Genomic DNA, 115,343 nt, shown 5'->3' on the forward strand with positions numbered 1-115,343 from the left:
TGAAAATACGGTATTTTTCACGATTTTCAACTAAGATGCGACGTGCGTTAGAAGGGCCAAAATCTTCAAAGTGCAAGAGGGCATTTGGGAACATTTCACTTGCTATTTTTAAATATTCATTAATTAAGTGATCATAGCGTTCACCACGCACACGAGCGTGTCGATTACCAAGATAAGTTGGGTCATTTAGCAATGCTTCGTTATCGGTACCAACATCTAAATTCACCGCAATGACACGGCTTGGATCGATGCCCGCAGCGGCAGTGTAGACGGCAAGTTTACCAACAGAAATATCCGTTCCGTTCACGCCCCAATCGCCAATACCAAGGATTTCTTCTGCATCAGAACAGACTATGAGATCAACATCCTCTGCGCCAAGCCCCAATGTTTCAAAAGAAGCACGAATATCTTCTGGACGGTTCACATTTAAATAAACGGCACGAGAACGGCGATAATCACGACTCCATTGTTTTATTGCATCACCTACGGTTGGGTCATAAACAATAGGCAACATTTCAGCGAGATGATCGGTAAGAAGACGATAATAAAGCACTTCATTACGATTATGTAGTTGGTCAAGGAAAATGTATTTTTCCATTGGTTTTTCATAACGAGAAAGCTGCTCATAAGCACGTTTGGCTTGTTCATCAAGGGTTTCCACAGCAGCAGGTAATCGTCCTGTTAAACCTAACTTATTACGTTCTTCAAGCGTAAAAGCCGTGCCTTTATTGGTTAGGGGATTAGTTAGAATATCAGGGGTATGACTCATTATTAACTCCTTATTTATGAAATAGATTATTTGTCGAGAGGTAAAATAGCTATTTGCTACTGAGTATAGGCGCATAAATAACAATTTCAAGTGGAGTGAATGTTATTTTTTTTTTTTTTTTTTTTTTTTTTTTTTTTTTTTTTTTTTTTTTTGCAATGTATTGATTTTTAATGGTTTTTGTGTAATTCGGGTTTTTGTTTATTTTGTTTTGTTATTTTTAGTAATGTAATTATTTTCATATGTATTGAAAAAGTAAATGCTCGTTATTTTGCGCATTTATTGTAACTTGGGTGAATTATTGCGTGATAAAAATATTAAGTGCGGTAAGATTTTGATAAATTTTTTGCTAGAAGACAAAAATAAACCTCGCATTTAGCGAGGTTTATTTGTCGCGAGAAATTATTTCGCGGCTTTTAATTTTTGGTAATATTCTTCATAGTACTGAACCGCATCACCAACATCATCTTGCCAGTAGCTGTTTTGTAATACTTCAGCGGTTGGGTAGATTGCTGGGTCTTTAGTAATTTCATCAGGAAGTAATTTTAATGCTTCAACATTTGATGTTGGATAGCCAATTTCTTCCGTTAATTTTGCCGCAGTTTTAGCACCTAACATATAGTTAATTAGTTTGTGTGCGCCATCAGGGTTTTTAGAGGTTGCTGGAATGGCAAGGGTATCAACCCAAAGAACAGGCCCTTCTTTCGGGAATACCATATCTAAAGGTGCTTGTTCTTTTTTCGCAATACGCACAGAACCGTTCCATAATTGACCAACTGTTACTTCACCAGAGATGAATGAGTTAGCTGGGTTGTCAGAGTTGAAAGAAAGTACGTTTGGACGTAATTTGAGTAACTCTTCGTAAGCCTGTTTGATGATAGCAGGATCTTGGGTATTTGGATCTTGACCTAATTTTAATAATGCAATGTTAAAGACTTCGCGTGCATCATCAAGTAATTGTACTTTTCCCGCAAATTCAGGTTTCCATAAATCACCCCAAGAAGTGAAATCAGATCCTTTGTAATCATTGGTGTTATAGGCAATACCCGGTGCGCCTAATAATTGTGGTAAAGAATATTTGTTACCTTTATCATAAGGTTTATCTAACCAGTCTGGGTTTAGCTCTTTAATAACAGGTAATTTGCTGTGATCTAATGGCATTAACATACCTTCACGCGCCATTTTTGACACAAAGTAGTTTGATGGGGCAATCACATCGTAACCACCGGATTCACCTTGTGTTTTTAATTTAGCGTACATTGTTTCATTAGATTCTAGACTTGAAACAATGACTTTGATTCCAGTTTCTTTAGTAAATTCATCTAATAGGCCATCTGGCACATATTCTGTCCAAGTGTAAAGATATACGGTATCGTTAGCGGGGGCTTTGGTTTCCGCATTCTTTGTTTCTTTATCATTACAAGCTGTTAAAGTCACTGCGATCATTCCGGCTGTGAAAAGACCTGCAAATTTTTTCATTTCTATCATTCTCCTGTTAAGAGGGTTAGAGATATATTTTGTATAACAAAATACGAATAAAAAACGCCTTGAGGGCGTCAAGGCGTATTCTATTTTGTCTATACTTATTTGTGAAGTATTATTTTCCTTTTCGGGCTATTTATCTTTTTTCGCCACAAGCTGACTTAATATGACTAAAGTTAGCGAGAAAATAATCATTATGGTTGCCAGTGCATTCACTTCAGGTGTTACCCCTGTTTTTACCAATGAGAAAATTTTCAGTGGTAAAATTTCGTAGCTGACACCACTTACGAAAGAGGAAACCACAACATCGTCAAGTGAAATGGTAAAGCTGAGTAACCAGCCTGAGACAATGGCAGGCAAGGCTAAAGGCAGAATAATTTTTCGCAGAATGGTAATTTCACTCGCACCTAAATCTTTTGCCGCTTCAAGCATTTTGGCATCAAATCCTTTTAAGCGTGAAAAGACTGTCACCACCACATAAGGTAAGCAGAAGGTAATATGTGCCAGTAATAATGACCAAAAACCTAATGAAATACCGACAATCATAAATAGGGCAAGTAGGGATACGGCCATAACGATATCAGGCGACATCATAACGATAAATAACATTCCGCTCACCGCTTGTTTACCGCGGAAACGATAGCGATATAAGGCTATGGCAGTTAATCCTCCCACAATGGTGGCAAGGGTTGCCGCAAAAAAGGCAATGGTAACCGAGTGCAATGCGGCTTGGATCAGCGTATCGTTATTAAATAAACGCTCATACCAATTCCAGCTAAACCCTTTCCAACTCAATCCATAACGATCAGCATTAAAAGAATTGGTGACCAAAATGATAATTGGGATATACAAATAAGCGTACACCACCAACATAAAAATATTACGCAGTAAACGACTCATTATTCCAACTCCATTTTCTTATTCATTAATTTACTTGCTTTGTAATAAACAAAAATGAGTAACGCCATTAAAATGGTTAAGCCAATACTAATTGCTGAACCAAATGGCCAGTTACGTGAAATTAAGAACTCGCTCTTAATCACGTTACCCACCAGTAACACTTTCGCACCGCCAAGTAAATCAGCCACATAGAACATTCCCATAGCAGGTAATAACACTAATAAGCAACCTGCGATAATGCCCGGCATCGTGAGTGGAATAATCACTTTGACAAAGCGTTGGAAACTGTTTGCTCCTAAGTCTTTAGCCGCTTCTAATAAACGGTGATCTAATTTTTCAATAGCAGCATACAATGGCAAAATCATAAATGGTAATAATAAATAGACTAAACCAATAATTACCGCAACTTCGGTATTTAGAATACGAATTGGTTCGTTAATTATGCCTAAGGTCAGTAATGTGCTATTTAACACCCCTTTTACGCCAAGGAAAATTTTCATTCCATAAATACGAATAAGTGAGTTTGTCCAAAATGGTAAAACCACTAAAAAAAGCAAAATTGGACGATATTTTTCCTTAATTTTGCTAATCATAAAGGCAAAAGGGTAACCAATAATTAAACAAATAATGGTGGCAATACCCGACATATAAAGTGAATTCCACACCACTTGGGCATAAAGCGGTTCAAATAGGCGTGTGTAATTCTCAAAGGTAAATGGCAATGCATAAAAATCACTGCCATCACGGGTTAAGAAACTGACTGTTAGCACCAATAGGTTAGGCGCTAATACAAACAAAATTAACCAAGCAAAGATGGTTGTAATGGTAATTTTTTGAAATCCCGTATTAGCTGTCTTCATCGTCTAACACAACCTCCCAACCTTCGTGCCAAGTGAGGGCGACTTTTTGTCCTACTGAGTGATCAATATGCGGATCATCTTCATTGAAGAATTCGCTCACTAACACTTTCATATCATTATGATCAAGAATAATGCTGGATTCCAACGTCATTCCTTTATAGTTACGATCAGAAACGTGTCCGATAATCGCTTTAGATTGCTCATTTTCATCTAATTCTTCAATCACAATATCTTCAGGGCGTAAAAGCACTTTCAAGTGTTGATCTGGTTGAACCGGTAAATCCGTATAGATTTCACAAATACGTCCTTCAACATTGGCTTTTACGGTTTTTTCGCTTACACGCTCAATCACTTTGGCATCAAAAACGTTGATCTCACCAATAAAGCGTGCAACAAATAAATTCTTCGGCTCTTCGTAAATTTCACGAGGCGTACCGTCTTGTTCAATATTCCCTTTGTTCATTACGATAATACGATCAGACATCGTCAAGGCTTCTTCTTGATCGTGAGTAACGAAAATAAAGGTAATCCCTAATTGACGTTGCAATGCTTTCAGTTCATTTTGCATTTCTTTACGCAATTTATAATCCAATGCAGAAAGAGATTCGTCTAGTAATAACACTTTTGGCTTATTGACTACCGCTCTTGCAATGGCAATACGCTGTTGCTGACCGCCAGAAAGCTGAGTGGGTTTACGTTCAGCCATTTCTTCTAAACGAACCATACGTAAGGCTTCCATTACACGTGGCTTAATTTCTGCGTTTGGCACTTTTTGCATACGTAAACCAAAAGCCACATTCTCAAAAATCGTCATATGTGGGAAAAGAGCATAACTTTGGAATACGGTATTCACAAAGCGACGTTCTGCTGGCACGTCAGTAATATCCTGCCCGTCAAGAATAATCTTACCGCCGTTAGGATCTTCTAATCCTGCAATTAAACGTAAAACAGTGGTTTTACCACAGCCTGAAGGCCCTAAAATCGTCAAAAATTCGCCATTGTTAATGGTAAGATTTAAACCATCAATAATCGTTTTGTCGCCATAAGACTTAGTTAAAGAACGAAGCTCAATAATCGGTTTGGTTTGAACTGAATTTTCCACTAGCTTTGGTTTTCTCCCTAACAAGTTGGTTGAACAATCAATAGATAAAAATAAGTGCTAATGATATAGCGAACGCCCCACAATGAAAAGCAATTAATCACATTTTGCCTAAAAAAATTAGGTTGAATTTTGTTATATATCAATACCTCAAGCCAACAGCCTCGTTAGAATAAAATGCAACAATTTTTGTAAAGCGATAAAATGATTATGGAAAACAGCACACAATATCAAGAAGGATTACTGGAACGTTTTTTAAACTATGTGAGTTTTGATACACAAGCAAAGTTTAATGCCAAACCCATTCCCAGCTCCATAGGGCAAGCAAAGTTAGCCAAATTTCTGCAACAAGAGCTTTTCGCACTGGGCTTGCAACAAATTGAATTAAGTAAACAAGGTATTCTTACCGCATTTTTGCCTTCCAATATTAGCCCCCAAATGCCAACAATTGGGTTTATTAGTCATCTTGATACGTCATCGCAATGTAGTAGCAAACATACCTTACCTGAAGTGATTGAAAATTATCGCGGAGGTGATATTTCTCTTGGCGTTGGTGAGGAATTTATTAGCCCTGTATATCATCCGTTTTTGCAAAAACTGATTAACAAAACCTTGGTGGTGAGTGATGGAAAAACCTTGTTAGGGGCAGATAATAAAGCAGGAATTGCAGAAATTCTGACCGCACTTTATATTTTGCAACAAAATCATCTTTCTCATTGCAATATTCGCCTCGCCTTTGTGCCAGACAAAGAAACAGGGCAAGGAATGAAACATTTCCCTTTTGATAAATTTACTTGTGATTGGGCATATTGTCTTGCAGGGGAAGGGGTTGGCAGTTTGGGCTATGAAAATGTGAATGTTGCTACCGCCACCGTAACGCTTTATGGACGCAATATTCAAGCTGGCGTAGGCAAAGATAAAATGCGTAATGCATTGACATTAGCGTGTGAATTTCAAAAAGGCTTGCCGGCTCAAGAAGTGCCAGAAAAAACAGAACGAAAACAAGGTTTTTTTCATTTAGAAAGTCTAGCGGGCGATATTGAAAAAGTGGAAATGCGCTATTTAATTTGTGATTTTGATAGGGTGAGCTTTGAGCAACGTAAGGCATTTTTGGCGATGATGATTGTGGATTTTAATCGCAAAAAACGTTTAAGAAAGAAAGCACAGCTAAGTATTGAAGATCAATATAGCAATATGGCTGAGATCATTAAACAACAGCCAAAATCGCTCCAACTTGCTGATTTAGCTATGAAGCAATGTGGTATTGAACCTATTCTCACGCCGATTCGTTCAGGCTATCTTGGTGCAAAATTGGCGGAAAAGCAAATTCCTTGCCCAATGTTATTTACGGGCGGATACAATTTTCATAGCAAGCAAGAACTGACGACCCTCGAAGGAATGTGGGACGCAACAAGGGTGATTGTAAAAATGGTTCAGTTAGCCAATAAATTCTGTGGCTAATCAAATAACATTTGCCAAATTTGGCGAATAAACTGCCGTTCAGATTGATATTCTGCTTGCTTTACCACCGCAGGCAAGCCAAGTAAATTTAAATGATGAATACGGTTGCGTAGGCGAGTGTAGGCATTTTTCAAATGTTCAGAAATATCAACATTTAGCACCGCACTTTTGTTTTCGCTATTTTGGAGTTCTGCCATTGACTCAAAAATCCGCACATTATCTGACCAAATGGTTAAATTAGGGTATTGCGGCGCGTAAGCCAATACCAAATATTGGGCGATAAACTCAATATCCGTAATGCCGCCTTGATCGGTTTTAATGTTAAATTCATCAGGATTGGTATGGGCAAGATGTTGATACATTTTCTCACGCATTGCTTTCACGTCTTCCTTGAGTTTGACAAGATCCCGTGGCGCAGAAAGTACCTTGCGGCGAATTTGTTCAAAACGTTGGCGTAAGGCAACATCGCCATAAACGGCACGGCTTCGTACAAGCGCTTGTTTTTCCCACGTCCAAGCGTCATTAAGCTGATAATTCTCAAAGGCACTTAGCGAGCAGCCAAGTAACCCCGCATCACCAGACGGGCGTAGGCGAATATCGATATCATAAAGCACCCCCGCGCTCGTATTCATACTAAAAATACTGATGATTTTTTGCGTCAGTTTGAGATAAAACTGATTGCTGTCGATCACTTTTTTGCCACCTTGCGTTTGACCTGTTTTGCTACCGTCAAACAGAAAGACCAAATCCAAATCAGATTTGTAGCCCAGTTCAATGCCACCTAATTTGCCATAGCCAATGACTAAGAAACCTTTCTCATTAGGCGGAAGATATTCAGGAATACCAAAGCGCGCAGTAACTTGTTGCCAAGCAAGCTCTACAACGGCAGCAATAATCGCTTCTGCCAAATAGGTCAAATGATCGCTCACTTTCATTACGGGCAATGCGCCGAGAATATCTGCGGCTGCCACACGTAACAAGGTGCTTTGCTTAAATTGACGCAGGGCATCAATAAACTGTTCTTCGTCATCTTGCGGTAAACGGAGCAGATATTGCTTTAATTCGCTGGCATATTCGCTGAAATCGGTCGGATTTAATAATGCGTTGCGATCTAATAATTCATCAAGCAAAATGGGGTGTCGCGCCACTTGTTGAGCAATAAGCTGTGAGTGTGAACATAGCTCAATGAGCTGATTGAGTACTTGCGGATTTTCCACTAATAATTCCAAATAGGCGGTGCGAGTGAGAATTTTATCCACAATATCCAACATTCGGGGGAGCAAGCTTTCATAGGCTTGATGTTGAAACACTTGAGTAAGTAGCCTCGGCATTAACTGCCTTAATACGCCACGCCCTCTGCTTCCAATCGGACGGCGAGCCAGTTCGTTGCGAAACTGAGTAAGGCGTTGTAAGAGCGGTGCATTTTCTGCCAATGTTATGCCATTTTGTTGCAGAATGAGTAGAAGGTCTTCCTCATTGAAATCCGTTTCTAAAAAATCGTTCCATTGGCTATTTTCTTGTGGCGAGGGATCATTTTCTGCACCAATTAATTGCGAAAAAACCGACCGCACTTTATTTTGGTGCGATTGTAATAAGGTATCAAAATCCGCCCAGCTTGTTATGCTATTTTCCACGAGGACAGGCTGTTTTTGCGTATTCCATTGGGTATAACGTTGCAGAGCAACAATTAGGCGCTGGCGATCCAGCTCTTTTTCTGGCAAAAGCTGAGTTTGTTTGTCGTCAATAGCTTGCAACACATTTTCTACACGGCGTAAAAAAAGGTAAGCATTTTTTAAATCAGTGACTTCTTGAGAGCTAAGTAAAGCGAGTTGTTCCAATTCAGGTAATATGTGAAGCAATCCGTGTTGTTGCAATTTAATTTCACGTCCACCACGAATAAGTTGGAAAACCTGTACAATAAATTCAATTTCACGAATGCCTCCCGCGCCCAGTTTGATATTGTCTGCTAACCCACGGCGTCGAACTTCCCGTTCAATTTTATGTTTCATTTCGCGTAAAGATTGGATAACGCTAAAATCAATATAACGGCGGTAAACAAAAGGGCGGAGTAAATTTTGTAAGTTTTTGACATTGGGATCTTGCGGATCAGCGCCTAAAATACGCCCTTTGATCATTGCATAGCGTTCCCAATCTCGTCCTTGTTCTTGGTAATATTGTTCCATTGCGGTAAAACTTAGGGCTAATGCCCCCGCTTCACCAAAGGGGCGCAGACGCATATCTGTGCGATACACAAAACCATCAGGGGTATATTGATCTAAAGCATTAATCAAACGTTGTCCTAAGCGAGTGAAAAAGACACTATTTTCAATAGAACGCCTTGCGCCTTGCGTTTCGCCGTTAGCAGGGTAGGTAAAAATGAGATCAATATCTGAGGAAAAGTTTAGCTCAAAACCGCCTAGTTTCCCCATTCCTAAAATATAAAGTTGTTGCGGTTTGCCGTGGCTATCCATTGGTATGCCCATTTCAGCACAGGCACGCTGATAAAGCCAATCCCGAGCGGCAATAATAATGGTTTCTGCCAATTGTGAAAGGACAATGAAAATTTCTTCGACCGTCGCTAAGTTTAAACTTTGACATAAACTTAACTTCGCCATTTCGCGATGACGAAAAAGACGTAATTGGCGATAAAGTTGGGTGTCATCAGTAACTTCTTGAAGTAAGGAATGCAAGGCTTGTTGGTAATAGGCTGTATTTTCTAAATGGGGGAATTGTTGCCAACATTGGTGTAAAAAGTGCGGTTGTTTTTTTAACGTTTCTGCCACAAAATCAGACATTGCAATGCCTTGTGCCAGTTTACCTATTGGGCTAGTCGGATCATTTTTCTGCTGTGCAAGTTGCGTGTAAAGCCCTTCATTATAATGTTCAGGGTAATGCTGAATTAAACAATCTGCCAGTGTTTTTAACGTATCGTCAAGGTGAGGAACAGAAAATGCCATAGGTTATCCTTATCAATCATTAACTGATTGCTAACTATAAAGAAATTTTAAGAATTTTTAAATACATAGATTGCATTGGTAAAGGAAAATTACTACACTGAACGCGAGCTAGAGGCTCAAATTAGTCGGGGTGCTTGATAGCTGAGATCATACCCGTGAACCTGATACAGTTAATACTGACGTAGGAAACTAATTTTTTTGCTGTTTGCGTCAATATTGCTGGTCGTTTTTTATTGGAAGGAAACACTATGCAATTCAAAAAATCTTTTTCTCTTACTTTTCTTACCGCACTTTTTAGCACTAGTCTGATGGCGACACCAAGCTCTGCGCAAGAGGTGCAAGTTTATACTTATGATAGTTTTAGTGCTGATTGGGGCGCCGGTCCAAAAGTGAAAGCGCTGTTTGAGCAAACTCACCCCCAATGTCAGGTGAATTATGTGCCTTTTGATAGTACTGGGGTAATGTTTAATCGGATTCGCCTTGAAGGGAAAAAGAGCAAAGCCGATATTGTGCTAGGCTTAGATCAAACAATGCTTGAAGAAGCGAAAAAGACCTCATTATTTGCAGAACATCAGGTGCCAATGGCGCAACTTTCTTTACCTGAGAAGTGGGAAGATAAGGTGTTCTTACCTTATGATTTTGGTGCTTATGCCTTCGTGTATCATAAAGAAAAATTACCAAACCCACCGAAAAGCCTAAAAGAATTGGTTGATAATCAACAACTTCGCATCATTTATCAAGATCCGCGTACCAGTGGTGTAGGGCGTGGATTAGTGATCTTAATGAATGAAGTTTATGGCGATGATGTAGAGGCAGCGTGGAAGAAATTGGCTCGCCATACCGTTACCGTAGGGAAAGGTTGGTCAGAAACTTACGGCGCATTTTTAAAAGGCGAATCAGATTTGGTGTTTAGTTATAACACTTCACCACTTTATCATCTCTTAAATGACAAGGATGCCAATTATGCCGCGACAGATTTTGCTGAAGGGCAAGTGCTACAAATTGAAACCGCAGCGCGAATGGCAAATCACCCTAACGCTTGTGCTGATGCCTTTATGCAATTTTTGATTACTCCAGAAGCGCAACGCCAAATTTCACAAAAAAATATTATGTTTGCCGTTATTGATGAAAAAATTGAACCGCACTTTGATGCGTTGAAACAAGCACAGCAAAGCAAAACCACGTTGGGAAGTGGCGTCAATACAGAACAATTAAAACAATGGACGAACACTTGGCAAGCCAGCTTAACACAATAATACGCCGTTATTTGCAAAAATTCCCCCTTTCTTCAATGCTTGGGGGAATGGGCGTGATATTGCTATTGGCGACATTTTATGGCTTTACCTTAAGTGCGGTGTTAAATCTTGGCAATCATCAGCAATGGACGGCACTTTGGCAAGATAACTATATTCGCCACGTTATTGCCTTTAGTTTTGGGCAGGCATTTCTTTCGGCATTCTTATCGGTGAGTATCGGATTATTATTTGCCCGTGCGTTTTTTTACCAAGATTTCCGTGGTAAATCGCTTATTTTGAAATTATTTTCCCTAACTTTTGTGTTACCTGCTTTGGTGGCTGTACTAGGACTATTAGGAATTTACGGACATTCAGGTTGGTTGGCAAGGTTATTTTCCGCCCTTGAGATTGACTGGAAACCCAATATTTATGGCTTAAGTGGCATTTTAATCGCACATTTATTTTTTAATATTCCTTTAGCAAGCCGTCTATTTTTGCAAGCCCTATCAAGCATTCCTAATCAGCAACGTCAGCTTAGTTCACAGCTTAATATTCGCGGTTGGCAATTTATTCGTTTAATCGAATTACCTTATTTACGCCAACAATTTTTGCCTGCCTTTGCGTTAATTTTTATGCTTTGCTTTACTAGCTTTGCCATTGTACTCACACTTGGTGGTGGGCCAGCGTATACCACCTTAGAAGTGGCGATTTACCAAGCCATTTTATTTGAATTTGATTTACCTAAAGCGGCAATGTTAGCGTTGTTGCAATGCGGTTTTTGTGTCCTATTGCTTATGATGAGTAGCTTCTTTCATCGCAAAGATCCTAGCCAGCTCGATTTACGCCAGTTCTGGCGAGAAAAGCAGACAAGTGCGGTACAAATTTGGCAAGTTTTTTGTGTGGGCAGTGTGCTGATTTTTCTTTTTTTACCCTTGCTTTATATGGTGGTGGCAGGATTAGATTGGGATGCGTGGCAAAAAGTGGCACAAAATCCCCAGTTGTGGCGTGCTTTGGGTTATTCCTTAAGTATTGCACTATGTTCTGCGCTATTTGCTATTGTATTGTCAATGGCATTACTCTTGCTCGTGCGACGCTTAGCTTGGCAAAGCCACCGTTATTGTGCCAATGTCATTAGTAATATGGGAATGATCGTGCTTGCGATCCCAACTTTAGTGGTGGCATTAGGGCTGTTTATTCGTTTGCAAGATCTTGATTTTCAGCCGGGGCATCTTCTCCTTATTGTAGCGTTTTGTAATGGCATTTTGGCAATGCCTTTTGTGATTCGCACGCTTTCTGCCCCAATGTATCAAACAATGCAATATGAGCGACTTTGCCAATCTCTTGGCGTACAAGGCTGGCAACGCTGGCGAGTGGTAGAATGGCAAACTTTGCGTTCAGCGATGCGGTATGCTAGCGCATTGGCTTGTGCCTTATCGCTGGGCGATTTCACAGCGATTGCTTTATTTGGTAATCAAGATTTCATCTCTTTGCCTTATTTGCTTTATCAGCAATTAGGCTCATATCGTATGCAAGAAGCGAGCGTAACCGCCTTAATTTTATTAGGGTTATGTGGTCTGTTATTTATGATGATTGAAAAAACGCAAAATGTGGCATAGCGAAAAGCAAGAGCAAAGCGAAAATAGCAAAAAATTGCACCGCACTTTGTTTTTGTTCGATATTGGTTCTTATTACGTTAATGATTTAGGCAAGATAATGATTAAACTGGATACTTATTTTCATTACCCCAATCAAGCGATGCACTTCCAACTGCATATTTCGGCGGGACAACGTGTTGCCATAGTGGGGGCGAGTGGCGCGGGGAAAAGCACGTTACTCAATTTAATTGCTGGATTTGAACTCGCCGACAAGGGGGAAATTTGGCTTAATGGGCAAAATCACACCTTTAGCGCGCCTCATCAGCGTCCTGTTTCGATGCTCTTTCAAGAGAATAATTTGTTTACGCATTTAACGGTGGGTGAAAATATCGCCTTAGGTTTAAAGCCCAGTTTAACGCTGAGTGCGGAAGAAAAAGCACAAGTGGAAAAGGCGGCAAGTGCGGTTGGATTAGGCGATTTTTTATCTCGCTTACCTAATGCCCTTTCTGGCGGGCAGAAACAGCGTGTTGCTTTAGCTCGTTGTCTGCTTCGTGATAAACCGATTTTATTGCTTGATGAACCATTTTCAGCACTTGATCCTCATTTGCGTCAAGAAATGTTGAATTTATTAGAGAATTTATCTCAGCAGAAAACATTGACGTTGCTCATTGTTACTCATCAACCTAATGAATTAGTCGGAAAAATTGATCGCCTTTTATGTGTTGAAAATGGTAGGATTAGTGATAAATCATTACCTGAATTAAAAATTTAGGTCTAAAATAGACCGCACTTTTTGTAATAAGGATAATTTATGACAATCACAAACATTCAAATTCCTTCTTTAACACCGCACCCAACCTTAGAATATTGGTCAGTGTGTAAAGTGGAAGCGTTATTTGAAACCCCTTTTTTAGAGTTGGTGTATCGTGCCGCTCAGGTTCATCGTGAGAATTTTAATCCACGGGCGATTCAACTTTCTACCTTAATGTCGATTAAAACAGGGGGTTGCCCTGAGGATTGTGGTTATTGTCCACAATCGGCACGCTATCAAACAGGGGTGCAAAATCAACAATTAATTAATGTTGATGAGATTGTAGAGAAAGCGAAAGTGGCAAAATCCCGTGGTGCAAGTCGTTTTTGTATGGGGGCGGCTTGGCGTGGGCCAAAACCAAAAGATATTGAAAAAATCACCACGATTATTAAAGCAGTAAAAGATCTGGGGCTAGAAACCTGCGGGACGTTTGGCTTATTGCAAGATGGTATGGCGGAAGATTTGAAAAAAGCAGGATTAGATTACTACAATCATAATATTGATACCGCACCAGAGCATTATGAAAAAATTATTGGCACACGCCAATTTGATGATCGTATTAATACCCTTGGGAAAGTGCGTAAAGCCGGCTTAAAGGTATGTTGTGGGGGAATTGTTGGTATGGATGAAACACGGAAAGAACGTGCCGCATTTATTGCCAGCTTAGCTAATCTCGATCCACAACCAGAATCCGTGCCAATCAACCAATTAGTGAAAGTGGAAGGCACGCCATTGGCTGAGGCGGCGGAATTAGATTGGACGGAGTTTGTGCGTACCATTGCCGTTGCACGAATTGTGATGCCAAAAAGTTATGTCCGTTTATCTGCGGGACGTCAAGGAATGTCAGAAGAAATGCAAGCAATGTGTTTTATGGCTGGGGCAAATTCGATTTTCTATGGGGATAAGCTATTAGTAACAGAAAATCCTGAAGAAGATGGCGATCAGCTTCTAATGGCAAAACTCGATCTTGAACCAGAAACAGAAGAAAATCGTCTGCAACAAGAACAAAATTAATGTAACGATTTATTGACACAATGGCAGCATAGATGCTGCCATTTTTATTGCGATGTCAGTTTAACAAGATAATCCAATGCGCTAAGTACAGGCTAAACCGTTGAGGAAAATGAAATTACGATAATAAATTTTTCTTTCTTAAATCACGGGTAATGCGAATAGCAGTTTCGGTTTCACAGCCTGCATACTCAGCGATTTCTCGGTGTGTCCAATGGTAATCAGGAAAGTTTTCTGTTAAGAAATAAATGCTGTCAATTACACGATCTAAACTTTTTAAATACGCACTTTTAGCAAGGCGATCTTCTGCATCACGCAGTTCATTTGAAAGAATTTGGAATAAAAAGCGAATGGTTTCTGGGTTTTCTAAAAAGAAGGAATCAATATGTTGTGGCGTGATTTTGATAATTTCTGCTTCCATTAATACTTTCGCCGTGCAATGGTATTTCTTATCACCAAATAGGGTACGAAATCCAAAATAATCCCCTGCTTTATAAATTCTCACTAAACTTTCTTTACCATTTTCAAGGGTATGATATAAGCCAATAAGCCCATTTTTTACACAATAAAACGAGTGGGCGGTTTCCCCTTGACGATAAAGCTGAGTGCCTTTGTCAACAGCAACCAAATGATTATATTGACAATTTTTAAAATTCATCGCTTTAAGCATTTTCATATCCTATATAATTTATCCTTGTATTACTCGCAATAGTAGCATATAGCAAGCAATAAAAAGTAAGATCATACTAAGCAATTTACGTGCGGTTTCCTCTTTGATAATGCCACGAAGTTTCATACTGATGAAACTCATAAAAAAAGCACTTAGCACGACAATGAGTACAATGGAGAAACTCACATAGCCAATCTGTAAGGAATGGGGGATAATCACTTCTGGGGTCTTGGTTAAATAGCCGTAAAGATTGCCAATGCCACCAATCACCATCATATAATTGGTATAAACCGCCACACTTTTAATGCTAACACTGGGCAACTGGCTAATTAGTGGCGACATAATTGAGCCACCACCGATCCCTGTAATCCCAGCAATTCCCCCACCTAGAAAGCAGAATAGGCTACCACGTAAGCGATCTTTTTTCTGTGCTTGTTGCTTTTTCTTATTGTTCGGATGCAAAAAGGTTTTTAATGCCAATACAATCAGCGTAATGACAAAGACCCCTATTATCAGGTTATCTGAAACATTAAAGCTGAGATGAAAGCCAAGTTGTACACCAATGATCATACTTAGTGACCAAAGGAGCAATTTTTTCTTATCAATCTCAATATTTAGCTTATAAAAGTAAAACAGATTAATTAACGCTGATCCCATTACGATAGTCAGTGAAGTGGCAGAAATCATTTGGATTGGCATATAAGGGAAAAGCGTATGTAAAATGGGTACCATCAACACCCCGCCACCAATACCAAAAATCGCTGACATCAGGTTAGTTAATATACCGCATAAAAGAAGAATAATGATCAAAGAAAAGGTCATAGTCTATCCTTATGATTTTTCCTTTATTATGAATAATCAAATTAATAATCCTTATGATCGGCATCATAAAAACAAATATCAAAACTCCGTTTTAATATTTTTGTGATCTTGATCTTATTTTTAAAGTGCAGTGCTTTTACTCTGTGAAATATTTGCCTATGATAAGGTTGAATGCTCAGTTTTAGTTATTTTTGTGTCGTATCTAACCAGCTTGAACATCGCAATGGCTCAGATTAATCGTCTTTGATTTGAGGTGTCTTTTCACTAACACTTATTACACGGGTTTCCGTTTCTTATTCTAAGGGAGAGCCTATGAAAGCGAGCTTATTTCCAAAGCTAAGCCTATTAACTGCTTGTGTCATCACGGGCAGTGTGAATGCGGCGAATTATGCGTGGGATTTTTTTGAAAATGCACAGCCTCCAGCTTATTTAACCGTTACAAATGGGCAAGTTGCACCGAGTGCGTTGCATTACAAAGATGGGAAGCAGGCGTTGCATTGGCAGTTTGATCCAACAGGGCGCTTAGTGTTTTCACAAAATTTAGATTTTTCACAAAATGACGATATTTTGCCGCAAACGTTTATGCTATGGCTCTATAATGAAAAAGCCATTAAACAGCCTCTTCACTTTAGTTTTGAACAACAAGGCAAGGTGAAAAAATCTTTTGATATTAATTTAGATTTTACAGGCTGGCGCGGTATTGCAGTACCATTTCGTGATATGCAAGGCGAAAATGTGACAAACTTAGACAAGTTGGTGATTCAAGCACCTGATGAAGCGGGATCACTTTATTTAGATCAGCTTTTATTCAACGTTCCTGTGGATAATCGTTACCCAATTCCTAATTATCAAGCTGATTTTGTTAATCCTACTGCAAGTACGGCAGTGAATAAAAACTGGAATGGTTTGCTGTTGTATGATCAAATGTTAAGCAAAAATTACCCGCACTTTGATTTTAATAGAAGTCTGCATTCCGATCCGCAAAGCGAAAGCATTTACCAACGTTTTGAGCAAGTGTTAAATGTGTTTACGGATAAACCAAGTGCGGTGGATTTTTCACAAATTTTACAAAAATATCAATCTTTTAATATCAGTGAAAAAGATGGCGTCATTCAAGGTCCAATGCTTGATTTCCCAGCGCGACAGAAGTTTATGAAAAATGATCAAGTGTTTAGCAAGCAAGATCAAGATTTCTTACTTCATTCTGTGTCAATGCGTGAGCTAGGTAAAGTGATGCTAGAAAGTGCAAAAGCCTTGCGTGTGGGTCAATTGACAGAGGAACAACGCCAACAGCTGGAAGCCAAATTCTTGCTTGCCACCCGTTATTTATTTGATCAAGGTTTTGTGCGTGGTAGCAGTATCCAAATTGTTACCCATATGGGCTATCAAAACCGAGAACTTTTTGATGCGTGGTTCTTAATGCGTGATTTACTTGAAAAGCAAGGATTGCTTGAACAAGCACAAGGCGCAATGGCGTGGTTTAGTGGAACAGGGCGTATTTTTGAGCCTGATGAACGTATTGTTGAAGCAAATGTGGATATTTTAAATACGCAACTCCAATGGATTGTAAAAAGTATTTTACTGTTACCAAATGAACAGCAACGAACAGGTTTGTTAAAACAATTTTCCCATTGGTTGAGTACCACCATTTTACAATCAAAAGGGGTTGCAGGGGGATTTAAGCCCGATGGCTCGATTTTCCACCATTCACAACATTACACCGCATACGGAAAAGACGCCTTTGGTGGGCTAGCCCCTGTGGTTTATGCTATGAGTGATTCACCTTATGCACTTAATCAAGCTGCCCGAGAACGTCTAAATGATGTGTTATATAAAATGTGGGTTTATAGTAAAGATGGGCATATCCCAATTGTTATTAGTGGGCGTCACCCAACGGGAAAATTCTCTGTTGCCGCAACTCCATTTAAATGGTTTGCCTTAGCAGGTAATGAGAAAAATGGGGAAAAAATTGACCGCACTTTTGCAGGAATTTATGCGACGTTATCGCATAAGCCAACGTTTGAACAAGTTCCAGCCATTGCAGAACCCGTAGGGGCTTGGACGATGAATTATGCGTCAATGGTAATACAACGCCGTCATCAAGATGATCCAAACTTGTCTTGGCTTGCTATTGCACGAGGATTTAGCCGTTATTTAGTAGGAAATGAATCTTACGAGAAAAACAATCGCTATGGACGGTATATGTCCTATGGTGCATTAGAAATTATCCCCCAACATTTTGATGATCGTGGTTATCGTTATGATGGTTGGGATTGGAACCGTTTCCCCGGCACAACAACCATTCATCTGCCTTATCCAGAGCTAAAAGCACAGTTGTTACAACTCCCTGCTGCGGGGCTTGAGGAAATGCTACTTTCCACGGAAACCTATGCAGGTGGAACAGATTTGCATAATAACAGTATGTATGCAATGAAACTGCGTGGACACAGTAAATATCAGCAAGATTCGCTATTTGCACGAAAATCTTATTTCCTATTTGATAACCAAATTATTGCATTAGGGACAGATATTCAGAATGATGATAAACAACATAGAACAGAAACCACCTTATTCCAGCATAGTGTGGCAGAACTTCAACCTGTTTTAGTCAATGGAAATGCTGTTTCGGCATTAGGCACAAAACAAGAGATTAAACAAGCCGTCACCTTTGCGGATCCTGCCGGTAATCGCTATTATGTGCCAGAAGGGCAAAATGTTGTGTTTACTTATCAAGAACAAGAATCTGTTGATGATCGTGATGACAAACCAACGAAAGGGAAATTTGCCACAGCGGTTATTGATCACGGTGTCGCCCCGAAAAATGGGCAATATGAATATGCCATTCTTGTTGCGGCTAAAAATGATCAAATGCCAGCTTATCAAAAATTATCGCAAACGAATAAACTGCACGCAGTTAAAGATAAGCATAGTGGGCAAGAAGCCTATGCTTATTTTGAAGCAGAGCATAATGATGTAGGTGGGATTATACTTGGATCGGATCAGCCTGTCATGGTGATGGCACAACAGCAAGATCAATCACTTGATTTATCTATTGTGAATCCAGATCTCGCTTTCTATAAAGGGATTGAAGCGGATCAGGTTAAAGCGGGTAAACAAGCCGAAGTTAGTATTTATTCCCGTCAATGGCGTGAAAGCGCGTCTCAGACGCAAAATTCTACCTTAACGGTAAAAGGTAAATGGCAGCTTAAACAGGCTAGCCAGTGTGCAACGGCAACGGTGAAAGGGGAGACCACATTGATATCCACCCAAACCACAGATGCAACACCTTGTAAAGTGAGATTCGTCGCAGCGAAATAGCGCCTAAAAAACCATAAAAAAATACCGCACTTTGATTTGCTCAAAATCCTAGGCATCTGGAAAATAAAATCTTGAGCTCTGTGTTATACAGGGCTCAAGTTATTTAATGCGGGTTTAATCCTCTATTCGTTATCATCGCGAATTTACGTAATGACATTTCTTAGCTCTGTCACATTGGTAAAGCGATGTAGATAAAAACACGCTAATTTTACAACGCTAAAAATGTGCTATCACAGTTTTATCATTGCAATTTCCTTTGTGGCTTATACTCTGAACCCGTTTGCTTTGCTATTGTTTTCACTAATATAACTGGTTGGGTCCGACTTTTTGGGGGCAGAGCATTTTAGTTTTGCGATGCTTCCTCTTTTCATCGGCACATTTATAAATAAAAGCCCGAATAAATCGGGCTTAAAATCTTGCTTAATGTTAGACCGTACTTGGCTAAAAACGTGCGGTGACATTTTTAACGTTTTTTACGGCAATTCATCAATATCGTCTTTATTCACTTTTTGAATAATCATATGTTCGCGTCTTAAGCCGAGATCATAGGCGATACTGATAGCAATATAAATGGTTGAGTAAGTCCCAAAACCAATACCGATTAAGAGCGCTAATGAGAAACTATGGATCGTAGGGCCGCCAAATACAAACAAGGCAATCACCACAAACAGGGTTGTGATAGAGGTCATTAGGGTTCTTGATAAGGTTTGAGTGAGTGAAATATCAATAATCTCTACCGTATCAATACGGCGAATTTTACGGAAATTTTCACGCACACGGTCAAATACCACGATACTATCGTTCAAGGAGTATCCCACCACCGATAAAATGGCTGCCACAAAGGTGAGATCCATTTCAATTTGGAAATAAGAAAAGATCCCAAGTGTTACAATCACATCGTGTGCAAGGGCGACGATTCCCCCTGCTGCTAAACGCCATTCAAAGCGAAACGCAATATAGGCAAGCAACATTAATAAGGTGATCAAGGTGGCATAAATTGCGCCTTGGGTGAGTTCTTCGCCGACATTTGGGCCAACAAATTCCACGCTACGAATTTGGATATCATTATCCAATTTGCTTAGCATTTCTTTAATTTGTGTCCCAATATCTGCACCACCAGCAGAAGCGGAAAGACGGATCATCACATCACGCACGCCCCCCGTGGTTTGTACTAATGGGCTGTCGATACCATTTTCTTTTAACGTTGCACGGATTTTTTCTAAATCAGCAGGTTGGGAAAAATGCGTATCCACAACCGTACCGCCAGTAAAATCCAGCCCCCAGTTAAAGCCTTTGGTGACAATGCTTGTAATACAAAGTGCGGTAATAATTAATGAGAAAACATAGCCTACAAGGCGGTATCGCATAAATGGGATAAGCTTGAATGGTAAGATGACCCCTTTATATTCATTCACTTTTTTATCTTTTGCAAATAAGCTCATTATTACCACCTTAAATAGATAATTTCTCAACGCGTTTGCCGCCGTAAAGTAAATTTACCAGCATTCGAGTTCCTGTAATCGCAGTAAACATTGAGATCGCAACCCCTAAGGAAAGGGTGATTGCAAAGCCTTTAATTGGCCCAGTTCCCACCGCATAAAGCACGATAGATGTTAAAATTGTGGTTAAGTTAGCATCAAAAATACTGCTAAATGCGCCGCTGTAGCCTTCATTGATTGCCTGTTGAACGCTACGTCCGTTACGTATTTCTTCTTTTATTCGCTCAAAAATCAATACGTTAGCATCCACAGACATTCCCACAGAAAGAATGATCCCTGCAATTCCCGGCATTGTGAGCGTTGCGCCGGGAATTAAAGACATTAAACCAACGAGTAAGACCATATTGGCAAGCAGTGCCATACTTGCAAATAAACCGAAAACTTTATAGTAAATCAGCATAAACACGACAGTAATGGCTAAGCCCCAAAGCCCTGCTTGTAAGCCTTGTTCCACATTTTGTGCGCCAAGTGATGGTCCGACGGTACGCTCTTCTACAATTTGGATCGGGGCAGTTAATGCGCCAGAACGTAATAACACGGAAAGATTGAGCGCTTCATTTGGGCTATCAATGCCCGTAATTTGGAATTGGCTACCAAAACGTCCTTGGATTGTTGCCACATTAATCACTTCCTCGTGTTTAGTGAGAACGGTTTTGCCATTTTCATCTTTTTTACCGCTGTCTTTATATTCTACATATAAAGTTGCCATTGGTTTTTTCAGATTCATTTTGGTGGTTTGCGACATAATATCGCCACCCTCACTATCTAAGGTAACGCTGACTTGTGGGGTTGCGGAATTTTGATCAACGCCTGATGACGCATTGACAATATGCTCACCCCCTAATACTGCACGTTTGTATAGCACCACTGGGCGACCATTACGATCAAATTTCACTTCAGAATCTGAAGGCACCATTCCACGCATCGCCGCATCAAGGTTGGCATTTTGATTGACTAAACGGAATTCTAAGGTTGCGGTTGCACCTAAAATTTCTTTTGCTCGTGCCGTATCTTGAACTCCCGGTAATTCCACTACGATACGCTCTGCGCCTTGGCGTTGAATGACGGGTTCAGAAACACCCAATTCTTCCACACGGCGACGTAAAATACTCAAATTTTGCTCAATCGCGTGATCGCGTGCTTCATTTAATGCCGCATCGGATAAGGTTAAAGAAAGCGTATTGATTGAAATTTCACGAATATCTAAATTGGGGTGTGCTTGACGCAATAAACGTTGAACCGCTGAAAGTTGATCAGGGTTTTTCAGGGTAACCACAGTGCTATGATTTTCCCCAGCACGAATACTGGTATATGGATATTTTGCTTTACGTAATTCAGCTAATAAACTGTCTTGCAACTGCTCTTGACGTTTCGCTAACGCTGTATTCATATCCACTTCCATTAAAAAGCGTACACCACCACGCAAATCTAAGCCCCATTTCATTGGTGAACCACCAATATCTGAAAGCCATTTTGGCGTCGCTGGGGCAAGATTCAGTGCCACAGAATAACCATTGCCTAATTTTTCGCTAATTTTATCTTTGGCAAGAAGTTGGTCATCGGTGTTATTAAAACGAGCAAGAATTGAACCGTTTTCTAATTTAATGGATTTTGTGGTGAGATGATTTTCGCGAAGAAGAGCTTGCACATTGCTAAGGGTTGTTGTATTGGCTTCTTGTCCACGAGTTCCTGAAATTTGAACGGCAGGATCTTCACCGTAAAGATTTGGAAGAGAGTATAAAACACCAATGGCGACCACGAGGGTCACCATTATATTCTTCCATAAAGGGTAACGATTTAACATAGATTTTGTTCCCTTGCGGAAAGTTAAAATAAATTAAAGGCTTTTTAATGAACCTTTTGGTAAGACAGCAACGATAAAATCACGTTTGATGGTAATCTCAGTTGTGTCGTTTAATGCGATAACGACATAATCACTTTCAGCACCAATTTTGGTGATTTTACCAATAATACCGCCAGAAGTGAGGACTTCCGTGCCTTTTGCTAACTCAGCCATTAATTGTTTATGCGCTTTATTACGTTTTGCTTGCGGGCGATAAATCATAAAATAGAAAATCAAGCCGAACAGAACGAAAATAAATAACATTGACATTGGGCTACCTTGTTGAGCTTCCATCTTTAATCCTTTTGTTAGTTAATGAAAAATATAGGGCGTTAAAATAGCATAAAATCCCTGTATTGACAAAGCGCTTTTACAAAAGTGCGGTGATTTATGGCAAGGTTTTTGCACAAAAAATTTGAGCAAAAAGCACCGCACTTTATTTTTGTAGAATGTATAAAACCTACCAAAATGTAGGTTTTATTTTCATCGTTAAGTGAAGTGGTATTCCTCTTTGACACGCTAATGATGTAATGGGATACACGCTAATTTTTTCGGCGTTCCGCCATCACTTTTCCCATTGCCGTTAATTCTTCTTGCGGGATATGGCTTTTGCCGAGTTCAAATAATGGTTCTTCAATGGCAATATGATTGTCATAACCCGAAATAAATTGGGTGATGAGCTGTTCGGGAATTTGTGTAATTTCGCCTTTTAGCAAGGCGTTTAATTGCACAGACAAGCTTGCCCAGTTTTGATGCAAGGTTTCGTGTTGGCTTGCTAAGCGTGCCACATCTGCTTTGGCTTGCGGGCAGTATTTTAATAGCGCAGGGAAAAAATCCTTTTCCTCATCATCGTGATGTAGCGGGGCTGCAACATTGAAGTAATTCAAAATTTGCTGTACATCTTTTTGCACCGCTTGAATGTTGCCATTTTTCTCCAAATAACTAGGCAAAATATTCAGCTGACGGCAGAACATTTTCACTTTGCCGTGGCAGGCGTAAAGCATTTCAATCGGCTCATTCCAGCTAGCAAATTGTTGTGGTTGGAGGTTAAGCATTTTATTCACCCTGTGCGTCATTCGGTTGTGAATTTTGTTGTGCCTCACTTTGCAATGGCGGAACGGGCTTACCAATGCGTGCATAGAAATCTTGCACAAATTGTTCAAATTCATTTTTATCAATCGCTTCACGGATTTGTGCCATTAAGCGTTGATAATAACGTAAATTGTGAATGGTGTTTAATCTTGCCCCTAAAATTTCACCGCACTTATCTAAATGGTAAAGATAGGCTTTGGTGTAATTTTTACAAGTGTAGCAATCACATTCTGGATCAAGCGGGCTGGTGTCATCGCGGTATTTGGCATTACGAATTTTCACAATACCGTCGGTAACGAATAAATGCCCGTTACGCGCATTACGTGTTGGCATTACGCAATCAAACATATCAATACCACGACGAACGCCTTCTACTAAATCTTCCGGTTTCCCAACACCCATTAAATAACGGGGTTTATCCGCAGGAAGTTGTGGGCAAACATATTCTAAAATACGGTGCATATCTTCTTTTGGCTCACCAACAGCAAGCCCACCCACGGCATAACCATCAAAACCAATATTGACCAAGCCCTCAACGGACACTTTACGCAATTCTTCGTAAACGCCCCCTTGCACAATGCCGAATAAGGCATTTTTATTACCGAGTTCATCAAAGCGATCACGGCTGCGTTTTGCCCAACGGAGCGACATTTCCATTGATTTTTTAGCATAATCAAAGGTGGCTGGGTAAGGGGTACATTCATCAAAGATCATCACGATGTCTGAGCCTAGATCGTATTGAATTTCCATTGATTTTTCAGGAGAAAGGAAAATACGTTCACCATTAATTGGATTTTGGAATTTCACCCCTTCTTCAGTAATTTTGCGTAATTTGCCTAGACTGAATACTTGGAAGCCACCACTATCCGTTAAGATAGGGCGATGCCAGTTCATAAAATCGTGCAAATCGCCGTGTTTACGCATAATGTCTTGTCCCGGACGTAGCCAAAGGTGAAAGGTGTTGCCGAGTAAAATTTCTGCCCCTGTGGCGCGCACTTCTTCGGGCGTCATTCCTTTTACTGTGCCGTAAGTGCCGACGGGCATAAAGGCAGGGGTTTGTACATCAAATTCCCCTTGTGGGCGTTGAAACGTCATTGTGCCACGGCGTGCCGTGCCATCGGTTTTGTGAAGTTTAAATTTCATTGTCATTATTTTTCCTTTTCGAATAAACAGTTCGAGGGTGATTAAATGGGGTTTAGAAAATTAATCTAACCCCGTTACATTTGGGTTTTTGCTAATAAACATTGCATCACCATAGCTGAAAAAACGATAGCCATTTTGCACCGCACTTTCATAGGCTTGCATGGTATGAGTGTATCCAGCAAAGGCTGAAACCAGCATAATTAGCGTACTTTCAGGCAAATGGAAATTGGTGATTAAGGCGTCCACCACAAGGAATTTTTTGCCCGGATAAAGAAAGATTGAGGTATCCGAAAAATACGGCGCAAGCAGTTGTTCGTGCTGATTTTCTTGGCTAAACAATGCGGCACTTTCAATAGAACGCACAGAGGTTGTCCCCACCGCAATCACACGCTTGCCATTCGCTTTGGTGGCTAAAATGGCATCCACCGTTTCCTGTGGCACTTCCACATATTCTGCGTGCATTCTGTGGTCTTCAATATTTTCTACCCGTACAGGTTGGAATGTCCCTGCACCAACGTGCAAGGTAACAAAGGCAAAATTTCCCCCTTTCGCTTTTAATTTTTCCAATAGATCATTATCAAAATGCAAACCCGCAGTGGGCGCAGCCACTGCGCCGGGTACTTTGTTATACACAGTTTGATAGCGTTCTTTATCGGCATCTTCATCAGGGCGATCAATATAAGGTGGCAGTGGCATATGCCCAATTTGTTGCAACACGTCTAAAAGTGCGGTGCGTTTTTCTGCTATTTCTAGTTCAAATAAACTCTCGTGACGGGCTTTCATTATTGCTTTAATGCCCTTACCTTCACCTAATTTATCTTCGCCGAGAAACAGTTCTGCGCCTTCTTTGGGGGCTTTAGAAGAACGAATATGTGCCAGAAAACGATCTTCCGACAAAACGCGTTCTACCAATACTTCAATTTTCCCCCCACTGGCTTTACGCCCATACATTCGAGCGGGGATCACGCGAGTATTATTAAAAATTAATAAATCCCCTTCGTTGATCAAATCCAGCACATCAGCAAAAGTGCGGTGAGAAATTTCACCATTTTCACCGTTTAATGTTAATAAACGACTGGCAGTGCGTTCGGCTTTTGGATAACGGGCGATTAATTCATCAGGTAAATCAAAATAAAAATCTGAAACACGCATAATTTTTCATCATATTATTAAAGATTAAAACAGGGCGTAGTCTATTGGGATTTTGTAGATTGCACAAGGAAAATCTGTGAAAGAGGGGATTTATTGAAAGGTGAAGGGCTGGGGGTATCCAGCCCTTTCATTCGTTATCGTTGGCGGTTGTAGCTTTTTTCCGCTTCATCAAATTTTTCTGCCACATCTTTAGCGACCGGGGAGAAAATTGACGAAGTAAGGGTAACGAAAGAGCAAGCTAAAAAGCCGGGGATAATTTCATATAAGTTGGCGATGTCTTGCCAGTTTAAGGCGTGCATCAGTGGTTTCCACGCCACAACAGTGACCGCGCCTGCTAACATTCCCCATAATGCCGCGTTGGAGGTGATGTTGCGATTAAAGAGGGAAAGGATCACTAATGGACCAAAGGATGCACCAAAGCCAGCCCACGCATAGGAAACTAAGCCCATCACTTTTGAATGGGGATCTTGTGCGATGACAATGGCGATAAGGGCAATGAGCAATACCATAACGCGGCCAACCCAAACTAACTCGGTACTTGACGCATTTTTGCGTAAGAAACCGTGATAGAAATCTTCGGTAATAGCGGCGGAACACATTAAAAATTGTGCCGATAGGGTACTCATAATGGCAGCGAGAATGGCGGATAGCACAATGCCCACGACCCAAGGATTAAAAATGGCTTTGGAGATCTCAATGAAGACAGATTCAGCGGAATCTAAAACGATACCTTTGACTTCAAAATAAGCTAAGCCAAAATACCCCACTGCACAAGCACCACCTAAGCACAGGATCATCCACGTGATCCCGATTGTACGCGCTTTATCAAGGGATTTTACGGAATTGGCTGCCATAAAACGGGCTAAAATATGGGGTTGTCCGAAGTAACCTAATCCCCAAGAAAGGGCGGAAATCACACCAATGCCTGAAACATTATAAAGCCAATTAGAATAAGGAATGCCCGTTTGTTGTGATTTTGCGGCTAAGGCAAGAGTGATTTCTTCCCAGCTAATGTTGAGTAACACAATCACTGGGGCGAGTAATAGGGCGAAAATCATCAGTGAAGCTTGAATGGTATCGCTCCAAGAGATCGCTAGATAACCGCCAATAAAGGTATAGGCGATGGTTGCCACCGCACCAAATATCAATGCGGTGGTGTAATCAATACCTAATAAACTTTGGAACAATTTTGCTCCTGCCACGACACCTGAAGCACAGTAGATGGTGAAGAAAAACAAAATTACCGAAGAAGAAAGAATTTTGAGTGATTTGGCTCGTTTAGGAAATCGCATTGCAAAATATTCAGGTAAGGTTAGTGCATTACCGTAATGCTCTGTGAATACCCGCAAACGTCCTGCTACAATGCGGTAGTTCAGATAAGCGCCGACAGTTAACCCGACAGCAATCCACGCTTCCGACAAGCCTGTAAGGAAAATCGCACCGGGTAAGCCAAGTAGCAACCAACCAGACATATCTGAGGCACCAGCCGACATTGCGGTAACAAAGCTCCCCATTTTACGTCCACCTAAAATGTAATCGTTAAAATTTTTGGTGGAAATATAGGCGTAAATTCCAATCCCTAAAATAATAACAAGATACAATCCAAAAGCTGTGTAGATTTGATAATTCTGCATACTTTCTCCCTATAAAATTATTGTTCTTCAATTGCCATTAGGGTAGCGTTGCCCCCTGCGGCAGAAATATTCTCACTGCGTGAAAATTCGTTATATAGCAAGGTCAGATCCTGATTGACTGTCCAATCATATAAACAGAAAATCGCAGGATTATGTTGTGCAAACCGCTGATGTGTTTGAGTATCAATCGGGGATACGAACACAGCTTTTTGCAAATGCAGCCCTTCTTTTAGGATATGTAGATGAGGTAATTGATAGCTCAACAGTGGATTATCTTTTTCTACAACAACATTAAATCCTGCTTGTTGTAACCGCTGATAAGCCGCAGTTAAACGAGCGTGGTTTTGACCGAGTAATAAAACAGAGGTGGTTTTATAATCAATGCTATTTAATTCCCCTGTAATACTAGGCAATACATTGTTTTTTGCAAGTACTGATGAATAATATTGTGATGTTTTGGTTAAACGTTGAACATAAAGTTCTCCACCAGCTTTTGGGCCTGTTCCAGATAAACCGTGTCCCCCAAAAGGTTGAACGCCGACCACTGCACCCACAATATTACGGTTAATGTAGAAATTACCACAGGCTAAATGCCGTTGTACAAATTCAATATTTTTGGTAATACGGCTATGACAACCACCTGTTAAAGCATAGCCTTTTGCATTGATTTTTTGTAAATAATCACCTAATTCTGTTTTTTTATAACGAACAAAGTGAAGAATTGGTCCGAATACTTCTTGATTAATTTGCGCTAAATGATCTATTTCATAAATAGCAGGTGCAACGAAATGCCCGAAAGTGGGTGATGATAACTCAAAATAACGGCGAGAAAATGACCGCACTTGAGTTTGATAATTGACCAAATTTGCTTTTGCTTCTTCGTCTATAACAGGGCCAATATCCGTATTAAGTTGCTCTGGATTGCCGATAACCAATTCTTTCATTGCCTCAGTAAGCATTTGATATAAGCGATCAGCAATGTCTTCTTGCACCAATAAAATGCGTAAAGCTGAGCAGCGTTGCCCTGCAGAATCAAAGGCAGAGCTTAATACATCAGTAATGACTTGTTCCAATAAGGCGGAAGAATCTACCACCATTGTGTTTAAACCGCCTGTTTCAGCAATTAGCACAGGGTGATCTTGCCGTTGTATAAGCTGTTTATTGATCAAATGTGCCACTTCTGTTGAACCGGTGAACATCACAGCATTAAATGGCTGAGCCACCAACGCAGCCCCTAAATCGCCAGCACCTAAGGTTAGTTGTAAGGTTTCTTTTGGCACGCCAGCTTGATGTAATAATTTCACGGCATAATAAGCAATCAGCGAAGTTTGTTCCGCAGGTTTGGCAATCACATTATTGCCGACTGCCAAGGCCGCAGCAATTTGCCCAGTAAAAATGGCGAGCGGGAAATTCCAAGGGGAAATACATAGTACATTGCCGAGCGGTGGGGCGAGTGCATTTTTGCTATCTAACAAACGGATTTGTTCTGCATAATAGCGTAAGAAATCCACTGCTTCTCTCAGTTCTCCAATGGCATTTGGTAAGGTTTTTCCTGCTTCTTCAATGGCAAGGCGTAATAATAGTCCCGTATTTTCCTGATATAGATTGGCCGCTTTCTCTAAAATTGTTGCGCGTTCTTCCACGCTTTTTTCTTGCCAAATGTGAGATTGCATCGCCGTAAAAACGGCTGGCACATCATTTGGCGACATAAATGTGGACGTTGGCAACATTTGTGCGGTATCCGCCGGTTTTCTGCCTTGATAGTGTTGCGCGGCTTGCACGGGGACGGCGCAAAGCGATTGCACATCGGTATATTCTGCTTGATTTAATTGCTCTTGTAGCGAGCGAAGTTGAATTTCATCGCTTAAATTAAAGCCTTGTGAATTACGGCGATGCGGGAAAAGATCCGCAGGTAATTTAATCGCTTTATTTGGTTCACCATTAAAACGGGCAAATTTTTTCCAAGGGGCTTCAATTAATTCATTTACGGAAATCTGGTTATCTACTAGTTGATGAACAAAAGAAGAGTTCGCACCATTTTCAAGTAATCGTCGTACAAGGTAGGCTAATAGGGTTTCATAGGTTCCCACTGGGGCATACACACGAACACGGCGGTTAAATTGATGCTCACCGACAACGTTATCGTAAAGCGTTTCCCCCATTCCGTGCAGACATTGAAACTCAAATTCTTTACCTTGACCTAATTCAGCAATAGTGGCTAAGGTTTGGATATTATGAGTGGCAAATTGGGGATAAATAACATCTTGCGCGTCTAATAATTTTTTTGCACAGCTAATATAAGAGATATCCGTATGCACTTTACGCGTATAAACAGGGAAATCTTGCACGCCTTCTGTTTGCGCCCATTTGATTTCGCTATCCCAATAGGCACCTTTTACCAAGCGTATCATCATTTTACGTTGAAAACGGCGGTTTAATGCAATAATGTAATCCAACACATAAGGACAGCGTTTTGAATAGGCCTGCACCACAAAGCCGATGCCGTTAAAGTCGGTAAGTTCAGGATCTTGTAATAATTTTTCGAGCAGATCTAAGGAAATTTCAAGGCGAGCCATTTCTTCCGCATCAATATTCAAACCGATATTGTATTGTTTTGCCAGAACAAAAAGCTGTTTTAAACGCGGGTAGATTTCATTCATCAAACGATCTTGTTGCGAACGAGAATAACGCGGGTGAATTGCCGATAATTTTACCGATACGCCATTTGCGTCATATACGCTACGCCCCGCAGCCTGTTTACCCACAGCGTGAATGGCATCCACATAATCTTGTAAGTATTTATCTGCATCTTCCATAGTCATTGCTGCTTCACCAAGCATATCAAAAGAAAAACAATAGCCCATTTTTTCTCTTGTACTAATATTTTTCAGGGCTTTTTCTATCGTTTCGCCGGTAACAAATTGTTCACCTAAAATGCCCATCGCTTTTTCAATGGCTTTTTTCATTATGGGGGCAGAAAGGCGGGAGAAACTTTTCATCAAAGCAGAAGAAAGTGCTGTTTCATCCAAATTAGCACTGATTTTATTGCCAAGCATTAAGCCTAAGCTCGCTGCATTGGTAAAGAGCGAGCCTGATTTTTTCAAATGAGATTGCCAGTTACCAAGTTGAAGTTTATCGTTGATTAACTCATAACGCGTTTGCCCATCGGGGATGCGTAAGAGGGCTTCTGCTAAGCACATCAAGGCAATCCCTTCATCACAACCTAAGGAAAATTCGTGCATTAACGCATCAACGCCATAATGTTTTTGTTTTTTACTACGGATTTTGCTGATTAATTCTCGGGCGAGTTTTTCAATGGATGATTCTTGTTGTGGTGTGAAATCTAAGGTTTGGACTAGTTGGCTTACTGCAGACTGTTCTGTACAGCTATAATGCGCACTGATCATTTTACGAAGTTCGGGTTCTACACTGGGTAGAGGAGAGTAGTGATAGCTCATAAGATGCTCCATATAAAATTTGGCTTTATTTGTTAATGGAATGTTAAAGATTGTAATCAAATTTTAAAAAGAAGGAATATGAAATGTTGAAAAATGTGATAGAGGTCAAAAAATAGTCTTTAAAGTTGGAGACTTATTCGTAGAAAAAGATGACAAAATGAAAGTGCGGTGATTTTTTGTGGCATTTTTATGGAGATAAGGTGAAAAAAAAGCCCTTTCTAGGAAAGGGCTGAAAATATTTGGAGTCATACTTTTTAGGGTATGCACAGGATTATACGGGTAAAAATGTTATTTGCAACATTTTATTAACAAATTTGCAATAAATTTTTAAAATTTAAGTTGAACTAAGAAAAAGGCGAGCTAATTTGCTCGCCAATGGAAGTGATTATTTGCTCTCAGCGTGAGGGTTACGCGTGTTGGTGTTCACCAAATTTCGCATTAGCAAGGCATAATTCAAATCCAAATCCTCTGGTACATCGAGGAAAACAAAATGCCCATCGCCTAAGGCGGCTTCGACTTCTTCACCTTTGCGATTAAGCATACGATTAATTTTGAATACGATATTGCCTTTTGGGGTCATTAATTCAACCTCATCACTTAGTAAGAATTTATTTTTTACTGCCACTTCGGCCAAACCGTCTTTACGTACACCGGTGAATTCACCAACAAATTGCTGACGCTCAGAAATACTATAACCATAATCATAATTTTGGTATTCATCGTGCGTATGGCGGCGTAAAAAGCCTTCTGTATAACCACGATGAGCAAGGCTTTCAAGCGTATCCATTAAGCTTTCATCAAAAGGTTTGCCCGCAGCCGCATCATCAATGGCTTTACGGTAAACCTGAGCTGTTCTCGCACAATAATAGAAAGACTTCGTACGCCCTTCAATTTTTAACGAATGCACACCAATTTGAGTGAGTTTTTCAACGTGTTGCACGGCGCGTAAGTCTTTGGAATTCATAATATAGGTGCCGTGTTCATCTTCAAAGGCAGACATTTTTTCTTCTGGTCGTTGGCTTTCGGCAAGTAAGAAGACTTTATCTGTGGTTTGCCCTTCGCCTAAGGTTGGGGCAACATTCTTAATGGGAATTTCATTACCAACAATATTACCCACTTCATCTTCTTTGCCTTCTTCCACCGAATATTCCCAACGGCACGCATTGGTACAAGTGCCTTGATTTGGATCTCGCTTATTAATATAACCTGAAAGCAGACAACGCCCAGAATACGCCATACACAGCGCACCGTGTACGAAAATTTCAATTTCCATATCTGGCACTTGTTGGCGGATTTCGGCGATTTCATCAATGGAAAGTTCACGCGATAAAATCACACGAGTTAAGCCCATTTGTTTCCAGAATTTGACCGTTGCCCAGTTCACGGCATTGGCTTGCACAGAAAGATGAATGTCAATATCAGGAAAATGTTCACGCACAAGCATAATCAAACCGGGGTCAGACATAATTAAGGCATCTGGCTTCATTTCCACCACTGGTTGAAGATCTTTAATAAAGGTTTTTAATTTGGAATTGTGTGGGGCAATATTGACCACCACATAGAATTTCTTACCTAAAGCGTGTGCTTCATCAATCCCAATTTTTAAATTGGCGTGGTTAAATTCATTGTTGCGAACACGCAAGCTATAACGTGGTTGTCCTGCATAAACAGCATCTGCACCATAAGCAAAAGCATAGCGCATATTTTTTAATGAACCTGCGGGGGAAAGCAGTTCGGGTTTGAATGTGGTTGTCATAAATTTCTCTTTGTGTCTGATTACAAGTCAGGCATTCACTCAAGGCAAATGCGTAAAGGCGGTTATTGTAGGGGGATTTTGTGATTTGTAAAGTCAAGTGCGGTGGAAAATTTATCAATTTTTTCACCGCACTTACAGAGGAGATTATTGTTGTTCTGGCGTTAAGGTATCTTCTAGGATTGGCGGTAATATTTCATCATTCAGCCAAGTTTTATCTCCCTCTTTTTTAATTTGAATGGTGTAATTATCACCGTTTTCTTTTAAATAAGGGTTAAGTTCTCCTTCAGGATAGAGCCAATCATTAATTAATGACCAAGAAATAGATTGTTTATCTTTCAATAAATTAGCTTTAAATAACTTATTCACGATAGAAAAATAAAGATCAAACTCTGTTTTCTTCCATTTTTCTAATAATAAGGTTGAGGTGGTTTTATCTTGTTGCTCTTCTAAAATGCCAGATTTTAGATTGAGTTTTCCTTCAAAAGGGGTAAGTGAGGTGGAAGGATAAGTATCTATTTCTCCACTTAATGTTGCGTTTTCAATATTAATAGCAATATTTTTAATTGGTTGATAAACGAGTAAGTCCGTATCCTCATCGGCATTAAGATATTTATCACAGGCAGCTTGATAAATAAGATTGCTACAAATATTAAGCGGAATCAGTGTTCCAACATTTGTTACGCTAAATGGAAGGCTAAATTTTCCATTTTTTAATTGAAATTGCTCTTTTTTATTAATGTAGCTTCCTAGTGTGAGTTCAATATTTTCATTATCTTGTTTTTCTTCAGATATAGCACCGCTTGCTCCGATCGTTATTTCTTTAAGTTCGATATTATCATCTAAAGTAAACTCATCTATTTTAAATAATGCTTGTTGTGATTGATTGTAATCTTGTGCTAAGGTTTTTAAGGCAGAAATAAAGGTGCTTTTCTCTTTTTCTACTTGCTTAGCTTCTTGTTTTGTTTCTGGTACTTGGGCTTTGGAAAATAGTTGAATAGTTGATTTTAATAATGCTAGCTGCGTGGCAAGATTTACATTTTTATTGTTACCCTCAAATTGTATTCCTTTGATTTGAAAATGTTCATTTTCACCTTTGTTTTGACAAGATTTTAATGCAAGCGCATAGTTACTTTGTACTTGAGATAAGTCAGAAAAATTTCCTTTTAAGAAAGATGAGAAATTATCAAAAGAAACGCCCTGATCTTTTTCTTTATGTGCAAAGGTTAAGTTTTCAAAATTAAAACTGAGTTCACTTTCTTTATTTTGAAAGAGTAAATCTAAAGCTTGGTCGATAATTTCTACTGTATTGAGTTCATTTTTATTGTTGAGTAAATGCAATAATTTTACATAGCTAAGTTGATTGGGAATCTCTTTTTGTGAAACATTAAGCGCAACATTTTTGAATTGAATCGTAGAATGTTTAGGGTTTTTATCTGTAATAGTTAGCCCATCAGCATTTATTTTAGCACTTAAGTTATAATTGCTACCAGCATCAGATTTATCTAAATTAAAATCTAATTTTTTTAATTTGATATTTGTGTTATCCCCATTTAATAAATAGACATCCCCATCTTTAAGTTGAATGGAAATATTTTCAATATCATATTGATTATCATCAATGGGAATAAGTGTTGCATCAGCAATAAGATCGTGAATCTTTGAATTAGCATCATAATTAAAGCCAGACAAATGACTTTGCACGTCCATTAGATGGCTTTTAGGTTCAAAATTCAGATCAATAACAAGTGTTTGTGATTTATTGGCAAGATCGCGAAATTGTGTATGAATATTTGATTGGAAATAATCACCAATCACGGAAAATTTACTTGTGATATTATTTTTATCAATAGTGACTTTAAAATTTTTATTTAATTCTTTTACAAAACTTGGGACAAGGGCTGAATCCGCAAACACAGCAAAAGGCAGTGCGGTAAGTTTTGTTTGAATCATTTCACTCGATGTTTTGGTACTATCACCAGAGAGTTTGAAAATAAGTTCGCGATTGAAGAAATTTTTCTTTTTTTCAACCACGTCTAATTGAAATTTATTTTGCAATGAATAAGGGAATTTTTGCAGAATGTAATCAATTTTATGATTGGTGTAAATTTGTGCGCCTAAAGCTAATGTGGCAGCAATTAAGGATAATGAACCAACAATTTTTACTTTTTTATTCATAGACTTTCCTAACTTTAGGGATTGATTTTCCAAAAGTATAGCCGATTTATCGGCGAGCGATAAGAGCTTTGCTATGAATTTGTTTCATAAAATAATGAAATTTTTAAAATTGACACTACAGTGCTTTCCCATTATCTTATAGCCGTAAAGCAGTCTAAACGTATAAAAATGAAAAGGAAGAATGTATGAGCTATGCAAAAGAAATTGATACATTAAACAACCATTTATCAGGCATTAACGGCAACATCAACGTATCATTTGAATTTTTTCCGCCAAAAAATGAGAATATGGAAAAAATTTTATGGGATTCCATTCATCGTTTGAAAGTCTTAAAACCTAAGTTTGTTTCGGTAACTTATGGGGCAAATTCAGGCGAACGTGATCGTACTCATAGTGTCGTGAAGCATATTAAACAAGAAACGGGCTTAGAAGCCGCACCGCATCTCACTGGAATTGATGCCACCCCAGAAGAATTGAAACAAATTGCCCAAGATTATTGGGATAACGGTATTCGCCGTATTGTCGCATTACGCGGTGATGAACCGGCAGGATACGATAAAAAACCTTTTTATGCCTCTGATTTAGTGGAATTATTACGTTCTGTAGCAGATTTTGATATTTCTGTGGCAGCCTATCCTGAAGTGCATCCTGAAGCAAAATCTGCACAAGCGGATTTAATCAATTTAAAACGTAAAATTGATGCGGGAGCGAACCACGTTATTACCCAATTTTTCTTTGATATTGACAGCTATTTACGCTTCCGTGATCGCTGTGCTTCTATCGGGATTGATGCCGAAATTGTTCCCGGAATCTTGCCAGTAACGAATTTCAAACAGCTACAAAAAATGGCAGCGATCACCAATGTGAAAATACCGGCTTGGTTGGCTAAAATGTATGAGGGATTAGATAATGATCCTACAACAAGAAACTTAGTGGCAGCCAGTGTAGCGATTGATATGGTACGCGTATTATCTCGAGAAGGCGTGAAAGATTTCCATTTCTATACCCTTAACCGCAGCGAACTTACTTACGCTATCTGTCATACCCTTGGTGTGCGTCCAGAGTAAACGTATTAAGCAGAAATGGGCGAAACCTCATTTTTGCTTTTTTATGACCTTAAATATCAAACTAACTGTAACACATTATTAAAATAGATTTCATAAGGTGTTTTTCAGTTTAGCTCTATTAGAATGGGAATATGAAAAAGCTGTTTATTTAGTCAGTTAAAGAAAAATGACAATGAAAAATTTGCAATTCTATAGGGCTTGGGGCATAATGCGGGCGTTCTGTCGCGGTTTAGTGGCAGATGTAATGGAAACCTTCTCGGTTCCTCGCAACGAGGTCTGGTTTACTCGGTCAGGTTCGGAAGAAAGCAGCCAAAGTCAGATTTTTCGTGTGCCGAGATCAAGCTGGGAAGGTTTCCGCCCAGCTTTTCTTTTTTCGAGATTTTCCAGTTTCTCAATCCCTATTTAACGCTTTCTACTTAGTTAAATTCTTTCCACTAATTGTTTGAAAAAGCCGTTTTCTTTTGCCATTAAGGTTTGATAATTGCCTCGTTCAATTAATTTTCCTTCATCTATAATGCAAAGATGATCAAACTGCTCAATAGCAGTAAGACGATGGGTTACCATAATCAAGGTTTTATTCTGGCAATGGGTGAGGATTAAGCGCAGAATTTGACGTTCTGTTTCACGATCTAACCCTTCTGTTGGCTCATCAAGTAATAGAATAGGGGCTTGATTGAGCAAAATACGCGCTAAGCCTAAGCGACGCTGTTCTCCGCCAGAAAGAGGACGCCCTCCATCACCCAGCCAGAGATCTAAACCTTGTTCTTGCTCGACTAATTTGCCTAAGCCTACTTGGTTCAGCACTTCAATCATTGTGGTATCTTGCAGGGGATGTTGATTCGCCAATTGAAGATTATTGCGTAAGGTATCACTAAAAACGTGTACACGTTGGGTGAGAAAGCACATTTGTTCACGTAAATGGCGCTCTGTGTAGTCTGTGATAGATTGCTTGGCGAGAAAAATATTCCCTTGATTCGGATCATAATTACGCACCAGAAGCTGTAATAGGGTAGATTTACCACTGCCTGTTTTACCCAGAATAGCCACTTTTTGCCCTTGTGGAATAGTTAGCGTGATGTTTTCTAGCGCAGGGTCTTGGCGTTCAGGATAGGTGAAATTCACTTGCTGAATAGACAGATCAAGTGCGGTGTGTTTTTCCACCGTTTTTTCTCCATTAAATTGCACCAGTGGCGTTTGTTCGGTGATCTCAGTAACGCGTTCAGCAGAAGCGATAACTTGCCCTATATGCAAAAATGCCGAACCCAAAGGCATTAAAATCTCAAAAGCTGCCAGTGCAGCAAGGGCAAATAAAGCAATAATTGCAGGACTATATCGGTCATTGCCAAAATCAGCATTAGCGGCAAACCATAAGGTAAGAGTAAGCAGAATTCCATTCGCCAACAGCATAAGTGCGGTGGAAAATCCGCTTAAATTTGCTTCTTTCTGTTGAAAACCTTGCCACTGTTGTTCTGTTTCATCTAGCTTTTGCTTGAGCGGTTTTTCTGCATTAAACAGCAATAATTCCGCTTGAGATTGGATATATTCCACAAATCGCGTGCGGTAAGTCGCGCGTGCGCGAGTGAGTTTATGCCCAAATGTTTTCCCTAAATAATAAAAAATGGTTGGCACAAGCAGAGCCAGTGTGCTGAGAACAGTGGCAAAAAATAGCGCAAGTGAGAGGTTAAAAAAGCTCAGTCCCACAGTGAGCAAGCCAATCACCACAAAAGCAGTGATAAAGGGGGCGAGTAGGCGAAGATAAAGGCTATCCAAGGTATCTACATCTGCCACTAAACGGTTTAATAAATCACTATTGCGATAGCGATTTAGTACAGCTGGGCTAAGAGGAATGATCTTTTGAAATACTTGCACACGTAATTTGGCAAGGATTCTAAATGTAGCGTCGTGGGTAACGATTTTCTCAAAATAACGGGCGACAGTGCGACCAATCGCTAATCCTCGGACACTAGCGGATGGATAGAAAAAATTGAATAATGTACCAATGCCAGCCAATGCAGTGGCTGCCAAAAACCAGCCTGAAACCGTTAATAAGCCAATGCTGGCGGCAAGTCCTGTGATCATCAGGATTAAGCCTAAAAATAAGACAAATTTGGCGTGCTTAAATAAACGTAAAAATGGTAAAAGTGTACGCATTAATTAATATCCTCTTTACGCTGGGTAAGAAGTTCAGCAAAAAATCCTTCATTTTGTAATTGTTCAAAGCGACCTTGCTGAATGATTTGTCCTTTCTGCATAACCAAAATATGATCGCATTGTTTCAAATCTTCAATACGATGGGTGATCATCAAGGTCGTTTGTTCACGACTAATTTTTTGTAAAGCTGAAAGCACCAGATTTTCTGATTGTGCATCAAGGCTGGCTGTGGGTTCATCAAGGAGCAATAAACGGCGATGCCGTAATAAAGCTCGGGCAATGGCTAAACGCTGTGCTTGCCCGACAGAAAGCCCAATACCGCCTTCTTTGATTACTGCATCTAGTCCTAATTTATCGGTAAATACGGAAGCTTGGGCTTGTGCTAAGGCGTGTTGAATTTCCTCATCACTGGCTTTAATGTCGCCTAACAACAAATTTTCACGAATCGTACCTTGTAATAATAAAGGGTTTTGCCCTACCCAAGCGATCCTGTTCCGCCATTGGGTTTTATTGATTTGATTAAGCTCAATGCCATTAATTTTTAGACTACCTTGATAGTCTAAAAAACCGAGTAACGCATTGATTAATGAGGTTTTTCCTGCGCCACTTTGCCCTACCAGTGCTGTATGGCTTTGAACAGGCAAATGAAAATTAAGTGCTTGGGTGAGTGGTTTGCCTTGTGGCGATAACACCACCAGATCTTGGGCGTGGATTGCGATATTTTCATTTATCAAGGCTTCATTTGAAGAGCCATTTTGCTTTGTTTTTACCTCATTTAAAATCGGCTGTTCTAAAAATTCAACAATTGCATCAGCTGCGCCAATGGCAGCGGCACGGTCGTGGTAATAAGTGCCGAGATCACGCAAAGGTTGATAAAACTCAGGGGCAAGAATTAAACAAAAAAAGCCAATAAATAAGCTGATTGGTGTGCCATAGGAACCGAAATCAAGCTCGCCTAAATAGCTAAAACCAAAATATACCGCCATCAGCGCAATGGAAATTGAGGTAAAAAATTCCAACACCGCAGAAGATAAAAATGCCATTTTCAACACGTCCATAGTGGTTTCGCGGAAATCTTCCGTCGCTTGCTCAATATGGGCGGTTTGTTCTTCCGTTTTATTAAATAGACGTAAAGTTTCAAGTCCACGCAGACGATCCAAAAATTGCCCACTTAATTTTGCTAAGGTTTGCATATTTTTTTGGCTGCTATCTGCAGCGGCGATCCCAACAAGGATCATAAAAATAGGCACAAGCGGGGCAGTAACAAGCAAAATCAGTCCAGCCGCCCAATTGAGTGGAAAAATAGCAATCAAAATAATCAATGGAACGATCACCGAAAGGGCTTGTTGTGGTAAATAGCGGGCATAGAAATTATGTAGGTTTTCCACCTGTTCTAACATAATAGTTGCCCAACTGCCTGCGGGTTTTTGGTTGATCATCGCAGGGCCAACTTGATGTAATTTGGTGAAAATTTGTTGACGGATAAAATAACGTAATTTTTGACCGCACTTAAATCCCAAGCGTTCTCGCCAATATAAAATCATTGCGCGTAAGGCAAAGCCTATGACTAAAGCGATAAAATAACCGATCAGATTTTCTCTTGCGGTTTGCTCCATAATTAGCTGATGCAATAGGGTAGCAAGTAAATAGGTTTGAGCCACTAAAATCAGAGATGAAAGGCTAGCCAATAAAATATTTAGGCTAAGTAAGGTTTTTATTGGTTTTTGTTGGGCGCGTAGCCATTTTTGTAAGTATCGTTGGCGAGCTTTATCCATAATTCTGCGTAAAAGGTTTAATGAGTTATGTCATAATGAAAAAGAAAAGCGGTGCATTACGGCAATAACGCACCGCTGAGATTTATTTTTGGCTGTCCAAGAAACGTTCTGCATCTAAGGCAGCCATACAACCGGTACCCGCAGAAGTAATGGCTTGGCGGTAATTATGATCCATCACATCACCTGCTGCAAATACACCTTCAACCGAAGTGGCAGTGGCATTGCCTTCCAAGCCAGATTTCACCACAATATAGCCATTATTTAATTCTAGCTGACCGGCAAAAATCTCGGTATTTGGGGCGTGGCCAATCGCCACAAACATACCGTCTAATTTGAGTTCTTCGGTTTCATCTGTTTGGGTATCTTTTAAACGAATGCCTGTTACTCCCATATTGTCGCCTAATACTTCATCTAATGTGCGGTGGGTATGCAGAATAATTTTTCCTTCTTCCACTTTTTTGTACAGACGATCAACTAAGATTTTTTCTGCTCGAAAGCTATCACGGCGATGTACTAAATGGACTTCAGAGGCAATATTAGCCAAGTAAAGAGCTTCTTCGACAGCAGTGTTGCCTCCACCAATAACCGCAACAGGCTTGTTACGATAGAAAAAACCATCACAAGTAGCACAAGCGGAAACCCCACGGCCTTTAAATGCTTCTTCAGAGGGTAAACCGATATAACGCGCAGAAGCGCCTGTTGCGATGATTAACGCATCACAACTGAAACTTTGTACATCGCCATAAAGTTTAAATGGACGAGAAGAAAGATCAACACGATTAATGTGATCGAAAATAATCTCAGTATCGAATTTCTCCGCGTGTTGCAACATTCTTTGCATTAATTCTGGGCCGGTGGTATCGCCAAAATCACCCGGCCAATTTTCGATTTCTGTCGTGGTGGTAAGCTGTCCACCTTGTTGTAAGCCGGTTACCAAGACAGGGCTTAAGTTTGCACGAGCCGCATAAATGGCGGCGGTATAGCCTGCAGGCCCTGAACCTAAAATTAACAGTTTGCAATGTTTCATTTCTGACATAAAAATTCCTATTTAATCCGTTGAGTAAGAGAGTTTGCTATTATAAGGGAAACACATTAATAGAGTAACGAATAAAGTAATCGGCGATACTTATTGGTCATTGGATCATTGTTGCCCATCGCCGCTAAAATAGATAAAAATTCTTGTTTGATTTCCCCATTGAGTGCGCCTAAGTCTTGTTTTAATAAACTGAATAATAAGTCTAACGCTTCTTCATTGCGATGGGCTTGGTGTAGCTGTAATGCCAGTTTTAAGGCAATCTCAGGGCTTTTATTGTTCGCATATTCTGCTTGTAATTGTTGAATTTCAGGGGTGTCCGCCGCTTTAATTAATAATTCAATTTGTGCTTGTAATCCTTGCCAACGGCTATCGCGATCTTGCAACGGAATACGATTTAAAATTTCCTGCGCTGGCTCAAGTCGTTTCATTGCAATATAGGTTTCCGCATAAAGTAAGGCAATATCGCTATTTTTGTGATCGGAAAGCTCCCAAGCCTCTTTGAGTAGTGGAATCGCCTGTTCATAATCTTGATTGGCAAGTAAATCTAATGCTTGGTTGAATTTAATTTCTTCCTCTTTGGGTAAAATAAGATTTAAGTGCTGTTCTAATGTTTTTTCATCTAAGGCACCTTGAAAGGCATCAAGCGCTTGTCCATCTTTAAAGAGATAAGTGGTAGGAAGTGCTTGAATACCAAATTGTGCAGCCACCATTTGTTCGGCTTCGCAATCAATTTTGCCTAATAAAAATTGTCCTTGGTATTTTTCCGCATAACGTTCAAGCACACTGATAAAGGCAACCGAATCTGTATGGCTTGGGGCATAAAAAAGTAAGGCGAGTGGGGTTTGTTGTGTTTGCTGTAAGATCTCGGTGAGATTTTGCTGATTGACATCAATACTATAATTCGTCATTTTTACTCCAATTTGAGTTACAAAAATTATCACTGATTGTAACAAAAGTGCGGTGCTTTTTGGGAAAAAACTTCCGAAAAAAACACCGCACTTAAGATTGAGTAAAAATCTTTACTTAGAGCAAAATACTTCCCACTAAGGCGAAGGCAAATCCCGTAAAGCCGATGAGGGTTTCTAGCACTGTCCAGGTTTTTAATGTGGTTTTGGTATCCATTTCTAGAAAACGGCTGACTAACCAGAAACCACTGTCATTAACGTGAGAGAACACGGTTGCGCCAGAGGCAATTGCAATCACGATAAAGCAAAGATCGAATTGGCTTAATCCGACTGTTGCGGCAACCGTTGGGGCGATTAATGCCGATGTGGTTGTAAGGGCTACCGTCGCAGAACCTTGTGCAACACGCAATGCCATTGAAATAATAAAGGCGGCAACGATTACCGGCATTCCTGTATCTGCGAACATCGCAGAAAGCTCATTACCAATGCCACTTGCACGCAACACACCACCAAACATTCCCCCTGCACCCGTTACGAGTACAATAGAACAGATTGGTCCGAGGGCATTATCACAAATTTTTTCTATTTGCTCATTGCTACGCTGATCTTTGAGCAACAAAATAGTAACGATTAACGTAATCAATAATGCAACAGGGGTTTTACCGAGTAAACGTAAGCCTTGCACCCAAGCCTGCGAACCATCAACCACACCGGCGACAGAAAGGGTATTTAAGCCTGTATCACATAAAATGAGAACTAATGGCAATAATAAAATGGTCAATACTTTGCCAAAACTTGGTGGATTTAACACCGCTGTTTCGTTGATTGCATTTGCATTTAAGAACGCTTTTGGCAAATCAACCATCACTTTTTTACCTAAATATTGGCTAAATAAGTAGCTTGCGATATACCACGTTGGGATACCGCATACCAAGCCAACGATCACTAATAAGCCGATATTAGCGCCTAATAAATCCCCCGATGCTACAGGACCCGGGTGAGGGGGGACAAAGGCGTGCATAACAGCAAATGCTCCTGCCGCAGGGAAGGCATAGCGTAATACCGACCCCCCAAAGCGTTTTGCTACGCTAAAGATAATTGGCAACATCACGACCAATCCGGCATCAAAGAAAATTGGAAAGCCGAAAAGTAAAGAAGCCACACCTAAGGCGAAAGGGGCATTTTTTTCACCAAATTTATTGATAAGTGTATCAGCAAGCACTTTTGCACCGCCAGTGATTTCGAGTAAGCGCCCGATCATCGCCCCCAAACCCACTAATAACGCCACAGAGGCTAATGTGCCACCAAAGCCTTTGGTTAAGGTGGGTAGAATTTCATTGAAAGGAACGCCAGTGGCGAGTGCAGTGAGTAAACTCACGATAATTAATGCAACAAAGGCGTGAACTCTGAATTTCATAATTAATAAAAGCAACAGCAGTACTGAAGCGATCAACGTGAAAATCAACATATAAAATCCTTACTATTTGATGATTGATTTTTTCGCCAAGGGCGAGGAATGAATTGCTAATTTACCCGTAACATTAAATTCTGCTAGTAAGGTAAAATAGATAGGCATATTATTAGGGAAATTCTAATCAAAGTTCAAATAATTAGGCAAAAAAGCGTTATTTTTGTTAAATATTTGTGAAATAGATCACAAAATAAGATGTTACCAGTAACTAAAACTTGCCATTTTTTGCTATGGTTAGTACATCAGAAATAAAATTTAATAGTTAAGGAAAAGAAAATGGAAAAAGGAAAAGGTAAGAGTTTTATCTTAATGGGCGTGTCTAGCACGGGGAAAACATCCGTAGGAACGGAAGTTTGCCGGCGTTTAGGGTTAAAATTGATTGATGGTGATGATCTTCATCCAAGAGCTAACATCATTAAAATGGGAAGTGGGCAACCGCTTAATGATGAAGATCGCGCACCTTGGCTTGAGCGTATCCGCGATGCGGCATTCAGCCTAGAACAAAAAAGCGAACAGGGGATCATTGTTTGCTCGGCATTGAAGAAAAAATACCGTGATCAAATTCGCGATGGTAATGAAAGCGTGAAATTCCTTTTCTTAGAGGGAAGTTTTGAGCTAGTGCTAGAACGAATGAAAAATCGCAAAGGGCATTATATGAAAACCGAAATGCTTAAAAGCCAATTCGATACGCTGGAAACGCCACAAGCAGATGAGCCAGATGTGATTCATATTGATATTGATGGGACATTTGATGAAGTTGTAGAACGTTGTGTGGTCGCGTTAGAGCCGTTTTTATCATAATGAAGATGTTGCATAAAGAAGAAATAACATAAAGCACGATAAACCGTGCTTTATGCAAATATGCTATCTAAAAAGAATAACCGACAGAAACATTAACTCGATGATAATGATCTTTAGCCATATCTCCAGATAAAGAAAAACGCCAATTATGATATTGATAGCCCATCCCAATGCCAAATTGTGGTTTCCAATCAGGATAGAGACGATAAGACTGCTCAATATCCACTGAGGTTGTGGCATAGCTTACGCGACCACGATTTTTATTATGTAAGGTTTTTTGTAAAGCTAAGCGACCGAATAAAGTAAGGTTTTTCAGTTTGTATTCTAGCTCTGAAATAACACCAATATTTGTCTGCTCTGTGACTAAGCGATTAATTTTCACATCATCATTTAACATTAAATGTGTTAATTGTTTATGTGTGTAATCAATATTGGCGATATTATGCCATATCCATTGGGCATTAATAGGTTGTGACCAATGAATGCCAAGGGTTGAAGCATAAGATTGAGTATTGCCTTGTGAATGGGTGTTCTGTGTATTAAATTGTTGTTGATATTTTAATTTTCCTACACCGTAGTTAAAACTTGTTAAGAGCGTCCAGTTTGGTATAAATTCATATCCATAGCCTAGACGGAATGCAACATCACGTTCATTAAACGATTTTTCAACCTCTTTGTAATGCTCTTCATATTTCTGCCGCTGCTCACTAATGCTGAAACTGAATCGGTGTTTGCCTTCCACAAGAAGACCATTAATTGCCACACTATTAAAGTGATCAGTCGTATTAATATGGCTAACATCAGGCGAGGCAGAACGATTTTCACCACTAATCCAAAGTGCGGTATGATTTTTTTGTGAAAATGATGCAATCCAATTTAAACGCTGAAAGGCCTCGTGGTTAACCCAGCTTTGCTGCTGATGTATTAATGATTGAATCCCTTGACTGAATAAATATTCAGTAAAATGTGTTCTATCTATATTGAATAAACGGTTTGCCCATTGTTTTTGCTGTGTATTTAATTGCTGTGAAGCATAGCCTTGATCGAGTTTTTCTAAAACACGATCGAGTAATCTTGCATCTTCCATTGCACCTAAATAAGCTCTCTGCGCTTTATTCTTTTTATCTATTGAGGATGTTCCCTCTGAATGCTTATTTGCTTTAATTTCCGTTGAATTATCTTTTTCAGCAGCAGAAGCCGTTTCAGTTGTTGCTGGAATGATTGTTTCCTCTGCTGTAGAAGTTCCCTCTGAATGCTCATTTGCTTTGATTTCCGTTGAATTATCTTTTTCAACAGTAGAAGCTGTTTCAGTGGTTGCTGGAACGGTTGTTTCTTCGGTTGTCGATGTTTCCTCTGAATGCTCATTTGCTTTGATTTCCGTTGAATTATCTTTTTCAGCAGTAGAAACCGTTTCAGTTGTTGCTGGAATGATTGTTTCCTCCGTTACAGGGGCTACTTTCGGATTCTCTGTGTCATTATTAGGCGTATCAAGATCTTCAAGAGCTTGCTGAACGCGTTTACGTTGTAATCCAACATAGATTTGTTTTTTATTTTGATCAAAGGCGATGGTATCAGCAATGTGAATTAATGCAGAATCCAAATGTAAACGAATGCCATCATCGACCAATTCATTTGCTCGTAACAGCACTTCTCTCCGCCCCGCTTGGGGAACATAGCCTTGAGCAATTTGACTGACTTGCATTACACCATTTAGAATTGCCCGTCCACTCACATTGATGCTTGAGCCTATTGCAGTATTGATCTCACCGCTTTCCGTATTGGTAAAATCCCCCTCAATATATAATGGTGAAGGATTGATAACTTCAAGACGCCCGCTGTTATAAAGGCTTCCCGTAGAGATTTTATTTGGGCTTGTTCCCGTTGCGAGTGTTGCACCTTGTTTAATTTCAAATTGCGCAGTATTTGTTCCGTTAATGGTGAGTTTTCCTTGTTCTATTACCCCTTTTCCCTGAAAACGATTATTACCATTAAGAACAAGTTCTTTATCACCGCGTTTTGTGAAGCCGCTATCGCCCTCAATATCATTGTCAAAATAATAGCGTTCTGCGATACCATTTACATCAAGCACATTATTATTTTGGGCATCAAAACGTCCATAGCCATTTAACGCTTTTTGTTTATTGATTTCACCCACACCATAAACGGCATCTATGCCCGCATCACCTTTATCATTTGCCGTGGTAAAGAGAGTGTTACGAATATCTTTTGCTTTAAACCAATCGTATTTTTGTGCAATAGCAAGCGCAACGCCACTCGCATATGCGGTTGCACTAGAGGTGCCATTAGGAATGTTCGCATAAATCCATCGATCTAAGAGAGGATCAAAATAGTGGATTGCTGTATCTGCATTTGCCGCCAAACAAAAATTTTTCGCTTTTCCACAAGGCTGATATTTTTGCTTACCCTTCGTAATCGCTGTAATGGCGATGACGCTATCTTTTAAACGTTCATCAAGTTGCTCAGAATTCGGGGCAAGCATTCTTGAGACAGAGGAATAAGGTTCATTAGGAATCGCAGGATCAAGTGGTTCATTGCCATTTGCAAAGAGTAACAAAGAACCTTGGTTTGCAATATGAGCAAGTTTTTCAATATATTCAGGCTGTGCATATTCTGAGATGCCTTCTACCCAAATATTGGCTACAACAGGAGCCGCTCGCCCTGTTTGCGCAATGCTTCTTTCATTCGCAACCCCCATTGCTAATAATCGGTTTCGCCAATGGGGAACTGGCTCTCCTCTTTTTCTTACTAAGCCTTGCACTGGATAAATTGAACCACCGCCAGCAGTGTTTAATAATACACGCGCCATTTTTGTTCCGTGCATTTCTGGACCATCGTCTGTCATATCTGGGCTAAGTTGAGTAGTAATGTGGTGGCTAACAGGATCATAGAAACCGTGAGCAACAATGCTTTCTGGGTAAATTTCGTCTTTTTCAAAGGTATGAAGATCAACACCCGTATCCACTAACATTGCACGTAAAGTCGCCAGTTTATCCTGATTAATATGATTATGATCTGTATCTTGCCATTGATGTGGTTGAGCCTGTGCTTCTGACAAATGTGCTAATTTAGCCACGGCGTCTTGGCGGTTTTCTGCATCATTTTGGTTTCCTTGTGCTAAGTAAGGAAAGAGAGCGAGCGTGATCGCCATCACCAATGGCGAAAGTGAGAAAAGACGAGGTGAGTTCATTATATGGGTGTCCTTTAATTATTTTTTGACGTCAAACCAAGAGTTGTATATTTGAGAATGAAAATTTACTCCAAATTTTTCTAAAAGTGTAGTGTTTTATGCAATTTTATCTATTACCTCTAATTATTTTGTTCATTATACTTATAAAAACAGTAAGTGACTTTAATAAAACAGATATAAGAGAAAATCATTCTTTTATTTATTGTTATAAATAGATGATTTCTTTTCGATTTTGCAGAACAATAGATTTTATCCCTATAATTTTTCCCATTGGGAAAATTATTCATCTGTTTTAAATTAAGCAATGATTGTGGTACGAAGAAAGCGTTATTGCTTTTTAGCGTTAAGGAAAATATCTGTTTTTTTGTTTTTAATGCTTTATCAAAAGCAATATGTAAGTAAATAGCATTGTCTGTTAATATTATTTCTGAGCTTAATAAGTATTCGATAGATTTCAATAAGGATAATTTTAAGAAAGTTATTCCATCTTTTTTAACTTTTATCTTTTTAAGATCTAACTTATGATTTGTTGCAGCATTGAAAAACTCATTGGCACCATCATTATATTTAATTCCACATAGATGCATAAAGTTTGACCGTTTGAAAATAATAGAAATATTTTCTGTATTAGTAGAGTATATAACTTCTTTATTGATGAAATGTTTTTCAACGAAAATGGCTGCATTTTCTATATCATTTATGTATCTTTTTAGCTTTTCTTGTTCAGTCATTATATTTACGCCATAGAAACAAGTAAGCCCACAGTGATGTGGGCTTAAAGGTATTTGAAGTGTTAGTTTTTCTGATGTCTGCCATCTGCTAGGTCTTAAATATCCTAGATTAGTTTCAAGTTTTTCTGATGCTTGCCATCTGCTAGGTCTTAAATATCCTAGATTAGTTTCAGATTGACGATGTGCTAACTCACATTTGCGTTTTGAGGGTACACATCCTTTTTTCACTGTTCAAGTTTGAAGTAAAACAGTATTGATTACGTTGTTTTAATTGCAAATTGAAACGGTTACATAGTAGCCTCACATCATTAAAAAATCAACAAATATTTATGTTTAATTAGGTTGTTAATTCTGACATTCACTATTTTCAGATGATCCTTTTTTTGTCATTGCCAATTTTGGAATAAAACAATGCTGGCTCGTTTTATGGGATGCTTTGAGTTGTCTGTGTCGAACTGCTTGCTTTATCCCAAATTTAAACAACTATAATCGGCGTTCTTACTTTTCTAAATCGTCTTTAACGCATCACGTGTTTTAAGGATTGGGCGGAGGAGGTAGTCAATGATTCGCATTTTATTGGCTTCAAGCTCCGCATCAACCACCATCCCATTACGAATGTCTAAGTGGCGTTGTTGCCATTTTTGAAGGGATTCGGGGGTTAAGGTGATGGTGACCACATAACTTGGCGGGGCATCGCGTCTGTGTTTATCAGGGACGGTATCGGCGCCGATTTTCGTTACTTTACCCTGTAAGGTGCCGTAAATACTGTAATCATAAGCGGTGAGTTTTAAATTGGCGTTCATATTGGGCACAACATAGCCGATGTCTTTTGGTAACACACGCACTTCGGCAACAAGGCTATCGTCTTTGGGAACAATATCTAAAATGGGTTGCCCGGGGCTGACCACCGCGCCAACGGTAGAGAAAAACAGTTGATTGACGGTGCCATCAGCGGGGGATTTGACGGTGGTACGTTCCAGTTGGTCTAAGTTGGCTTTCCGTTTTTCTTCCAGTAAGGATTGTTCGCTGATGGTCTCCGACAGCTCGGTTGATTGACGTTTACGCACATCCGAAAAAAACGCATCGCGTTCAGAATAAAGGGCAGCAAGTTGTTGTTCGGTGGTGAGTAATTCCTGTTTTGAGACTGCGCCACTTTTAATAAAGGGCTTGATGTTATTCAGTTGCTGTTCTTTAAGCGCAATTAAGCGCTGAAAGTGTTTGGCTTTACTCATAAACTCTTGCAAGCGAGTTTGATAGAGTGCCTGCTCAGCTTCCGCCATTGTTGGGTAGAGTTGAGCCAGTTTTTCTGGAAATATCAACGGGATAATTTGCGTCTCAGGGGTAAGGGGCAGTTTAAGCTCTTGTTGTAGGCGCTGACGTTTAAAGGTGAGCGAGGCCAGTTTTTTGTCTAATTCTTCCACCGCACTTTGAAAACGGGTGGTATCAAAATGGAGCAGAACTTGTCCTTTTTTGACGATTTGTCCTTCTTCCACATTAATTGCTTGAATGATACCGCCTTCAAGGTTTTGGACCACTTGGGTACGCGCGGCGGAAACCAGTTCGCCATTGGCACGCACCACACGGCTAAAGGGGGTAATATACGACCAAATCAGCAGGGCGGTAAGCAGCAAGCTAATTAAGGTCAGATAGCGTTTTGTCTGTGTTGGTTGAGTCATTTCTTGGGTTAAATCACGCATAAGATGGTTCTCTTTTCTTGTGTTATGTTGTTTGGTTTGGGTTAGGCTATTTTGCCTAAGCCTAAGCCTAAGCCTAAGCCTAAGCCTAAGCCTAAGCCTAAGCCTAAGCGGATTGTGCGGCTTGTGCTTGCTCAATTTTCTGTAAAATCACATCTCTTGGACCGTCAGCAATAATCTGTCCTTGTGCCATCACAATAATTCTGTCCACCATAGATAAAATCGGGGTGCGGTGGGTCACCACAATAAAGGTTTTATCACGAGTAAAACGTTGAATATGATGGATAACGTGCTGTTCCACTTGTGGGTCAAAACTTGCCGTCGGTTCATCTAATAGCACCACATTGGCTTGACTTAAAAAGACACGGGCTAATTGCACACTGTGTTTTTGCCCAACCGATAACCCTGCACCGCCATCACGAATGGGTAAATCCAAGCCATAAGGGTGAGATTGAATTAATTCCGCTAAACCAGTCTGCTGTAAGACAGCCAGTAATTGTTCATCACGGATACGTCTGTCACCAAAGGTCAGATTATCACGTAGTGTGCCATTAAACAGCTGGGCTTCTTGGGTGTTATAGGCAATGGCACGGCGTAAATCTTTTGCCGCAATCTGTCTGCCATCAATGCCATCAAATTTCAGTTCGCCTTGTTGCGGTAAATAAAGCCCGGCTAACAGTTTTAATAAGGTGGATTTGCCCGAGCCATTGGGGCCTAAAATGCCAATTTTCTCACCCGGACGAATAACAAGTTGTTGAATATTGAGGGCAGGGCGCGCTTTCGCTTCATAGCTAAATTGCAAGTGTTTTAAGTGAATATGCCCGCTTAATTGGGTGCGGCGTAATTTACGTTGTTCAATGGGGTCATCTTGTTCGCCATTTGCAATGGTATCTAAATCCGCCAAAGAGGATTTGATTTGTTGCCAACGGATTAACAACGAACTTAAACGGGCAAAAGGGGCAAGGGCGCGAGAGGTTAAAATACTCAAGGCAATCATTGCCCCCATCGTAAAATGCCCTTCAAAGACCTGATAGGCTGCTACGGTAATGGTCATCGCATAGGCAAATTGTTGGATAGACGCCGCCCATTGGGTGAGAAACGTGACGAGGTGGCGTTGTTGCATCGAAACAGTCGCCACTAAATAACTAATGTCATTCCATTGTTGTTCAAAAAAACGTCCAGCATTGGCATTTTTCACGGTTTCTAAATGATAACTGACTTCATTATATAAACGGTTTGCCGCGGCGTGTGAGCCGAGATAAGACTTCACAATACGCAACATTTTTTTGCGATAAAGCAGTGCGGGAAGCACCATTAACAGCAAGGCAAAGAGCGGGACAAACACGACCGGTCCACCGAGCAGGTAAATAACGGCTAAAAATATCACCGCAAAGGGAATATCAACAAACGAACCCACAGCGGCTTCCGTGAAGAACTCACGGACAGAATTAAATTCCCGCATTTGTTGATTAAGGCGATTAGGGGAAGGGGTTTGGTGAGACAAACGTAAGCCCATTAAACGACGTAATAACAGTGCCGTTGCCTGCACATCAATGCGTTTCCCGCTGTAATCTAACAAATGAGAGCGGAAAATACGCAACAGCCCCTCGAGTAAAAAGGCAATGGACACCCCCATTAACAATGCCCAGAGGGTTTCTTCGGATTTATTGGGGATAACACGGTCATAGACTTGCAGCGAAAAGAAAGAGGAAATCGCCGACAAGAGGTTAGCAAAGAGCGAGGCAATGAGGACACGGTAGAAGATGCCTTTTTCTGCACGAAAGAGCCGCCAAAACCAATGCCCATTTTCCTGTTCAACGGCATTTTCTTGTTGAATACGGGAAAGGGTTTTACGCAGTTGATAGTAATGGGGGCGCGTGTCATCGGCATTGCGGTTTTCTTTCGCGTTATGGCTGAGGTGTGCTTGTGCGTTTGCTTGCCCAGTGGCGTTCCCGTGGGGTTGCCCAGTTGTATTCAAGTGAGGGTTCACATTGGCGTTTGCGTTTGTATTGCGGTTTTCTTTCGCGTTATGGCTGAGGTGTGCTTGTGCGTTTGTTTGCCCAGTGGCGTTCCCGTGGGGTTGCTCAGTTGTATTCAAGTGAGGGGGCACATTGGCATTTGCGTGAGTGTTAGCCTTTTTCTGTGGTGCTTGGGTGAGCGCGTGCAACAAGGCGTGCCATTCTGCGATAGTGAGTTCAATGGGGTCTGAATGACGGGCGTAAAGTAAAAGGGTTTGCTCATTGCCTTTTTTCCCCGAACGGGTGGTTTTCACCCTTGCGATAGGTTGGCGAGCGTGCGAGGCGTTTGGGTTTTTCGCTAATACCACAAGGGCTTGTTCAGCATTGACCGTCACCACACAAGGGGCAGACAGTGATGCCCATTGTTTTTTTTCTTCGGAAGCCAAGGGATGATGGGTGAGGTCAAGTTGCTCATCCAGCAATAAGGCTTGTAATGCGGCAGCGCGACGTTGGTGTAAAGACGGAGTGGGTGCAGTAGGCGAGCTTGGTGTCGTCGGGGTAGAGGATGACATTTTTCCTGTGCCAGCGAGGTGTTCGGCTGTGGCGACGTTTTTTGACATCGCAACAGGGTTGCCTTGCCCTTTCTGATTTGGCGATGTCATCGTATTTAATGCGAAGTCAATATCGGCATTAGAAAGGGGTAAACCGATGGCATAAGCTTGTTGTGCAAGGGCTTCGTCAAAGGGAAGCAAGCAACGTTCAGCTAAGGTGTTCAGGCGTTCAGTGGAAATTATCATACGTAATTAGTCCTTCTTTTTTGTTGTTTAGGTATTCCAACGCATTAAGTGCGGTGGTTTTTTTATAATTTTTATTTGCCGTTATTAAGGGGGTTGCCTTTTTTTATTTCCTCGTCCTGTTGGGCGGGGTAGTGCGGCTGTTTTTTTATCGTTTTCTTTGCTTATCTTTTATTTTTCCATTCATTGATTTTGTTCGTTTACTAATTTTTTGTTCGTTCATTTGTATATTTTTTCTTCTGTTTGCTATTTTTTCTTTTTGTCTTAGTTGAGCTTTGTTTATTCATTTTTATTTTTCTCTTGCATATTTTCTTTTCTTCCTTTGGTAGTGGTTGCTATATTCAATTATTCTTTCCCTTTTCGCGGTTTAGGTATTCCGACTTATTATAAGTGCGGTGGTTTTTTATGGTTTTTATTTGCCGTTATTAAGGGTATTGCCTTTTTTTATTTCTCCATCCTGTTTGGTGGGTTGGCTGTTTTTTTTATTTCTTTTGCTTCTTGTTACTCATTTTTTGTTCGTCTTTTTATGTGCTTCCTATTCTTTTTTTTACTTATTTATTTCATTCCGTTTGCTGATTTTCTTTTCCTCTATTTTCTGGTTTTCTTTTAGTTGAGGTTGTGCTTTGTTTATGTATTTTTCTTTTACATATTTTTTTCTTCCTTTGGTAGTGGTTGCTATATTCAATTATTCTTTCCCTTTCGCGGTTTAGGTATTCCGACTTATTATAAGTGCGGTGTTTTTTTATGATTTTATTTGCCGTTACAAGGCTATTGTTTTTTCTCCCGTTCTGTTTTTGTGGTTATACGGCTTTTTTATTCTTCCATTTATTGATTTTGTTCGCTTACTGATTTTTTGTTCGGTTATTTATATATTTTCTTTTCATCTTTTAGTGGTAATTTCATATTTAGTTATCCCTTTCTCTTTTTGTCCCATTCTGTTTGGCAGGCAATACGGCTTTTTTCTATTTTTCCATTTGTTGATTTTGTTCGTTTACTAATTTTTTGTTTGTTCATTTGTATATTTTTTCTTCTGTTTACTATTTTTTCTTTTGGTTGAGGTTGTGCTTTGTTTATGTGTTTTTTTCTTTTATATATTTTTTCTTTCTTTGGTGGTGGTTGCTATATTCAATTATTTTTTCCCTTTCGCGGTTTAGGTATTCCGACTTATTATAAGTGCGGTGGTTTTTTATGGTTTTTATTTGCCGTTATTAAGGGTATTGCCTTTTTTTATTTCTCCATCCTGTTTGGTGGGGTGGCTGTTTTTTTTTATTTCTTTTGCTTCTTATTACTCATTTTTTTTCGTCTGTTTATGTGTTTTATATTATTTTATTTGTTGTTTTTCTTTCGGTCTAGGGGAATTTGTTTATTTTCTTTTCCTATTTGATCATGTTTTATTCTTTCATTTATTGATTTCTTCTTTTTATGTGCTTCCTATTCTTTTTTACTTATTTATTTCATTCCGTTTGCTGATTTTCTTTCCCTCTATTTTCTGGTTTTCTTTTAGTTGAGGTTGTGCTTTGTTTATGTATTTTTCTTTTACATATTTTTTTCTTTCTTTGGTGGTGGTTGCTATATTCAATTATTCTTTCCCTTTCGCGGTTTAGGTATTCCGACTTATTATAAGTGCGGTGGTTTTTTTATGGTTTTTATTTGCTGTTATTAAGGGGTTGCCTTTTTTATTTCTCCATCCTGTTTGGTGGGTTGGCTGTTTTTTTTATTTCTTTTGCTTCTTATTACTCATTTTTTGTTCGTCTTTTTGTGTGTTTTATATTCTTCCATTTGTTGTTTTTCTTTTGGTTTAGGGGGATTTATTTATTTTCTTTTCCTATTTGATCATATTTTATTCTTTCATTTATTGATTTCTTATTTTTATGTGCTTCCTATTATTTTTTACTTATTTATTTCATTTCGTTTGCTGATTTTCTTTCCCTCTATTTTCTGGTTTTCTTTTAGTTGAGGTTGTGCTTTGTTTATGTATTTTTCTTTTACATATTTTCTTTTCTTCCTTTGGTAGTGGTTGCTATATTCAATTATTCTTTCTCTTTTGTGGTTTAGATATTTCGACTTATTATAAGCGCGGTGGTTTTTTATGATTTTTATTTGCCGTTACAAGGTTGTTGCTTTTTTTCGTTCTGCTTGCTCGGCAATGCTACTTTTTTCTATTTTTTTTATTTATTGATTTTGTTTATTTACTGATTTTCTGTTCGGTTATTTATATATTTTCTTTTCATCTTTTAGTAGTGATTTTCATATTTAGTTACTCCTTTCATTTTTGTGATTTAGGTATTCCGACTTATTATAAGTGCAGTGGTTTTTTTATGGTTTTTATTTGTACCGCCTTGTTGGGCGGGTGTAGGGTTGTTTTTTTGTTTCTTTTGCTTCTTTTTAGCCATTTTTATTCTTCCATTTATTGTTTTTTTCTTTTTGTCGGGGTTATGCTTTATTTATTCGTTTTTTTCTATTCCGTATTTCCTTTATTTCTTTCTATTTCTATTTTTATTATCCTTTTTTTATCTCATCTCATTTTTCCCGTTTTTTCTTATTTTTCCGCTAATGTGCTGGGTAGCACCAAGGGTAAGCGGTTGGCTTTGATGCGGATAAGCTCGAGTAAGGCATTGTTACGCTCGATTTTGGTGCGGAGTAAGGTGCTGTATGGGCTGATGCCATCGGCGATAGAGGCTTGGGAGATTTCAAATTGGCGGTTAAATAAGTCGATTGAGCTTTGTGTTTGGGCGATGAAAGCGTCAAAGGTTTGTAGGTTTTGTTGTAAACGGTCTGTCTCTAAATCAAGACGCGAGCGTTCGGTGCGAATATCATCGGCTAATCGTTCATAGTCGCGTTGTGCCGCCAAAAGGGCTGCCTCTTGGGCGTTTACACGGGCTGAGCCGGCAAAAATTCCCGTAGGGGCTTGTAGGCTGACATTCAATTGGGTGTCGCTTTGTCCTTTGACATTTTTATATCCACCTGCCGTCACTACCACTTTAGGGTAAAGGCTTTTTTTCTCGGCTTCTACGGCGGCTTTGGCGCGTTCAATGAATTTTTCCGCTTGTTGTAGCTGAGGCGCTTGGTTTAAGTCTGCAACAGGGGTATTAATCACCGCCAATAATTGAGTCAGTGTAGGAACGTCGTTAAGTGAAATCGGGCGAATGAGCTGACGCGATAACAGGGAAAGGGATAAATCCAGCTGTTTTTTAAGGGTTTGGATTTCGGTGGTGAGTTCAGCGGATTTAATGCTTAATAGCATTTCATCGGAACCGTTATCTACACCGGAAGCCTGACGACTTTGGGCTAATTGTAACAGTTGATTGATATTGGCTAAGGTGTTTTGGGTGAGGGCAATGCGGGCTTGGCGTTCCGCCACTTCGCCGAGTTTGATTAAGGTTTCACTGAGGCGTTTGGTTTGCTCGAGGTGTTTGTTGATGATGGCACTCTCAGTGGTTAATTGGCGTTGGGTGACTTGGGTGTCGTTTTGCCCAAAGTCAAAGAGGGTGTAATTGACTTCCAAGCCGAATTGGGCAGTGTGGTTTTTGCCTACGCCTGCCACGGGGCGAATATCGGGATAGGCTTGGCGTTCGGTGGCAGTGGTTTCGGCTTGGTGTTGGGCAATTAAGGCATCGGCAGAGGCGTGGTTATCGAAATAGGTGAGTGCCGATTGCAAAATGGCTTGGACGGGTTTGCCTTCACGGGAAGAGGCAATGATTTGCATCACAAGGGGTTGCACCGCAACAGGGGCAGTAGCATTGCCCTGTGTGGTTGGCACGGGGTTGGTGAGCTGAAGTGGGGCTAAGGAATAGCGTTGTGGCTCGGGCTGAGGTGGTGTTGATGGCGAGGTAGAAGCTATAGACGTAGCAGTAGCCGTTTTCGTAGAGGTGGCAGTTGATGCGGTTATCACCTTACCCAGCTTCACTTGTTCTATTGAGGCTTGTGTTGGGTGATTGTCACTATTGTATTGAGCGGGTTGAGTGGTGTGGGCTTTGTTATGAGGATTTGCCACCGTTGAAGCGGAAGCCATTACATCGCCCATTTTCACTTGCTCTATTGAGGCTTGCATAGGGTGGTTGTCACCATTGTGTTGAATGGGGTGTGTGGCTGGGTGTTGGCAACCCACTAATAGCGTGGTGCTTAACAGGGCGAAAAGGGTATTAAATCGAAAGCCTCGTAAGGCGTTGCGTGCGTTATAATCAAATTGCATAGGAAATCCTTTGAGAGAAATAATGAAAACCCGAGGGAATTTGTGATTAGTCAATGATTTTTAACAATATGGTTAAGGTATTGCTGTTATTTATCGGAATGTGAATGGATTTATTCCGAAAGGATAAACAATCAAGATCTACTTATTCTCAAGGGTTTGAATTATTTAAAGTGCGGTCAGAATTTGAGGAATTTTGATAAAAACTCGTGAAAAACTGACCGCACTTGGTTTTGGTTAATAGATTAGCCTAATATCACATTCACTTCAGTTTCGACATAAACCGTGTAATCTACATCAGAAACATTGGCATGATATTCATCGTATCCTGTTTTATGCGTAGCTTCAGCTTTAGTAAAGCCTTGTAAAACAAGCGTATCATCATTTGAACTGCCAGATACGGTAACGGTTTTTTGACCGATCTTACTCACAATATCATCTGATAGCGTTAATCTATCCGCGGTACTTTCTCCCATGACAATTGTATTGATTTGATTACCTAATTCTTTAAGCTGTTCAGCTGACCAAGTGGTTAAATCAATTTCTCGAGCAATAAGTGAGTTACCATTACGATCACCTAATGAAAATCTATCAATTGAACCATCTGATTTAAAATCAGATAAAGTGTATTCTGTAGTTCCACTATTATCTATATGCATGTAATAAGTATTTACAACCCCATTAGGATAGCTTACAGTTTCTTCAGTCACTGCAGCATTAAATACTGCGTCTCGTGAAATTACTTTTGCTGTCCAATCAATCGTATTATCAATACCTGCATCGTATTTAGTCAATGAGCGTAGCCCATATTCATCATATTCATATTCATATCGATATGGTCTACCACCTTTCCATAAGACATCCTCAATATCAATAAGATTATCTGAATCTAGATATTGATATGTTGCATCACGTACTCGGCCATCAGAATATTCTTGATGGAATGATAGTCTTCTACCTAATTCATCGTATGTACGAGTATCAGTTTGATCAACTTCTCCATCGCCATTTTTATCATATTTAACGACCATAGTTTGTCCATATTGGTTGTAGGTCGCTTCAATTATTTGGTCAATATGTTCATCATTCCCATCATCAAAGGAATTTTTAACCACTTGACCTAATGCATTACGTTCGTAGAAGCGACTAGCATCTACTTGGCTGTCTCCATTATTATCATATTCCGTTTTGTCTATACGCCCATAGTTATCTAATGTATAGGTTTCTACACGGTCGGCACTACCATTGACTTCCCCATTTTGATTGTAGTTAACATCAACCGTGCCATCTTTATTTATGGTAACCATATTGCCATCACCGTAGTTGTCAATATGTGTTTTCACAGTTTGACCTAACGCATTACGTTCGTAAACCTCAACGACACTTGGTGAGGTGGTTTGGTTACCCATATAACGCACCATGGCTGTGCGGTTTCCGCTATCATCAAGGGCATAAAGCTCCGTTTGGGTTAGGGTTGCTTCACCTGTTGCATTAAGCAGGTAAGTTTTACTACCAATCACTTGACCTTTGTCATTCAATACATTTTCTACACGAGTATCTGGCGTGCCATCTGCAGTGATGTCCGTTTCAGATTGCGTTACCACACCGTTTGCATTACGCGTGTAAGCGACTTTTTTATCGGCGTTACCATCCGCATTATTATCGGTTTCTTGAACTACGACACGGCCTTCCGCATCAAGTTCAGCATTCGTGATAATTCGGTCAATACCAGCATGGTTACCCGTAGTCGCACTTGATGTCGCACCTGTAGAGGTTTTCGCATCAAGGTCTTGATAGGTTTTAAGCGTATTGCCATTCGCATCAAGCACACGGTAGTCAATTTGCTCAAAGTCACCTTTGGCATCAAGGTTGTATTTCACCTCGGTGACTTCACCTTTGGCGTTGAGAGTGTTGACTTCAAACTTATCAATCCCTGAAAGTGTGGTAGTTTTTCCATTAATTTCCACATTTAGTGTTTCACCAGAGTTTTTCGCATCCGCATTGGTGTATTTCGCTAGCACATTACCGTTAGAGTCTAGGTCAAAGTAGTCAATAGCGGTTTCGGTAACTTTGCTATAGGTACCATCAGGTTTCGCGTCTGTTGGTACAGCGTAAGTGGTTTTGATGATTTGCCCTTTGTCGTTCAACTCGTAAGTTTCCACTTGGTCAATGGTACCATCACCATTTGCATCAATGTCTTTGCCTATCATTTGGCCTCGTTCATTGTAGCGATATTTTTCCACACGGTCAGCTGCACCCTCATCGTCGGTTTCATTCCCATCGTTAAAGAACTTGGTTTGGATAAGGTTGCCGTTGGCATCGTATTTGTTCACCGCAATACGGTCTGGCGTGCCATCACCATTGTCATCATAAGTGGTACGTTCTACCTGTCCCTCAGCGTTGTAGTCATAGCTTTCAGTACGGTCTGGTGTCTTATCAGCGTTACCATCAATGAGTTTTTTGCTGACTTGACCTTCAGGGTTGTATTCATAGGTTTCAATGATATCCACCCCTTTCACTGATTTACCGTCAACTACTTTAGCTTTGCCTGTAGAGGTTTCACCATCAGCATTGATGTATTTGGCGACGAGCTGACCATCAGCATTATAGCTGTTGGTTTCAATACGGTCGGCTTTGCCATTATCATTGGTGTCATCGCCATCGTTGAAGAACTTGGTTTCAGTCACATTACCATTTTTATCGTAGGTGTAGGTTTCTACACGGTCAACCGTGTTATCTTTACCATCATTGTAGTTATCATTGAAGCTGGCTTTTGCTGGTTTGTAAACTGTTTCAGATTGTCCATCTTCATTGGTAATAGTAAATGGTTTATTGCCCTCATAGGTAATTTTTACATCCACCTTACCATCGTCGTTATTATCTAATAAACGTTCAACCACATCGGTTTCATTACCGCTTTCACCAAGGGTATCGATTCGCTCTGGGTTACCGTTACCATTGAGGTCATATTTTATTACGTGAGGTTTATCACCTTGATATTCAATTTCTTTAGTAAGAACTTGATTACCATTAGGGTAGGTAATAAGGTCAACCTTGCCATCCTCTGGTTTATTGTCAAACTCTGTTTTGGTTAACGTATTAGCTTTATTTAAGTCATTATCGAAGTGGTCAATCTTCTCAAAGAACTCGTTACCATTTTCATTGTGTTTAATGGTTTCCACACGACCATTATCGTCCGCATCGATTTCTACTTTAGTGATATTTGATGGATTGTTGCCTTTGTTATCAAAGGTTTCCACTTTTTCATTATTACCATCACTGTCCGCATCATATTCTTTACGGTCAATAAAGCCATTTTTGTCGGTGTCAATATCACGCTCAATCACTTTACCACTATCTACATCAATATGCTCAATCTTAGATGGATGGGCATCCTTGGTATTGTCATAAGTGGCTTCGGTGATTTGGTCCACTTTGCCATCATCGTTGGTGTCAAGCTCCGTTCTCACGGTTTTTGAGCCATTTGCGTTGAGGGTAGTGGTGGTTTTTTCTTCCATATGACCGTTGGTATTCGCATCTTTTGTGTCCACGGTGGTTGTGGTGCCATCTTGTGTGGTTGTGGCGGTTTCATGTGTGACTTTATTGTCTGCCGTTTTTTCTGTGGTGACCGTTGAATCCATCACGCCATCATCCTTGCTAGAGGTTTCCACAGTGGTTGTGGTTGAACCGTCTGCTTTTGTGTTCACGGTCGTTTTTTCATCTACATGACCGTCGGCATCTTTATCGTTTTCCGTTACGGTGGTGGTAGCGCCGTTGTCTCCAGCGGTGGTGCTTTCTTTGGTGGTGGAAGTGGCTTTTCCTTCTGGATTTCTTTCTGTGGTTTCCGTTGAATCCATCACACCATTATCCTTGCTAGAAGTTTCCACGGTAGTTGTGCTTGAACCGTCTGCTTTTGTGTTCACGGTCGTTTTTTCATCTACATGACCGTCGGCATCTTTATCGTTTTCCGTTACGGTGGTGGTAGCGCCGTTGTCTCCAGTGGTGGTGGATTGTTTGGTGGTGGAAGTGGCTTCCCCAGCTGGGTTTCTTTCTGTGGTTTCCGTTGAATCCATCACGCCATTATCCTTGCTAGAGGTTTCCACAGTAGTTGTGGTTGAACCGTCTGCTTTTGTGTTCACGGTCGTTTTTTCATCTACGTGTTCATCGGCATCTTTATTTTTTTCTGTTACCGTGGTGGTTGAACCATCATCTTCTGTGGTTGTGGTTTCTTTGGTGGTTGAAACAGTTTGACCGTTGCTGTCTTTTTCTTTCACCGTGGTTGTTGAGCCATTTTCATTTTTGACCGTTGTCGCCTCGGTGCTACCGGTGACATGATCGTCTTTGTCTTTGGCAATGGTTGTAGTCGTGGTTGAACCGTCCTCATTTTGTTTAGTTGTGGCTTCGGTGCTGCCGGTTACATTGTCATCTTTGTCTTTGGCAATGGTTGTAGTTGTGCTTGAACCGTCCTCATTTTGTTTGGTTGTGGCTTCGGTGCTACCGATTTTATTGCCATTTTCGTCTTTGATGATAGTTTTTACAACATTACCCTCTTCAGTTGGCTTAGTGGTGGTTTCCGTACTACCCGTGGTGTGACCGCTTGCGTCTTTGTTTTCGGTCGTTTCCGTGGTTGAACCATCCTCATTTTGTTTTGTGGTGGTTTCTGTACTACCCGTGGTTTTACCGCTTGCATCTTTGTTTACGGCTGTTTCGGTAGTCGAACCATCTTCATTTTGTTTTGTGGTGGTTTCTGTGCTACCGGTGGTGTTACCGTGCGCATCTTTGTTTACGGCTGTTTCAGTAGTTGAACCATCTGCATTTTGTTTTGTGGTGGTTTCTGTGCTACCGGTGGTGTTACCGTGTGCATCTTTGTTTACGGCTGTTTCGGTAGTTGAACCATCTTCATTTTGTTTTGTGGTGGTTTCTGTACTACCCGTGGTTTTACCGCTTGCATCTTTGTTTACGGCTGTTTCGGTGGTTGAACCATCCTCATTTTGTTTTGTGGTGGTTTCTGTCGTACCGGTGGTGTTACCGTGCGCATCTTTGTTTACGGCTGTTTCGGTGGTTGAACCATCCTCATTTTGTTTTGTGGTGGTTTCTGTACTACCGGTAGTTTTACCGCTTGCATCTTTGTTTACGGCTGTTTCGGTAGTTGAACCATCCTCATTTTGTTTTGTGGTGGTTTCTGTACTACCGGTAGTTTTACCGCTTGCATCTTTATTTTCGGTCGTTTCCGTGGTTGAACCATCCTCATTTTGTTTTGTGGTGGTTTCTGTACTACCGGTGGTGTTACCGTGTGCATCTTTGTTTACGGCTGTTTCGGTAGTTGAACCATCCTCATTTTGTTTTGTGGTGGTTTCTGTGCTACCCGTAGTGTTACCGCTTGCATCTTTGTTTTCGGTCGTTTCCGTGGTTGAACCATCCTCATTTTGTTTTGTGGTGGTTTCTGTGCTACCCGTGGTGTTACCGCTTGCATCTTTGTTTACGGCTGTTTCAGTAGTCGAACCATCTTCATTTTGTTTTGTGGTGGTTTCTGTACTACCCGTGGTTTTACCGCTTGCATCTTTGTTTACGGCTGTTTCAGTAGTCGAACCATCTGCATTTTGTTTTGTGGTGGTTTCTGTCGTACCGGTGGTGTTACCGTGAGCATCTTTGTTTACGGCTGTTTCGGTAGTTGAACCATCCGCATTTTGTTTTGTGGTGGTTTCTGTGCTACCGGTGGTGTTACCGTATGCATCTTTGTTTACGGTGTCTTCTGTTATTGAGCCGTCTTTATTATGTTTGATAGTGGTCTCACTGCTACCCGTAGTGTTATCGTATTTATCTTTGGTTTCCGAGGTTCGGGCATCTGCATTGCCATCCCCATCCTTATCTTTGGTTATGGTCGTGGTGGTAGAACCATCTGGGTGATTGATTACCTCTGTGGTTTCTTCCGGCTTACCATCTTCATTCATATCCTTTTCAGTGGTTTCTTTTGTGGTGTTACCCTTACTATCTTTTTCGGTGGTGATTGTGGTATCGAATTTACCATTACCATTGGTATCTTTTTTCTCTATTGTGGTGGTTGAACCATCAGGATGAGTGTTGGTTTCCGTGATAGGTGCGGCAGCAGAACTACCTGAAGAACCGTTTTTGTCTGCAAGGGCGAACATTCCCCCTAAAATTCCTAAGCTTGCCGCCCCGACATATAATGGTGTGGCATCAGCAATAGCGCCACCTGCTTCGGCTGCTGGGGCAACGGCATTTAATAATACGGCATCGGTAGATTGTTTTGCTAAGGCAGATAAGGCATCAGACCCTAATAAGGCATCGGCTTCAGCATTGGAGAGGTGAGCGGCTTGGGTTACAAAGCCATTTTCATTGATGATAAGTTGGTCAAAGCCGACACCATTTTCTGCTTTTAATAACAGATTGTGTGGCGATTTAAAAAAGCCGTCGAGTTCAATGGTGTTGCCATTGTCTAAGGTGATGACAAGGTTATCCCCTTGGCGTTGCGTTTGTTTTACGCTTGAGTAACTGAAAGGCAATACAATGGTATCTTTCGATAAGACATTGATAATGACTGTATTTTTCATAAGAATATCCTCTTAAGGTTGTGGTTTAAAAATGTATTCATCCAGCACCGCACTTTGTATAGCGCGGTGTTTGTTTGAATAAGTGTGTGAATAAAAAAGACCTTGCGCGAGAGAGTCAGAGGTTGCGTAGGGCCAAAAGGAAAATGCCCGCGTTGATTGCTATAAATAGAATGAACGCGATGGCAAGGGGGCAGAGATGGGGGAACGTTATCCCCCGTCTCACGATTTAAAATGGGTGTTAAGGTTTTTGATTGTGCAAAAAATAGGCGTGTGCGTAATGCTCGCACGGGATTAAGGTCATCATGTTTATTGAAAACGCCTTGTTCTTGTAAGAAAAAACGCACGCAACAGGTTGGGAAATCCCACCAGAAAACGTGAAATAAAGGGGCTAACTTGAGAACAAAGAAAAGGAAAAAAGAGAGAGAAAAAGAGACAGAAAAATAGGCAAAATAAGCCTTGACATCAACTAAATATTGATGTCTGCTTGCTTGCTTGCTTGCTTGCTTGCTTGCTTGCTTGCTTGCTTGCTTGCTTGCTTGCTTGCTTGCTTGCTTGCTTGCTTGCTTGCTTGCTTGCTTGCTATGCCTTGTTCTTGGATTTTGTTCATATTTTGGTCGCGCGTTAAAATTGCGCTTATTCTATCTGAATCATTAGTATTGTCAATTCTTGGGAAGTATGATTTATAGTAAAATTCCCCAAAAACCAAAATGGAGCGCAATATGACCTATCCCGTACATTTCCGTAAAAAAATCATAGAACAAGCCAAAAAAGCAGAGCGAATTGTAGATTTTCTAAAAATCTACGGCATCAGCACATCCACTTTTTACGCATGGAAGAAAGAAATCCAACCGAAAAAAGGACACCAAAAAAAGCCAAGAACCATCAATAATGAAGCATTGCTCAACGATGTCAAATGCTTCCCCGATGCCACTCAGGCTGAAAGAGCCGCACGCATGGGCGTAACGCAAAGCGCTATCTGTAAAGCTTTACGCCGTCTGAAAATCAGCCGTAAAAAAAACACTGTATCATCCTCAAGCAGACGAACAGAAAAGACAGAACTTTAAAGAAGTGCTGACAGCTTATTCTGAAGCGGGATATGACGTTGTTTATTTAGACGAAAGTGGATTTGAGAAGCAGACTTTTCGCACTCACGGCTATGCGCCTGTTGGAGAGAAATGCCAAGCTACACACAACTGGCAGAAAATGGCTACTCGAACCAATGCAATCGGCGCTATTCGGGAGGGGAATTTATTTGCACTCAGATTATTTTACTGTCCGATTGACAGTGATATTTTTTATGTTTGGCTGACCGAAGCATTGTTACCAGAGCTTGAGAAGCCGACGGTTATCGTGATGGATAATGCCGCATTCCATAAACGACAAGATATTATCGAAGCGATTGAGCGGACAGAACATAAGATTTTATGGTTGCCACCTTATAGCCCTGACTTAAATCCAATTGAGAAAACATGGGCTTGGGTTAAAAGTCTGAGAAAACAATGGCGGCTTGATTGTGTTGATGCTTTATTTTTTTGGATTTTAACAATTGTTTCGGTTTTTTAGGAATTTGACTATAGTTACTATTTTCTTGCTTTTAGGCGCTAAATCATTTGAATTTGTTCTATTGTAAAAGCCACTTTTGTTTATGGCTGTTTTATCAATAGCCCGATGCTGATTTTTTGTCAGTAATCAAAAAGTAAATTAAGGGCTATTGGGATATAACCCTTAATTTTATATGGTGTTTACCCCAACACCGCACCACTTAAATCAATAAATATTCCTGCAATTGTTGCGCTCATTAAATTGGCTAGTGTGCCTGCAATTACCGCTTTTAAGCCGAGGCGTGCAATATCTGAGCGGCGGGTTGGTGCCATACTGCCAATGCCACCAATTAGCACGGCAATTGCGCTGAAATTAGCAAAACCACATAAGGCAAAGGTGATAATGGCTTTGGTTTTATCACTAAGCTGAACGACAGCATCAGGTTGTAGATATTGGGCAAATTCTAAATAACTAACAAATTCATTGACAGCTAATTTCATTCCGATCATTTGCCCTGCGATTTCAGCATCTTGCCAAGGTACACCAATAATAAAAGCAATAGGTTGGAATAAATAACCGAGTAGGCTTTGTAAGGTCAGATCGCCATAGCCAAACCAGCCACCGATACCGCCGATTAAGCCATTTAATAATGCAATGGAGGCAATAAAAGCAATCAACATTCCCCCTACATTAATAGCGAGCGTTACCCCTGATGCAGCACCATTTGCAAGGGCTTCCACAATATTATTGGGTTTGTCTGTTTTGACGTTTTCTTCTAATCTATCGCTGAATTTTTCTGTTTGTGGATACATCAATTTAGCAAACAATAGTCCAGCAGGCGCTGCCATAAATGAGGCGGCGATTAAGTAGGTAAGTGGTACGCCCATTCCTGCATAGCCGGCTAATACCGAGCCTGCGATGGAAGCTGTTCCGCCTACCATCACAGTAAAGAGTTCGGATTCAGTCATTCGATTAATAAATGGTTTCACAACTAGTGGGGCTTCTGTTTGTCCAACAAAAATATTGGCTGCCGCAGACATTGATTCTGCTTTGGACGTGCCGAGTGCTTTTTGCAAGCCACCGCCAATAATTTTGATCACCCATTGCATCACACCGATGTAGTACAATACAGAAATTAATGCAGAGAAGAAAACAATAATCGGTAGCACTTTGAAGGCGAAAATAAAGCCGATATTGCTTGGATCAGCAAGGTTACCAAAAAGGAACGCAATCCCTTCATTACCGTAATTAATGACTTTGCTCACGCCTTCAGCAGTGCTAAGTAGGGCATTTCTTCCAGCGGGAACATATAAAATGAGTGCGGCAAAGCCGATTTGTATGGCTAATGCACCGAAAATAGTGCGAAAATTAATGGCTTTGCGATTGTTGGAAAACAGCAATCCAATGCCAAGCAGGACGAAAATCCCGACAATACTGATAATGAGATCCATAGTTACGCTCCTTGATGAATGAATTTAGATAATCGTAGTCATTTTTTGTATGCCGCATTGTTTGGCAAATTCTGCCAGTGCCTCGGTTTCTTCTACCGTAGGAATAAAAGGGGTTAAACCAGCCTCGTCTCTTGCGCCTTTGCTATGCACGCGAATGATTTTGAATAATACATCGGGATAATCTCGCAATAGCTGTGCCGCTTTTTCCACTAATCGATAGGCATCAAAAAAATCTTTGACAAAAACCAACCGCACTTCTTCAATTTTTGAGTGCGGTAATAATTTGGCAAGATTTTGCCAATTTCGGGTGAGATTTTCTGTTTTGATATGTTGCGTTGTAGGGATAATTTGATTTGGCACCTTGCCTTGCTGATTTCGCCGTTCAAAGCAGAGTGTTTGCAAGCCTAAGCTATCACCTTTTAGGTCAAAGAGAAATTTATCCGTTACGGCAATTAAGGCTTGGGTGCTGTCATAATCAAAGAAGCCACTACTATCAAGATAACAGGTTAGACCTTGTTGGCGTAAAGCCTGAAATAAGGGAATCAATTTTTTATGATGAATTGTTGGTTCCCCGCCAGAAACGGTAACCCCGCGAATAAAAGGCACTGCATTCATTACTTGATCATACAAATATTGCAAGCTAACTAATTTCGCTTCACTGTTCTTTCTTGGAATTGTTTCAGGGTTGTGGCAATAAAGGCAATTTAATTTACACCCTTGTAAAAAAATACTGGTGCGATTACCTTGTCCCTCTACATTGGAAAAGGGAATGATCCGATGTAGAGGCACATAGATAGTTGATAGGGTAGCACGTGTAACCATTATGAATTCGATGTTACGTTTTCTTCATCACGTAATTGGCGATCAAAGACGTTCGCACAATCGTCTGTTCCTGCACCATACCAAGTGGTGTCACGTAATACCGCTTCGCCTTTGCGATAGCGTTCAACCTCGCTTTTTTTCACTAAGTAGCCCGTTACGCGAATGAGATCGGTATTTTTCAGATAAGTCGTAATATAACGATAGCCTAGTGCAAATGCTCCCTCGATGATATCGACAACCGCATCTAAATGATCGGTATAGGTTTGATCGAATGCAAAAAGATCACCTGTTCCCGATGGGAAATATTTATGGAATGGGGCAGATTGTTTTAAATGCGCAAGCAAAGTAGGCTCTTCACCCACGCGAATACGGTGTGCAGGGGTATTCATTTTATCTTCTTCGTGATTGCTTGCCCCGACTTGTGCGTGTAGTAAATAATGATGATGAGTACGTTCCACATAAAGCCCTTTATGAGCATTATTCACTGCTTGCAATTTATCCATAATTAATGTGGCAATTTCATCACCACGTTGGCTTTGCCCAAAGGTTTCATTGATACCTTCTTGTTGTAAAAGATGGTTCACCGCATCGGCTAGTCCAACAATCGCAATCATACTCGTGAAGTTTTCACGTTTGATAAATTCTTCTTGTGCCAAGAAGCTGCTTTCAAAGAAATTGCTTTCTTCGATCAAGAATTTATGCCGTTTATCCATTGTGGAAAGGGCGAGTTTTGCTACTTTCGGTAACAATTCGTTCACCATTTCATCTACACTTGAACAAGCGCGCCCGATCGTGCCTAATCTCAAGCGAGTGAGTGTATAAGCACCACCACATTCAGGCAGTGCATTATAACAACTTGCGATACCATATTGTTCACCCAGATCTTCAATGTAGTAAGCGTCATTGGCAAAAGATGGTTTTGAGACTAATAAACAGGCTTTCGCTGCAAGTTCTGCAAATTCACGAGAGGTTTTTTGTTTGTCATAGCGAATCGTCATATTCGGCGTGGTGTTTTCTAACTCAATGACAGCCTGTAAAATTAAACGCCCCGCTTTAGTATCATAAGGACCAATATTGGCATGGCAGAATGAATCCGCAATGGTTTTATCAATATGGTTTAAGAAACGTTTAATTTTAATATAATCTTGTTTTTCATCAGTAATGAATGGCTCGAGCAACGTATCTAAACGACCAATATAAACAGGGTAAGTGGTAATAGAAGGAACGTGGGAATAGAGAATAAGCAATCCATCTAGCACTTCATCAAGATCTTTGGGTGGAGGTAAGTCAAGGAATTTACAGCCTTTTTGAATATACACATTATAATCAGGCAAAATATAACGCGGACGATAAATAGCATAACCCTCACATAAATCACAAATCATATGATTTTGAATGTATTCCCATTCTTCTTCAGTGTAACCTAATAAATCAATGGGGTTAAATAATCGCTCAGCAATATTGCCTAAGCTCATTAATTTTTGATGATAAGTGAGGTTTTTCGCTTTAACCACATCGAGAATATCTTGTAGTGAGGCTTGCATGGGTTGCTCCTTGTATAAAATTTATGCCGAGTTGGCAATCATTCTACCTAAGGAAAGGACGCATTACCGTGATTTAGATCACAGACTTGAGGAATAATGTAGATAGTTAAAAATAGCGTTATTTCAAATAAAAATAAGGCGGTGTGGACAGCCCCTTATGTACCATTTGTACAGTGCGGTCGCTGTTGCCTTGTCTTATTTTCATTTTAAACGACTAGAAAAGAGCTGAACAAAAAATAGGTTCAGCTCTGAATGGCGGATCGCGTGATGTTGAAATAACATTGCATTGGCTTGATTTGCCGTACACTGTGCATTAGTTACTCAAATATAAACAATGATAGCTTATTGATTTGGTTCAAGCACTTCAATTTCTGCATTGCTGTGCAATCCTCTTGGAAGTTGGCTTCCTTTGCGTCCACGTTCAGCACGGAAACGTTGTAAATCTTCCGCTTTAAGGGTGATTTTACGTTTGCCTGAGTGAAAGACCAAGCTAGCTTGCTCAGAAATGAGTAATAATCGCACCAATAATTCGGAACGATCTTTCGCATTTGCCGCAGGAATAGAAATAATTTTGTTGCCTTTTCCTTTGGATAATTCAGGTAAATCTTGCACAGGGAAAATCAACATTCGTCCTGCTGAAGTTAATGCAACGAGTAGTTGTTGATGTGCCTGTAAGGTTAAAGGTGGTAGTACTTGCGCGTTTTCAGGAAGTGAAATTAATGCCTTCCCTGCTTTATTTCGAGCCACTAAATCACTAAATTGACAAATAAATCCATAACCCGCATCAGAAGCCATTAAGAGTTTTTGATCCTCATTTTCCATTAATACTTGGCAAACGCTTGCACCTGCGGGTAAGGTCAGTTTACCTGTTAGCGGTTCGCCTTGTGAGCGTGCAGAAGGTAAAGACAGCGGATCAAGCGCATAACTACGTCCTGTGCTATCAAGAAATACAACAGGCTGATTACTTTTCCCATAAGCGTGAGCAAGGTAGCTATCACCTGCTTTATAGCTGAGGTTCTGGGCGTCAATATCGTGTCCTTTTGCACAACGCACCCAACCCATTTGCGATAAAATTACCGTAACAGGTTCGGCTGGGATCATTTCATTTTCTGCAATGGCTTTGGCTTCAGCACGCTCTATAATGGGTGAAAGGCGAGGGCTGGCAAAGGTTTTGGCATCTTGTTGAATTTCTTTTTTAATTAATGTATTTAAGCGACGTTCTGAAGCTAAAATCTGTTCTAAATTTAACCGCTCTTGCGCTAATTTATCCTGTTCAGCTTGTAGTTCGTGTTCTTCCAATTTGGCTAATTGGCGTAAACGTAAATTTAAAATGGCTTCGGCTTGTTCATCAGTTAAATCAAAACGAGCCATCAGTTCTTGTTTCGGCTTATCTTCATTACGGATAATGGCAATCACCTCATCAATATTTAAAAAGGCAATCATCAAACCTTGTAAAATATGTAAGCGATTTAGCACCTTATCTAAACGATGTTGTAAGCGTTTGGTGACGGTGCTACGACGGAAACTAAGCCATTCAGTAAGAATTTGTAACAGATTTTTGACAGCAGGTTTGTTGTCCAAGCCAATCATATTCATATTAACACGATAGCTTTTTTCTAAATCGGTTGTGGCAAAAAGGTGATCCATTAAGACATCACAATCTACTCGATTAGAACGCGGAACAAGCACGATTCGAATTGGGTTATTATGATCGGCTTCATCACGAATATCTTCAACCATAGGCAATTTTTTAGCGGTCATTTGCTCGGCAATTTGGCTAATGATTTTCGATGGAGAGGCTTGATGTGGTAACGCTGTGATGACAATCTCGCCCTCTTCTTTTTTCCACACGGCACGCATTTTAATTGAGCCACGCCCTTGCTCATAAATTTTTCGGATATCTGCTTTGCTGGAAATAATTTCCGCTTCTGTTGGATAATCAGGACCTTGTAATACGGTCATTATTTCATCTAAATCCGCGTTGGGATTATCAAGTAGCATTATTGCGGCTTCGGCAACTTCATTAAGATTATGTGGTGGAATATCGGTTGCCATTCCCACCGCAATGCCCGTTGTGCCATTGAGCAAAATATGCGGTAAACGTGCGGGTAAATACTGTGGTTCTTCTAATGTTCCATCAAAATTGGGTTGAAATTCCACTGTCCCTTGTCCAAGTTCACCTAACAGGATTTCAGAAATTTTAGACAGACGTGATTCGGTATAACGCATCGCTGCGAACGATTTCGGATCATCGGGCGCGCCCCAGTTTCCTTGTCCATCGACGAGTGGGTAACGATAAGAAAAAGGTTGTGCCATCAGCACCATTGCTTCATAACAAGCGGTATCGCCATGCGGATGGAATTTACCTAATACGTCCCCGACAGTGCGTGCAGATTTTTTATATTTCGCGGTGGCATTGAGTCCCAATTCCGACATCGCATACACAATACGGCGTTGCACAGGTTTTAGTCCATCACCAATAAAGGGCAATGCACGATCCATAATCACATACATTGAATAATTTAAATAGGCACTTTCGGTGAAGTTTTGCAGTGGCATTTGCTCAATGCCTTCGTAATTAATTGCTGCCATAACGTTGTTTTTCTCTTATATTCGTTAAAATTAAAGTGCGGTGTAATTTTGGGTTATTTTTTAATGTTTAAATCCAGTGGAAACATCCGCATCAGGGTTACGCTCGTGATAAGGTTCGTCTTTTAATTTTCCGCTGAAAATTTGTGGATTTTCCTCTCCACTGACTATTAATACCCCTTTTGCCCCTTTTTCTGTACGGAAAATGGAATGATCCACGAAAGGATAGATGCCGGGTACGGGAATCGTCGTTTCCGCCATTATTGCGCCACCAGCAGGAATCAAGGTGGTTTGCACATTGTGATTTTGTAATGAACCGCCTTCCACATACACGGTATCAAAAGGTTTACCAATCAAATGAAAGGAAGAAACCTTATTAGGGCCTGCATTACCTACATAAAAACGTAGTTTTTCGCCCACTTTCGCTTTTAAGGCGTTATCCCCAAGCATCGAACCGTAATGTCCGTTAAAGACCACATAATCAGGGAGTTCATAGCTTGCTTTTTGCATACTAAAAACCTGTAAGCCCGCTTCGCCAAATTCCCCTTGCGTATAAAATTCGTTTTGGACAATATAAAATTCTTTATCGACAGGGGGTAAACCGGCTTTAGGCTCAACGAGCATTAAACCAAACATTCCTTTACCTATATGTGTGGGCGCGCCCGGCATTGCTGCGCAGTGATAAAGATAAAGCCCGGGCGATAGCACTTTGAACTGGTAAATGCTGGTATGTCCCGGTGTCGTGTTGCTTGCTAATGCGGTGCCTTCAGGAGCAGCCGAAGAATGAAAATCAATGCTATGTGGTAGTTTGGCATTGATTGGGTTGGATAAATGCACTTCCACCGTATCGCCCTCACGCACACGGATAAAAGGGGCGGGGGTTGAGCCATTATAGGTCCAATATTTGAATTGAACCTTAGGCATAATTTCCATAATTTTTTCTAACGCTTCTAGTTTTACCACCACCCGTGCTGGGTAATCGCGTGTAATTGGGGCGGGGACATTCGGTGCGGTAGTGAGTTCTGCTTCAATTACAGGTAATGAGGTGGAATTTTGCTTTTGCTCTGCGGATAAAGGGGCATTTTGCTTAATACTGTTCTTTAAAGTTTGAGTAAAATCAAGCAAAGATTCTTGTACCACATTTTGTACTGTGGTGGTTAAATTTTCAGCTGAATTTTCTACCGCACTTTGCATATTTTTTGCCACTTCTTGCATTGCCTGTTGCAACTGCGTAAGGGAATGCTGTAATTGTGCGTTTTGTGCTGTGCTTGTGGTATCATCTGCATTTTTTTCTGCCTGTTGTGCTTGCGTGATTGATGAAGATGTGCTTGCCGTATTGATTTCATTGGCGGCAAATGCAAACGGAATATTGGTAAAAAGTGCGGTGCATAATAATGCGAAAATGGTTTTTTTCATCGCGATTCCTTATACGCTAAGATCAACTTGATCACCTTTGGATTGTAACCAGCTTTTGCGATCTTCTGCGCGTTTTTTAGCTAACAACATATCCATTAATTCAAAGGTTTCTGTTTGGTTTTGCTCATTCTCTTGATCAAAGGTGAGCTGTACTAAGCGACGTGTATTGGGATCCATTGTGGTTTCCCGCAACTGGCTTGGGTTCATTTCTCCTAACCCTTTAAAACGTTGTACATTGATTTTCCCTTTCTTATTTTTGAGGCGATCTAAAATCCCGTCTTTTTCCCCTTCATCAAGGGCGTAATAAACTTCATTACCGATGTCAATGCGATAAAGCGGTGGCATTGCCACATAAACGTGGCCTTCTGCCACCAGTTTGGGGAAATGGCGTAAGAATAGGGCGCAGAGTAGGGTAGCAATATGCAAGCCGTCAGAATCCGCATCGGCTAGAATACAAACCTTGCCATAACGTAACTGAGAAAGATCGCTATTGTCCGGATCAATTCCCAATGCCACAGCAATATCGTGGACTTCTTGTGAACCAAGAACTTGATCGGCGGAGACTTCCCAAGTATTTAGAATTTTCCCCCTAAGCGGTAGAATGGCTTGATATTCACGATCTCGCGCTTGTTTCGCCGAGCCGCCAGCAGAGTCTCCTTCAACTAAGAATAATTCAGTTAAGGCTAAATCTTGTGAGCTACAATCTGCTAATTTCCCCGGAAGGGCTGGACCGCTCACTTGTTTTTTGCGCACCACTTTTTTCGCTGCTCGTAACCGCCGTTCAGCAGAGCTAATCGCCATTTTGGCCAGTTCTTCCGCTTCTTGTACATTTTGGTTGAGCCATAAACTAAACGCATCTTTTACCACACCGCTGACGAAAACGGCACTTTGACGGGAAGATAGACGTTCTTTCGTTTGTCCTGCAAATTGCGGATCTTGCATTTTGATAGAAAGCACATAAGCACAGCGATCCCAAATATCATCGGCGGTAAGTTTAAGCCCTCTTGGTAATAAATTGCGAAATTCGCAAAATTCACGCATTGCATCGAGCAACCCTTGGCGTAAGCCATTAACGTGCGTTCCGCCTTGAATGGTGGGAATTAAGTTTACATAACTTTCACCTAATAAATCACCGCCTTCAGGTAACCAGATTAATGCCCAACTTGCGGTTTCTTTTTCTGTTTCAAAATTTCCAACAAAAGGCGAGGCGGGGAGTGTGGTATAGCCTTCTACGTTTTCCGTTAAATAATCGGATAAACCGTCTTGATACAGCCAAACATCTTCTGTGCCGTTTATTTTATCAATAAAGCGAATTTCTAATCCCGAACAGAGAACCGCTTTGGCACGTAATAAATGGCGTAAACGGCTAACAGAGAAGTTACTGCTATCAAAATATTTTGGGTTAGGCTTGAAATGCACAGTCGTGCCAGTTGTACGGCGTCCACAAGTGCCAATTACCTCTAATTCTTGGACTTTTACGCCATTTTCAAAGGCGATTTTATAGACCTGTCCGTTACGTTTAATTTGAATATCCACACGGTCAGAAAGGGCATTCACCACAGAAATTCCCACGCCGTGCAAACCGCCAGAGAACGTATAGTTTTTATTAGAAAACTTTCCTCCCGCGTGCAATTTAGTAAGGATTACTTCAACGCCAGAAACCCCTTCGCTAGGGTGAATATCCACCGGCATTCCACGCCCATTATCAATCACTTCAAGGGATTGGTCTTTATGTAAAATCACTTCGATTTTTGTGGCATAGCCAGCAAGGGCTTCATCAACACTATTATCAATGACTTCTTGCCCTAAGTGGTTTGGGCGAGTGGTATCCGTGTACATTCCGGGGCGCAGTTGAACGGGCTCGAGATCTTTTAAAACGGTAATTTCATTGGCGGAATAATTCGTTGTCATTGGGTTTTCCGTAATTTAATAATAAAAATTGCTAAAAGTTTAGCAAAAAAACCAACTGATACAAAAGTGCGGTTGGTTTTTTTGCTTTTTTTATTCGTTACCTAAAACGCCTAAATTCCAGTTTATTGCCTCTTTAGGGCGTTTTTCTTGTAATAAGAAATGTTGGTTAGCTTTTGCTTGTGGTTGCACCACCGTGCCTGATGGGGTAGAGAATGCAATGCCACCTTTTAACAATTGTTGCATTGATCCTGTATTAATAGATAGCCCAGTGAAACCTAATTCCATACCATAGCCTGAAGCGATCCAAAACTCAGAATTTTGACGCACGAGAGATTTATGCTTATTGGCAATGACAATATGCACTAATACTCGATCACCAATGGAATTCAATTCCAAATTGCGAATTGTACCCACTTCAACCCCTCGATACATAACAGGGGAACCCACGGTGATATTCATTGCATCTTTGGTTTCTAAAATTAATGGGAAACCATCACCATATTTATTGGTTGTTGGCACGGATTGTGTTAAACGAAATTGATTGCGTATTTTTCCGCTACCCGCTTCGACATCAATATAAGGTTGTAATAAACTGTCTAAATTTTCAATGCCACCAGCGGAAATTTGTGGTGAAATGAGACGGAATTTACTGTTTTCTTTCGCAATCATTGCCATATATTGGGGATTAATCAATGCGATGGCAATGATTTTGCGATCTGCGGAAAGCTCAATGCGATCCACTTCACCAATGGTTAAGCCCATATAACGTAATGGCATTCCTTTGCTTAGATTTGTGGCATCACTTGCCGTGAGCTTAATGATTTGTCCAGCGGATTTGGCACGCATTTCATTTGGATAAAGAATTTTATTCCCTGAACCGCTGTTATCAAAGCTAATTGCTCCTTTTAGAGTGCGTGCAATAGGCGTTGCTTGGATACTGATTCCTTTTGGCGTAATATCCACCTGCGCAGCACTTTCCACCCAGAATAGGCTTTTATTGGTCAGTAGATCACGATTTTTAGGATAAATGAAGACATCGACATCAAAATGATCTTTTTTCGGATGAATGGCCAGAATTTTACCCACTTCATATTGGCGATAAAGCACAAGAGAGCCTTTATCAATACTCGGTAGTTGTGAGGTGGTTAAGGTAATTGTTGGGGTGAGAGCATTGCTCACAATCCCCGCTTCTGCATTGCTGAGATCACTATATAAAGGAAAACTTTCAGGCAATTTTCCAGATTGATGACCCGCAACAATACGAATACCACCTTGAAGCCATTTTTCTGGCGTAGCTGCTTGCATTTTTATCCCATCAGCGCCAAGGCTCACTTCAAAATTCGAGGCAGCAATAAACAGCGTATCTGGATGGATTAAATGGCGGTATTTACTTGCAATAGCAATGTTAAAATGCACATTATCTTGTTCGATAGATTGGCTCACAATTTCACCAATGGCAAAATTATTATAATAAATTTGTTGCCCTTCACTAATATTATAGGTTTCTGGTGCGGTTAAGGTTAGCACCAGCGTATCAGGTTGTTTAAGTAAAAGCTCATTCTCTTTGATAACATTAAATTGCGTCTGTTTTTCACCGCTACCACTGACGACATCAAAATATTCGCCCCGTAATAATTTTTGCGGATCTGAGAGTTCATTTAAGCTAAATTTTGTGTTGCGTAATACTATTTCGGTGTTAGTTTTGAATAAATTTTCAGCACTAGGATCAATAAGTAATTTGCCCTGTAAAATTTTCTCATTATTTTCCACCGCACTTAACTCAGAAAGTAAACCGATTTGTGCATCTTGTGAATATACAGCGGTTTTACCTGCTTTTAATCCCGCTATATTTGGCATAGTGATATTAATTTCAATACCACGTTTGGCCGCTTGTAAGTTGGCATATAATCGGTAACTGCTGTTATTTTCCGCTTGAGGGCTATTTTGTGGGGAATCAAATGCCACCGCACCTTGAACAACCGCATTCAAACTATCTACCTTGACATTAATGCCAGACATACCAATATTGGCGTTAATCCCACTGATGTTCCAGAAATGGCTGTCTTTTTTTACAAATTGCGTATAAGGCTTATCGATCACAACATCAATTTCAATTTTCTTTTGATCTTTTGTGAAACGGTAATCATAAATTTTCCCTACGGGCATTTTTTTGAAATAGACAGAGGCGCCAATAGAGATCGAGCCTAAGTCATCAGCAAGTAAATGAATAAGCAAATCGCCTTCAGTAACTTGAGCTATCGGCCCTTCATCTTCTGCCACAAATTCATCTTCTGATTCACCATCACCGGGTTGTAGGGTAATGTAGTTACCAGAAACCAGCGCATCAATACCTGAAATACCGGCTAAAGAAGCACTTGGACGAACTAACCAAAATTTGGTGTTTTGGCGCAAGACCGTTTTAGCTTCGGGGTAGATACTTGCAGCGACTTCGACTTTTTTCAGATCATCTGTGAAATTCACCTTTTTTACCACCCCGATCTGTAAACCTTGATAGCGAATTTGCGTTTTCCCAGCGACTAAACCATCGCCATTATCAAAGGTAATTTTGATACTAATCCCTTGTTCTTGTATTATTTGAAAGAACAAAATCGCCCCAATACATAAGGCAATAAACGGCAACAGCCAAAAAGGTGAAATCCGTTTATTTTTATGAATAGTGGCTTGTACCTGTTGATAATTTTCTTCAATACTATTTTTGTTTTTTTCTGTCATAAATCTTCCAAAGTAAACGACTGTCAAACTGTGAAGCTGAAATCATTGTTAAAAATACGGCTGCACCAAAATAGAACGCAGCAGGACCAACGGAAAAATTAATAATCTGTCCACGAGCAACAAGGGACATCATCAAGGCGAGTACGAATAAATCTAACATCGACCAACGTCCAACAAAATGCACGAGATGAAACAGACGCATTTGCCATTTTATAGATTGGTGAATATTGAAATGTACACAAATTAAGAGATAAAGCAAAATAAAAACTTTACTGATTGGGATAAAAATACTGGCTGAAAAGACAACGAACGCCACAAAGTAACTGCCCATTTCAATAAACGTCATTACCCCAGACATCAAGGTATCCGCACTTGGTGCGCCATTGACATAAACTACCGACATAGGCAATAAATTAGCAGGGAAAAGCATAATAATCCCCGCAATTAAGGTTGCCCACGTGCGTTGCAACCTAATATTTGCCGAAACTTCCGTGATGGTGAGGCAACGCGGGCAACGCTTACGATGTTTGCTATCTTGATAAGGTTCGGTAAAAGTATAATGACATTCCAAACACACGCAAGGTGGTTTCTTGGGCATTGCAGTTAAAAATCTGTCTTGTGGATAAAAATCATTCCATAATGCATTAAGATTGAGCTTAATAAAGAGCAGAGTAGTTAAAAGTGCGGTGAAAATAAAGGCAATTAAATAAATATCAAGGCTAAGCGTGGCGTATTCTCGTACTTTAAACATTGTTACCCCTAAGGCAACCAAATACACATCAAACATCACCCAAGGTTTAATGTATCCCAACGCGAGTAAAATATTACGCGGCTTAATGCCGAATATTTGTGAAAGACGAAGTAAAATAACCAAAATCGCAAAAGAAATGGGCATAAATACGGCACAAAGAAAAATTAAAAATGCCGTATATGGATAGCCTTCCGTTGCCATTTTCCATACCCCTTGCCATATTGATGCCTCTACCCGTGTACCCAGTAAATCAATACTCAATAAAGGATAGTTCAAGGCAAAAGGCATTAAAATCAACATAGATAGCGCAATCATTGAGCAACGATGTAAACTCCAACGGCTGCCCGAATATAGCACTTCATCACAGCGAGGACATTCTGCATATTCGCTTGCTTTCAATGTTGGCACAGACACCGTGGCATCGCAATGAGAACAACGTGCAATATGCTGTTTGGCGTAATCTGTGCTGTTTAACGGTTTAGTCATTAAATACGATAAGTGAAAATAAAATCGCTATTTTATATGGATTTAAATGGTTTTCAAAGTGCGGTGATTTTTTACGGAAAATTTAGGCAAAAAGTACCGCACTTTGTTTGATTGACAAAATTTGTGATGCTTATTAATCTTGAATTGTCGCTGCTACGATTGAAAGGAGGCAAAGTGTGCTGAATTTATTCAAGAAACCAATTAATAAAAGTGATTTCGAATCTTGGTCAAAAATGTCAGATGATATTGCTAAGGTTGCAATTTTAGCGATACCTGTTATTCTGTATGGGAAAGATTCTATTGCAATAAAATGCTTAAATACCGTTCTACTTGGTGGAGCGATTTATCTCTTTTTAGTAGGCGGACGCTTATTTAGGGAAAAAGCAAAGGGAGGAAAATAATGGAAATGACATTTGGACTTGTTGTTTTTGCATTAATCGGTTTGATTGTTGCATTAACGGCAACTTATCTAACAAAACACTAAACGTTATTTTTTTTAAGCCTGCAACGCAGGCTTTTTCATTTTAGTTCATCATAGCCCACCGCTTACGGTGGGCTTATTCATATACATTTTGCATCACGCATTAGCAATTCAGCATAAACTCGATCAAAAAATTGCCATTTTCTTCTAATTTAAGCTAGAATAGCGCAGATTTTTTTATTCAAAATTAGTGGTATGTGAGATTACACAATGACAGAAGTGCAGAAATTAACAAATAACAAAGAAATTATTGCTTACCTTGCGGAAAAGTTTCCGCGCTGTTTTTTCCTTGAAGGTGAGGCAAGACCGTTAAAAATCGGGATTTTCCAAGATTTAGCTGAAGCCCTTGCTGATGATGAAAAAGTGAGCAAAACCCAATTGCGTCAAGCATTGCGTTTATATACAGCAGGTTGGCGTTATTTATATGCTTGTAAAGAGGGGGCTGAACGCGTTGATTTGCAAGGTAATCCTGCAGGCGTATTAGAAAAAGAACACGCAGAACACGCCGCACAAAAATTAGCGGAAAGCAAAGCAAAAGTAGCGGAAAAACGTGCTGCGGAACGTGCGGCAAACCCAAAAACCAATAAAAAGCCAGCGCGTCCAAATAGTAACAAAGCGAATGGCAAAAAAACGAATAGACCTAATTTAGTTGCAGTAGATCTTGCTACTTTAACGCAAGGGGCGACAGTAAAAGTCAAAGCAGGAAATAGCACAAAGCGTGCCGTGGTTTTAGAAGTGGTGAAAGACAATGTACGTGTTGAACTTGAAAATGGTTTAACAATCTCTGTCACCGCAGAGCGCTTATTTGCATAATTCTCGTTATTTATTGAGTTAAGTAAAGAAGTCATCATTGTGATATTTACTTTGATTAGGACATTTGAATGAAATTTAATAAAAGAAAAGGCTACTTAGCCGGTTTGCTGCTAAGTGCCTTATTTGTTAATGCGGATCTTGCCGTTGCTGTTGCCCCTAAATTGAAGGCGGCAGATATTGTCATTCCAGAACCAACTGAAACGAACCAGTTGGTAACAAAGCGCGTTGCAACGCGTTTAACCCAATCTCATTATCGTAAGTTTCAGTTAGATGATGACTTTTCGCAAAAGATTTTTGATCGCTATTTAAAAAATTTAGATTTTAACCGTAATACGTTCTTGGCTTCAGATGTGGCAGAAATGCGCGCTAACTATGGCGATAAGCTAGACGATCAGCTTAACCAAGGTAAGCTAGATATGGCGTTTGCGATGTACGATCGAATGATGAAACGCCGTTATGAACGTTATAAATATGCCTTATCTCTTTTAGATAAAGAGCCAAATCTCAGCACAGATGAGCAAATTGAGATTGAACGCAAGGATGCAGCTTGGCCAAAAACGGAAGAAGAGGCCAATGCACTTTGGGCGCAACGCGTTAAAAATGACATTATTAACTTGAAGCTCAAAGGCAAGAATTGGCGTGAAATCAAGAAAACCTTAACCAAACGCTATGATTTAGCGATTCGCCGTTTAACACAAACGAAAGCTGATGATATTCTTCAAGTATATTTGAATGCCTTTGCGCGCGAAATTGATCCACATACCAGTTATCTTGCACCAAGAACGGCAAAAAGTTTTAATGAAAGTATGAATCTTTCTTTAGAAGGGATTGGGGCAACATTACAGTCGGAAGATGGCGACACGATTATAAAATCCTTGGTCGCTGGTGCGCCAGCAGATCGCAGTAAAAAAATTAAGCCGGGAGATAAAATCGTAGGCGTTGGGCAGGCGAAAGGGGAAATTGAAGATGTTGTCGGTTGGCGTTTAGATGACGTGATTGATAAGATTAAAGGGAAAAAAGGCAGCAAAGTTCGTTTAGAAATTGAACCAGAAAAAGGTGGTAAATCCCGTATTGTTACCCTTATTCGAGATAAAATTCGTTTAGAAGATCAAGCCGCCAAATTAACCGTTGAAAAGGTGGAAGGTAAGCAAATTGCCGTTATTAAAATTCCAAGTTTTTATCTGGGCTTAGCGGAAGATGTGAAAAAACTGCTTGTGGAAATGAAACAGAAAAATGCACAAGCATTGATCATTGATTTGCGTGAAAACGGTGGCGGTTCATTAAAAGAAGTGGTTGAATTGACCGGCTTATTTATTACCGATGGGCCAGTGGTTCAGGTGAGAGATGCTTATCAACGCATTCGTATTCACGAAGATCCAGATAATACGCAAGCGTATTCAGGGCCATTATTGGTGATGATTAATCGTTTTAGTGCCTCTGCGTCAGAAATTTTTGCCGCGGCAATGCAAGATTATAACCGAGCTATCATTATTGGGCAGAATACCTTTGGTAAAGGCACGGTTCAACAAAGTCGTCCATTGAATTTTGTGTTTGATTCTGAAGAAACGCCAATGGGACTTATTCAATACACCATTCAAAAATTCTACCGTATCAATGGCGGAAGCACTCAGTTGAAAGGCGTTGCGCCAGATATTACTTTCCCTTCAGTCATTGATTTGAAGGAATATGGTGAAGAAAAAGAGGACAATGCATTACCTTGGGATAAATTACCACCTGCCCCTTATTCAGAGGCAGGAAATGCAAGAGAGGCCGTTAATGCGTTAGAAGCCCCGCATATTGCTCGAATGGCAAAAGATCCTGAATTTATAGCCCTTAATGAAGATCTTAAAGTATTGGATGCACGCCGTGAGCGTAAATATTTATCATTGAATTTTGCAAAACGTAAAGCAGAAAATGATAAAGATGATGCAAAACGCTTGAAAGACCTCAATGCACGCTTTAAACGTGAAGGCAAAAAGCCATTGAAGAAACTGGATGATTTGCCGAAAGATTATGAAGCGCCTGATTTCTACTTAAAAGAAGCAGAAAAAATGGCGATGGATCTCATTAATTTTGATGAAAAACATCCTCTTTCGGAAAAAGAGGTTACGCCGAAAAAATAACTAAATTTCTCACCGCACTTTTATAAGTGCGGTGCTTTTTATTGTGATTTTTATATTTAAGGACTCTAGAATGTTAAAAACGACTTCATTTAAGTTAGTTAAGTTCGCAACTTTACTGATGTCTTGCGCTTATGTGGGGAGCGCGTTATCGACAAATACGGTGGCAGTGGTAAATCTTGGAAAGGCAGTAAAACCAGCAATGGTTAAACTGACCAATGAACAGCTTTTGCTTGAACAGAAAGTGATCGCAGAAAAAATAGTGGCACTGCGTAAAGCTGAAGATGATCGCTTAAATCTGGAGCAGCAACAGGGTTCAGAACAGCGTTTAACGGATATTATTGGCACACAACCGTTAATGTTTAAATCTGCCGTTGCCAAAATTTATACACAAAATGATTATATTTTGCTATGGGAAGATAAAAAAGCGGAGAAACAGTTTTTACGCGAGTATGCGGCATTAGTTGCGAGTGGCATTTCTCGTCAATCTGCACAGAATTTAGATCGTATTTACAATGCTGAAGGCAAAGATCGTTTGGTCTATGATATTTTGCTGACTGACGCTTTCCTTGATTATCTTTATTATTCACAAAATGTCTTAAAATCTGCACAGAAATGGTTGTATTCTCCAACAGCGTATAAAAGTGCCGAACCGACTGAGCAGGACATTTACCGTTGGTTAAGTGCGGTGAAAAATAATCAACATTTTGAATTTGTTGCGCAGCTTGCGGGGAAAAATAGCTTATATCGTCAAACTTTATACCAGCTAGAAGCGTTAATTTCTTCAGGAAAAATAGATCCTAATCAACGCTATAAATTGGCGATCAACACACAGCGTTTAAGAATTTTACCTGAATTCTATAATGGTATATTTGTTAATGTACCAAGTTATCAGCTTAATTATTATCGTAATGGTAGACTGGTGATGAATTCACGCGTTATCGTAGGTAAACAAGCGCGTAAAACGCCTGTGATGTACAGCAAGTTAAGCAATGTTGTGGTCAATCCACCTTGGATACCAACCACACGTTTAATTGATGAAGATCTTGTACCAAAAATCAAACGCGATCCGGGTTATGTGGCACGCAATGGTTATACGATTACAGATGGTTCTGGGCGTATCATTGATCCGCATTCCATTAACTGGGAAGCAATGGGCAACAAATTCCCTTATCGTATTCGCCAAGCACCCGGGGATAGTGCATTAGGGAATTATAAATTTAATATGCCAAGTGCTGATGCGATTTATTTGCACGATACCCCAAACCATAATTTATTTAACAAAAAAGATCGTGCCTTAAGTTCAGGCTGTATTCGCGTTGAACAATCTGATCAGTTAGCCAGTATTTTATTGAAAGAAGTCGGTTGGTCTGATGAGCGTAAGCGTAACGTGCTGGGCAGTAAGAAAACCACTTCTGCCAATGTTGGGTCAGAGAATCCTGTTTATCTTTATTATGTAACGGCTTGGATGAATGGTGGAAAATTACATACCTTGCCAGATATTTATGGCTATGATGCTGTACCAAATCTGAACTATGTAAACTGGAATGCGGTAAAAAAATATTTGATGTAATTCCTAGCACATTGAAAAATGATAACGATTATTAAATTTTTTACTTTTTTATGAACTAATTAGAAAGTGCATAGTCGAAAAATAAATAATTGTAAATTTAGCGTAAAGAATAATTGATATGAGCGAAATTAATCAACAACGCCGTAAATGGCTTTCCCTTGGAGGGATTACTTTAGGTACCTCGTTATTACCTAACTCAGTATTAGCAATGGCATCAACAGCGAAACCACGCATTCTTAACTTTAGAAATATTAATACAGGTGATCGTTTCACTGGGGAATTTAGTCCGACAAAAGGGTTTTCTACGGCAAGTCTGAAAAAGTTGGATTACTTATTACGCGATAAACGTAATAATCAGATCCGTCGAATGGATCCTAAATTATTTAATAAGTTTTACCAAATTCAAAGTCATTTAGGTTTGCGCAATACAGAAATTCAGATCATTTGTGGCTATCGTTCGCCTGCGAGTAATGCTGCAATGCACCGAAGAAGTCGTGGTGTTGCAAGTAATAGCTACCATATTCGTGGACAAGCAATTGATTTTCGTATTGATGGTGTACCATTAGCGCAGGTTAGAAAAGCCGCAGAAAGCCTTAATAATGGTGGTGTCGGGTATTATCCTAGAAGTAATTTCGTGCATATTGATACAGGCCCTGTTCGCACTTGGCGTGGAAGCTGATTTACACTATCTTTTATAGAAAACCGCAAGTAAGTTTGCGGTTTTCTTATTTCAATTTAAACAGTTTTAGTAAAGGAAATAAAATGAATATTGAAATTATCCCAGTTACCGCATTTCAACAAAATTGTTCAATTATTTGGGACGATGAAAAAAATGCTGCAATTATTGATCCCGGTGGTGAAGCCGAAAAGCTCATTAAACGGATTGAAGAACTAGGATTAAATCTAAAATTGATTTTGCTTACTCATGGTCATTTAGATCATATCAGTGCAGCAGAAAAACTGAAAAATCATTTTAATGTGGAAATTTGGGGTTCGCACGATGCCGATCGCTATTGGTTTGAAGGCTTACCACAACAAGCAGAACGCTTTGGAATGTTATTTGAAACAAACGCTTTTTTGCCTGATCGCTGGTTAAATGAAGAAGGGGAAATCATTAAAGTGGGGGACTTCAATTTTGAAGTGTTGCATTTACCGGGGCATACACCGGGGCATATTGGTTTTATTGAGCATAGCAAAAATATTGCATTTACTGGTGATGTATTATTCCAAAATAGCATTGGGCGTACAGATTTCCCCGGTGGCGATCACCAAACTTTGCTGAACTCAATTAAAGAAAAACTCTATCCATTACCCGATGAAATGATTATCATCGCAGGCCACGGAAATTACACTACCATTGGAAAGGAAAAGAAAAGCAACCCGTTTTTGCAGGGAATGTAGAAAAATCAAAGTGGTGTTCTAAATAACAAGAAAGGGAGTATTGTGCGTTTACTCCCTTTTTTGTTTATCTCTTTTATTTCAAAACCAAAATCGGTTTTTTACCGTAACGTGCCACTTTGACAGTGTTGCTACTTAAGCCTTTGGCATTTGGTTTGCTGCTGGCGAGCATAATGATGAGATCTACTGCTTTTTCATCGGCGATGCGGTTGATTTCTTCGTAGATCGTACCGTGGGCAACGATATGCTGCACTTTTGCTCCTGCTGGAAAGTGGGTTTTAGTGAATTCGTGCAGCGTTTTATTCGCCTCTTCAATCACGGATTTATCAAAGTTTTTCGGTAAAAAGGCGGAGACAAAGCTGTCATCAATAGGTTCAATAATCGTCACAACACGGTAAATTGCATCGGGGTTATGGTTAGTAAGCTGTAATGCGGTATCTACGACATACTTCGCACTTTTTAGATTGCTGAGATCAATGGCGATAAGCAGTTTGTTGTACATAATAAGATCCTTTTATTCGGTTGCGGTTTTTACATTGGGTAAATTTATAAAATTTTGACCGCACTTTAATTGCAAAGTGCGGTCAATTTTTTATTGTTTTTTCTCTCTACGGCGTTGATTAAATCCAACGAGAAGAATAATCAACAAGCCGGGAATGAACATCCATTCTTTGGCGATAGCCACTTTCGGTAAGGAAATATCTAATAAGGTTTGATCCCAATTTAATCCCGCTTTGGCAGCAGGGGAATCAATTTCAACCATATCAATAATCACTTTTGGCGTGGTTTTACCCTCAATTTCAATGGTTTCATCGGTATTGAGTAAGGTTAAACCAAGTTTGTTAAGGCGTTCCTCACCTGTTTTTCCTTCTGGTACGCTGAGTTCAGAGTAAAACTCAATTTGCTTTCCATAAGGATTGGTACCCGCGACTTTTACTGTAATTTTTTCATTCACAGGCACGTTTTCCAACGCTTGTGCCAAGTGAACAGGTTCAATATGGTAAGACGTTGGGGAAATATATTCCATAAAGAAACCTGGGCGGAAAATGATAAATGCCGCAAAAATTAAAGCAAAGGTTTCCCACAGTTTATTCTTCGTGATGAAATAATTCATTGTCGCAGAGGTAAAGGCGAGTATGGCAATGGTAGAGACCACGGCAACCAATATGCCTTTTGCCCAGCCCACATCAATTAATAGCAGATCTGTATTAAAGATAAATAAGAATGGCAAGATTGCGGTTCTTAAGCTATAAAAGAACGCCACTAACCCTGTTTTTATTGGATTGCCTCCCGATACCGCAGCGGCTGCAAAAGAAGCAAGGCCTACTGGCGGGGTTACGTCTGCCATAATGCCGAAGTAAAAAACGAATAAATGTACGGCAATCAGTGGGACGATTAAGCCATTTTGTTTTCCGACTTCGACTATAACCAGCGCCATTAATGATGACACGACGATATAGTTGGCAGTGGTTGGCAAGCCCATTCCAAGAATTAAGCTGAAGATTGCCACAAGGATAAGCATAAGCAAGATGTTACCCATTGAGAGCATTTCGATAATGCCTGAAAGTTGCACGCCAAAGCCAGTCAGAGAAACCACCCCAACGATAATTCCTGCCGTTGCAGTAGCGATTCCGATTCCGATCATATTTCGCGCACCGGTTTCTAATCCATCAACAAGCGAATGAAAACCTTGTTTAAACTGATCTTTGCTAATCGGTTTATTGCGGAAGAAGTTAAGCAACGGATGTTGAGTAACGAGAATAACCATTAAGGTAACAGTTCCCCAGAAAGCAGAAAGACCCGGTGAGAGCATTTCAACCATTAAGCACCAAATGAGGACGACCACTGGAATCAAATAATGTAACCCAGCATTTACCGTTGGTTTTGCTGAAGGCAGTTTTACCACGGGGGAGTTAGGATCATCAATTTCTAAATCAGGAAATTGTGCAACACGGCGAATTAATGCTAAGTACACTAAAGCCAATGCGATAGCAACAATCAAAAAGCTATGTTCAGGTGCGATAGTTTTGATCCAACCTAAGGCAAATTTGACTCCAATAACTAAAACAATGACGGCTAGAATTGTGCTCACTAATTTTAGTAAGGTAATTAAGAATGGATTTGGTGGATCTGTTCTTGGTAAACCGTGCAAGTTCATTTTTAATGCTTCTAAATGCACAATATAAACCAAGGCAATATAAGAAATTAATGCTGGTAGTACCGCATAGGTAATAAGTTGGCTATAAGGCATATTGACATATTCAATCATCAAGAAAGCAGCAGCGCCCATTACTGGTGGCATAATTTGCCCATTCACGGAAGAGGCAACTTCTACTGCGCCTGCTTTTTCTGCGGAAAAGCCAACACGTTTCATCATTGGAATAGTGAACGTTCCTGTGGTTACGACGTTAGCAATTGATGAACCTGAAATAAGTCCAGTTAAGCCTGATGACACCACGGCGGCTTTAGCCGGCCCACCACGCAGATGACCTAAATAAGCAAAAGCGGTTTTAATAAAATAGTTACCTGCTCCCGCTTTATCTAATAATGCCCCAAATAAAACAAAGAGGAAGACATATTTAGTAGAAACCCCCAATGCAACACCAAACACCCCTTCAGTGGTTACCCATTGCTGGTTCACCATTTGCGAAAGTGAGCCTGAACGGTGGCTAATGATCCAATCCGTTGGCAAAAACTGACCAAAATAGTTATAAGCTAAAAAGACGCTAGCAATAATCACTAAAGGTAAACCAAGGCTACGGCGACAAGCCTCTAACAGTAATAATACACCAAGGCAGCCTGCGATAATATCTTGCGTATTAGGCGCACCAAAACGTGTTACTAAGCCTTCATAAAAGAAAATGTAATATGCCCCTAAAAATGCGCCAAGCGTAGCAAAAAACCAGTCTAACAACGGAATGCGGTGTTTTGGCGAAGTCGCAAACGCAGGGAAAGATAAATAGGCTAAGAACAATGCAAAGGCAAGGTGGATCGAACGTGCTTTAGTATCATCGATCACCACATTAACATCTACCCCAAAATTTCGTATGACTTCTTGTAGCCAAAATGGAAATGGCGAGGTGTAATATAATTGAAATAATGACCATAAAATTGCGGTAATAACAATCAGTTTCCTGCTTGCACCAGTAGGATTTCGTCCGCCTGAATCATTGGAGGCGACCATATCTTGCAGATCATCGTAATCCATTTTTTTTGTGGATTCGGACATAAAATCTCCCGAAAAATTTGAAATAATGAAAACGGAAAAAGGCAGGGCTAAGCCTGCCTAAATAATAAAGATGAGATTATTGTAACCAACCGCGTTCTTTATAGTAACGCACCGCACCTTCGTGTAATGGAGCAGAAAGTGCGTTTTTAATCATATCTTCTTCTTTAAGATGAGCAAACGCAGGGTGTAAACGTTTAAAACGATCGAAGTTATCAAATACCGCTTTAACTACCGCATAAACTTTGTCATCAGGCACATCTGAAGAAGTTACTAAAGTGGCATATACCCCGAAAGTATCTACTGGATTATCTGTACCACGATATAACCCACCCGGAATAGTTGCTTTCGCATAGTAAGGATTTGCCGCCACTAAACGATCAATCGCTTCACCTGTTACAGGAACAAGATGAGCATTACAAGAAGCCGCTGCTTCTTTCAACGCACCATTTGGGTGACCAACGTTATAGGTAATCGCATCAAGATTGTTATCACACATTACTGATGCCATTTCAGCAGGTTTTAATTCAGACGCCACTTTAAATTCTTTGTCTGTCCAACCTTTCGCAGCCAAAATCACATTCATTGTTGCGCGCGTACCAGAACCCGGATCGCCCACATTCACGCGTTTACCTTTTAAATCATCAAAAGAATTAATATTTGAATCATCACGCGCCATTAAGGTGAACGGCTCTGGGTGAATTGAGAACACTGCACGCAATTTATCATTTTTCTTACCCGCAAAGGAGCTTGTACCGTGGTAAGCGTGATATTGCCAGTCTGATTGCGCAATGCCCATTTCCATTTGATCTGCCGCAATGGCATTTAAGTTTGCTACAGAAGCACCAGTTGAAGGCGCGTTACATTTAATATGAGTTTTTGCGGTATCACGATTTACTAATTGGCAAATGGATTGCCCCACCACATAGTAAACCCCGGTTTGACCACCAGTCCCGATGGTTACAAACTGATCTTCCGCTTGCACAGAAAAAGAGGTGGCTGCTACGCCCGCGATAAGAGAGAGTTTTAATAATTTTTTCATTTTTACTCCTTTACTGTTTAATTTATAGAAGGCTTAATCACTTTAGAACAAAAGCTTATGCCTAAGAGATGTTGTATTGCCCTAAAATTTTTACAAAAAATTTACAGACGAACAAGATATACCCTAGATTGCTTCTTGTTGCAATCATTTTTTACACGAGTGCGGTAGGGTTTTGACGAATTTTTATCCATAAAAATGAAATATGAGGAACTTTTTTATAAAAAAGGAAACTAATAGGAGAATTCACGGGAAAGCGTTCCCATCTTCCCCCCGCAAGGGAATCTTCATTAACCTAAGGAGTTAAAATGAAAACATTAAAATCGGTATTAGCATTAAGTTTAGCAATGGCAGTATCATCAACCGCCTTTTCTACAGAAAAAGTAGGCGCAACTGACGCGGTAAAAAATACCGTTCAAACAATGAAACAAGATGCAATAAAACAAGGTAAAACGTTTGCCACAGAAAAAGCCAGTAAAGTAAAAGACAATGTTCTTGATGCGAAAAGTGCGGTAGAAAATAAAGCAAAATCCGCTAAAAAACTAGGCGAAGATAAAGCGACTTTAGTGAAAGAAAGTGCAACAAAAGCTAAAGATAAACTGGCAGAAAGTAAAAAAACCGTTGAAAGCAACGCTAAATCAGCGAAAAAATCGCTAGAAGAGAAAGCGGGGGCAATAAAAGCGAAGGATAAAATGACTGATAGCAAAAACTCAGCTGAAACTAAAGCCAAAGAAAGTGCTAAATCCGCCGCTGAAAAAGTGAAAACAAAAGCATCAGATAAAGCTAAATCCCTAACAGAAAAAGCGAAAACTTATGCAGGTGAAAAAATCAACATCAACAAAGCAGATGCTAAAACATTGCAAAACCTTTCAGGTATCGGTGAAGCAAAAGCAAATGCCATTGTTGAATACCGCAATAAAGTAGGAAAAATTAAATCTGTGGAAGAATTATCTAATATTTCGGGGATTGGCGAAGCAACGATCGAAAAAATCGCTCCTTATTTAAGTTTCTAAAAATTTGTAAAAAAACTACCGCACTTTGATCTGTTCCCCAAACGTTGAATACAGCCAACGAAGGAGCAGATTTTTATGGAAATAGTATTTAACAGCATTTAAATGGCAGGCGATTTCGTTAGTTTCCACAAACAGGGGATGGTTTTTGTTAGGTTACTGGCTATTAATCATAGCTAATGATTGTTTCCTTTCCTAGACATCTAGGATTTGGGAACAGGCAAAGTGCGGTGTTTTTTTGAAAAATTTTGTCAAAAAGTACCGCACTTATTTTTCTTTGTTAGATCTTTAATTTACTTTCTGCTTCTTTGGCTTTTATCAAGAATTGCTTGCGTTCCGCTGTGGACATTTGGCTACTTGTGCCGGGTAATTTCACGGTGAGGGGATTAACGGGGCGACCATTAATGTGAAATTCATAATGTAAATGAGGTCCAGTAGAACGCCCTGTATTGCCCGATAATGCAATACGCTCACCGCGTTTCACACTTTGTCCCGCTCTAACTAATGAACGGCTTAGATGCATATAAACGGTTTGGTATTCACGCCCGTGGCGAATCATAATATACCGACCCGCACCATTAGCTTGATAGGCGACTTTTTCAACAATGCCGTCAGCAGGTGCGATAATAGGGGTGCCGATAGCCATTGAGAAATCCACACCGTTATGTGGACGAATTCGTCCTGTAACAGGGTGACGTCTAGCTGGATTAAATGGCGAGGAGACGCGTGCTTGGCGTTGCATTGGATAACGCGCAAACCCTTTACCCAGTGTTTCCCCTTGACGGTTATAATAACGCCCATTGCTAGACTGAATGGCATAATAGCTTTTTCCGCCAGAGCTGATATGGATTGCTTCCACATTGCCTTGCCCAGTGAGTCTGTTATCCAAATATTCACGGGAAACCAACGCGGCAAATTTATCCCCTTGTTTGAGCTTTTTCATACTAATTTGCCATTGCAACGCGCTACCTAATTGAGCAATTTGTTTTGAATTCAGTCCTTGAGCTTTTAAGCTGCTAGAAAATGAGCCTTTAATTTGACCTTTTAGTACCTCTTTTTTCCATACACTTTTTTTCTGCAAGATTTGGCGTTTAAATTTGCCTTCAGCAGTACGTTCATAAATGCGTTCTTCTTTTTCTGAAACCAGCCAGTTGAGGTATGCTAATTCACCGTCTTTATCTAAAATCCAATAGAACTGTTGCCCTGCTTTAAGATTTTTTAGCTCTGGATAAGCCGCAATAAGAGTTTTACTCGTTTCATCTTCTAATCCTGATTGTTCTAATACATCTTTCAAGGTATCACCTTTTACGACGGTATAGCTAAATTGATCTTTGATCCGAATAGCTTGATCGACGGCATCAAGCAAATCCTTGACGGCATTTTTAGCATCTTCCGGTAAATCGGCAAATTCATCCTTTTCATCAAGATTGACTTGTTCCACTTCGTCATCTTTACCTTGCAGATCATCGTCATAAGAGGTGGCTTCATCGGTATTTGGTTTTTGGGGGCTTGCGGTATCGGTTTGGACATCCTTGAATTTATTACTCGGTTGGCTAGCTTGAGTTCCATTGAGCGGCTTGTATTGTACTTCATCAGAAGATACCGCAAGGGGATCGGTTTTTGCATTGTCTTTGACGCTTAATACAATGCCAATGAAAATAGATAATATCGCCAAAAGGAAGACTGCCGCTTTAATTCGCGACTTTCTTTTTCGTCTATCCCTTGCTAGTTTAACGTGTTGCACTATCTATTTCCTTTCATATGTTGATTAAAACTTGCATTCTAGTATGACCCATAAAGTGCTAAAAAATTCCTTAGCACTTGCTGAAAAAGGATTTAACTGAATAAATCCTAAGTTTCTCAATGAGAAACTTGTTAAATAGAATAAAATGGGCTATTTTAAGGAAATTTTTCATAATGTATAGAGATAAAATGCAAATTCACGCCATTAAACAGCCATTAATTGAGTTAAAACACATTAATGTGCAATTTGAACAACGAAATGTTTTACAAAACATTAACTTATCTCTTTATGCTGATTCTGTTCTTACTATTGTAGGTCCGAACGGGGGAGGTAAATCCACCTTGCTGAAAGTGTTGCTTAAATTAATTAAGCCAAGTTCAGGGGAAGTGATTTATCACAATAATGTGCGTATTGGTTATGTGCCTCAGAAAATTCATCTTGATCATAGTTTACCCATAACAGTAGAAAAATTTCTTTCTCTTAAACAGGGAACAACCAAGAAAAGTATTCAAGAAACGCTCGATTTACTTTCTATTTCTCATTTACGACAGAACGCGATGCAGAAATTATCTGGTGGCGAAATGCAACGTGTTTTGTTGGCAAGGGCTATTTTAACTAAGCCTAATCTCTTAGTGCTTGATGAACCAACGCAAGGTGTGGACATTTCAGGTCAAGCCGAATTGTATCAATTAATCCATAAAATGCGGCAAAAATTAAATTGTGCGATTTTAATGGTATCGCACGATCTACATATTGTGATGGCAGATACCAATGAAGTATTGTGCATTAATCAGCATATCTGCTGTGCGGGAACACCTGAAATTGTTTCAAACGATCCAACATTTAGGCATTATTTTGGCAACCAATTTTCACAAAATATTGCGCTTTATACACACCACCATAACCATAAGCATAACCTACACGGTGAAGTGTGTTGTGGTAAAAATTTTCAGTTAGCGCAATGCACGCATAAAACGCAGAATTAAGGAACATCGATGCTTGAAATTTTACTTCCAGCTTGGCTAACAGGTATTTTGTTATCTTTTATTACCGCACCATTAGGGGCATTTGTTGTATGGCGCAGAATGGCTTATTTTGGCGATACACTTTCTCATTCTGCTTTGCTTGGTGTGGCAATTGGTATCTTTTTACATCTTGACCCTTATTTAGCCATTTTAATTATCACGTTAATTTTAGCCATCGGGATGGTATGGTTAGAAAGCCGAACTCAATTCTCGGTCGATACCTTGCTTGGGATCATTGCACATAGTTGCCTTTCTCTAGGCGTCGTCACGGTGGGACTGCTACAAAATGTCAGAGTGGATTTAATGAATTACCTATTCGGAGATCTCCTCGCCATTAGCTATGAAGATCTTTACCTTATCGCTATCGGGGTACTCGTGGTCGTTGGTTGTTTATGCTATTACTGGAAACCGTTACTTTCTACCACTGTTAGCCCAGAACTTGCCCAAGTTGAAGGTATTAACATTCGTAAAATGCGTTTTGTCTTGATGATTCTCACCGCCTTAACTATTGCGTTAAGTATGAAATTTGTTGGTGCTTTAATCATTACTTCACTTTTGATTATTCCAGCCGCTACCTCACGCCGTTTTGCTCGCACCCCAGAGGCAATGGTCGCCATTGGTGTATTTATTAGCATTCTCGCCGTGTCTTTGGGGTTAATACTCTCCGCTTTCTACAACACCGCCGCAGGTCCTTCAGTGGTCATTAGTGCCACTTTTTTATTCTTGCTTTCTTTATTTAAGAGAGAAAATGGTTAAAAAACAGACCGCACTTTTAATAATAAATAAAAATTGAAATTAACCCATTATTGTAATGGGTTAATTGTTCGTTCTATTTTATTTTGCAAAATTTGTTTTATGATCATAGCGATCAAAATGAATTGTCTCACTTTCTAAATAATCAACAATCTCTTTTGGAATCAGAATACCGTTTTTCTGGCTTTGTTTACGTTTAATCACGGAAAGCTCACCCGGGTATAACACTTTATCTGTTTTACTATTAGGTTTAATTGCATGAAGTTCATTGAGCATTGTGCTAATACTTTGTTTAAATCGTTCAAGTCCAACAAATTTATTTGGATCGATGACAATAAACGCCATACCTAAATTTCGACCTTGCGAGAGATCAGTGTACATTGAAGAAACGTGTTTACCAAATGGTAAACCAAGTAATACTCCAGATAAAACATCAACTAACATCATTAAACCATAACCTTTAGGACCAGCAATAGGTAATAAACCGCTGACTTTATAAGGATCTGTTGTAGGATTACCATCGTTATCAACTGCCCAATTGTCTGGAATTGAAATATTTTTGCTTCTTGCATCAAGAATTTTTCCCCAAGCTTGGACGGTCGTTGCCATATCAAAAACAACGGTATCATCATTGTAAGGTAATCCAAATCCAATAGGATTTGTTCCAAAATAGTTTTTTGTTCCGCCGAATGGGATAACCATTGGATCAGATTGGCACATCGCAATTCCTATTAACCCAGCTTTTGCTATTTTCTCTAAATAATATCCCATCGTGCCAACATGGCTTGTTTTTGAAATACCAACCATTGCAATACCTGCATTTTTACCTATAGCAATAATATCTGGTATAGCTTGGTTTACGACAAAATGACCAAAACCATTATCACCATGAATAATCGCTGTACTTGGGCTGGTTCTTTCTATATGAATTTTTGGGAAAAGTGTTACCCCTTTTTTCATTATCCTTTCAGCATAATACTCAACTCTCATTACTCCATGAGAATGGATACCAGACTCATCAGCATAAAGTAGGTGATTGGCTGTTTCTACGGCTTGTTCTTTCGGCAATCCAGCTGCGGTAAGTTTTTTCCAGATTAAATCATGGAGTTGATTACTCGATAAGGTAATTAATTGAGTCATAAGCATCCTCCTTATGTCCTTAAATGGTGATATTGTTTATGTAGTGATGTTATATTTATTCTAAATAAAAATAACAACTATCCTAAATTTTTAATTCTTAGCTGGTAATTCGCGTGCCTGCTTTACCAGATAGCGCTTCAGAGGCGAGTTGTAAATCTGCGATAAGACCAATTCGTCCTTTTTCTGATTTAACGAACTCAATCACTGCATCTACCTTAGGCTGCATAGAGCCTTTGGCAAAGGTATATGTGGCTAGTTTATTTGCATCTATTTCATCTAATTTTGTTTGCTCCGGCGTTCCCCAATTGAGATATATACCGTCTCCATCCGTTAAAATGACTAAATGACTTGCTTGAATTTGGGTTGCTAACAGTGCAGCGGTTGCATCTTTATCAATAACACAATCAATATTACTAAATGTGCCATTAATTTGTGTAACTGGGATTCCCCCTCCGCCGCCACAAATAACAATATTGCCATTATCAAGTGCGGTCTTAATTGCGGCACTTTCTCTTACTTTGATTGGTTTTGGCGAAGCAACCACACGACGAAAATGTTGGCCATCAGGTTTTATTGACCAACCATATTTTTCAGCAAGGATTTTTGCTTCAGATTCTGAATATATCGCACCAATAAATTTAGTAGGATCATTAAAAGCAGGATCATTGGCATCAACTTCAACATGTGTAAGTATAGAAACAATAGGTTTATTCGTTACTTTACGCAATTCTTGTACTAGCATTGTTGCGATCATACCTTGAGTCTCAGAAACTAGGCAGCTTAAAGGATAAGCAGGAACTTCTTTATAATTATCATTCTGTTGAGCAAGTAAACCAACTTGTGGACCATTACCATGCACAATCGCAATTTGGTATTTTTCGGTGAGTTTGCCTATTGCGTTAGCCGCAATTTGGATATTTTCTAATTGGTTCTCATAAGACATTAATTGTCCACGTTTCAATAAGGCATTACCGCCAAGGGCAATGACGATAGTTGGTTTCATTATATTTTCTCCTGTTGTAATGTAAGAAGGGTAGTTTTCATACCTAATAAAGTATCCACCCCTGAACTATGACCATAATTCAGGAAGGTTGCTAAGGCGAAAGGAAAATTTGTTCCTGATGTAGTCAATTTGTATAAAAAACGGTAAAAAGGATAAGAAACGACACCTTGTAAAGCAGATAGAATAAAATTCGCACTAAGATATGTTGTGTTCTGCAATAAAAATTGAGGCTGCAAATAAGAACCTAGCATCGGAAAATAAGGTTCTTTTTGCCCTTTCAAATATAAGATCGCTAACATTCCAATGAGAGAATCATCAAAACTTGGCGTAAGCCCAAGCCCAAACCCAATTGAATGGATAAGTTCGAGCGTTGTGGCTTTATTTGGTTTTATCAAAAAATGCGTAATAAGCCCAAGTCTTTTTTTCTGTTCTAATGGATAATCAGAAAAATTGGGATCAAAATTTTTTAAATAAAATTGATGATTATCTGGAATATTCCGAGTATGAAGTGTTGTATTGAGTATTCTACCTGAGCATATTAGATAAGCGTGACTATTTAAAACTAAGCGATCTTTTTTGCATAGAATAGTCTGTTTAGGTGTTAATGTATTATATAGATACTGAAAATCAGTATGTGATACAACAATTCCAAAAGGCGTCATATAGCGTACAGAAGGATGAATAGAAAATAATTGTCCTTGTGCGTTCACAAAATTAATCGCTTTACGATGAAGGCTCAATACTGAGTAATCACCGAAAGCTGAAAAATGATGCGCATAAAAACGAGAGATTATTTTCATTGTGTTAAAAGGGCGGGAGATATCCGCCCCTCTCCTTGCTATTTATTCTATTTCTTCGGCTAATGCTTCTAATGCGGCTTCAAAACAAGCTAGAGGCGCACGAACGGTACCGGCTCCAACCTGTCCAATGCCCGGATCTTTATGTGCTATTCCTGTATTAATTAGAGGGGTAATGCCCGTTTCTACGACTCGACGGATATCTAACCCAACACAAGCCCCTTTAAAATCCCAAGTTGGAATAAGCAGCATTTCATTATTATCTAAATAAATTTCGCTCATTTCTTCTGAAACATCGAGAGCAGCGTCAAAACCTCCGGCTCCAACAAAGCGTGTTACACCCGGTGCTGCGATCATTGCTGCACCACCAATCCCAAAGGTTTCAGTAATTGCACTATCTCCAATATCTGGATTAGCATCATTTTGCGTAAATCCAGTGAAGAACAAACCTTGGGGCGTATTAACTGGTGCGGTGAACCAACGATTGCCTAATCCACTGACACGTATTCCAAAATCTTTACCATTACGAGTAAGAGCAGTAACAACAGAACCTTTACCTACGGTCGCAGCGGCATCCATTACCGCTTTACAATATGCCATTGCAAGATTAAGAAAGAATTGATCCGTTGCACTTAAAAATTCCATCACTTTGGTTAATTCAGATACATCGCGTTTTTGTTTAAAAATAAGTGGTGCAAGTGTTTTTGAAAGTAATGCTGAGGCGGCAATATTACGTTGATGAAATTCATCACCCATTGTAATCGCCTGTGCCATTAATGCAGTGAGATCTAAGCCTTCGGGTAAACTTTGTAAAGCCTCATTAAGCACTGGGGCTAAATGATCTCTCATCCACTGTAAACGCGTTTGAACATCAAGACCATAAGCCCCAAAACGCATCACTTTCCCTATTCCTTCATTCAAATTACAGTAAGAATAATTTCCATGGGTTTTATTTTTTAGCACTGATACTGGCATATTTGCAGAAGTGATTCCTCCCATTGGACCAACTGCATTAACATTATGACAAGGCATAAAGCGCACTTGTCCTGAAGCCAATAATTCTCTGGCTTGCTCTTCTGTTTCTGCCCATTTTTCATAGAATGCGGCACCAATACAAGCACCTTGCATTGGCCCGGTCATTTCATCCCAAGTTATTGGAGGACCCGCATGTAATAAGAGTTTTCCTTCATTAAATTCTGGAATAACCTCTTTTGCTAGCTTTACCCCTAACCAAAATGGTCTAGCAGATTTAATTTTAGTGATAACTTCTTGATTTGCTTGATTAATATCGTATTTCATAGTGATTTTCCTCTTTAGGATAATTTATTAAGTAACTGGATCATTTTTGCATTGCCACCCGCAATAGGCGCCCAACGATAATGGATTGCTGCCGCTTGGCAATGTAGTAAATCTTCCGCAAAATTCGTTAATCCAATATTAATAACTTTTGGTTCTGCTAAGAGATTGTTTTGCGAAAAGCCTTGGTGTGTAGTTAATGAAAGCTGTCCTGCAATCAAAGCCATATCTACCGCCTCTTGTACACTATTGGCAACAATAATGTCTTCTGCCTCTAATGCTTGAATTTGTGCTTGACGATTTTGTGGATCTTGATCAGTACCAGTAACTGTTGCTATGACGACAAATGGCTCTGTTTTTTGTTTGCGTAAGGATGTAACAGCTTCAATCACCGCTTTAGCTGGGTCAGCACAGCTGCCATAACCAAGCACCACATCAACAAGTAATATGCCAAATGAGTCATCTTTTAAGGCTAAAATTTGATCTGTGCGAGTAGAAGGATCAATCATCGGGTGAGGACGTCCTACGGTGTAGAAATCATCACCTAAGTCAATAATTTTGTGATTTTGTGCATTAAACATTAGCCCTTTATCGTGAGATGTTTCCAGTTTTTCATCTAATGCGTCAGCAAGTAACATCGCTGCCTCTGCTGCTAATGTTCCTCCTGTATAAAGCCCACGGATAGAGGTAAATGTTAATGCTTTGCCTAATTGTTTAAATAAGGAAAAAACTTTTTGAAAATGCACCGCACTTTTTGCTGCTTCATCAAGGGTATAAGCTAAGTGAACTCCTCCACTTAAACGTTTCTGTTCAGGCTTATCTCCTAAGAAAATAGCAACAACAGGTTTTGTAAGAGATTGCATTTTTTCTATTATACGCAGACGTACATTTGGTGCAGGTGGTTTAGAGACGAAAGTAATGACTTGTGTATTTTCATCATTTTCTAATAAATCTAACGCCATTTCTGCACTAATACCTCCGACTTTTTCAGACAAATCTCGTCCTCCTAAACCAATAGCGTGTGTAATACCAGAACCAGCTAGTGCAATTTGAGAGCATAATTCTTGGATACCTGTACCTGAAGCACCAACGATACCAATATTGCCTTTTGGCATTTTATTGGCAAATGCGAGAGGAATTCCGGCAATATAAGAGGTTCCACAATCTGGCCCCATAACAATCAGATTTTTACGTTTAGCTTTCTGTTTCAACGCAATTTCATCTTCAATAGACACATTGTCAGAAAACATCATGACATTCAAACCTTTATCAAGCGCTTGATTTGCTACTCCTGAAGCGTATTCTCCAGCAATAGAAATAAGAGCAATATTAGCATCAGGTAATGCTTTTTCTGCACGCGCCCAACTACGCACAGTGGGTAATTTTTTACCACGTGAAGCATTTGCTATATTGGCAAGCTCATTGTCTAAAGCATCTGAAACTTCAGCTAATATCACCTCAGAATCTGCGGTATTCATAGTTTCAATGGCAATACAAATATCATTTGGTGTTGCTTCATTAAATAGGTCATGCCATAGACCTGTTGTTTTAAACAAATCTTTATTTGCTGGTGTTCCCATCATTACGGAAACTTGTTTTACTGATTCCATTGCAGATAATGTTTTTGAAATAATCATCAAACTCACAGAATCTTGGAAACAATTTGATTTAATTGCTGCTGTAATCATATAGTTATCCTCAATTTTTAGTAGAATGCTTTTCTTTGATAGAAATAAAAGCTATCAAGCCAATAGTAAGTAAGACGGCAGATAGATAGAAACTAGAAGCTAAGCTACCCGTACTATCACTAATAGTGCCTGCTAAAGTAGGGGCAACAACGGATGAACTCATACCAACGAAGTTGTACACACCAAAAGCAGATGAATATTGTTCTGGCTTAACATTGTCTGCGACAGCGGCTACGAGAATGGGATCTAAGGCTAATTTACCAACCAAACCATAGAGACAAATAGCGGCAATCACCATATTCGTTGTAGGCAAATAACCAATACAAGAAATACTAATAATTGCAGCAATGAGAAGTGGTGCTGCAATAATTTTACGCTTACCTAAGTGATCGGAGAGTTTTGCCCAGAGTAATGCCCCGGGAATAGATACCCAAGCGACAAGTGATGAAATGGAACCAATTTCACTGCCATCAATACCACGTTCAGCTTGTAAATAATAAGGTAGCCAAGTAAGAATGACGAAGAAACCAAAGAGCGAGCAGAACACTGTGACATAAATTTTAAGTAAATCTTTATTATGAATAAGCTCTTTAATGCTTGCTTTTGGTGCTTCAATATTTTCAGCTTCTTTCTTTTCTTTAACCTTTTCTTTTACAAAAAAGAGAATCAATAATCCTACGATGACGGTAGGCACTGCCATAACATAAAATGGCATACGCCAGTTGTAACCGAGATCATAGACCAACCAGCTTGCGATGATAAAACCAGCAGCAGTACCTACAGCCATACCAGAATTGATAATTGCGGCACCAAATGAGCGTCTTTCCTCTGGAATTTGTTCGCTAGATAAACCAAACTGTGGACCATAATATGTACCTTGACCGGCTCCTGTTATTCCACGGGCAAATAGCATCATTGTTAAATTTTTTGCCCAACCACTGACTGCGGTAAAGATACCGAATAAAATGAAGCCCGGTACCAATACTTTTTTCTTACCTATTTTATCTCCCAAGATACCAGATGGTACTTGAAAAGCCGCATAGACAAAAAAGAATGCTGAGCTGATTAATCCTAACTGCGTATTTGAGAGAGAAAATTCTTTTTGAATATCACCCATTACAGGATTAAGGATGGTGCGATCAGCATACATAAAGATCCAGCCTAACCAGAACATAAATACAGTAATCCACCAAGCGGGAATGTGGAATTTATTATTTTTAGGGATATGATTATTCATAGATAACTCCTATATAAAAGAAAAATTTCATACGGCTTAATTTAAAGAAATTACAATCTGACTTTCTATATGAAAAAAATGTTTTTAGTCTATTTTTTAAAAAAATTAAACAATCAAATATTGATCTTTAAATCTATTTAATTTATTTATTTAAATTAATTATAAAAATCTTGCGCTAGATAAAAAGTGATATATTAGTGCTACGGTTTTTCTCTTTTGGCAATGGTGATAGTATGAGAATTATAGTTAGGTGTTTCTTATTCTTCTTGTTATCTATAGTAGGCGTATCTCATACATATGCAGCAATGCGTATTAGATTTCATCATGATATGAGTTCAACTAGCCCTGTTCATTATGGTGTAGAAAAATTTAAAGAGAAACTTGATGAACTGAGTAATCATAAAATTCAAGTTAATATTTATCCGAATAATGTCTTAGGTGATGACATTTATTCCACAGAGTTATTACAATTGGGTGTTATTCACGCGGCAGTTATTCCAACTTCAAAATTAGCAAATTTTCATCCTCCATTAAAAAAACTCGATTATCCATTTATTTTTAAAGATAAACTGGATGCATACCAAAAACTAGATGGCGAAATGGGGAATAAACTTATTCAGGATTTGAATAAAAAAGGTATGATTGGTTTAGGTTTTTGGGAAGCTGGCTTTAAGCAAATTACTTGCAATAATGTATTTCAACGTCTGACACCAGATAATCCTTATCCTTTAAATGGTATTTCAGTTAGAATAATGTCTAGTCCAATTCTTTTTAGTCAATATAAAGCAGCTAAAGCCCTCCCTTTAGTGATACCGTTTAGTGAACTATATGTTGCACTTGAACACGGTATCGTAAAATGCCAAGAAAACCCTATAACGACTATTGCAACAACGAAAATTTATGAAGTACAAAATGAGCTTTTACTCAGTAATCATGCTTATCTAGGCTATGTATTTATTGTATCTAAATCTTGGTATGATACGCTTTCTTTAGAAGATAAGTTGCAATTAAGAAAAGCTGAACAATACGCTCGTAATTTACAAAGACAGCAAGTTAGCAACTTAGAAGAGAGTTATTTAAAGGAAATTTTAACAAATAAACATATTAGAGTTGTTTCTCCTGATTACATTTCTACATTAAGAAAAAACTTTTTATTATCAACTTATTGAATGTAAGGGGTAGCTATGCTTGTGAGGTATATTGAAAGAATTTGTATAGGACTACTGATAGTATTGTTTCTGTTGTTATTATTAGAAATAATCTTAAGATCAATGTTTAGTCTCTCAATTAAGTGGTCCTATGAAGTGGCTAGAGTAATAATGATTTGGGATGTTTTTTTAGGTGCTTTATTACTAAATATTAAAAATGATCACATTTCCATTTTATTATTTGATAATAAAAAGTTTGCTTTTGTAAAGCTTATAGTAGAACGTATTGTTTATCTTTTTATATCCGTGTTCTCTATTTATTTTCTCTCAATCATTATCCCTTTCAACCAAGTTTCTCCTACAACAGGATTACCACAATGGACAAATTATCTTATAATTCCATTTGTATTTATAATATCTTTGTTGATTAGATATAAGGAGGGTGAATAAATGAGTTTTTTACTGCTTTTTTTATGTCTTTTTTTATTAATTTTATTAGGTATTCCTCTTTATATAAGTATTTTATTCTCTTGTATAGGCTATATTCTATTGCGTGGTGATATTGCTGTGGGTCTCATTATACAGCAATTATATAGTGGTATTGATAAATATTCTTTATTAGCCATCCCACTTTATATTTTGGCTGGGAATTTAATTTGTTGTTCAAAAATTGGTGAACGCATTGTTTCATTTTTGAAAGTGTTATTATCACCATTTTATGGTGGAGCAGGCATCGTTACTGTTCTAAGCGCTTTATTCTTTTCTCTTATTAGTGGTTCTGCGCCAGCAACTGTATTAACAGTAGGAAAGTTAATGCGCGAATCTATGTATTCATCAGGCTACTCAAAAAACTTTACATTAGGACTGATAATTAGTACTGGCTCTCTAGGTATTGTTATTCCACCTAGTATTTTTCTTATTGTTTATGGGGTGGTAACCAATACCTCTATCAAAGAGCTTTTTATTTATGGAGCTTATACGGGATTTATTTTTGGATCAGTATTCCTTATTAGTACTATTTTTTATGCGTGGTTCAATAATATAAAAAGTGACAGAGAAATTTCAGCAAATAAGTTTTATAAAGAGCTAAAAAATGGCTTTCTTGCATTATTACTGCCATTTATTGTCATTTTAGGCATTTCTACAGGTATTACTAGTCCAACGGAAGCAGGTATTGCAATCCTTGTTTATGGGCTATTCTTAGGTTTTTTTGTATATAAAGATCTCACTATAAAACGACTATCTAAAATAGTATTAGATTCAGTAAAAACGACAAGTCAAATAATGATTATTATGACGTCTGCTAGTTTACTGGGGTGGCTATTAGCGGAAAGTAATTATCTTGATGTTGTGCATGAGTTCTTTTTGGGATTTGAAAGTAATGTGATACCGCTCATTTTAATTAATATTTTATTCCTATCACTTGGTATGATTATTGACATTACTTCCCTTGCTGTAATTTTAAGTAGTGTTATTATGGTGATTAGTGCCGCAACAAATATTCCTCTTATTGCAATTGGTGCGATAATGGCAATTAATGGGGCAATTGGGATGTATACGCCACCATTTGGTTTAAGTTTATTTGTGGCGAAAGAAATTGGTGCCTTGAACTATGAACAAACAGTCAAACTCTTATTCCCTTTTTACGCAATATCTTTATTTGCATTGATTTTAGTCAATATTTTAGTCAATATTTTAGTCATCAATATGGTATAACTTTATTTGTAGATATTGCTACTTGGTAGTGATATTGAGTGAAAGGTAATTTAAAAAATTTTACATACTCAAGTGACAACTAACTGTATGATGTATTGTATTAATTCTTTATTACTAGAATGGATACTCTAATCATCAATTAAGTATCAATATCTTAGATAACAAGGAGTAGTTATGTCAAAATTTGATATTAATGCCATTGAGACTTTTCTCACTTTAGCTGAAAATGGATCTTTCAGTGTTACTGCAAAAAAGTTACATAAAACAACCGCCACAATAACTTATCGTGTAAAAACCTTAGAATCTCACTTGAACGTTGCATTATTTCATCGTAATACAAGGCAGGTTAGGCTCACGAAAGAGGGAGAACACCTAAAGCAACGTTTAGAAATGATGCTAGATGATATGAATAACTTAAAAACCGAATTAGTACAAATTCATCAAAATATTGAGTTATCATTTGACATTTCTATCAATAATCTAATGTATGATAAATATACGGTATCCGCTTTGCTTGGTTTTTTATCTAAAAATTACCCCAAAACGCATTTTAGAGTTCGGAGAGAAGTTTATAATGGTGTATGGAGTAGATTACTTTCTGAAAAATCTGATTTCGCAATTGGTGCCCCCGGTTGGACGCCTATTAGCAATCGCTTAGATCATTATCCAATGGGAGAACTTATTTGGGTCTTTGTTGCTTCGCCTAAACATCCAATCCGCCATTATCACGGACTTTTATCCAATGATATCTTAAGGCAGTTCACTGCAATTAATGTCGCGGATACGAGTATCCATATCAGAAAACGAAAAGGTTGGTTATTGAAAGGGCAACATGAAATTGTTGTCCCTAACCTTGCAACAAAACTAGCTATGCATATTGATGGTATTGGTGTAGGCTTTCTCCCTTATTCGCTTGCTAAACCCTATCTAGATTCAGGGCAGCTTATAGCCCGACAAGTTGCTCATCCAAGAGCAAATTCCCCTTTTTGTTTTAGTTGGTTGAGAAAGGAAAATGGACATATTACTCAAACATTGGCGACAATGATCAAAGAGAAACATCCTATTATGTGGAACTTCACCCATCATCTGGATTTATCTAAAGTGAGCAACTATGATAAGCCTACTCGCTAACTTATTGAAATATAGGCTTTCTTTAAATAGAAAAAAATTTCCACTTTCCCCCTTGAAATTTATTTTCTCGCCAAAATTTATTAGCCATCAGAACATTGGACTGAAAAGATCAAAAATTTTCACCGCACTTTAATTTGGTTGTGAAGAGAAAAATGCAAAAAAATTAAAATGTGCCACTTGAAATCATCAAAGTAAGCCCAATTTAAGCAAACGTAAACGAATTTAATCGAATTTAATCGAATTTTATTAGGAGAAAACATATTATGGGAAAAATTATTGGTATTGACTTAGGTACGACAAACTCTTGTGTGGCAGTAATGGAAGGGGATAAACCTCGTGTCATTGAAAATGCAGAAGGTGATCGCACAACCCCGTCAATTATTGCGTATACAAATGATGGTGAAACATTAGTAGGTCAACCAGCAAAACGTCAAGCAGTAACAAATCCAAAAAATACATTATTTGCAATTAAACGTTTAATTGGTCGTCGTTTTGAAGATCAAGAAGTACAACGTGATGTAAGCATTATGCCATTTAGCATTGTGAAAGCAGATAATGGTGATGCGTGGGTAGAAGTAAAAGATGAAAAAATGGCACCACCGCAAATTTCTGCCGAAGTATTGAAAAAAATGAAGAAAACCGCAGAGGATTTCTTAGGTGAGCCAGTAACAGAAGCGGTAATTACTGTACCTGCTTACTTTAACGATGCACAACGCCAAGCAACCAAAGATGCGGGTCGTATTGCAGGTTTAGATGTAAAACGTATTATTAATGAACCAACAGCAGCCGCATTAGCTTACGGTTTAGACAAAGGTAAAGGTAACCACACGATTGCAGTGTATGACTTAGGGGGCGGTACATTCGACTTATCTATTATCGAAATTGATGAAGTTGATGGAGAAAAAACCTTTGAAGTATTAGCAACCAATGGTGATACTCACTTAGGTGGTGAAGACTTCGATAATCGTGTTATTAATTACTTAGTGGATGAATTTAAGAAAGAACAAGGTGTTGATTTACGCAACGACCCACTTGCAATGCAACGTTTGAAAGAAGCAGCTGAAAAAGCAAAAATTGAGCTTTCTTCTGCACAACAAACTGATGTGAACTTACCTTACATCACAGCAGATGTAACTGGTCCTAAACATTTAAACATTAAATTGACGCGTGCAAAATTAGAAGCATTAGTTGAAGATTTAGTGGCGCGTTCATTAGAACCCGTAAAAGTGGCGCTTAAAGATGCTGGATTAAGCGTATCAGAGGTTGATGATGTCATCTTAGTAGGTGGTCAAACACGTATGCCATTAGTACAACAAAAAGTGGCAGAGTTCTTTGGCAAAGAACCTCGTAAAGATGTCAATCCTGATGAAGCAGTAGCTATTGGTGCGGCGGTGCAAGGTGGTGTATTAGCGGGTGATGTGAAAGATGTCTTGTTATTAGACGTAACCCCTCTTTCACTCGGTATCGAAACAATGGGTGGTGTAATGACAACCCTAATTGAGAAAAACACAACGATTCCAACGAAGAAATCACAAGTGTTCTCAACCGCAGAAGATAACCAAAGTGCAGTAACCATTCACGTGTTACAAGGTGAACGTAAACAAGCTTCTGCAAACAAATCATTAGGTCAATTTAACCTTGAAGGCATTAACCCAGCACCACGTGGTATGCCACAAATTGAAGTAACCTTTGATATTGACGCAGATGGTATTATCCACGTTTCAGCAAAAGATAAAGGTACAGGTAAAGAACAGCAAATTACCATTAAGGCTTCATCTGGTCTAAGTGAAGATGAAATTCAACAAATGGTTCGTGATGCCGAAGCAAATGCAGATGCTGACCGTAAATTCGAAGAGTTAGTGCAAGCCCGTAACCAAGCTGATCACCTAGTTCATAGCACACGCAAACAATTAGGCGAAGTTGGCGATCAATTATCTGCCGATGATAAAGCCCAAATTGAAAACGCCGTGAACGAACTTGAAACGGCAGCGAAAGGTGAAGACAAAGCTGACATTGAAGCGAAAATTCAAGCACTTGTACAAGCTTCACAAAAATTAATGCAAGCGACAGCACAACAAGCACAAGCTGGTGAACAGCCACAGCAAAACAGCAATGATGATGTGGTAGATGCTGAGTTTGAAGAAGTGAAAGATAATAAATAATTCACATTCAACAATAATCCAAAGGGCATAGCGATATGCCCTTTTAGCGTATAAAAAATAGGATAAAAATGGCAAAACGAGATTATTATGAAGTACTTGGCGTTGAGCGTGGTGCTGATGAAAAAGCGATTAAAAAAGCCTACAAACGCCTTGCAATGAAATTACACCCCGATCGTAATCAAGGGGATAAAGACGCTGCAGAAAAATTTAAAGAAGTGCAAGAGGCCTATGAAATTTTAGGTGATCAAGAAAAACGTGCCGCTTATGATCAATACGGACATCAAGCCTTTGAACAAGGTGGATTTGGCGGTGCTGGCGGTGGTTTCGGAGGCTTTAGCGGTGCGGATTTCAGTGATATTTTTGGCGATATGTTCGGCGATATTTTTGGTGGCGGACGTGGTCGTCAGCAGCGTGTTGTACGTGGTGAAGATTTACGCTATGACATTGAAATTAGCCTAGAAGAAGCAGTAAAAGGAACGAAAAAAGATATTCGTATCAACACACTTGCAGAATGTGATCACTGTCACGGTACAGGGGCAGAAAAAGATTCTAAAGTGGAAACCTGTCCAACTTGCCACGGTGCTGGACGCGTAAGGCGCCAACAAGGATTTTTCGTAACGGAACAAGTATGCCCAACCTGTCATGGTACAGGAAAGAAAATTGAAAAACCTTGTAAAAAATGCCACGGTGAAGGACGTGTTCAGAAACAGAAGAACCTGTCAGTGAATATTCCAGCAGGCGTAGATACAGGAAATCAATTACGTTTAGCCGGTGAAGGCGCTGCAGGCGAATTTGGCGCACCTGCGGGGGATTTATATGTTGTTATCCACGTTAAACCGCATCATATTTTTGAACGTGATGGTAATAATTTATACTGTGAAGTGCCAATCAGTTTTACAATGGCGGCCTTAGGTGGAGAAATTGACGTACCAACATTAGATGGACGCTTAAAAGTAAAAATTCCTGCTGAGACACAAACTGGCAAATTATTACGCTTACGTGGTAAGGGAATTGCTTCGCCACGCAATGGTTATACGGGCGATTTAATTTGCAAAGTTATTGTAGAAACCCCCGTTAAATTGAATGAAGAACAAAAAGAACTATTAAGAAAATTAGAAGCAAGTCTGGAAGGTGGAAAAAAACACCGCCCAAAATCATCTAGTTTCTTAGATGGTGTAAAAAAATTCTTTGATAATTTAAGTAAATAAGTTTGTTAAATTCGCTGAGATAGCGAATTAAAATAGGATTATTTGAACTAAACCAGCCTTTAAATTAAAAACGATCGCATTTTATCAAGTGCGGTCGTTTTTTTGTATTTTTTGTGATAACGATCACGATTGTGTTTGAAATGAACTATTGCATAATAACTGTAAATACTATAGAATTTGCCCGTTTTTGCTTTAGATAAAGCAAGTGAAATTTCGTTCTTCTGCATTGCAGAAAATTGTTTTAATTATATAGAGGAATAAGATTATTAAAACCGTAAAAAAAGCACCAACAACAAATCGCCCAAATCGCATTAATGAAGAAATTCGGGCGAAGGAAGTTCGCTTGATTGACCAAGATGGTGAGCAAGCAGGAATTGTCAGTCTGCAAGAGGCTTTAAATAAAGCGGAAGAAGTAAATCTCGATCTCGTGGAAATCAGCCCAAATGCTGAGCCACCCGTTTGCCGTATTATGAATTACGGTAAATTCCTTTATGAAAAAGGTAAAGCAGCGAAAGAGCAGAAGAAAAAGCAAAAAGTTGTACAAGTGAAGGAAATTAAATTCCGTCCGGGTACTGATGAAGGGGATTACCAAGTTAAATTACGCAGTATTTTACGCTTCCTAGAAGATGGTGATAAAGTAAAAATTACAGTTCGTTTCCGCGGTCGTGAAATGGCTCACCAAGATATTGGATTAAATGTGCTAGAGCGTGTTAAACAAGATACCTCAGAAATTGCAATGATTGAGTCAGCCCCGGGGAAACTAGAAGGTCGCCAAGCTGTAATGGTAATTGCACCGAAGAAAAAATAATTTTATTTCTTGCCTAAAACGGATGGATCTTATAGAATTCATCCGTTTTTCTTTGCGGAAAAACAAAGTGATAATCAGGTAAACTACGCAACCTGATTTCCTTATGTAGGATAGCCCTCGGCTAACTAAATCGAAATGATGAGTGCTTTACAAGTAATAAAATTTTTATTCGCCTGATCATTAAATTTAACTTAAACAATGCGGAGTTATTTAAACAATGCCTAAAATTAAAACAGTACGTGGTGCTGCGAAGCGTTTCAAAAAAACAGCTTCTGGCGGTTTCAAACGTAAACAATCTCACTTACGTCATATTTTGACTAAGAAAACCACTAAACGTAAACGTCATCTACGTCATAAATCAATGGTTGCGAAAGCAGACCAAGTTTTAGTTGTAGCCTGCTTGCCATACGCATAAGCGTAAACAAGTAAAGCGTACGTCAAGTGAATTTTAGTTAATAATATTGTATAGGAGATTAAATAATGGCTCGTGTAAAACGTGGTGTTATTGCAAGAGCTCGCCATAAGAAAATTCTTAAGGCAGCTAAAGGTTATTATGGTGCGCGTTCACGTGTTTATCGCGTTGCGTTCCAAGCTGTAATTAAAGCAGGTCAATATGCTTATCGCGACCGTCGCCAGCGTAAACGTCAATTCCGTCAATTATGGATTGCACGTATTAATGCTGCGGCTCGTCAAAATGGCTTATCTTACAGCAAATTTATCAACGGCTTGAAAAAAGCTTCTGTTGAAATCGATCGTAAGATCCTTGCTGATATTGCAGTATTCGACAAAGTTGCATTTGCAGCATTAGTTGAAAAAGCAAAATCTGCGCTTTAATTTTTAAAGACTGATTGTTAAGGGACGCTACATAGCGTCCTTTTTCTTATAAGCTCATTTTGCCAAAATAAGCATAAGAATGATTTATCAAGATTTTTTATCCGATTAAAGTACGGTGAAATTTCAGCTATTTTTATCTTGCTAAAGGGCAGACCGTAGGGCTTACTTTAAGGCGTTTATGTGATTATAGAGGCGTAGAAATTGTAGAAGCTCAGGCAATGAAAGATCATATCCATATACCTGTAAAAATACTACCGAAATTAACAGTTTCAAGTTTTATGGGATATTTGAAAGGAAAATCATCATTGATGATTTTTGAAAAGTATACAAATCTAAAATATAAATATGGCAATAGACACTTTTGGATAAAAGGCTAGTATGTAAGTACGGTAGGCTTAAATGCCAAGGTGGTAGAGAAATATATACGTAATCAAGAAAAAGAAGATATGGTACAAGATAATTTAAGTACAAAAGAATATGTGGACCTCTTTAAGGGGTAACCAAAGTAATCTCTAAACACAGTTGTCGGTCTTTTCACACATCCCTTGAGAGATGTGTGAAGTAAAGGCCCTTATAGGATAGCCTCAAAACCGCACGTTTCACGTGCAGATTGTTATTGTAAATATTAAAAGTGCGGTGGTTTTTCCGCACATTTTTTATTTCAGGTTCTCCATCCTTTTACGGCTAGCTTTTGCAAGATATTGTATTCATTCAATAAATGTATTTTAGCCATAATTTTGTTCCCCAAATACCTTCCAAAACGGCACAATCTCAATCACTTTGCCATCAGCAATCATTTTATCTTCCTGATCAAAGGTAACGATAACGCCTTGCTCCAATTTAAAGAAATTCATCGCATCAACTAAGCCGTCCCGTTCTCGGGCGATATTTTCGGTATTTAGCTGCCAGCAGACTTGGATAAGCTGTGTTGGGGTGCTGTTTTGGCAGGCCACAAAATCGCATTCTTTGTTGTTTTCATTGTAGTAATATAGCTCTGAATATTGTCGTCTAAGTTCCCAAAATACGGCATTTTCCAGTTTTCTGCCACGATCTTGGCTGAAAGATGGACTAATTACACGCTGTAAACCATTGTCGATAAAATAGACTTTTCGTGGGTTAGCGAGCTGGGTTTTGTAGGAATAGGCAAATTTTGGCAACAAATGGATCACGTAGGCTTGCTCTAAATGCGAAAGATATTCCTGTACGGTGGAAGTGCTTTTTACTTCAAGGCTTTGTTTGAGTTTGTTTGCACTGATTAAATTGCCCACGTTACCTGCTAAAAAAAGCAACAGACGCTTCATCGCACGTTCATCGCGAATGCCGAAACGGACGATAATATCACGGTATAAAATATCGTTAATCAAGGTGTTTAAAATCTCATCTTCATTGAATTGTAGATATTGCGGAAAACCGCCGAGAGTCAAATACTCTGAGACAACCTCGGCATTTTTTGCCTTACCGAGAAATTCACAAAATTCCACAAAAGAGAAAGGAAAAAGCTCTTTGCTGATGTGCCTCCCTGTCAGTTTTGTGCCTAGCTCACGGCTAAGCAAAGAGGTATTAGATCCCGTTACTATCACTTGATAGCCCTGATCGAGCTTGCCACGCACATACACTTCCCAGCCGTCAATCACTTGGATTTCATCAAAATAGAGTGTTTGAATCTGTGGGTTTTCTTCAATGATTTCATCGAGTAAGGAAAAATCGCTAAACTCAAAATTAAAAAGTTGTGGGGTATCGAAGTTGAGAAAAAGATAATTATTTTCTGCTTGTTTCTTAATAAGTTGAGTGAGCAATGTACTTTTTCCACTACGACGGATACCCGACACGACCAAGGCAAAATTAGGCAGAATTTTGATTTTTTCCAGTATCTTGCGTGGATAGGTCTGCTGCGATAATAACTGCTGTTGCTGGCTTGTAATCGCTTGGGTAATTTCTGATTTTAACAACATAAACTAACTCCTTATCAATCTGTTTGTTACTAACAACCAAAAGTATTTGATATCAATGGAAGCTATTTTATGCTAAAAATAGAGAGAAAATCAAAGTATTCGTTAGTATCGAACATTAGTATTTGATAGTAATAGATAGTTTTGTTTTTTCAATTCTTTTGAGTTTTTCCTTTTTCAAATGAGAAAATGCCATATTACTACACTTTTTCTGAGGAAAGTTGTAACTATTACAAATGTTACAATACAGTTTTCTGATTTTTGCGATTAAACCGCAATGATGTGTTGCCTATAATGTGCATAACAATTTTGATAATAAGGTGGAATTAAAGCACAAACACAATGTGAAATTGTTAGAATTGCTGAATTTGAGTTATAAAGTAGACTAAAAAATACCGTCTTAGAAATTTTTAAGACGACATTCACTAAATATTACTCCATATAGTAGGTAATTCTTTTTTTACTGCTTCAAATAATGCTTTTTTCCAAGAATTAGGCGATTTTTCACGTTCTATGTCTGAATCTATAAGGTATTTTTCAGCATCTTGCATTGGTAGATTTCCTGATTTATACCCTTTGATTTGATTTAATAATGTTTTTAAGCTACTCACTGAGTGTACGGCAAACCTTTCAGCTAAATTAAATTTTCCAAAATGGAACTTTACTTTTTCTTTTTTGTCTTCTTCCCAATTTGAGGGTGGATTAACATAAAATTCAACACTTAGCTTTTCTTCCATACCAAGATCAAGGCTAGTAGAATCAATAATACATTTGGCATATAACCATTTTTCATTAAAAACTTGTTCACTATCTAGATAAGGGTGTATTAGTTGTTGATTTTTATTTTTTGGATAAAACTCTCTCTTATAAATTTGATTGCAATCTTTACAGATTGGAATAAGGTTATAAGGAAAAATAGCATAATAGCTAAAAGATTTTTTGGGCAAGAAATGATCTAATTCACTTGGGAAATTAATCCCCCCACAAAATGGGCATTGTATATCAGGATTTTTAGCATTATTGATAATTTTATCATAGAAACCACCACATCGATTTTTTACGAAGTATATAGTATATATTTTTATCATGCCATTAGTGGCTTGATTATCATTTATATAACAGTTCCTCATATTTATAGGCTGATTATTATGTAATCTTAAACATTTAAACAACTCATTAGATTTACCCCATTTCATATATAATTTTGAAATCTCAATCAAATCATACTTCCTCTTTTTAAGTGTTATTTTTAAAATATTATTTTTTCTCATTTTATTAATGCAAGAATCTATAACCTGAGTGTAATTCATGCAATCGATTGGCAAATCTAGTTTAATCATTACAAATCTCCTTATTATCTCTTAGATGAATTAGAATTTTTAGTAATAATCTTCCCTCACTGCCTAGCTGATTATCATAACTTTTTAAAATATCTTCATATGTTCCACCTTGGTTAACTGATTCAGTTAATAAGCGATGAAAACCTGATTTTTCTACTTCAAGTCCAAAAATTTCGCTTGTTAAAGTACCAACATTCTCACCAAATGTTTCAATTTTGGGTCTAAATGGAGCTGTTATTACACCTGTACGTTCAATTTTCCATACACATGATCTAGGAATTTCTTGTAAAACTACAGGTGAATGAGTAGCAATGATTGCAACTCCATTTCTATTATCCAATAAATTGGATAGAGCTCTGATAAAGGCAGATAAAAGAGGTGGGTGTAAATGACTTTCAGGCTCATCAAGAAGAACAAGTGTTTTTTCTTCGACAGTTGCAACTAATTGAGTCATAATCAGTAAGACAGAGGAATGACCAGAGCTCATTCGTTTAACAACTTTCAATATATTATTTTTAGTGAAAGATTCATTCATGAATTCGCTTAAGTTCATTTCTTCAAAATTATTATCTGATTCAAGATTTTTAATTGCATTTAACCAACGTTCTCGTTTAGCAAAAAGAGACTTGCATAGAGAAAATGATTCCCAGAAATCACGTTCAAAATACGCTTCTGGCTCTTTCAATCTTTCATTAGATTCTTTTAATCCAATATAGTGATAATGTTTAGAGTCATCATTATTAGGAATAAATGGATCAAATACACTAAAAGAAACAGCAACCAAATGGCTAAAATAATTATTACCAATTTTTTCAAATTCTCTGGTATTAGAGAGAAAAAATGCCCCTTCATAATCATCATTCATATCAATAAATGATTTAATCATTCCGTTTAATAATGTTGTTTTTCCAACACCATTTCTACCAATAATTGCATGTATGTTTGTGCTCGGCTGTGAGTTAGCTTTAACCTTAAATTCTAGGGCTATTTTCCCCATTTTTTTTCTTTCATTTCTAATGAAATAGAACTCAAAATTGCTTAATGGTGCATTACCATTTAAAACTCTGGTAAATTGTTCCGTTATTGTTTGTTCTCTAACATCTCTCATCAATGAAGTATTAAGAACAGATTCGTTTTGAATTCTAGATAAAATGTCTGGCTTATAAGCAATATCATTAAGTCTATTTAAGATTTGTTTTCCTATTTCATTAGGCAACTTCATTAACTTTACATAAAAATCAACATCTTGACCAAGAGAGAAAAAATCATCAGATAGTGAGTCAAATACATTATTAGGAAAGTTTTCTTGAATTTTCTGATAAGTAGCTATTGATGTTTTTTGTCCTTTAAACCCAATTTTAATATTTCCTATGTGATGAATTTTTCCATCATGATCAAATACCTTCATCAAAAACATAGTGATAAATGAAAAATCATTCCATCTATCTATCATTAAGCACACTAGATTTCTAGCATTACTAGGAAATGTATCCTTTCTTCCAAATAATTTAAATTGCATATAAATTCTCCTTAACTATCTAAAATAATTCTCAAACACTCTACCCCGCCAAACGTATTTCCATCAAATTCGTCCATCATTACCACCTATTTCAGGTAGTTGTTTTGTAGGTTTTTAACAACCATAATATGGCTAAATACTAAATCTTCTTTTTTGATATAAATAATGTAAGCGTTGGCATTCATCGCTTGAATCTCTTGCGTAATTTGAAACAGTAGATAGCTTTTCCCATTGCTCTGTGAAGACTTTTTTCAAACGTTTGTCGTAAACGGACGGTTTCAAGATATTTCTGGCGATACATTGAATCTTTCTTGATAGCCAATTTCTCTATTTATGATTAAAACTCTACCTTTAAATTAAGAAAGTTTCAACTATATCCAAAATTTGGAACTGCTCTCTTAGGCCTTAGCACAGCGGAACTGGCGTTTTATGATGCCTTAAGCCAAAACCAAAGTGCGGTGGAAATTTTAGATGATGAAGTGTTGCTGAATTTCGCCAAAAGAAATCACCGATAAATTGAAAAAATCTGTTACCATTGATTGACAATATAAGGAATCCGTGAGGGTAAAAACACGTGGGTTGTTCAAAAAACGCTCAGAAAATATGAATGCCCACCAGAGAACAAAGATGAAGCCATTGAGTTTATGTTCAAACAAGCCGAAGTGGTGGCTGACGAGTTGAGTAAAACGTAGCATTGAGGCAGAAAAAAGGACTAAATTGCTTTGACCCCAAAAAGTTAGACTCTATTTTAATTCAAGGACTGCGTTATGTATTCCACAGGGCTTAGCCCTTTTAGCTTCACTTGAATACACTCATTATTGTATCAACTGTATTCCGCTAAAAATCTAA

80 protein-coding genes, 1 other RNA gene, 5 pseudogenes and 1 riboswitch (1 of these 87 running past the window's edge) are annotated in these 115,343 nt (G+C 39.2%); of the genes and pseudogenes, 31 read left to right on the forward strand and 55 right to left on the reverse strand.

The window, feature by feature from the left end; genetic code table 11:
• From L5B83_RS06610 to potA, 5 genes are all read right to left on the reverse strand, one after another.
• Positions 1-769: the 5' portion of an NAD-dependent malic enzyme gene (locus L5B83_RS06610; RefSeq protein WP_250363338.1), read on the reverse strand. 869 nt of this gene lie to the left of the window's left edge; only the first 769 of its 1,638 coding nucleotides appear in the window; its start codon is at positions 767-769; the stop codon falls past the left edge of the window.
• Between the two features lie 399 nt (positions 770-1,168).
• Positions 1,169-2,245 carry an extracellular solute-binding protein gene (locus L5B83_RS06615; protein ID WP_250349811.1) on the reverse strand — a complete coding sequence of 359 codons (1,077 nt, stop codon included), beginning with the start codon at positions 2,243-2,245 and terminating at the stop codon, positions 1,169-1,171.
• A 135-nt stretch (positions 2,246-2,380) separates the two neighbouring features.
• Positions 2,381-3,148, reverse strand: coding sequence for a spermidine/putrescine ABC transporter permease PotC (gene potC / locus L5B83_RS06620; RefSeq protein ID WP_250349812.1), 768 nt, complete (start codon positions 3,146-3,148; stop codon positions 2,381-2,383).
• A complete protein-coding gene (potB, locus tag L5B83_RS06625) occupies positions 3,148-4,008 on the reverse strand; it encodes a spermidine/putrescine ABC transporter permease PotB (protein ID WP_265777936.1) in 861 nt (286 codons plus the stop codon). The genes potC and potB overlap by 1 nt, the downstream gene beginning before the upstream one ends.
• Complete coding sequence (gene potA, locus L5B83_RS06630; protein WP_250349814.1) at positions 3,995-5,110, reverse strand: spermidine/putrescine ABC transporter ATP-binding protein PotA; 1,116 nt, start codon at positions 5,108-5,110, stop codon at positions 3,995-3,997. Before potA ends, potB begins: the two co-directional genes overlap by 14 nt.
• Before the next feature lie 207 nt (positions 5,111-5,317).
• Between potA and pepT the strand changes: the two genes are divergently transcribed.
• Entirely contained in the window at positions 5,318-6,568 is a 1,251-nt protein-coding gene (pepT, locus tag L5B83_RS06635) for a peptidase T (RefSeq protein WP_265777937.1), read from the forward strand.
• On the opposite strand, the gene glnE is transcribed toward pepT, so the two are convergent.
• A complete protein-coding gene (gene glnE, locus L5B83_RS06640) occupies positions 6,565-9,525 on the reverse strand; it encodes a bifunctional [glutamate--ammonia ligase]-adenylyl-L-tyrosine phosphorylase/[glutamate--ammonia-ligase] adenylyltransferase (RefSeq protein WP_265777938.1) in 2,961 nt (986 codons plus the stop codon). The genes pepT and glnE overlap by 4 nt on opposite strands.
• Positions 9,526-9,641: 116 nt before the next feature.
• Positions 9,642-9,730, forward strand: a riboswitch (TPP riboswitch).
• 43 nt (positions 9,731-9,773) lie between these two features.
• On the opposite strand from glnE, the gene thiB reads away from it, so the two are divergent.
• The 4 genes from thiB (at position 9,774) to bioB (ending at position 14,180) form a co-directional block, all read left to right on the forward strand.
• Positions 9,774-10,781, forward strand: a complete 1,008-nt coding sequence (thiB, locus tag L5B83_RS06645) for a thiamine ABC transporter substrate binding subunit (protein ID WP_265777939.1) — start codon at positions 9,774-9,776, stop codon at positions 10,779-10,781.
• Positions 10,782-10,816: 35 nt separating this feature from the next.
• Complete coding sequence (gene thiP / locus L5B83_RS06650) at positions 10,817-12,376, forward strand: thiamine/thiamine pyrophosphate ABC transporter permease ThiP (protein WP_265778391.1); 1,560 nt, start codon at positions 10,817-10,819, stop codon at positions 12,374-12,376.
• A gap of 97 nt (positions 12,377-12,473) precedes the next feature.
• A complete protein-coding gene (gene thiQ / locus L5B83_RS06655) occupies positions 12,474-13,127 on the forward strand; it encodes a thiamine ABC transporter ATP-binding protein (RefSeq protein ID WP_250364580.1) in 654 nt (217 codons plus the stop codon).
• 39 nt (positions 13,128-13,166) lie between these two features.
• Entirely contained in the window at positions 13,167-14,180 is a 1,014-nt protein-coding gene (gene bioB, locus L5B83_RS06660) for a biotin synthase BioB (protein WP_250349817.1), read from the forward strand.
• A gap of 115 nt (positions 14,181-14,295) precedes the next feature.
• On the opposite strand, the gene L5B83_RS06665 is transcribed toward bioB, so the two are convergent.
• Positions 14,296-14,853 carry a Crp/Fnr family transcriptional regulator gene (locus L5B83_RS06665; protein ID WP_442778842.1) on the reverse strand — a complete coding sequence of 186 codons (558 nt, stop codon included), beginning with the start codon at positions 14,851-14,853 and terminating at the stop codon, positions 14,296-14,298.
• Positions 14,854-14,865: 12 nt separating this feature from the next.
• Positions 14,866-15,669 carry a sulfite exporter TauE/SafE family protein gene (locus L5B83_RS06670; RefSeq protein WP_250363331.1) on the reverse strand — a complete coding sequence of 268 codons (804 nt, stop codon included), beginning with the start codon at positions 15,667-15,669 and terminating at the stop codon, positions 14,866-14,868.
• Between the two features lie 312 nt (positions 15,670-15,981).
• On the opposite strand from L5B83_RS06670, the gene L5B83_RS06675 reads away from it, so the two are divergent.
• Positions 15,982-18,987 carry a chondroitinase family polysaccharide lyase gene (locus L5B83_RS06675; RefSeq protein ID WP_265777940.1) on the forward strand — a complete coding sequence of 1,002 codons (3,006 nt, stop codon included), beginning with the start codon at positions 15,982-15,984 and terminating at the stop codon, positions 18,985-18,987.
• Between the two features lie 473 nt (positions 18,988-19,460).
• Here L5B83_RS06675 and secF read toward each other — a convergent pair whose 3' ends face one another.
• The 10 genes from secF to L5B83_RS06725 all read right to left on the reverse strand — a co-directional run bounded on the left by secF (position 19,461) and on the right by L5B83_RS06725 (position 34,739).
• Positions 19,461-20,429, reverse strand: a complete 969-nt coding sequence (secF, locus tag L5B83_RS06680) for a protein translocase subunit SecF (protein ID WP_250350017.1) — start codon at positions 20,427-20,429, stop codon at positions 19,461-19,463.
• A 10-nt stretch (positions 20,430-20,439) separates the two neighbouring features.
• The gene (secD, locus tag L5B83_RS06685) at positions 20,440-22,290 is read right to left on the reverse strand and encodes a protein translocase subunit SecD (protein WP_265763007.1); all 1,851 of its coding nucleotides are present in this window, start codon (positions 22,288-22,290) and stop codon (positions 20,440-20,442) included.
• 33 nt (positions 22,291-22,323) lie between these two features.
• Positions 22,324-22,623 (reverse strand): preprotein translocase subunit YajC, encoded by a 300-nt coding sequence (yajC, locus tag L5B83_RS06690; RefSeq protein ID WP_250350019.1) that lies wholly within the window; start codon positions 22,621-22,623, stop codon positions 22,324-22,326.
• 248 nt (positions 22,624-22,871) lie between these two features.
• Positions 22,872-23,384 (reverse strand): hemerythrin domain-containing protein, encoded by a 513-nt coding sequence (locus tag L5B83_RS06695; protein ID WP_265763008.1) that lies wholly within the window; start codon positions 23,382-23,384, stop codon positions 22,872-22,874.
• 1 nt (position 23,385) lies between these two features.
• A complete protein-coding gene (tgt, locus tag L5B83_RS06700; protein WP_265763032.1) occupies positions 23,386-24,564 on the reverse strand; it encodes a tRNA guanosine(34) transglycosylase Tgt in 1,179 nt (392 codons plus the stop codon).
• A gap of 60 nt (positions 24,565-24,624) precedes the next feature.
• Complete coding sequence (queA, locus tag L5B83_RS06705) at positions 24,625-25,716, reverse strand: tRNA preQ1(34) S-adenosylmethionine ribosyltransferase-isomerase QueA (RefSeq protein WP_265777941.1); 1,092 nt, start codon at positions 25,714-25,716, stop codon at positions 24,625-24,627.
• A gap of 134 nt (positions 25,717-25,850) precedes the next feature.
• Positions 25,851-27,350: a sodium/proline symporter PutP gene (gene putP, locus L5B83_RS06710; protein WP_265777942.1), complete on the reverse strand. Its 1,500-nt coding sequence runs from the start codon at positions 27,348-27,350 to the stop codon at positions 25,851-25,853.
• Positions 27,351-27,367: 17 nt separating this feature from the next.
• Positions 27,368-30,808: a bifunctional proline dehydrogenase/L-glutamate gamma-semialdehyde dehydrogenase PutA gene (gene putA, locus L5B83_RS06715; RefSeq protein WP_265777943.1), complete on the reverse strand. Its 3,441-nt coding sequence runs from the start codon at positions 30,806-30,808 to the stop codon at positions 27,368-27,370.
• Between the two features lie 385 nt (positions 30,809-31,193).
• A complete protein-coding gene (trhP, locus tag L5B83_RS06720; RefSeq protein WP_250363206.1) occupies positions 31,194-32,564 on the reverse strand; it encodes a prephenate-dependent tRNA uridine(34) hydroxylase TrhP in 1,371 nt (456 codons plus the stop codon).
• 144 nt (positions 32,565-32,708) lie between these two features.
• The gene (locus L5B83_RS06725; RefSeq protein ID WP_265777944.1) at positions 32,709-34,739 is read right to left on the reverse strand and encodes a hypothetical protein; all 2,031 of its coding nucleotides are present in this window, start codon (positions 34,737-34,739) and stop codon (positions 32,709-32,711) included.
• 185 nt (positions 34,740-34,924) lie between these two features.
• On the opposite strand from L5B83_RS06725, the gene metF reads away from it, so the two are divergent.
• The gene (gene metF, locus L5B83_RS06730; protein ID WP_250363204.1) at positions 34,925-35,806 is read left to right on the forward strand and encodes a methylenetetrahydrofolate reductase; all 882 of its coding nucleotides are present in this window, start codon (positions 34,925-34,927) and stop codon (positions 35,804-35,806) included.
• 253 nt (positions 35,807-36,059) lie between these two features.
• Positions 36,060-36,158, forward strand: an RNA gene (gene ffs / locus L5B83_RS06735) — signal recognition particle sRNA small type.
• 68 nt (positions 36,159-36,226) lie between these two features.
• On the opposite strand, the gene cydC is transcribed toward ffs, so the two are convergent.
• From cydC to L5B83_RS06760, 5 genes are all read right to left on the reverse strand, one after another.
• Positions 36,227-37,957: a heme ABC transporter ATP-binding protein/permease CydC gene (gene cydC / locus L5B83_RS06740; protein ID WP_265777945.1), complete on the reverse strand. Its 1,731-nt coding sequence runs from the start codon at positions 37,955-37,957 to the stop codon at positions 36,227-36,229.
• On the reverse strand, positions 37,957-39,732 hold the full coding sequence (gene cydD / locus L5B83_RS06745) for a heme ABC transporter permease/ATP-binding protein CydD (RefSeq protein WP_265777946.1): 1,776 nt from the start codon (positions 39,730-39,732) through the stop codon (positions 37,957-37,959). Before cydD ends, cydC begins: the two co-directional genes overlap by 1 nt.
• Positions 39,733-39,814: 82 nt before the next feature.
• On the reverse strand, positions 39,815-40,768 hold the full coding sequence (gene trxB / locus L5B83_RS06750; RefSeq protein ID WP_265777947.1) for a thioredoxin-disulfide reductase: 954 nt from the start codon (positions 40,766-40,768) through the stop codon (positions 39,815-39,817).
• 56 nt (positions 40,769-40,824) lie between these two features.
• A complete protein-coding gene (locus L5B83_RS06755) occupies positions 40,825-41,676 on the reverse strand; it encodes a co-chaperone YbbN (protein ID WP_265777948.1) in 852 nt (283 codons plus the stop codon).
• Between the two features lie 115 nt (positions 41,677-41,791).
• A complete protein-coding gene (locus L5B83_RS06760) occupies positions 41,792-43,141 on the reverse strand; it encodes a GntP family permease (protein WP_250363053.1) in 1,350 nt (449 codons plus the stop codon).
• 279 nt (positions 43,142-43,420) lie between these two features.
• Here L5B83_RS06760 and L5B83_RS06765 point away from each other — a divergent pair, with 279 nt between their 5' ends.
• Complete coding sequence (locus tag L5B83_RS06765) at positions 43,421-43,945, forward strand: gluconokinase (RefSeq protein WP_265777949.1); 525 nt, start codon at positions 43,421-43,423, stop codon at positions 43,943-43,945.
• A 67-nt stretch (positions 43,946-44,012) separates the two neighbouring features.
• On the opposite strand, the gene L5B83_RS06770 is transcribed toward L5B83_RS06765, so the two are convergent.
• The 10 genes and pseudogenes from L5B83_RS06770 to L5B83_RS06810 all read right to left on the reverse strand — a co-directional run bounded on the left by L5B83_RS06770 (position 44,013) and on the right by L5B83_RS06810 (position 63,698).
• A complete protein-coding gene (locus tag L5B83_RS06770; protein ID WP_265777950.1) occupies positions 44,013-47,153 on the reverse strand; it encodes a S8 family serine peptidase in 3,141 nt (1,046 codons plus the stop codon).
• 119 nt (positions 47,154-47,272) lie between these two features.
• Positions 47,273-47,884: a PBECR4 domain-containing protein gene (locus L5B83_RS06775; RefSeq protein WP_265777951.1), complete on the reverse strand. Its 612-nt coding sequence runs from the start codon at positions 47,882-47,884 to the stop codon at positions 47,273-47,275.
• A 506-nt stretch (positions 47,885-48,390) separates the two neighbouring features.
• Positions 48,391-49,581 (reverse strand): HlyD family efflux transporter periplasmic adaptor subunit, encoded by a 1,191-nt coding sequence (locus tag L5B83_RS06780; protein ID WP_265777360.1) that lies wholly within the window; start codon positions 49,579-49,581, stop codon positions 48,391-48,393.
• Positions 49,582-49,684: 103 nt separating this feature from the next.
• Positions 49,685-50,323: pseudogene (locus tag L5B83_RS12430) on the reverse strand (ATP-binding cassette domain-containing protein); the annotation flags it as partial.
• Between the two features lie 240 nt (positions 50,324-50,563).
• Positions 50,564-52,333: pseudogene (locus L5B83_RS06785) on the reverse strand (ABC transporter transmembrane domain-containing protein); the annotation flags it as partial.
• A gap of 544 nt (positions 52,334-52,877) precedes the next feature.
• Positions 52,878-53,015 (reverse strand): hypothetical protein, encoded by a 138-nt coding sequence (locus tag L5B83_RS06790; RefSeq protein WP_265777953.1) that lies wholly within the window; start codon positions 53,013-53,015, stop codon positions 52,878-52,880.
• 756 nt (positions 53,016-53,771) lie between these two features.
• Positions 53,772-53,909 (reverse strand): hypothetical protein, encoded by a 138-nt coding sequence (locus L5B83_RS06795; RefSeq protein WP_265777954.1) that lies wholly within the window; start codon positions 53,907-53,909, stop codon positions 53,772-53,774.
• Between the two features lie 960 nt (positions 53,910-54,869).
• Positions 54,870-56,522, reverse strand: a complete 1,653-nt coding sequence (locus L5B83_RS06800; protein WP_265777955.1) for a TolC family protein — start codon at positions 56,520-56,522, stop codon at positions 54,870-54,872.
• A gap of 242 nt (positions 56,523-56,764) precedes the next feature.
• On the reverse strand, positions 56,765-63,091 hold the full coding sequence (locus L5B83_RS06805) for a hypothetical protein (RefSeq protein WP_265777956.1): 6,327 nt from the start codon (positions 63,089-63,091) through the stop codon (positions 56,765-56,767).
• A gap of 466 nt (positions 63,092-63,557) precedes the next feature.
• Positions 63,558-63,698: a hypothetical protein gene (locus L5B83_RS06810; RefSeq protein WP_265777957.1), complete on the reverse strand. Its 141-nt coding sequence runs from the start codon at positions 63,696-63,698 to the stop codon at positions 63,558-63,560.
• A gap of 112 nt (positions 63,699-63,810) precedes the next feature.
• Here L5B83_RS06810 and L5B83_RS06815 point away from each other — a divergent pair, with 112 nt between their 5' ends.
• Together L5B83_RS06815 and L5B83_RS06820 are read left to right on the forward strand one after the other, a co-directional pair.
• Positions 63,811-64,155 (forward strand): IS630 transposase-related protein, encoded by a 345-nt coding sequence (locus L5B83_RS06815; protein WP_265777958.1) that lies wholly within the window; start codon positions 63,811-63,813, stop codon positions 64,153-64,155.
• A gap of 4 nt (positions 64,156-64,159) precedes the next feature.
• Positions 64,160-64,654, forward strand: coding sequence for a transposase (locus tag L5B83_RS06820; RefSeq protein ID WP_265777959.1), 495 nt, complete (start codon positions 64,160-64,162; stop codon positions 64,652-64,654).
• A gap of 179 nt (positions 64,655-64,833) precedes the next feature.
• On the opposite strand, the gene L5B83_RS06825 is transcribed toward L5B83_RS06820, so the two are convergent.
• From L5B83_RS06825 to L5B83_RS06860, 8 genes are all read right to left on the reverse strand, one after another.
• Entirely contained in the window at positions 64,834-66,084 is a 1,251-nt protein-coding gene (locus L5B83_RS06825; protein WP_265777960.1) for a NupC/NupG family nucleoside CNT transporter, read from the reverse strand.
• A 24-nt stretch (positions 66,085-66,108) separates the two neighbouring features.
• On the reverse strand, positions 66,109-66,906 hold the full coding sequence (locus L5B83_RS06830) for a 4Fe-4S cluster-binding domain-containing protein (RefSeq protein ID WP_265777961.1): 798 nt from the start codon (positions 66,904-66,906) through the stop codon (positions 66,109-66,111).
• Positions 66,906-68,450, reverse strand: coding sequence for a YjjI family glycine radical enzyme (locus L5B83_RS06835; protein WP_265777962.1), 1,545 nt, complete (start codon positions 68,448-68,450; stop codon positions 66,906-66,908). Before L5B83_RS06835 ends, L5B83_RS06830 begins: the two co-directional genes overlap by 1 nt.
• A gap of 342 nt (positions 68,451-68,792) precedes the next feature.
• Complete coding sequence (parC, locus tag L5B83_RS06840; protein ID WP_265777963.1) at positions 68,793-71,042, reverse strand: DNA topoisomerase IV subunit A; 2,250 nt, start codon at positions 71,040-71,042, stop codon at positions 68,793-68,795.
• Between the two features lie 60 nt (positions 71,043-71,102).
• Complete coding sequence (gene nirK / locus L5B83_RS06845) at positions 71,103-72,131, reverse strand: copper-containing nitrite reductase (protein ID WP_265778392.1); 1,029 nt, start codon at positions 72,129-72,131, stop codon at positions 71,103-71,105.
• Positions 72,132-72,464: 333 nt separating this feature from the next.
• Positions 72,465-74,366 (reverse strand): DNA topoisomerase IV subunit B, encoded by a 1,902-nt coding sequence (gene parE / locus L5B83_RS06850; protein ID WP_265777964.1) that lies wholly within the window; start codon positions 74,364-74,366, stop codon positions 72,465-72,467.
• A 90-nt stretch (positions 74,367-74,456) separates the two neighbouring features.
• Positions 74,457-77,099, reverse strand: coding sequence for a PqiB family protein (locus L5B83_RS06855; protein WP_265777965.1), 2,643 nt, complete (start codon positions 77,097-77,099; stop codon positions 74,457-74,459).
• Positions 77,077-78,336 carry a paraquat-inducible protein A gene (locus L5B83_RS06860; RefSeq protein ID WP_250350124.1) on the reverse strand — a complete coding sequence of 420 codons (1,260 nt, stop codon included), beginning with the start codon at positions 78,334-78,336 and terminating at the stop codon, positions 77,077-77,079. The genes L5B83_RS06855 and L5B83_RS06860 overlap by 23 nt, the downstream gene beginning before the upstream one ends.
• Positions 78,337-78,512: 176 nt before the next feature.
• Between L5B83_RS06860 and L5B83_RS06865 the strand changes: the two genes are divergently transcribed.
• The 6 genes from L5B83_RS06865 (at position 78,513) to L5B83_RS06890 (ending at position 84,724) form a co-directional block, all read left to right on the forward strand.
• Positions 78,513-78,737, forward strand: a complete 225-nt coding sequence (locus L5B83_RS06865; protein ID WP_250350125.1) for a hypothetical protein — start codon at positions 78,513-78,515, stop codon at positions 78,735-78,737.
• A 290-nt stretch (positions 78,738-79,027) separates the two neighbouring features.
• Positions 79,028-79,630 carry an RNA chaperone ProQ gene (gene proQ, locus L5B83_RS06870; protein WP_265777966.1) on the forward strand — a complete coding sequence of 201 codons (603 nt, stop codon included), beginning with the start codon at positions 79,028-79,030 and terminating at the stop codon, positions 79,628-79,630.
• 68 nt (positions 79,631-79,698) lie between these two features.
• Positions 79,699-81,753: a carboxy terminal-processing peptidase gene (prc, locus tag L5B83_RS06875; protein ID WP_265777967.1), complete on the forward strand. Its 2,055-nt coding sequence runs from the start codon at positions 79,699-79,701 to the stop codon at positions 81,751-81,753.
• Positions 81,754-81,823: 70 nt separating this feature from the next.
• On the forward strand, positions 81,824-83,323 hold the full coding sequence (locus L5B83_RS06880; protein ID WP_265777968.1) for a L,D-transpeptidase family protein: 1,500 nt from the start codon (positions 81,824-81,826) through the stop codon (positions 83,321-83,323).
• Between the two features lie 118 nt (positions 83,324-83,441).
• Entirely contained in the window at positions 83,442-84,002 is a 561-nt protein-coding gene (locus L5B83_RS06885; protein ID WP_265777969.1) for a YcbK family protein, read from the forward strand.
• A gap of 83 nt (positions 84,003-84,085) precedes the next feature.
• The gene (locus L5B83_RS06890; protein ID WP_265761847.1) at positions 84,086-84,724 is read left to right on the forward strand and encodes an MBL fold metallo-hydrolase; all 639 of its coding nucleotides are present in this window, start codon (positions 84,086-84,088) and stop codon (positions 84,722-84,724) included.
• A gap of 73 nt (positions 84,725-84,797) precedes the next feature.
• On the opposite strand, the gene L5B83_RS06895 is transcribed toward L5B83_RS06890, so the two are convergent.
• The 3 genes from L5B83_RS06895 to L5B83_RS06905 all read right to left on the reverse strand — a co-directional run bounded on the left by L5B83_RS06895 (position 84,798) and on the right by L5B83_RS06905 (position 88,989).
• A complete protein-coding gene (locus L5B83_RS06895; protein WP_265777970.1) occupies positions 84,798-85,223 on the reverse strand; it encodes a universal stress protein in 426 nt (141 codons plus the stop codon).
• Between the two features lie 90 nt (positions 85,224-85,313).
• Entirely contained in the window at positions 85,314-87,950 is a 2,637-nt protein-coding gene (locus L5B83_RS06900; RefSeq protein ID WP_265777971.1) for a TRAP transporter permease, read from the reverse strand.
• 76 nt (positions 87,951-88,026) lie between these two features.
• On the reverse strand, positions 88,027-88,989 hold the full coding sequence (locus tag L5B83_RS06905) for a TAXI family TRAP transporter solute-binding subunit (protein ID WP_103852985.1): 963 nt from the start codon (positions 88,987-88,989) through the stop codon (positions 88,027-88,029).
• 305 nt (positions 88,990-89,294) lie between these two features.
• Here L5B83_RS06905 and L5B83_RS06910 point away from each other — a divergent pair, with 305 nt between their 5' ends.
• Positions 89,295-89,999, forward strand: a complete 705-nt coding sequence (locus L5B83_RS06910) for a ComEA family DNA-binding protein (protein WP_265777972.1) — start codon at positions 89,295-89,297, stop codon at positions 89,997-89,999.
• Between the two features lie 277 nt (positions 90,000-90,276).
• On the opposite strand, the gene mepM is transcribed toward L5B83_RS06910, so the two are convergent.
• Positions 90,277-91,740, reverse strand: a complete 1,464-nt coding sequence (gene mepM, locus L5B83_RS06915) for a murein DD-endopeptidase MepM (RefSeq protein WP_265777973.1) — start codon at positions 91,738-91,740, stop codon at positions 90,277-90,279.
• A 188-nt stretch (positions 91,741-91,928) separates the two neighbouring features.
• Between mepM and znuC the strand changes: the two genes are divergently transcribed.
• Complete coding sequence (znuC, locus tag L5B83_RS06920; RefSeq protein WP_265778393.1) at positions 91,929-92,726, forward strand: zinc ABC transporter ATP-binding protein ZnuC; 798 nt, start codon at positions 91,929-91,931, stop codon at positions 92,724-92,726.
• A gap of 9 nt (positions 92,727-92,735) precedes the next feature.
• Positions 92,736-93,521, forward strand: coding sequence for a zinc ABC transporter permease subunit ZnuB (znuB, locus tag L5B83_RS06925; RefSeq protein ID WP_265777974.1), 786 nt, complete (start codon positions 92,736-92,738; stop codon positions 93,519-93,521).
• Between the two features lie 78 nt (positions 93,522-93,599).
• On the opposite strand, the gene allD is transcribed toward znuB, so the two are convergent.
• From allD to L5B83_RS06955, 6 genes are all read right to left on the reverse strand, one after another.
• A complete protein-coding gene (gene allD / locus L5B83_RS06930) occupies positions 93,600-94,658 on the reverse strand; it encodes an ureidoglycolate dehydrogenase (RefSeq protein WP_265777975.1) in 1,059 nt (352 codons plus the stop codon).
• Between the two features lie 97 nt (positions 94,659-94,755).
• Positions 94,756-95,661: a carbamate kinase gene (locus tag L5B83_RS06935; protein ID WP_265777976.1), complete on the reverse strand. Its 906-nt coding sequence runs from the start codon at positions 95,659-95,661 to the stop codon at positions 94,756-94,758.
• A complete protein-coding gene (locus tag L5B83_RS06940) occupies positions 95,661-96,371 on the reverse strand; it encodes a DUF2877 domain-containing protein (protein ID WP_265777977.1) in 711 nt (236 codons plus the stop codon). Before L5B83_RS06940 ends, L5B83_RS06935 begins: the two co-directional genes overlap by 1 nt.
• Before the next feature lie 132 nt (positions 96,372-96,503).
• The gene (locus tag L5B83_RS06945; RefSeq protein ID WP_126371462.1) at positions 96,504-97,757 is read right to left on the reverse strand and encodes a DUF1116 domain-containing protein; all 1,254 of its coding nucleotides are present in this window, start codon (positions 97,755-97,757) and stop codon (positions 96,504-96,506) included.
• Between the two features lie 14 nt (positions 97,758-97,771).
• A complete protein-coding gene (gene fdrA, locus L5B83_RS06950) occupies positions 97,772-99,442 on the reverse strand; it encodes an acyl-CoA synthetase FdrA (protein ID WP_265777978.1) in 1,671 nt (556 codons plus the stop codon).
• 10 nt (positions 99,443-99,452) lie between these two features.
• The gene (locus L5B83_RS06955) at positions 99,453-100,679 is read right to left on the reverse strand and encodes an MFS transporter (RefSeq protein ID WP_265777979.1); all 1,227 of its coding nucleotides are present in this window, start codon (positions 100,677-100,679) and stop codon (positions 99,453-99,455) included.
• Between the two features lie 233 nt (positions 100,680-100,912).
• On the opposite strand from L5B83_RS06955, the gene L5B83_RS06960 reads away from it, so the two are divergent.
• The 10 genes and pseudogenes from L5B83_RS06960 to tnpA all read left to right on the forward strand — a co-directional run.
• A complete protein-coding gene (locus L5B83_RS06960; protein ID WP_126371468.1) occupies positions 100,913-101,848 on the forward strand; it encodes a TRAP transporter substrate-binding protein in 936 nt (311 codons plus the stop codon).
• Between the two features lie 15 nt (positions 101,849-101,863).
• On the forward strand, positions 101,864-102,277 hold the full coding sequence (locus L5B83_RS12435; RefSeq protein ID WP_442780626.1) for a TRAP transporter small permease: 414 nt from the start codon (positions 101,864-101,866) through the stop codon (positions 102,275-102,277).
• The gene (locus tag L5B83_RS06965; RefSeq protein ID WP_265777980.1) at positions 102,278-103,543 is read left to right on the forward strand and encodes a TRAP transporter large permease; all 1,266 of its coding nucleotides are present in this window, start codon (positions 102,278-102,280) and stop codon (positions 103,541-103,543) included.
• A 174-nt stretch (positions 103,544-103,717) separates the two neighbouring features.
• Entirely contained in the window at positions 103,718-104,674 is a 957-nt protein-coding gene (locus L5B83_RS06970; protein WP_265777981.1) for a LysR family transcriptional regulator, read from the forward strand.
• A 263-nt stretch (positions 104,675-104,937) separates the two neighbouring features.
• Positions 104,938-106,836: a molecular chaperone DnaK gene (dnaK, locus tag L5B83_RS06975; protein ID WP_265777982.1), complete on the forward strand. Its 1,899-nt coding sequence runs from the start codon at positions 104,938-104,940 to the stop codon at positions 106,834-106,836.
• A gap of 68 nt (positions 106,837-106,904) precedes the next feature.
• Positions 106,905-108,044, forward strand: coding sequence for a molecular chaperone DnaJ (gene dnaJ / locus L5B83_RS06980; RefSeq protein ID WP_265777983.1), 1,140 nt, complete (start codon positions 106,905-106,907; stop codon positions 108,042-108,044).
• A 265-nt stretch (positions 108,045-108,309) separates the two neighbouring features.
• Entirely contained in the window at positions 108,310-108,852 is a 543-nt protein-coding gene (gene infC, locus L5B83_RS06985; RefSeq protein WP_081637549.1) for a translation initiation factor IF-3, read from the forward strand.
• Positions 108,853-109,069: 217 nt separating this feature from the next.
• Positions 109,070-109,267, forward strand: coding sequence for a 50S ribosomal protein L35 (rpmI, locus tag L5B83_RS06990; protein WP_005596065.1), 198 nt, complete (start codon positions 109,070-109,072; stop codon positions 109,265-109,267).
• 65 nt (positions 109,268-109,332) lie between these two features.
• Positions 109,333-109,686 (forward strand): 50S ribosomal protein L20, encoded by a 354-nt coding sequence (gene rplT, locus L5B83_RS06995; RefSeq protein WP_005546410.1) that lies wholly within the window; start codon positions 109,333-109,335, stop codon positions 109,684-109,686.
• Positions 109,687-109,841: 155 nt separating this feature from the next.
• Positions 109,842-110,186, forward strand: a pseudogene (gene tnpA, locus L5B83_RS07000) (IS200/IS605 family transposase); the annotation flags it as partial.
• A gap of 225 nt (positions 110,187-110,411) precedes the next feature.
• Here the strand turns inward: tnpA and L5B83_RS07005 are convergent.
• From L5B83_RS07005 to L5B83_RS07015, 3 genes are all read right to left on the reverse strand, one after another.
• The gene (locus L5B83_RS07005) at positions 110,412-111,638 is read right to left on the reverse strand and encodes an ATP-binding protein (RefSeq protein WP_265777984.1); all 1,227 of its coding nucleotides are present in this window, start codon (positions 111,636-111,638) and stop codon (positions 110,412-110,414) included.
• A 422-nt stretch (positions 111,639-112,060) separates the two neighbouring features.
• On the reverse strand, positions 112,061-112,975 hold the full coding sequence (locus L5B83_RS07010; protein WP_265777985.1) for a hypothetical protein: 915 nt from the start codon (positions 112,973-112,975) through the stop codon (positions 112,061-112,063).
• Positions 112,968-114,494, reverse strand: a complete 1,527-nt coding sequence (locus tag L5B83_RS07015) for an AAA family ATPase (RefSeq protein ID WP_265777986.1) — start codon at positions 114,492-114,494, stop codon at positions 112,968-112,970. The genes L5B83_RS07010 and L5B83_RS07015 overlap by 8 nt, the downstream gene beginning before the upstream one ends.
• Before the next feature lie 398 nt (positions 114,495-114,892).
• Between L5B83_RS07015 and L5B83_RS12440 the strand changes: the two are divergent.
• A pseudogene (locus tag L5B83_RS12440) lies at positions 114,893-115,186 on the forward strand (type I restriction enzyme endonuclease domain-containing protein); the annotation flags it as partial.
• 56 nt (positions 115,187-115,242) lie between these two features.
• Here the strand turns inward: L5B83_RS12440 and L5B83_RS12445 are convergent.
• Positions 115,243-115,317: pseudogene (locus L5B83_RS12445) on the reverse strand (IS3 family transposase); the annotation flags it as partial.
• Positions 115,318-115,343: the final 26 nt, after the last annotated feature.

Source organism: Avibacterium sp. 21-599 (assembly GCF_026226765.1).
Taxonomy (GTDB): Bacteria; Pseudomonadota; Gammaproteobacteria; order Enterobacterales; family Pasteurellaceae; genus Avibacterium.

Bases quoted from the DNA above. Each gene is read 5' to 3' on its own strand.
- L5B83_RS06615 (WP_250349811.1), bottom strand. From the start codon at position 2,245: ATGAAAAAATTTGCAGGTCTTTTCACAGCCGGAATGATCGCAGTGACT.
- potC (WP_250349812.1), bottom strand. From the start codon at position 3,148: ATGAGTCGTTTACTGCGTAATATTTTTATGTTGGTGGTGTACGCTTAT.
- potB (WP_265777936.1), bottom strand. From the start codon at position 4,008: ATGAAGACAGCTAATACGGGATTTCAAAAAATTACCATTACAACCATC.
- pepT (WP_265777937.1), top strand. From the start codon at position 5,318: ATGGAAAACAGCACACAATATCAAGAAGGATTACTGGAACGTTTTTTA.
- glnE (WP_265777938.1), bottom strand. From the start codon at position 9,525: ATGGCATTTTCTGTTCCTCACCTTGACGATACGTTAAAAACACTGGCA.
- thiB (WP_265777939.1), top strand. From the start codon at position 9,774: ATGCAATTCAAAAAATCTTTTTCTCTTACTTTTCTTACCGCACTTTTT.
- thiP (WP_265778391.1), top strand. From the start codon at position 10,817: ATGCTTGGGGGAATGGGCGTGATATTGCTATTGGCGACATTTTATGGC.
- thiQ (WP_250364580.1), top strand. From the start codon at position 12,474: ATGATTAAACTGGATACTTATTTTCATTACCCCAATCAAGCGATGCAC.
- bioB (WP_250349817.1), top strand. From the start codon at position 13,167: ATGACAATCACAAACATTCAAATTCCTTCTTTAACACCGCACCCAACC.
- L5B83_RS06665 (WP_442778842.1), bottom strand. From the start codon at position 14,853: ATGAAAATGCTTAAAGCGATGAATTTTAAAAATTGTCAATATAATCAT.
- L5B83_RS06670 (WP_250363331.1), bottom strand. From the start codon at position 15,669: ATGACCTTTTCTTTGATCATTATTCTTCTTTTATGCGGTATATTAACT.
- L5B83_RS06675 (WP_265777940.1), top strand. From the start codon at position 15,982: ATGAAAGCGAGCTTATTTCCAAAGCTAAGCCTATTAACTGCTTGTGTC.
- secF (WP_250350017.1), bottom strand. From the start codon at position 20,429: ATGAGCTTATTTGCAAAAGATAAAAAAGTGAATGAATATAAAGGGGTC.
- secD (WP_265763007.1), bottom strand. From the start codon at position 22,290: ATGTTAAATCGTTACCCTTTATGGAAGAATATAATGGTGACCCTCGTG.
- yajC (WP_250350019.1), bottom strand. From the start codon at position 22,623: ATGGAAGCTCAACAAGGTAGCCCAATGTCAATGTTATTTATTTTCGTT.
- L5B83_RS06695 (WP_265763008.1), bottom strand. From the start codon at position 23,384: ATGCTTAACCTCCAACCACAACAATTTGCTAGCTGGAATGAGCCGATT.
- tgt (WP_265763032.1), bottom strand. From the start codon at position 24,564: ATGAAATTTAAACTTCACAAAACCGATGGCACGGCACGCCGTGGCACA.
- queA (WP_265777941.1), bottom strand. From the start codon at position 25,716: ATGCGTGTTTCAGATTTTTATTTTGATTTACCTGATGAATTAATCGCC.
- putP (WP_265777942.1), bottom strand. From the start codon at position 27,350: ATGCAGAATTATCAAATCTACACAGCTTTTGGATTGTATCTTGTTATT.
- putA (WP_265777943.1), bottom strand. From the start codon at position 30,808: ATGAGCTATCACTACTCTCCTCTACCCAGTGTAGAACCCGAACTTCGT.
- trhP (WP_250363206.1), bottom strand. From the start codon at position 32,564: ATGACAACCACATTCAAACCCGAACTGCTTTCCCCCGCAGGTTCATTA.
- L5B83_RS06725 (WP_265777944.1), bottom strand. From the start codon at position 34,739: ATGAATAAAAAAGTAAAAATTGTTGGTTCATTATCCTTAATTGCTGCC.
- metF (WP_250363204.1), top strand. From the start codon at position 34,925: ATGAGCTATGCAAAAGAAATTGATACATTAAACAACCATTTATCAGGC.
- cydC (WP_265777945.1), bottom strand. From the start codon at position 37,957: ATGCGTACACTTTTACCATTTTTACGTTTATTTAAGCACGCCAAATTT.
- cydD (WP_265777946.1), bottom strand. From the start codon at position 39,732: ATGGATAAAGCTCGCCAACGATACTTACAAAAATGGCTACGCGCCCAA.
- trxB (WP_265777947.1), bottom strand. From the start codon at position 40,768: ATGTCAGAAATGAAACATTGCAAACTGTTAATTTTAGGTTCAGGGCCT.
- L5B83_RS06755 (WP_265777948.1), bottom strand. From the start codon at position 41,676: ATGACGAATTATAGTATTGATGTCAATCAGCAAAATCTCACCGAGATC.
- L5B83_RS06760 (WP_250363053.1), bottom strand. From the start codon at position 43,141: ATGTTGATTTTCACGTTGATCGCTTCAGTACTGCTGTTGCTTTTATTA.
- L5B83_RS06765 (WP_265777949.1), top strand. From the start codon at position 43,421: ATGGAAAAAGGAAAAGGTAAGAGTTTTATCTTAATGGGCGTGTCTAGC.
- L5B83_RS06770 (WP_265777950.1), bottom strand. From the start codon at position 47,153: ATGAACTCACCTCGTCTTTTCTCACTTTCGCCATTGGTGATGGCGATC.
- L5B83_RS06775 (WP_265777951.1), bottom strand. From the start codon at position 47,884: ATGACTGAACAAGAAAAGCTAAAAAGATACATAAATGATATAGAAAAT.
- L5B83_RS06780 (WP_265777360.1), bottom strand. From the start codon at position 49,581: ATGCGTGATTTAACCCAAGAAATGACTCAACCAACACAGACAAAACGC.
- L5B83_RS06800 (WP_265777955.1), bottom strand. From the start codon at position 56,522: ATGCAATTTGATTATAACGCACGCAACGCCTTACGAGGCTTTCGATTT.
- L5B83_RS06805 (WP_265777956.1), bottom strand. From the start codon at position 63,091: ATGAAAAATACAGTCATTATCAATGTCTTATCGAAAGATACCATTGTA.
- L5B83_RS06810 (WP_265777957.1), bottom strand. From the start codon at position 63,698: ATGAACAAAATCCAAGAACAAGGCATAGCAAGCAAGCAAGCAAGCAAG.
- L5B83_RS06815 (WP_265777958.1), top strand. From the start codon at position 63,811: ATGACCTATCCCGTACATTTCCGTAAAAAAATCATAGAACAAGCCAAA.
- L5B83_RS06825 (WP_265777960.1), bottom strand. From the start codon at position 66,084: ATGGATCTCATTATCAGTATTGTCGGGATTTTCGTCCTGCTTGGCATT.
- L5B83_RS06830 (WP_265777961.1), bottom strand. From the start codon at position 66,906: ATGGTTACACGTGCTACCCTATCAACTATCTATGTGCCTCTACATCGG.
- L5B83_RS06835 (WP_265777962.1), bottom strand. From the start codon at position 68,450: ATGCAAGCCTCACTACAAGATATTCTCGATGTGGTTAAAGCGAAAAAC.
- parC (WP_265777963.1), bottom strand. From the start codon at position 71,042: ATGGCAGCAATTAATTACGAAGGCATTGAGCAAATGCCACTGCAAAAC.
- parE (WP_265777964.1), bottom strand. From the start codon at position 74,366: ATGACAACGAATTATTCCGCCAATGAAATTACCGTTTTAAAAGATCTC.
- L5B83_RS06855 (WP_265777965.1), bottom strand. From the start codon at position 77,099: ATGACAGAAAAAAACAAAAATAGTATTGAAGAAAATTATCAACAGGTA.
- L5B83_RS06860 (WP_250350124.1), bottom strand. From the start codon at position 78,336: ATGACTAAACCGTTAAACAGCACAGATTACGCCAAACAGCATATTGCA.
- proQ (WP_265777966.1), top strand. From the start codon at position 79,028: ATGACAGAAGTGCAGAAATTAACAAATAACAAAGAAATTATTGCTTAC.
- prc (WP_265777967.1), top strand. From the start codon at position 79,699: ATGAAATTTAATAAAAGAAAAGGCTACTTAGCCGGTTTGCTGCTAAGT.
- L5B83_RS06880 (WP_265777968.1), top strand. From the start codon at position 81,824: ATGTTAAAAACGACTTCATTTAAGTTAGTTAAGTTCGCAACTTTACTG.
- L5B83_RS06885 (WP_265777969.1), top strand. From the start codon at position 83,442: ATGAGCGAAATTAATCAACAACGCCGTAAATGGCTTTCCCTTGGAGGG.
- L5B83_RS06890 (WP_265761847.1), top strand. From the start codon at position 84,086: ATGAATATTGAAATTATCCCAGTTACCGCATTTCAACAAAATTGTTCA.
- L5B83_RS06895 (WP_265777970.1), bottom strand. From the start codon at position 85,223: ATGTACAACAAACTGCTTATCGCCATTGATCTCAGCAATCTAAAAAGT.
- L5B83_RS06900 (WP_265777971.1), bottom strand. From the start codon at position 87,950: ATGTCCGAATCCACAAAAAAAATGGATTACGATGATCTGCAAGATATG.
- L5B83_RS06905 (WP_103852985.1), bottom strand. From the start codon at position 88,989: ATGAAAAAATTATTAAAACTCTCTCTTATCGCGGGCGTAGCAGCCACC.
- L5B83_RS06910 (WP_265777972.1), top strand. From the start codon at position 89,295: ATGAAAACATTAAAATCGGTATTAGCATTAAGTTTAGCAATGGCAGTA.
- znuC (WP_265778393.1), top strand. From the start codon at position 91,929: ATGCAAATTCACGCCATTAAACAGCCATTAATTGAGTTAAAACACATT.
- znuB (WP_265777974.1), top strand. From the start codon at position 92,736: ATGCTTGAAATTTTACTTCCAGCTTGGCTAACAGGTATTTTGTTATCT.
- allD (WP_265777975.1), bottom strand. From the start codon at position 94,658: ATGACTCAATTAATTACCTTATCGAGTAATCAACTCCATGATTTAATC.
- L5B83_RS06935 (WP_265777976.1), bottom strand. From the start codon at position 95,661: ATGAAACCAACTATCGTCATTGCCCTTGGCGGTAATGCCTTATTGAAA.
- L5B83_RS06945 (WP_126371462.1), bottom strand. From the start codon at position 97,757: ATGAAATACGATATTAATCAAGCAAATCAAGAAGTTATCACTAAAATT.
- fdrA (WP_265777978.1), bottom strand. From the start codon at position 99,442: ATGATTACAGCAGCAATTAAATCAAATTGTTTCCAAGATTCTGTGAGT.
- L5B83_RS06955 (WP_265777979.1), bottom strand. From the start codon at position 100,679: ATGAATAATCATATCCCTAAAAATAATAAATTCCACATTCCCGCTTGG.
- L5B83_RS06960 (WP_126371468.1), top strand. From the start codon at position 100,913: ATGAGAATTATAGTTAGGTGTTTCTTATTCTTCTTGTTATCTATAGTA.
- L5B83_RS12435 (WP_442780626.1), top strand. From the start codon at position 101,864: ATGCTTGTGAGGTATATTGAAAGAATTTGTATAGGACTACTGATAGTA.
- L5B83_RS06965 (WP_265777980.1), top strand. From the start codon at position 102,278: ATGAGTTTTTTACTGCTTTTTTTATGTCTTTTTTTATTAATTTTATTA.
- L5B83_RS06970 (WP_265777981.1), top strand. From the start codon at position 103,718: ATGTCAAAATTTGATATTAATGCCATTGAGACTTTTCTCACTTTAGCT.
- dnaK (WP_265777982.1), top strand. From the start codon at position 104,938: ATGGGAAAAATTATTGGTATTGACTTAGGTACGACAAACTCTTGTGTG.
- dnaJ (WP_265777983.1), top strand. From the start codon at position 106,905: ATGGCAAAACGAGATTATTATGAAGTACTTGGCGTTGAGCGTGGTGCT.
- rpmI (WP_005596065.1), top strand. From the start codon at position 109,070: ATGCCTAAAATTAAAACAGTACGTGGTGCTGCGAAGCGTTTCAAAAAA.
- rplT (WP_005546410.1), top strand. From the start codon at position 109,333: ATGGCTCGTGTAAAACGTGGTGTTATTGCAAGAGCTCGCCATAAGAAA.
- L5B83_RS07005 (WP_265777984.1), bottom strand. From the start codon at position 111,638: ATGTTGTTAAAATCAGAAATTACCCAAGCGATTACAAGCCAGCAACAG.
- L5B83_RS07010 (WP_265777985.1), bottom strand. From the start codon at position 112,975: ATGATTAAACTAGATTTGCCAATCGATTGCATGAATTACACTCAGGTT.
- L5B83_RS07015 (WP_265777986.1), bottom strand. From the start codon at position 114,494: ATGCAATTTAAATTATTTGGAAGAAAGGATACATTTCCTAGTAATGCT.